At 59.9% G+C, this 115,343-nt stretch carries 105 protein-coding genes, 5 tRNA genes and 2 pseudogenes (1 of these 112 running past the window's edge); 86 read left to right on the top strand and 26 right to left on the bottom strand.

The annotated features are described in order from the left end of the window. The 4 genes from GT495_RS01915 to GT495_RS01900 form a co-directional block, all read right to left on the bottom strand. On the bottom strand, positions 1-451 hold the beginning of the coding sequence (locus GT495_RS01915; protein ID WP_161161248.1) for a type II toxin-antitoxin system HipA family toxin. 854 nt of this gene lie to the left of the window's left edge; only the first 451 of its 1,305 coding nucleotides appear in the window; its start codon is at positions 449-451; its stop codon lies beyond the left edge, outside the window. Further along, positions 452-883 (bottom strand): helix-turn-helix domain-containing protein, encoded by a 432-nt coding sequence (locus GT495_RS01910; protein ID WP_161161247.1) that lies wholly within the window; start codon positions 881-883, stop codon positions 452-454. 144 nt (positions 884-1,027) lie between these two features. Beyond that, entirely contained in the window at positions 1,028-2,320 is a 1,293-nt protein-coding gene (locus GT495_RS01905; protein WP_161161246.1) for an ATP-binding protein, read from the bottom strand. A 112-nt stretch (positions 2,321-2,432) separates the two neighbouring features. After that, complete coding sequence (locus GT495_RS01900; RefSeq protein WP_161161245.1) at positions 2,433-3,017, bottom strand: manganese efflux pump MntP family protein; 585 nt, start codon at positions 3,015-3,017, stop codon at positions 2,433-2,435. 374 nt (positions 3,018-3,391) lie between these two features. Between GT495_RS01900 and disA the strand changes: the two genes are divergently transcribed. The 6 genes from disA to GT495_RS01870 all read left to right on the top strand — a co-directional run bounded on the left by disA (position 3,392) and on the right by GT495_RS01870 (position 8,842). Beyond that, positions 3,392-4,432, top strand: a complete 1,041-nt coding sequence (disA, locus tag GT495_RS01895) for a DNA integrity scanning diadenylate cyclase DisA (protein ID WP_006234973.1) — start codon at positions 3,392-3,394, stop codon at positions 4,430-4,432. Then, positions 4,432-5,160, top strand: a complete 729-nt coding sequence (gene ispD, locus GT495_RS01890; RefSeq protein ID WP_022093924.1) for a 2-C-methyl-D-erythritol 4-phosphate cytidylyltransferase — start codon at positions 4,432-4,434, stop codon at positions 5,158-5,160. Before disA ends, ispD begins: the two co-directional genes overlap by 1 nt. Continuing rightward, a complete protein-coding gene (ispF, locus tag GT495_RS01885) occupies positions 5,150-5,644 on the top strand; it encodes a 2-C-methyl-D-erythritol 2,4-cyclodiphosphate synthase (protein WP_161161244.1) in 495 nt (164 codons plus the stop codon). The genes ispD and ispF overlap by 11 nt, the downstream gene beginning before the upstream one ends. Before the next feature lie 3 nt (positions 5,645-5,647). Further along, positions 5,648-7,114, top strand: coding sequence for a cysteine--tRNA ligase (gene cysS / locus GT495_RS01880; RefSeq protein ID WP_161161243.1), 1,467 nt, complete (start codon positions 5,648-5,650; stop codon positions 7,112-7,114). A 123-nt stretch (positions 7,115-7,237) separates the two neighbouring features. Beyond that, positions 7,238-8,161 carry a 23S rRNA (guanosine(2251)-2'-O)-methyltransferase RlmB gene (rlmB, locus tag GT495_RS01875; protein WP_161161242.1) on the top strand — a complete coding sequence of 308 codons (924 nt, stop codon included), beginning with the start codon at positions 7,238-7,240 and terminating at the stop codon, positions 8,159-8,161. A gap of 3 nt (positions 8,162-8,164) precedes the next feature. Next, positions 8,165-8,842 (top strand): NYN domain-containing protein, encoded by a 678-nt coding sequence (locus tag GT495_RS01870; RefSeq protein WP_161161241.1) that lies wholly within the window; start codon positions 8,165-8,167, stop codon positions 8,840-8,842. A gap of 27 nt (positions 8,843-8,869) precedes the next feature. Here GT495_RS01870 and GT495_RS01865 read toward each other — a convergent pair whose 3' ends face one another. After that, positions 8,870-10,210 (bottom strand): DNA-binding protein, encoded by a 1,341-nt coding sequence (locus GT495_RS01865; RefSeq protein ID WP_161161240.1) that lies wholly within the window; start codon positions 10,208-10,210, stop codon positions 8,870-8,872. Between the two features lie 223 nt (positions 10,211-10,433). On the opposite strand from GT495_RS01865, the gene GT495_RS01860 reads away from it, so the two are divergent. Continuing rightward, positions 10,434-10,508 (top strand) — tRNA-Thr (locus tag GT495_RS01860). Positions 10,509-11,026: 518 nt separating this feature from the next. Here the strand turns inward: GT495_RS01860 and GT495_RS01855 are convergent. After that, positions 11,027-12,427: a PTS transporter subunit EIIC gene (locus GT495_RS01855; RefSeq protein ID WP_161161239.1), complete on the bottom strand. Its 1,401-nt coding sequence runs from the start codon at positions 12,425-12,427 to the stop codon at positions 11,027-11,029. A 9-nt stretch (positions 12,428-12,436) separates the two neighbouring features. Then, a complete protein-coding gene (locus GT495_RS01850; RefSeq protein ID WP_161161238.1) occupies positions 12,437-13,855 on the bottom strand; it encodes a glycoside hydrolase family 1 protein in 1,419 nt (472 codons plus the stop codon). A gap of 151 nt (positions 13,856-14,006) precedes the next feature. Between GT495_RS01850 and GT495_RS01845 the strand changes: the two genes are divergently transcribed. The 11 genes from GT495_RS01845 (at position 14,007) to rplA (ending at position 19,652) form a co-directional block, all read left to right on the top strand. Beyond that, the gene (locus GT495_RS01845; RefSeq protein ID WP_161161237.1) at positions 14,007-14,840 is read left to right on the top strand and encodes a hypothetical protein; all 834 of its coding nucleotides are present in this window, start codon (positions 14,007-14,009) and stop codon (positions 14,838-14,840) included. 431 nt (positions 14,841-15,271) lie between these two features. Continuing rightward, positions 15,272-15,353 (top strand) — tRNA-Tyr (locus GT495_RS01840). A 10-nt stretch (positions 15,354-15,363) separates the two neighbouring features. Continuing rightward, a tRNA-Thr gene (locus GT495_RS01835) sits at positions 15,364-15,439 on the top strand. 3 nt (positions 15,440-15,442) lie between these two features. Further along, a tRNA-Met gene (locus GT495_RS01830) sits at positions 15,443-15,519 on the top strand. Between the two features lie 96 nt (positions 15,520-15,615). Beyond that, complete coding sequence (tuf, locus tag GT495_RS01825; RefSeq protein WP_035137538.1) at positions 15,616-16,806, top strand: elongation factor Tu; 1,191 nt, start codon at positions 15,616-15,618, stop codon at positions 16,804-16,806. A gap of 279 nt (positions 16,807-17,085) precedes the next feature. Beyond that, positions 17,086-17,235 (top strand): 50S ribosomal protein L33, encoded by a 150-nt coding sequence (gene rpmG, locus GT495_RS01820; protein WP_117655047.1) that lies wholly within the window; start codon positions 17,086-17,088, stop codon positions 17,233-17,235. A gap of 13 nt (positions 17,236-17,248) precedes the next feature. Further along, a tRNA-Trp gene (locus GT495_RS01815) sits at positions 17,249-17,324 on the top strand. Between the two features lie 76 nt (positions 17,325-17,400). Then, complete coding sequence (secE, locus tag GT495_RS01810) at positions 17,401-17,739, top strand: preprotein translocase subunit SecE (RefSeq protein ID WP_152077807.1); 339 nt, start codon at positions 17,401-17,403, stop codon at positions 17,737-17,739. Positions 17,740-17,742: 3 nt separating this feature from the next. Next, entirely contained in the window at positions 17,743-18,279 is a 537-nt protein-coding gene (gene nusG, locus GT495_RS01805) for a transcription termination/antitermination protein NusG (RefSeq protein ID WP_006234984.1), read from the top strand. 120 nt (positions 18,280-18,399) lie between these two features. Next, positions 18,400-18,828 carry a 50S ribosomal protein L11 gene (rplK, locus tag GT495_RS01800; protein WP_161161236.1) on the top strand — a complete coding sequence of 143 codons (429 nt, stop codon included), beginning with the start codon at positions 18,400-18,402 and terminating at the stop codon, positions 18,826-18,828. 116 nt (positions 18,829-18,944) lie between these two features. After that, a complete protein-coding gene (gene rplA / locus GT495_RS01795) occupies positions 18,945-19,652 on the top strand; it encodes a 50S ribosomal protein L1 (protein ID WP_152077809.1) in 708 nt (235 codons plus the stop codon). A gap of 124 nt (positions 19,653-19,776) precedes the next feature. On the opposite strand, the gene GT495_RS01790 is transcribed toward rplA, so the two are convergent. The 10 genes from GT495_RS01790 to GT495_RS01745 form a co-directional block, all read right to left on the bottom strand. Further along, the gene (locus GT495_RS01790; protein WP_161161235.1) at positions 19,777-20,487 is read right to left on the bottom strand and encodes a metallophosphoesterase; all 711 of its coding nucleotides are present in this window, start codon (positions 20,485-20,487) and stop codon (positions 19,777-19,779) included. Next, entirely contained in the window at positions 20,484-22,400 is a 1,917-nt protein-coding gene (locus GT495_RS01785; RefSeq protein ID WP_161161234.1) for a BMP family ABC transporter substrate-binding protein, read from the bottom strand. Before GT495_RS01785 ends, GT495_RS01790 begins: the two co-directional genes overlap by 4 nt. 152 nt (positions 22,401-22,552) lie before the next feature. Further along, the gene (locus GT495_RS01780) at positions 22,553-23,332 is read right to left on the bottom strand and encodes a mechanosensitive ion channel family protein (RefSeq protein WP_161161233.1); all 780 of its coding nucleotides are present in this window, start codon (positions 23,330-23,332) and stop codon (positions 22,553-22,555) included. Between the two features lie 335 nt (positions 23,333-23,667). Further along, positions 23,668-24,462: an ABC transporter ATP-binding protein gene (locus GT495_RS01775; protein ID WP_161161232.1), complete on the bottom strand. Its 795-nt coding sequence runs from the start codon at positions 24,460-24,462 to the stop codon at positions 23,668-23,670. After that, entirely contained in the window at positions 24,455-25,378 is a 924-nt protein-coding gene (locus GT495_RS01770; protein WP_152073440.1) for an ABC transporter permease, read from the bottom strand. The genes GT495_RS01775 and GT495_RS01770 overlap by 8 nt, the downstream gene beginning before the upstream one ends. Positions 25,379-25,582: 204 nt before the next feature. Continuing rightward, complete coding sequence (locus tag GT495_RS01765; RefSeq protein WP_161161231.1) at positions 25,583-26,563, bottom strand: ABC transporter substrate-binding protein; 981 nt, start codon at positions 26,561-26,563, stop codon at positions 25,583-25,585. Between the two features lie 160 nt (positions 26,564-26,723). Beyond that, entirely contained in the window at positions 26,724-27,509 is a 786-nt protein-coding gene (locus GT495_RS01760) for a hypothetical protein (protein WP_161161230.1), read from the bottom strand. Positions 27,510-27,758: 249 nt separating this feature from the next. Further along, positions 27,759-29,162, bottom strand: a complete 1,404-nt coding sequence (gene asnS / locus GT495_RS01755) for an asparagine--tRNA ligase (RefSeq protein WP_161161229.1) — start codon at positions 29,160-29,162, stop codon at positions 27,759-27,761. A 136-nt stretch (positions 29,163-29,298) separates the two neighbouring features. Then, on the bottom strand, positions 29,299-31,233 hold the full coding sequence (locus GT495_RS01750) for an acyltransferase family protein (RefSeq protein ID WP_161161228.1): 1,935 nt from the start codon (positions 31,231-31,233) through the stop codon (positions 29,299-29,301). Between the two features lie 235 nt (positions 31,234-31,468). Then, on the bottom strand, positions 31,469-32,032 hold the full coding sequence (locus tag GT495_RS01745) for a PTS glucose transporter subunit IIA (protein ID WP_152073445.1): 564 nt from the start codon (positions 32,030-32,032) through the stop codon (positions 31,469-31,471). A gap of 244 nt (positions 32,033-32,276) precedes the next feature. Here GT495_RS01745 and GT495_RS01740 point away from each other — a divergent pair, with 244 nt between their 5' ends. The 5 genes from GT495_RS01740 to GT495_RS01720 all read left to right on the top strand — a co-directional run bounded on the left by GT495_RS01740 (position 32,277) and on the right by GT495_RS01720 (position 37,648). Continuing rightward, positions 32,277-33,176, top strand: a complete 900-nt coding sequence (locus GT495_RS01740) for an alpha/beta hydrolase (protein WP_156597143.1) — start codon at positions 32,277-32,279, stop codon at positions 33,174-33,176. A 516-nt stretch (positions 33,177-33,692) separates the two neighbouring features. Then, a complete protein-coding gene (locus GT495_RS01735) occupies positions 33,693-34,172 on the top strand; it encodes a YbaK/EbsC family protein (protein ID WP_161161227.1) in 480 nt (159 codons plus the stop codon). A gap of 102 nt (positions 34,173-34,274) precedes the next feature. Beyond that, on the top strand, positions 34,275-35,471 hold the full coding sequence (locus GT495_RS01730; protein WP_161161226.1) for an MFS transporter: 1,197 nt from the start codon (positions 34,275-34,277) through the stop codon (positions 35,469-35,471). A gap of 233 nt (positions 35,472-35,704) precedes the next feature. Then, the gene (locus GT495_RS01725) at positions 35,705-37,081 is read left to right on the top strand and encodes an alpha-amylase family glycosyl hydrolase (protein ID WP_161161225.1); all 1,377 of its coding nucleotides are present in this window, start codon (positions 35,705-35,707) and stop codon (positions 37,079-37,081) included. Positions 37,082-37,084: 3 nt separating this feature from the next. Further along, entirely contained in the window at positions 37,085-37,648 is a 564-nt protein-coding gene (locus GT495_RS01720) for a uracil-DNA glycosylase family protein (protein WP_161161224.1), read from the top strand. A gap of 1 nt (position 37,649) precedes the next feature. On the opposite strand, the gene GT495_RS01715 is transcribed toward GT495_RS01720, so the two are convergent. Beyond that, positions 37,650-38,309, bottom strand: a complete 660-nt coding sequence (locus GT495_RS01715) for a hypothetical protein (protein WP_161161223.1) — start codon at positions 38,307-38,309, stop codon at positions 37,650-37,652. A 93-nt stretch (positions 38,310-38,402) separates the two neighbouring features. Between GT495_RS01715 and GT495_RS01710 the strand changes: the two genes are divergently transcribed. The 12 genes from GT495_RS01710 to rpsJ all read left to right on the top strand — a co-directional run bounded on the left by GT495_RS01710 (position 38,403) and on the right by rpsJ (position 56,649). Then, positions 38,403-39,539, top strand: coding sequence for a pyridoxal phosphate-dependent aminotransferase (locus GT495_RS01710; RefSeq protein WP_161161222.1), 1,137 nt, complete (start codon positions 38,403-38,405; stop codon positions 39,537-39,539). Between the two features lie 504 nt (positions 39,540-40,043). Then, complete coding sequence (rplJ, locus tag GT495_RS01705) at positions 40,044-40,565, top strand: 50S ribosomal protein L10 (protein WP_117758629.1); 522 nt, start codon at positions 40,044-40,046, stop codon at positions 40,563-40,565. A 102-nt stretch (positions 40,566-40,667) separates the two neighbouring features. Continuing rightward, positions 40,668-41,045, top strand: a complete 378-nt coding sequence (gene rplL, locus GT495_RS01700; RefSeq protein WP_117758628.1) for a 50S ribosomal protein L7/L12 — start codon at positions 40,668-40,670, stop codon at positions 41,043-41,045. A 313-nt stretch (positions 41,046-41,358) separates the two neighbouring features. Next, positions 41,359-42,264 (top strand): UTP--glucose-1-phosphate uridylyltransferase, encoded by a 906-nt coding sequence (locus tag GT495_RS01695; RefSeq protein ID WP_161161221.1) that lies wholly within the window; start codon positions 41,359-41,361, stop codon positions 42,262-42,264. A gap of 512 nt (positions 42,265-42,776) precedes the next feature. Then, the gene (locus GT495_RS01690; protein ID WP_240128070.1) at positions 42,777-46,205 is read left to right on the top strand and encodes a DNA-directed RNA polymerase subunit beta; all 3,429 of its coding nucleotides are present in this window, start codon (positions 42,777-42,779) and stop codon (positions 46,203-46,205) included. Between the two features lie 6 nt (positions 46,206-46,211). Then, on the top strand, positions 46,212-50,690 hold the full coding sequence (locus tag GT495_RS01685; RefSeq protein ID WP_370457560.1) for a DNA-directed RNA polymerase subunit beta': 4,479 nt from the start codon (positions 46,212-46,214) through the stop codon (positions 50,688-50,690). A gap of 319 nt (positions 50,691-51,009) precedes the next feature. After that, on the top strand, positions 51,010-51,528 hold the full coding sequence (locus tag GT495_RS01680) for an RNA polymerase sigma factor (protein ID WP_161161219.1): 519 nt from the start codon (positions 51,010-51,012) through the stop codon (positions 51,526-51,528). After that, positions 51,479-52,555: a DUF4179 domain-containing protein gene (locus GT495_RS01675; RefSeq protein ID WP_161161218.1), complete on the top strand. Its 1,077-nt coding sequence runs from the start codon at positions 51,479-51,481 to the stop codon at positions 52,553-52,555. The genes GT495_RS01680 and GT495_RS01675 overlap by 50 nt, the downstream gene beginning before the upstream one ends. A 680-nt stretch (positions 52,556-53,235) precedes the next feature. Then, the gene (gene rpsL / locus GT495_RS01670; RefSeq protein WP_006235012.1) at positions 53,236-53,613 is read left to right on the top strand and encodes a 30S ribosomal protein S12; all 378 of its coding nucleotides are present in this window, start codon (positions 53,236-53,238) and stop codon (positions 53,611-53,613) included. 73 nt (positions 53,614-53,686) lie between these two features. After that, complete coding sequence (gene rpsG / locus GT495_RS01665; RefSeq protein WP_006235013.1) at positions 53,687-54,160, top strand: 30S ribosomal protein S7; 474 nt, start codon at positions 53,687-53,689, stop codon at positions 54,158-54,160. 19 nt (positions 54,161-54,179) lie between these two features. Beyond that, entirely contained in the window at positions 54,180-56,279 is a 2,100-nt protein-coding gene (gene fusA / locus GT495_RS01660) for an elongation factor G (protein ID WP_117854517.1), read from the top strand. A gap of 61 nt (positions 56,280-56,340) precedes the next feature. Then, positions 56,341-56,649 (top strand): 30S ribosomal protein S10, encoded by a 309-nt coding sequence (rpsJ, locus tag GT495_RS01655; protein WP_161161217.1) that lies wholly within the window; start codon positions 56,341-56,343, stop codon positions 56,647-56,649. Positions 56,650-56,765: 116 nt separating this feature from the next. On the opposite strand, the gene GT495_RS01650 is transcribed toward rpsJ, so the two are convergent. Further along, entirely contained in the window at positions 56,766-57,542 is a 777-nt protein-coding gene (locus tag GT495_RS01650) for a biotin--[acetyl-CoA-carboxylase] ligase (RefSeq protein ID WP_161161216.1), read from the bottom strand. Positions 57,543-57,718: 176 nt separating this feature from the next. Here GT495_RS01650 and GT495_RS01645 point away from each other — a divergent pair, with 176 nt between their 5' ends. The 24 genes and pseudogenes from GT495_RS01645 (at position 57,719) to rplX (ending at position 75,096) form a co-directional block, all read left to right on the top strand. Further along, the gene (locus GT495_RS01645; protein WP_161161215.1) at positions 57,719-58,678 is read left to right on the top strand and encodes a 3-oxoacyl-ACP synthase III family protein; all 960 of its coding nucleotides are present in this window, start codon (positions 57,719-57,721) and stop codon (positions 58,676-58,678) included. 52 nt (positions 58,679-58,730) lie between these two features. Beyond that, positions 58,731-58,967, top strand: a complete 237-nt coding sequence (locus tag GT495_RS01640) for an acyl carrier protein (protein WP_161161214.1) — start codon at positions 58,731-58,733, stop codon at positions 58,965-58,967. Between the two features lie 2 nt (positions 58,968-58,969). Then, positions 58,970-59,914 (top strand): enoyl-[acyl-carrier-protein] reductase FabK, encoded by a 945-nt coding sequence (gene fabK, locus GT495_RS01635; RefSeq protein ID WP_161161213.1) that lies wholly within the window; start codon positions 58,970-58,972, stop codon positions 59,912-59,914. Further along, complete coding sequence (locus GT495_RS01630) at positions 59,902-60,828, top strand: ACP S-malonyltransferase (protein ID WP_161161212.1); 927 nt, start codon at positions 59,902-59,904, stop codon at positions 60,826-60,828. Before fabK ends, GT495_RS01630 begins: the two co-directional genes overlap by 13 nt. Positions 60,829-60,858: 30 nt before the next feature. Further along, complete coding sequence (gene fabG / locus GT495_RS01625; protein ID WP_161161211.1) at positions 60,859-61,632, top strand: 3-oxoacyl-[acyl-carrier-protein] reductase; 774 nt, start codon at positions 60,859-60,861, stop codon at positions 61,630-61,632. Positions 61,633-61,671: 39 nt separating this feature from the next. Continuing rightward, a complete protein-coding gene (gene fabF, locus GT495_RS01620) occupies positions 61,672-62,919 on the top strand; it encodes a beta-ketoacyl-ACP synthase II (RefSeq protein WP_161161210.1) in 1,248 nt (415 codons plus the stop codon). Positions 62,920-62,922: 3 nt separating this feature from the next. Then, positions 62,923-63,399, top strand: a complete 477-nt coding sequence (gene accB, locus GT495_RS01615) for an acetyl-CoA carboxylase biotin carboxyl carrier protein (RefSeq protein ID WP_161161209.1) — start codon at positions 62,923-62,925, stop codon at positions 63,397-63,399. Positions 63,400-63,408: 9 nt separating this feature from the next. Beyond that, entirely contained in the window at positions 63,409-63,831 is a 423-nt protein-coding gene (gene fabZ / locus GT495_RS01610) for a 3-hydroxyacyl-ACP dehydratase FabZ (protein ID WP_161161208.1), read from the top strand. A 10-nt stretch (positions 63,832-63,841) separates the two neighbouring features. Further along, positions 63,842-65,185: an acetyl/propionyl/methylcrotonyl-CoA carboxylase subunit alpha gene (locus GT495_RS01605; protein ID WP_161161207.1), complete on the top strand. Its 1,344-nt coding sequence runs from the start codon at positions 63,842-63,844 to the stop codon at positions 65,183-65,185. Continuing rightward, positions 65,172-66,896: an acetyl-CoA carboxylase, carboxyltransferase subunit beta gene (accD, locus tag GT495_RS01600; RefSeq protein WP_161161206.1), complete on the top strand. Its 1,725-nt coding sequence runs from the start codon at positions 65,172-65,174 to the stop codon at positions 66,894-66,896. Before GT495_RS01605 ends, accD begins: the two co-directional genes overlap by 14 nt. A 141-nt stretch (positions 66,897-67,037) precedes the next feature. Continuing rightward, entirely contained in the window at positions 67,038-68,192 is a 1,155-nt protein-coding gene (locus tag GT495_RS01595) for a cation diffusion facilitator family transporter (RefSeq protein ID WP_192924093.1), read from the top strand. A 40-nt stretch (positions 68,193-68,232) separates the two neighbouring features. Next, complete coding sequence (locus GT495_RS01590; protein WP_161161204.1) at positions 68,233-68,859, top strand: histidine phosphatase family protein; 627 nt, start codon at positions 68,233-68,235, stop codon at positions 68,857-68,859. A 449-nt stretch (positions 68,860-69,308) separates the two neighbouring features. Beyond that, a complete protein-coding gene (gene rplC / locus GT495_RS01585; protein WP_035137484.1) occupies positions 69,309-69,929 on the top strand; it encodes a 50S ribosomal protein L3 in 621 nt (206 codons plus the stop codon). Positions 69,930-69,975: 46 nt separating this feature from the next. Beyond that, the gene (rplD, locus tag GT495_RS01580) at positions 69,976-70,602 is read left to right on the top strand and encodes a 50S ribosomal protein L4 (RefSeq protein WP_006235032.1); all 627 of its coding nucleotides are present in this window, start codon (positions 69,976-69,978) and stop codon (positions 70,600-70,602) included. After that, the gene (rplW, locus tag GT495_RS01575; RefSeq protein WP_161161203.1) at positions 70,603-70,890 is read left to right on the top strand and encodes a 50S ribosomal protein L23; all 288 of its coding nucleotides are present in this window, start codon (positions 70,603-70,605) and stop codon (positions 70,888-70,890) included. 179 nt (positions 70,891-71,069) lie between these two features. After that, positions 71,070-71,900, top strand: coding sequence for a 50S ribosomal protein L2 (rplB, locus tag GT495_RS01570; RefSeq protein WP_117583062.1), 831 nt, complete (start codon positions 71,070-71,072; stop codon positions 71,898-71,900). 32 nt (positions 71,901-71,932) lie between these two features. Next, positions 71,933-72,193, top strand: a complete 261-nt coding sequence (gene rpsS / locus GT495_RS01565; RefSeq protein ID WP_006235035.1) for a 30S ribosomal protein S19 — start codon at positions 71,933-71,935, stop codon at positions 72,191-72,193. A gap of 14 nt (positions 72,194-72,207) precedes the next feature. Next, positions 72,208-72,579 carry a 50S ribosomal protein L22 gene (gene rplV / locus GT495_RS01560; RefSeq protein WP_006235036.1) on the top strand — a complete coding sequence of 124 codons (372 nt, stop codon included), beginning with the start codon at positions 72,208-72,210 and terminating at the stop codon, positions 72,577-72,579. Between the two features lie 6 nt (positions 72,580-72,585). Continuing rightward, a complete protein-coding gene (gene rpsC / locus GT495_RS01555) occupies positions 72,586-73,296 on the top strand; it encodes a 30S ribosomal protein S3 (protein ID WP_006235037.1) in 711 nt (236 codons plus the stop codon). Beyond that, a pseudogene (gene rplP, locus GT495_RS01550) lies at positions 73,296-73,691 on the top strand (50S ribosomal protein L16); the annotation flags it as partial. The gene rpsC and the pseudogene rplP, both read left to right, overlap by 1 nt. 107 nt (positions 73,692-73,798) lie before the next feature. Beyond that, positions 73,799-74,014: a 50S ribosomal protein L29 gene (gene rpmC / locus GT495_RS01545; protein ID WP_006235039.1), complete on the top strand. Its 216-nt coding sequence runs from the start codon at positions 73,799-73,801 to the stop codon at positions 74,012-74,014. A gap of 16 nt (positions 74,015-74,030) precedes the next feature. Then, positions 74,031-74,291: a 30S ribosomal protein S17 gene (gene rpsQ, locus GT495_RS01540; protein ID WP_152073488.1), complete on the top strand. Its 261-nt coding sequence runs from the start codon at positions 74,031-74,033 to the stop codon at positions 74,289-74,291. Positions 74,292-74,408: 117 nt separating this feature from the next. Then, positions 74,409-74,777, top strand: a complete 369-nt coding sequence (gene rplN, locus GT495_RS01535; protein ID WP_161161202.1) for a 50S ribosomal protein L14 — start codon at positions 74,409-74,411, stop codon at positions 74,775-74,777. 13 nt (positions 74,778-74,790) lie between these two features. Further along, positions 74,791-75,096, top strand: coding sequence for a 50S ribosomal protein L24 (rplX, locus tag GT495_RS01530; RefSeq protein WP_161161201.1), 306 nt, complete (start codon positions 74,791-74,793; stop codon positions 75,094-75,096). Positions 75,097-75,866: 770 nt separating this feature from the next. On the opposite strand, the pseudogene GT495_RS10800 reads toward rplX, so the two are convergent. Next, a pseudogene (locus GT495_RS10800) lies at positions 75,867-75,986 on the bottom strand (IS3 family transposase); the annotation flags it as partial. A 202-nt stretch (positions 75,987-76,188) separates the two neighbouring features. Between GT495_RS10800 and GT495_RS01520 the strand changes: the two are divergent. The 9 genes from GT495_RS01520 (at position 76,189) to GT495_RS01480 (ending at position 84,360) form a co-directional block, all read left to right on the top strand. Continuing rightward, entirely contained in the window at positions 76,189-76,725 is a 537-nt protein-coding gene (locus tag GT495_RS01520; protein ID WP_370457558.1) for a hypothetical protein, read from the top strand. Between the two features lie 141 nt (positions 76,726-76,866). Next, complete coding sequence (locus tag GT495_RS01515; protein WP_161161199.1) at positions 76,867-78,039, top strand: sigma 54-interacting transcriptional regulator; 1,173 nt, start codon at positions 76,867-76,869, stop codon at positions 78,037-78,039. Further along, positions 77,981-79,606, top strand: coding sequence for a PRD domain-containing protein (locus GT495_RS01510; protein ID WP_161161198.1), 1,626 nt, complete (start codon positions 77,981-77,983; stop codon positions 79,604-79,606). Before GT495_RS01515 ends, GT495_RS01510 begins: the two co-directional genes overlap by 59 nt. A gap of 123 nt (positions 79,607-79,729) precedes the next feature. Next, complete coding sequence (locus GT495_RS01505) at positions 79,730-80,203, top strand: PTS sugar transporter subunit IIB (protein WP_055287016.1); 474 nt, start codon at positions 79,730-79,732, stop codon at positions 80,201-80,203. Positions 80,204-80,212: 9 nt separating this feature from the next. Next, positions 80,213-80,998, top strand: coding sequence for a PTS sugar transporter subunit IIC (locus GT495_RS01500; RefSeq protein WP_055287014.1), 786 nt, complete (start codon positions 80,213-80,215; stop codon positions 80,996-80,998). A gap of 2 nt (positions 80,999-81,000) precedes the next feature. Then, the gene (locus GT495_RS01495) at positions 81,001-81,834 is read left to right on the top strand and encodes a PTS system mannose/fructose/sorbose family transporter subunit IID (protein WP_055287013.1); all 834 of its coding nucleotides are present in this window, start codon (positions 81,001-81,003) and stop codon (positions 81,832-81,834) included. Between the two features lie 26 nt (positions 81,835-81,860). Continuing rightward, on the top strand, positions 81,861-82,259 hold the full coding sequence (locus GT495_RS01490) for a PTS sugar transporter subunit IIA (protein ID WP_055287011.1): 399 nt from the start codon (positions 81,861-81,863) through the stop codon (positions 82,257-82,259). 12 nt (positions 82,260-82,271) lie between these two features. Beyond that, complete coding sequence (locus tag GT495_RS01485) at positions 82,272-83,396, top strand: glycoside hydrolase family 172 protein (protein ID WP_172676343.1); 1,125 nt, start codon at positions 82,272-82,274, stop codon at positions 83,394-83,396. A gap of 79 nt (positions 83,397-83,475) precedes the next feature. Further along, the gene (locus GT495_RS01480) at positions 83,476-84,360 is read left to right on the top strand and encodes an ROK family protein (RefSeq protein ID WP_204986871.1); all 885 of its coding nucleotides are present in this window, start codon (positions 83,476-83,478) and stop codon (positions 84,358-84,360) included. A gap of 116 nt (positions 84,361-84,476) precedes the next feature. Here GT495_RS01480 and GT495_RS01475 read toward each other — a convergent pair whose 3' ends face one another. Then, the gene (locus tag GT495_RS01475; protein WP_117765044.1) at positions 84,477-84,713 is read right to left on the bottom strand and encodes a hypothetical protein; all 237 of its coding nucleotides are present in this window, start codon (positions 84,711-84,713) and stop codon (positions 84,477-84,479) included. A gap of 631 nt (positions 84,714-85,344) precedes the next feature. On the opposite strand from GT495_RS01475, the gene GT495_RS01470 reads away from it, so the two are divergent. Continuing rightward, the gene (locus GT495_RS01470; protein WP_161161197.1) at positions 85,345-86,424 is read left to right on the top strand and encodes a Gfo/Idh/MocA family protein; all 1,080 of its coding nucleotides are present in this window, start codon (positions 85,345-85,347) and stop codon (positions 86,422-86,424) included. Between the two features lie 3 nt (positions 86,425-86,427). Continuing rightward, positions 86,428-87,174, top strand: a complete 747-nt coding sequence (locus GT495_RS01465) for a DeoR/GlpR family DNA-binding transcription regulator (RefSeq protein WP_117854490.1) — start codon at positions 86,428-86,430, stop codon at positions 87,172-87,174. Between the two features lie 116 nt (positions 87,175-87,290). Here GT495_RS01465 and GT495_RS01460 read toward each other — a convergent pair whose 3' ends face one another. Together GT495_RS01460 and GT495_RS01455 are read right to left on the bottom strand one after the other, a co-directional pair. Then, complete coding sequence (locus GT495_RS01460) at positions 87,291-87,950, bottom strand: RluA family pseudouridine synthase (RefSeq protein ID WP_233503005.1); 660 nt, start codon at positions 87,948-87,950, stop codon at positions 87,291-87,293. 15 nt (positions 87,951-87,965) lie between these two features. Further along, the gene (locus GT495_RS01455) at positions 87,966-90,464 is read right to left on the bottom strand and encodes a U32 family peptidase (protein ID WP_161161196.1); all 2,499 of its coding nucleotides are present in this window, start codon (positions 90,462-90,464) and stop codon (positions 87,966-87,968) included. Between the two features lie 447 nt (positions 90,465-90,911). On the opposite strand from GT495_RS01455, the gene GT495_RS01450 reads away from it, so the two are divergent. From GT495_RS01450 to GT495_RS01410, 9 genes are all read left to right on the top strand, one after another. Beyond that, positions 90,912-91,880 (top strand): solute carrier family 23 protein, encoded by a 969-nt coding sequence (locus GT495_RS01450; protein ID WP_161161195.1) that lies wholly within the window; start codon positions 90,912-90,914, stop codon positions 91,878-91,880. Between the two features lie 132 nt (positions 91,881-92,012). After that, positions 92,013-92,150, top strand: a complete 138-nt coding sequence (locus GT495_RS01445; protein WP_161162666.1) for a hypothetical protein — start codon at positions 92,013-92,015, stop codon at positions 92,148-92,150. 478 nt (positions 92,151-92,628) lie between these two features. Beyond that, positions 92,629-93,972 (top strand): ABC transporter substrate-binding protein, encoded by a 1,344-nt coding sequence (locus GT495_RS01440; protein WP_161161194.1) that lies wholly within the window; start codon positions 92,629-92,631, stop codon positions 93,970-93,972. Positions 93,973-93,974: 2 nt separating this feature from the next. Further along, positions 93,975-95,435 carry a CehA/McbA family metallohydrolase gene (locus GT495_RS01435; protein WP_161161193.1) on the top strand — a complete coding sequence of 487 codons (1,461 nt, stop codon included), beginning with the start codon at positions 93,975-93,977 and terminating at the stop codon, positions 95,433-95,435. Continuing rightward, positions 95,422-96,138 carry an HAD family hydrolase gene (locus GT495_RS01430; protein WP_161161192.1) on the top strand — a complete coding sequence of 239 codons (717 nt, stop codon included), beginning with the start codon at positions 95,422-95,424 and terminating at the stop codon, positions 96,136-96,138. The genes GT495_RS01435 and GT495_RS01430 overlap by 14 nt, the downstream gene beginning before the upstream one ends. Then, positions 96,135-97,232 (top strand): ABC transporter ATP-binding protein, encoded by a 1,098-nt coding sequence (locus GT495_RS01425; protein ID WP_152073496.1) that lies wholly within the window; start codon positions 96,135-96,137, stop codon positions 97,230-97,232. Before GT495_RS01430 ends, GT495_RS01425 begins: the two co-directional genes overlap by 4 nt. Before the next feature lie 359 nt (positions 97,233-97,591). Continuing rightward, the gene (locus tag GT495_RS01420; RefSeq protein ID WP_204986870.1) at positions 97,592-98,365 is read left to right on the top strand and encodes a carbohydrate ABC transporter permease; all 774 of its coding nucleotides are present in this window, start codon (positions 97,592-97,594) and stop codon (positions 98,363-98,365) included. Between the two features lie 124 nt (positions 98,366-98,489). Continuing rightward, positions 98,490-99,203 (top strand): carbohydrate ABC transporter permease, encoded by a 714-nt coding sequence (locus GT495_RS01415; protein WP_197036870.1) that lies wholly within the window; start codon positions 98,490-98,492, stop codon positions 99,201-99,203. A gap of 475 nt (positions 99,204-99,678) precedes the next feature. Next, positions 99,679-100,056, top strand: coding sequence for a Rid family detoxifying hydrolase (locus tag GT495_RS01410; RefSeq protein ID WP_161161191.1), 378 nt, complete (start codon positions 99,679-99,681; stop codon positions 100,054-100,056). Positions 100,057-100,269: 213 nt separating this feature from the next. Here GT495_RS01410 and GT495_RS01405 read toward each other — a convergent pair whose 3' ends face one another. Next, complete coding sequence (locus GT495_RS01405; protein ID WP_370457555.1) at positions 100,270-100,926, bottom strand: transcriptional regulator; 657 nt, start codon at positions 100,924-100,926, stop codon at positions 100,270-100,272. A gap of 351 nt (positions 100,927-101,277) precedes the next feature. Here GT495_RS01405 and GT495_RS01400 point away from each other — a divergent pair, with 351 nt between their 5' ends. The 5 genes from GT495_RS01400 (at position 101,278) to xdh (ending at position 110,654) form a co-directional block, all read left to right on the top strand. Then, on the top strand, positions 101,278-102,672 hold the full coding sequence (locus GT495_RS01400; RefSeq protein WP_152077837.1) for a uracil-xanthine permease family protein: 1,395 nt from the start codon (positions 101,278-101,280) through the stop codon (positions 102,670-102,672). 196 nt (positions 102,673-102,868) lie between these two features. After that, positions 102,869-104,224 carry a putative aminohydrolase SsnA gene (gene ssnA / locus GT495_RS01395; RefSeq protein ID WP_161161190.1) on the top strand — a complete coding sequence of 452 codons (1,356 nt, stop codon included), beginning with the start codon at positions 102,869-102,871 and terminating at the stop codon, positions 104,222-104,224. A gap of 150 nt (positions 104,225-104,374) precedes the next feature. After that, positions 104,375-107,374, top strand: coding sequence for a putative selenate reductase subunit YgfK (ygfK, locus tag GT495_RS01390; protein ID WP_161161189.1), 3,000 nt, complete (start codon positions 104,375-104,377; stop codon positions 107,372-107,374). A 10-nt stretch (positions 107,375-107,384) separates the two neighbouring features. Then, positions 107,385-107,864, top strand: a complete 480-nt coding sequence (locus GT495_RS01385) for a 4Fe-4S binding protein (protein ID WP_152077840.1) — start codon at positions 107,385-107,387, stop codon at positions 107,862-107,864. A 12-nt stretch (positions 107,865-107,876) separates the two neighbouring features. Beyond that, positions 107,877-110,654, top strand: a complete 2,778-nt coding sequence (xdh, locus tag GT495_RS01380) for a selenium-dependent xanthine dehydrogenase (RefSeq protein ID WP_161161188.1) — start codon at positions 107,877-107,879, stop codon at positions 110,652-110,654. A gap of 406 nt (positions 110,655-111,060) precedes the next feature. Here xdh and GT495_RS01375 read toward each other — a convergent pair whose 3' ends face one another. Next, complete coding sequence (locus tag GT495_RS01375; protein WP_161161187.1) at positions 111,061-112,059, bottom strand: hypothetical protein; 999 nt, start codon at positions 112,057-112,059, stop codon at positions 111,061-111,063. A gap of 656 nt (positions 112,060-112,715) precedes the next feature. Here GT495_RS01375 and GT495_RS01370 point away from each other — a divergent pair. Beyond that, on the top strand, positions 112,716-113,501 hold the full coding sequence (locus GT495_RS01370) for an ATP-binding protein (RefSeq protein ID WP_161161186.1): 786 nt from the start codon (positions 112,716-112,718) through the stop codon (positions 113,499-113,501). Between the two features lie 217 nt (positions 113,502-113,718). Further along, positions 113,719-115,014 carry an ATP-binding protein gene (locus GT495_RS01365; RefSeq protein ID WP_161161185.1) on the top strand — a complete coding sequence of 432 codons (1,296 nt, stop codon included), beginning with the start codon at positions 113,719-113,721 and terminating at the stop codon, positions 115,012-115,014. Positions 115,015-115,153: 139 nt separating this feature from the next. Here GT495_RS01365 and GT495_RS10705 read toward each other — a convergent pair. Next, positions 115,154-115,343: hypothetical protein (locus tag GT495_RS10705; protein WP_204986869.1), on the bottom strand; the 190-nt coding region annotated here is incomplete at its 5' end.

Below are 115,343 nucleotides of genomic sequence, written 5' to 3'. Positions count from 1 at the left end.
CGCCCAGGGACCAGCTTTCGTTGGAGCCCATCCATGTCTCTCTTTCGTCATCGCGAATTGCTTTGAGCTTGTGAGCGATTTGAGAATTGGTAAGCGGGCGGTATGCCGAGACCCTGCCGCGGGCGGCATCTAATTGATCGGTTCGACAAAACTGAACAGCCCCCGCGCAGTCAAGACCGATATGGCACAAGAGGGCGACGGGGTTGTTGGATGCAACGTCATGCTCGGCGGCAATAGCGCGACGCTGCTCCTGACTGTCGGGTAAAAGGCCAAATAGGAACGGGTGGACGATGTTATGGCCATACGTGCGATTGGAAAGTGGCATTGTTAGCGATAGCGGTGCTTCGCGATAGGTTGGGGTGTATACAAAGCTGCAGAGTCCATGCTCGTCTTGCCGGAGAGTGCCGGCTATTTCGCCACAAATGAGAGTCGCAAGCTCCATCTCTGCCATTTATTTCACAACCTTACAGCCAAAGGAAAGGTCTGAAGTACCGGAAAGGCCTTGCTCGGCTGCGATTTGGGCCAGCAAGGCACCATAGGAAGATGGCGTTCCTTGTCGAGCAGGCCGTCTGCCTACGCTTGGCTTTGGCAGGGCATTCGAGTTCGCGATAGGGAGGTTCGCCATCGTCTTCGGATGTTCGGAGGGCGATGTGATGGAGTCGTTATCGCTTTGTGCAAAGAGACCCATGCCGAGTGCGTTAAAGACCGCCAGCAGCTTGTCGAGCCGAATACCCGTGGCGTCTCCTAGCTCGAGCGATGCGAGCAGGCGCTCCGAAACACCGGCTTTTTTGGCGAGGACCGCGCGGGTGATCCCCTGTGTCTCGCGTGCCTGGCGCACGTAGATGCCGGCTTGGCGCGGTGTGGTGATGGGAAGGGTATCCACAGCGATCTCCTAACATGCAGACTTTTGCATATCAGTATGACATGCAAAAGTCTGCACGAAAAGGCCTCATGCAAAACTCTGCATGAGGCCTTGCGCTGGCGTTGAGTTATTTGGGATCGAGTAAAACACTCGGCCCCGTTTTCTTTAAGCCCCAAACGCTCGAATGGGAACAACGTATACGCCGTCAGGGCGTTTATATGCGATTTCTCCCATTCCCGTGAGGACGGCAAGACACGCGGGGGGCTTCGTTCGTCCCATTTTGTCGCGGAGCAATTTATCCCTCATGCGCAGCAGGCTGCGGGCGCCTTGCTCGACTTTAGCCTCGCTGAGCTTGATCTCGAATGCTCCCCATGTTCCATCCGCAAGCTCAACAACGGCATCGATTTCTAGGTCTGAATCGTCGCGGTAGTAGCGGACGGGGTGAGATCCTGCGGCATCGAGTGACGAGGCGTATACCTGTAAATCTCGCATGCAGAGGTTTTCAAATGCAAGACCGAGCGTCTGGTAGTCTTCGAGTAGGCTTTGGTTGTTAAGGCCCAGTGCTGCAACGGCTAAAGAGGGGTCTGCGAAGTAGCGTTTGGGCTTTGTCCTCATGCGATTGGGGGAGCGCGATGCCGGAACCCATCCGGGCAGCTCGTCAATCAAATAGAGCTGCACGAGGTATTCAAGATGCTGTGAGACTTCTCGCTTTTGGGCGTCCGTTGGCGCCTTGTTACTATCCAGGGCAAATACATCACGGGCGAGCGTGACGTTTGTACAGGACTGTCCAAGATTTCGTGCAAGAGACTCTGCCACGCGTGAGCTTATGAGCTCGCGCCCGCCAAGGTCGGGAACGCTCTTATTATGCACAGCATCGAGATAGCCCATGAGTACGGGCCGAATTGTGTCAGAAGTTAGTGCAAGCGCGTCGGGCCACCCGCCGCGACAAATGAGCTCGGTAAGAGAATCGATTCCCGACGCACAGGGGCATGGGGCAAACTCGCCTTTAAACAGGGCGGCTAGGCTTACCTTACCTGTTGAATCACCGCTCTCTTGAAGACTCATGGGATGCATGCTCAGCCGACCGATTCGTCCGGCTCCGCTGTGGTTCACCTTGTCTTTTGCCGGCGTGGAAGAGCCTGTTAAGATCCACTGGCCCTTTTCCGTGGTGTCATCGACAGCATGGCGTACGCAGTCCCAAACCTGGGGGACGCGCTGCCACTCATCAATAACGTGAGGGGTCGCGCCAACGAGTGCATACTGTGGGTCGGACTCGATGAGCAATTGGTTCGAACCGCGATCGACGTATATGGCACTATTTGCATGGGCAAGCGCGGACCAAGTCTTTCCACACCATTTTGTGCCTGAGATCTCAACGGCGCCGAACAGATTGAGATATTGATCAATTTTCCGGTCGATGAGCCGTGGGATATACGTGTCTTTCGTCATCGTTGCCATGCTGTTTACCTCGCATTTCCCTAAATACGAATAAAATCATACCCGAAAAACGAATAATACAGTCACATAAAAACGAATGAATCTTTACCCTGAAAACGAATGGCCTTGGACATTACAGCACCAAAATCCCCAGGTGCTCCAGCAGAATCTTGAGGCCGATGAGGACGAGCACGACGCCACCCACGATGGTGGCGGGTTTTTCGTAGCGCGCGCCAAAGGTGTGGCCGATCGCTACGCCGGCAACGGAGAAGACAAAGGTCGTGATGCCAATGAGTGACACGGCGGGAACGATATCGACCGAGAGCGCCGCAAACGAGATACCCACGGCTAGGGCGTCGATTGAGGTGGCGATGGCGAGGATCAGGTACTCGCCCAGGTCGATTTTTTCGGCATCCTTGTCGTCGCCTTCGTCTTCATCTTCGTCTTCGGTAAAGGCTTCCCACAGCATTTTGCCGCCGATAAAGGCCAAAAGGATAAAGGCGACCCAATGGTCGATGGGTCCGATGATGCCCATGAATTGACTGCCGAGCGCCCATCCGATTACGGGCATGCCGGCCTGAAAGCCGCCAAAGAACAGGCCGAGCACCACGGCGACTTTAAGGTTAATCTTTTTCATGCCGAGACCCTTGCAGATGGAAACGGCAAAGGCGTCCATCGAAAGGCCAACGGCGAGCAACACGAGCTCTGCGAGTCCCATAGTCTGGCTCCCTCTCTGCGGGCGGGCCCGCGTGTACCTCTTGGGGGAGTAACAAAAAAGACCCGTGGCGTACGCGTTGCGCGCACAGCCACGAGTCTCGTTCATTAAGGCAAGCCAGGCCACATCGGCCAGTATGTTGACTTGCCGCGCCATCGGAGGCGAACCCGATCACGCGACTACTCCCTCATTTATGCGAATCCCGATGCTAGCACATAAGCAGCTCATTTGGGTTGGGGCTCTCAGCTGTGTTCGCTCATTCTGTAAGCATCGGATTTCGCAAGCGCCGCGGGGGCAAACCGTGAGAAACTATTTAGCGTTTATGGAGCGTATACGATGGGAGCGATGCCTTGGATAAGAACGAGCTGCAAAAGCGTATGGAACAGGCCATCCGCCTGACGGCACCTGGTCAGCCGATCCGCACCGCCCTCGACATGATCATCGCCGGTCACCTGGGCGCCCTTATCTGCGTTGGCGACACCGAAAACGTGCTCGCTGCCGGTAATGACGGCTTCCCGCTCAACATTTCGTTTACCTCGAACCGTCTGTTCGAGCTTTCCAAGATGGACGGTGCCATCGTCATCGACGGCGACCTCACCCAGATCCTGCGCGCCAACTTCCACCTCAATCCCGATCCCTCGCTCGCCACGAGCGAGACGGGCATGCGTCACCGCACCGCCGCTCGCATGTCGGTGCTCACCGATGCCATCGTGATCTCGGTCTCGGCCCGTCGTGCCGTCGTTAACGTGTACGTTCACGGCAAGAGCTACGAGATCCAGCCCGTCACCACCATCATGAGCTCGGTCAACCAGCTCGTCGCCACGCTCCAGACTACCCGTCAGTCGCTCGATCGCTCCCTGCTGCGTCTGACGGCCCTCGAGCTCGACGACTACGTTACGCTCGCCGACATTACCGGTATTTTCTCGAGCTTCGAGATCATGCAGCAGGCAAAGACTGAGCTTAAGGATTGCATTGTCAAGCTGGGCAACCAGGGCAAGCTCGTGCAGATGCAGCTCGAGCAGCTCGCGGGCTCCAGCATGGATACCGAGTATGACCTGATGATTCGCGACTACGCGAGCGATTCCTCCGAGGCTAATGCCGAGAAGATTCGCGCCGAGCTCGCTCGCATGACGCCTAAGGACCTGTCCGACCCACAGCATGTGGCGGCGGTTCTGGGTTACGACGACCTGGACGAGGACTCCGTCATGACGCCGCTGGGCCTGCGTACGCTTTCGCGCGTGTCCGTCGTGCGCGACGGCGTGGCCGAGAAAATCGTCGACGAGTACGGCTCGTTGCAGGAGCTCATGGACGACATCAGCGAGGATCCGGAGCGCCTGGGCGACTTTGGCGTCAACAATCCTGCCATTCTTGCGGACTCGCTGTACCGCATGAAGGGCACCAAACAGGGGAACGCATAATGGCGCCCGTATGCGCCGTGGTCGTTGCCGGCGGCAGCGGTCAGCGCTTTGGAAATCCTGGCGGCAAGCAGCTCGTTAACGTGGCGGGCCGTCCGCTCATGAGCTGGTCCATCCGCGCGTTCGATCGTAGCGACAAGGTCGGCCACATTGTGGTGGTGTGTCCTGCCGAGCGCCGTGCCGAGATGCGCCGCCTGGCCATCGACCCGTTTGACTATGACACGCCCATCAGTTTTGCCGATGCCGGCGATACCCGTCAGGATTCCACCCGTGCCGGCGTGCATGCGGTTCCAGCGGGTTTCGAATATGTCGCCATCCACGACGGCGCCCGTCCGCTCATTACAACCGAGGCCATCGATCATGCGATCGACGTGCTTGTGGGCGACCGCTCGCTCGACGGCGTCGTGTGCGGTCAGCCCGCGATCGACACGCTCAAGATCGTCGACGGCGATAACATCGTCGAGACGCCGCCGCGCGAGCTCTATTGGGCCGCACAGACACCGCAGATCTTTAGCGTCGACGCTATGAAGCGCGCTCACGCCGCTGCTATCGCCGAGGGCTTTATCGGTACCGACGATTCATCGCTGGTAGAGCGCATGGGCGGGCGCGTCCGCTGCGTCCAGAGCCCGCGCGATAACCTTAAGGTGACGGTGCCCGAGGACCTGCGTCCCGTAACCGCGATTTTGCTTGGCCGCATGGCCGAGGGAGAGGACCTTCCCCATGTTCAGTAACCTGCGCATTGGCCACGGCTACGACGTCCACCGTTTGGTGGAGGGGCGTCGATGCATCATCGGCGGGGTCGACATTCCCTACGAGCGCGGCCTGCTGGGCCACTCGGATGCCGATGTGCTCGCGCACGCCTTGGCCGACGCCATTCTGGGCGCCTGCCGCGGGGGAGACATCGGCAAGCTATTCCCCGACACCGATCCCGCCTATGAGGGCGCCGACTCGATGGTGCTGCTCGCTCGCGTGATGGACTATGCGCGCGAGCTGGGCTTTGAGTTTGTCGATGCCGATTGCACCATTGCCTGCCAGCAGCCTAAGATCACCCCACACCGCGATGCCATGCGCGCCAACCTGGCCCGTGCCCTGGGCGTTGACGTCGAAAACGTGGGTGTCGCCGCCACCACGACCGAAAAGCTCGGTTGGGAAGGCCAGGGCGAGGGGATCGGCGCCTGGGCCGTCTGCCTGCTACAGAAAACCGTTAAGGAGTAACGAATGCGTATCTACAACAGCGCTACCCATAAAAAGGAAGAGTTCCAGCCTATCGAGTCCGGCAAGGTCCGCATGTACGTGTGCGGCCCCACGGTCTACGACAACATCCACATCGGCAATGCCCGCACGTTCATCAGCTTTGACGTGATTCGTCGCTGGCTCATCGCGAGCGGCTACGAGGTCACGTTCGCCCAGAACCTTACCGATGTCGATGACAAGATCATCAAGCGCGCCAACGAGCAGGGCCGAACGGCCGCCGAGGTCGCGACGGAGTTCTCGGACAAGTTCATCGGCGTCATGCGTGCCGCCAACGTGCTCGATCCCGATGTGCGCCCCCGCGCCACCAAGGAGATCGGTCCCATGATCGCCATGATCAAGACGCTTATCGAGCAGGGCCACGCTTACGCAGCCGATAACGGCGATGTGTACTTTGCCGTGCGCAGCGATTCCAACTACGGTCAGGTCTCGGGCCGTAACATCGACGACCTTATGGTGGGTGCGCGCATCGAGGAAAACGAAGACAAGAACGACCCGCTCGACTTTGCCCTGTGGAAGGCCGCCAAGCCCGGCGAGCCCAGCTGGCCGAGCCCCTGGGGCGAGGGCCGTCCCGGTTGGCACACCGAGTGCGCCGCCATGGTGCATCGCTACCTGGGCACTCCGATCGACATCCACGGCGGCGGCTCCGACCTTGCCTTCCCGCATCACGAGAACGAGTGCGCCCAGGCCACCTGCGCCTGGCACCAGGGCTTCTCCAACACCTGGATGCACACGGGCATGCTGCTGGTAGACGGCGAGAAGATGTCCAAGTCGCTCGGCAACTTCTTTACGCTGGCCGAGGTCCTCGAGCAGCACTCCGCTGCCGCCCTGCGCCTGCTGATGCTGCAGACGAGCTATCGCTCGCCGCTCGACTTTTCTTGGGAGCGTCTGGAGGGTGCCGAGAACTCGCTCACGCGTATCGCCGGTACGGTCGAGAACCTGCGCTGGGCCGCGAACCATGCGACGATCGATGCCGATGAGGCAGCATCCGAGGCGTTTGCCGCCAAGGCCGCTGAGACTCGTGCCGCCTTTAAGGAGTGCATGGATGACGACTTTAACACCGCTGGTGCCATGGGTGCCGTCTTTGGCTTTGTGACCGAGTGTAACCAGTACCTGGAGCAGGCGGGCGACGCTGCCGACAAGGCCGCCGCGCTTGCCGCCGCCGACACGCTGGCCGAGCTGCTCGATACGTTTGGCGTTGAGCTTCCCGAGCCCAAGGTCGAGCTGCCGCTGGGCCTGCTGGGCGTTGCCGCCGGTCTGGTTGCCTACACGGGCGACGACGTGGACGAGGCTGCTGCCAAGATTCTCGAGGCCCGCGCCGAGGCCCGCGCCGCCAAGAACTGGGATCTGGCCGACGCCATCCGCGACCAGCTTAAGGACCTCGGGCTGACGATCGAGGATACTGCCGCGGGCACTCGTATTAAGACTCTCTAGAGGCCGCACGTTTGAGTAGGGACGCTTCGGGACCGGTCCGAAAATAATGCCGAAGGTGTTATTTTCGGACCGGTCCCAGGGCGTCCCGTCCGTTTTCCGTTTAAATATCTCGAGGTTTTCCATATGGCTGACAACCGCAAACGAGGGGGGTCTCGTCCTTACAACCCCGGTAAGGCTGGCGGTCGCCGCGACCAGCGCACCGGCCGTCCGCAGCGTGATGGTCGCGACCAGCAACGCGATCGCGCCCAGGCTGCACGTCCGCAGCGAGATCGCAACCGCGACAACGTTCAGGTCCCCAAGGGCGAGTTTATCGAAGGTCGTCGTGCTGCCGCCGAGGCGCTGCGTACTGGTTTTCCCATCAAGTGCGCGCTCATCGCCGAGGGCGGGGAGCGCGATGCCGCCTTGTCGCGCCTGGTCGACGACCTCAACGCCGCGGGTGTCCGCATGAAGTATGTGCCGCGCGCGCAGCTCGATGTGCTGTCGAGCCATGGCGCTCACCAGGGTATTGCGCTTGAGGTTGGTAACTTCCCCTATGCCGATATTGCCGATATTCTCGACCGCACGGGTGACGGACCGGCGCTCGTCGTCGTGCTCGACCATGTGACCGACGATGGCAACTTTGGTGCGATCGTGCGCTCCGCCGAGGTCGTGGGCGCGGCGGGCGTCATTATTGCCAATAAGCGTGCCGCCGGCGTAACCGTTGGCAGCTACAAGACTTCTGCTGGCGCTGTCATGCATCTGCCCATCGCACAGGTTCCCAACATTGCCCGAGCACTCGACGACCTCAAGGCCGCTGGCTTTTGGGTGGGCGGTGCTTCCGAGCACGCCGAGGGCAGCTGCTGGGATGCTCCCTTCGAGGGGCGCGTGGCGCTCGTCATGGGCTCCGAGGGCGACGGCATCTCGCGCCTGGTGCTCGAGAAATGCGACTTTTTGACCAAGCTTCCCCAGCGCGGCATGACCGAGAGTCTCAACGTGGCCCAGGCGACCACCGCGCTGTGCTTTGAGTGGCTGCGCCGCAATGCCGGCGAGCTCATGGGGGAGGAGTAGCGCATGTCCAAGAAGAACCGTGCCAAGTCCAAGGCCAAGCGCTTTGGCGAGGGCTCGGCCAAGCCGATTGTTTCGGCCGCGACCTATGGCGTGGGCGGCAATGCGTTTGCGCAGGCCATCGCCGATCCGGTCTCGACAGTGCGCTCCAATAAACTCGAGCTGCTGGTGGTCGACGGCTACAACGTGATCCACTGCACGCCGCGCTATGAAAAGCTCGTCTACGACCATTCCGACGATCCGTATTCCAGCGACATCCACGATATGGCGCGCACCGCGCTCATCAACGATGTTGCCGCGTTTGCCCAGGGCCGCTACGAGGCCGTAATCGTGTTCGACGGTGCGGGCAATATCTCCAGCGAGCGCCCCAACCTGCCGGCCCGTGGCGTGCGCATCGAGTTTTCGCCGACGGGCGTATCGGCCGATACCGTGGTGCAGAAGCTTTGCATCGAGGCGCGCGAGGAAGGCCGCGCATGCTCCGTGGTGTCGAGCGACGGCACGATCCAAGCCGTCGTCATGGGCAAGGGCGTCACGCGCATCTCGAGCCGCATGTTGGTGGACGAACTCAAGCAGATTGACAACGACGTGCACGAGGCAGAGGAAGCTTCGCAGATCAAGATGACTCTGGGCAGTCGCCTGAGCCCCGATGCCCTGGCCAAGCTTAAGGCCCTGCGCGGGAGGTAGGGGAGTTGGCGGGGCGATGCTGTCTCGCTAACTCCATTCAGCGATGTCGATCATTCTTTCGAGGCGCCATGTTAGCGCCTCTTTTAGATAAGGCAGTCTCGCTGTAAGAGCGTCGTTTTTGGATAGGATTTCGATTGCCTCGTCAACGAAACCCTCGAGCTTGTTGTCGTCAAACCAGCTCATATCCTCAACAAGCAGCATTTGTTTTGCGGGGCTTGAATGAAACTGCGCGCTGGTAAAACTGTGCTCTCCTGCTTTAAGCTCCTCTAGAGAAATGTTGCACCAGAGCGATGAGCCCGAATCGAAGATGGGGGCTGGTCTGCAGGCCAGTGAGTTGACGTTTCGCGCGAGGCCGAAGTTGCGCCAATGACGATCGTAGTTGGCAATGATGTCATCGCATACGATCATGCGGTCAAGGGCGTCTTTTATGCCTGTCGCTCCAAGCTCCTCGCAGTTTGCTGCATACCGTTCGTAATCGGTTAGTCGCTCGTCCGCATTTGCATGCTGGTTTACATAGAACGCAGGAACATATTCTTCTTCATCAGTTAAGAAGACATTGCATGTGCTCAAGGCGGAAGTACCCGCGCCTTCGAGCGAATAGGGTACATAATCGCAAACGCTTAGGATGCGACGGTGAAGTGCAGTCGCCACCAGCTCGTTATAAGGTTCCTGGTTTAGATGCGCACCTGCCTTGTGGAGGATTCGACGGTCACCCTCGCATGTCCAGTACTTTTGAAGATTGCCGTCCGAGGTGTTGTCGGGCTTTGCGGCAGCTGCCTTACCCTCCGGGGCGAAGGGTGCAATGGTTAGCGAGACGTCATCAAAAGCATTATTGAAGAAATTGATATCTTCCCACGCGAGACCGGAATCTTGGGGCCTAATCCAATACTGGTCGGATAAGGAGATGCCAAGATTTCGTTGCACGAGTTCATCGGGAACATCGACTGCGGCTTCTGCAAGCAGGGAGGCTAGCCCAATGCGCGCGAGCGGGATACCGCGGCCGCGCCACCAGATGCGGAAGGAGTCGAGCGATACAGGTTTGCTGGGAGCAAAAACTCCAATAGGGGCGTGGGCACGATCGACGTCGGCGCCGATGTGGGTGAAGTCTTTCCGTGATCTGCTGTAGATCAGCTGGGCCACTTCGTGCGTGCGGTTCATGAGGGTAAATGCGATCTCGCTCTTACCGTGGCCGCGGCGGGGACGTCCCCCCGTTTTGGTCGCGGAACGGAGTCGCGTGTCGACGCTGCCTTTGTCGATGAGCCATACACCAGAAGCCTTGCGGGCCTCAAGTGCTCCGTTTTTTATGAGCTCCTGCACCCTGCGCGGAGTGATGCCGAGCAGCTCGGCTGCTTCTTTTGTAGTCAACATCGCGAAACCCTTCGCCAAAACGAATAGTTTTATATAGCCAATTGTAATTAAAACTATTCGTTCTGGCGAATGGTTTTAAGATTGAGAGCGCACTGACAGAAATGAACGGGCCTGGTACGCGCTGTTGCTGGATTTTGCATATTTGTATAACGCCGTGCGGCCTGTTGCGCCCCGTCCGTAATTCCTTTATTCTTAACAGGCTTCGCGCGAAAGCGCCAAGTGTGCCAGTGTGGCGCAACGGTAGCGCAACTGATTTGTAATCAGTGGGTTGCAGGTTCGATTCCTGTCACTGGCTCCATGAGAGTTTCGGGCTCTGTTCCCTATTGTGGGACAGGGTCCGTTTCATTTTAGGTGGTGTGCCATCGGGTCAGCGCCCATTCCGTTTTCGGTTTGTCTCGATCTGTAACACCAAGATGGGTAATCCGCTTCTAACTGTTACAGATCGAGATGAAACTTAGGGTGTTTTAGGAATATCTTGATCTGTAACATGTAGAAGCGGAATAGGCCTCTTGCTGTTACAGATCGAGACAAGGGCGGGTGCGGACCTGGATGTCCTGCTCGAGCGTGGATTTCTGGACACGCGAGCGAAGAAAATCTCCCGACCGGAGAACGAGCGTGGATAATTAACTTGGATAGGGAGCTAAGGTAAACACCGATTGTCTATCGACGGCTTTAGAAACAACGACCCCGATTTCATTGTGGAATCGGGGCCGTTTGTGCCCCAGGAATCCGAATGGATTAATCGAGCTCCTAAGGGACTTCTTGGGTTCTTGCTAATGGTCTGCCGAGGATGCCCCCAATGCAGACAGCGGGCATTTACTCAATATAGCTGGGGTTCTTCTTGATGATCACGCGTGCAGCGATGAAGGAGACGACGATGGCGATGATGGCGACAACGCATGCCAGCACGAAGTTGCCCATGGACCCATCGGGAGCGATAAAGATGAGTGCCGAAAGAAGGCCGGGGCATGCTCCCGCAACATACTCTTTCAGAACAAAGATGCCTGCAGGGAGTCCAGCGCAGAGCGCGCCGATTGCCGTGCCGACAAGCAGACGGGGACGCTCGATGAGGCAACCGTAGAACGCGGGCTCGGTTACGCCACAGAGTGCGGTGACGGCAACCGTGGTGACCATACCCCTCTTCTCTTTGTTTCCCTTCATGGCAGTTGCCAGGGCGAGGCTCGTGCCGCCAATGCAGAGGTTCGATATGAATCCAAAGATAATGGGTGCCCAACCGAGCTGCGCCAGGCTCGTAACTTCGATTGCGATGTAAGCCTTATCGAGACCGAGCATGACGAAATAGGGGTTAAGGGCTGCCAGGATCGGAGTAGCGATAAATGCCACGTTGTCCATAAGCCACGTGACGGCATCGCTCAGCGCGTAGCCCATCATGCTGCCGGCGGGGCCAAGGATAATCAGCTCGACGGGCACGACGATGATCATGGTGAGCAGCGGCTTCAAGAACAGTTTGGTAACGTCGGGAATGATCTTCTGAAGGCCGCGGTCGACAAAGTACATGAATACAACGCCCAGTACGATGGGCACTACCGTACTCGAATAGTCGTTCGTCGGGATGGGAATACCAAGAAAGTCGAGACCCTCGGCACCGCTAATGGACGAGCTGATCATGATCGCGCCCAGCAATGCGCCCATGATGGGCTGCATCTTCATGACGGCTGCGAGTTGATAACCAAGATAAACGGGCAAGAAGCTAAACGAAGCGCTAAAGATCGCCAACAGGACCTGGGCGGTTCCGCTATCGGTGCTCAATCCGCAATAATTGACCAGGAGATTCTTGATCGAAAGAATGAGTCCGCCAACGATGAGCGCCGGGACGATGGGCATGAATACCTGTGCAGAGACGTTCCCGAATTTCTCAATCAAGCCCATGGCGGTGTTACCGCTTTTAATGCCTTCTGCAAGGTCTTTGGCGGTTTGGGCATCGTCGGCAACCGTGCCACCGCCGACTTCGATTCCCGCGAAGTCGAGGAAGTCGTTGTAAGCCTCGGTGACGTTGGGGCCGATGATCACCTGAAGCTGGCCACCGCTGACTACTGCCCCGAGCGCCTGATCGGCCGATTTGGCGAGCTGGAGATCGATGATCGAGGTGTCTCGTGAGTCGATGCGAAGGCGCGTCGCACAATGAGTTACCGATGTAATGTTCTCTTTGCCGCCAACAGCCTTTAGGACTGTTTCGGACATTGCCTGATATTTCATCTCTTTCTCCTAACCTTCCTGCTCCTGATACTTCGAGATAAGGCCTCGGTACCAATACCAGCTCTTTTTGGGGGTGCGCTCCAGATTGTTCTCGAAGTCGATATGGACAAGTCCGTATCGTTTTTCGTAGCCGTTGATCCAGCTATACAGATCCATCGTCGACCAGAGGTAGTAGCCCTCAACGCGCGCGCCGTCGCGCTTAGCCCTCATCATGTGCTCGATGAACTGGCCCAGAAGCTCGATGCGGTCATCATCGTGGATCATTCCGTCTGCGTCTGGTTGCTCATAGGCGCCATGTCCGTTTTCCGTAATAAAGATGCGGGGCGCGTCATAGCGCTCGTGGACATCCATGATGGTTGAATACATGCAGCCTGGGAGTATTTCGCGGCCCCATTTATTGCGGGGAACATTGCTGTCGCGGGCGCTTTCAAACAAGGGCGCAATGCATTTTCCTTCGACCTTTTTGCTCGAACCGCCCTTATTGTTCGCCGAAACGGCAAGCTCTCCACCGTGCCAGTCGGTTACATACTCTCGGCAATACACGTTGAGTCCAATAAAATCGACTTTACCGTCTCTGAATTCTTCTACATCATTTGGGGATCGATAGAGCGAGACGCCAAGTTTTTCAAGGATTTCGTCCATTTCTGGCGGCAGTTGACCCTGAAGCGCTGGTGCCAGAATCATGCGATTGGCGAAAAAGTCTGCGTATCGAAATACGTCATCAGGGTGCTCGGTTGCCGGGTCGAGTTCGACAACGCCGCCATCGTGGACGGCGCCGATGATGCCGTCGTAGCCCATTTGACGATATGTTCGAACTGCGAGTGCGCTTGCGCGCATCAGGTTGTACTGAAACTGCATGTACGACTGAACGTCGAGCGATCGATTGGGGGGATAGTTGCCCAACATGTTTACGCAGTAGCTGTAGAAATGCGGCTCGTTAACGGTAGCCCAGATTTTGACGCGGTCTCCAAAGCGCTCAAAGCAAATCTTGGCGTATTTGCAGAACCACTCTGCCATGTCGTTGTTCAGCCATCCGCCTTTGCAAGCAAGCGTGAATGGCAGATCGTAATGGAACAGCGTAACGTTGGGCTCTATGCCATTTTCGAGGCAGCAATCAATGACTCGATTATAAAAATCGATACCCTTTTCATTCACTTCGCCGATACCCGTGGGGATGATTCGACTCCATGAAAGAGAGAAGCGATAGGTGTTTTGTCCGCCTTCTTTCATCATGCGGATATCTTCTTCATAGCGATGGTAGAAGTCGCAAGATACATCACCGTCAACATGGTTGATGTTCTTATTGCTTGTGTGGCTAAAGAAATCCCACTCGCCAAGGCCTTTGCCGTCTTCGTTCCAGGCACCTTCGCACTGATAAGACGCCGTGGCGGAACCCCAGAGAAACGGCATATTGTTCACGTTGCCCATGAATCCCCTTTCCATCATTCAACACGGTGGATACGTGTGGCGGAATTACGATTAAGATGACGTCAACTGATTTGAATCATAGGAGAACGACTAAAGCTGTTTGATTCAATAAATGAACCATGATTTCGAGGAGAGCGGAAAGAGGGATCACGTGAATATCAATGACTTCGATGTGCTCAATCGCATTAGCTCCATCATCAACAGCGAGTTTGGGTCAAACGATGCCGCCATCGCTCGATATCTCATCGCTCACATTAGGCGTTCGAGCGAAATCAATGTTGCCGCAATAACCCGCGATGCATTCGTAACCCGTTCCGCTGTTCGTCGTTTCTGCAATCGATTGGGCTACCAGTCTCTTAGCAATTTGAAAGAATCATTTACTCAATCAGTCTTTCCAAGCGACTTAAGCCATCGAGAGGAGGAATTTGGCTACGAGGAGTACAGGGCAGAGCTTGACGTTCGCATGATCGAGATGTTCGCTGAGGTTGAAAGCGGCGTGTCCGATATCGCTATTAAGTACCTTGCCGACGAAATCGATGGCCATAAAAACGTTGAAATCTGGTGCACCAATAATGTGAGCGCCAATCTCGTACGATTTCAGCAGGAAATGTTTTATGCGGGCAAGATAGTTCGAATAGTTGCTGGGGCTAACGTCGCGGAATTGAAAAACATGGGAGACGCTTCGCAGTCATTGATAATTCTCGTATCGGTCTCCGGACTATTTGCGTCACAGGCGCGTGAGTATCTTGATTGCCGTTCGGGCAGGAAGATTCTAATTACTGCGTTTAGCAACGATGACAAATCGAGGTCTTTTGACCGTGTATATCGTCTTGGTAATGCGGGAAACGGAATTGACCGACTCGGCGTTTATTCGAAATATGCCATGACTTATTTCTTCGACTTGCTATCGTCGTGTTACTTGAGTCGCTACCCCTGCACCAAGGGGGAGCCGCTCTATGGGTCTACTTTGGCCTGGCCCGAGTAGTTGCGGCTCTATAGTTCTCCCGCCTGGAGAATGAGCGTGGATAATCTGCCACTTTGGCCTTAGAGCCGCGCTAAAAGCGGGAGATTATCCACGCTCGATTTCAAACGGGAGAAAGTTCACGCTCGATCGAGCCCGGGAAGCCCGATCGCGACCTATGTAATAGTGCAAGAGGGTCGTTATCGAAGGCCGATACCGCAGGCTCACTCCACTAAGCCAAAGTGTTCCCTCGGGAAATGTCACCAGCGCAGCCAAATCCACCAGCCTTCATATCTAAACTCAACAAAACCTCAGGTCAAAGGTACATAGATACGCCCGGAACCGTGTATCTAGAGGTTTTCGTTGACAGCCCCCAAGGTGGCATCGTATTATCTTCTTCGTTCGCGGGGGTGGCGGTCCAAAAGACCAAAGAACCTGCGGATACTTGAACGATTGGGAGTTTGCCCGAGTGGTTAATGGGGACGGGCTGTAAACCCGTTGGCTCTGCCTACATAGGTTCGAATCCTATAGCTCCCACCCGTCAAGTGCCTGTATAGCTCAGTCGGTAGAGCACTTCGTTGGTAACGAAGAGGTCACCAGTTCAAGTCTGGTTGCAGGCTCCATCCGGCGGTGTAGCTCAGTTGGTTAGAGCACACGGTTCATACCCGTGGCGTCACTGGTTCGAATCCAGTCACCGCTACCATAGGTAACACGGTGGCTTCTCAATAGTATGTTGAGAGGCCACTATGGTATAAAGGCAAAGTCCCGTCCGGGGACGACCTGTTTAGAGGAGGGCTTTATGGCCAAAGAGAAGTTTGAGCGCACTAAGCCGCATGTTAACATCGGCACCATTGGTCACGTCGACCACGGCAAGACCACGCTGACCGCCGCCATCACCAAGGTTCTCTCCGAGACCGAGGGCTGCAAGGCTGACTTCACTGCGTTCGAGAACATCGACAAGGCTCCCGAGGAGCGCGAGCGCGGCATTACGATTTCCGTCTCCCACGTCGAGTACGAGACCGCTGCCCGTCACTACGCTCACGTTGACTGCCCGGGCCACGCTGACTACGTCAAGAACATGATCTCCGGTGCTGCTCAGATGGACGGCGCTATCCTGGTCATCGCCGCTACCGACGGCCCCATGGCTCAGACCCGCGAGCACATCCTGCTCGCCCGTCAGGTCGGCGTTCCCTACATCGTCGTCTTCCTGAACAAGTGCGACATGGTCGACGATGACGAGCTCATCGACCTCGTCGAGATGGAGACCCGTGAGCTCCTCTCCGAGTACGATTTCCCCGGCGACGACATCCCCGTCATTCGTGGTTCCGCTCTGGGCGCTCTCGAGGGCGACGCCAAGTGGATGGACGCTATCCGCGAGCTCATGAAGGCCGTCGACGAGTACATCCCGACGCCTGCGCGTAACAACGACCTCCCCTTCCTGATGGCCGTTGAGGACGTTATGACCATCTCCGGCCGTGGTACCGTTGCTACCGGCCGTGTCGAGCGCGGTGAGCTCAAGCTCAACGAGCCCGTCGAGATCGTCGGCATCAAGGATACCCAGAACACCGTTGTTACCGGTATCGAGATGTTCCGTAAGTCCATGGACTTCTGCGAGGCTGGCGATAACGTCGGTCTGCTGCTCCGCGGCATCAAGCGTGAGGACATCGAGCGCGGCCAGGTTCTCTGCAAGCCCGGCTCGGTTACCCCGCACACCAAGTTCACCGGCGAGATTTACGTTCTGACCAAGGAGGAGGGCGGCCGTCACACCCCGTTCTTCGATGGTTATCGTCCTCAGTTCTACTTCCGTACCACCGACGTTACCGGTACGGTCAAGCTTCCCGAGGGCACCGAGATGGCTATGCCTGGTGACCACATCACCATCGAGGGCGACCTCATCCACCCGATCGCCATGGAGGAGGGCCTGCGCTTCGCTATTCGCGAGGGTGGCCACACCGTCGGTTCGGGCATCGTCTCCACGATCATTGAGTAAATTAGCTCTCTGATATAGCTGACTTAGAGAACCCGGCACTTATATGGGTGCCGGGTTCTTTTCTGCAATGGATATTGAGCTGTTGCTGGTGTCGAGAGGATCGATAATGGTCCTGGGCGCACCGTCGATTAGCTCTCGATGGCTTCATTGATGTGTTCCAAATATGAATGGATCCACCGAGAACCAATTGACTCGAGGTTTTCGTTGACAGCACTTACGTAGAGCTGATAAAGTACAAACTCGTGCCCGTACGGGGCGGAAATGAAAGGTTCAGGATTAATGCGTACTCTAGTTACTCTTGCGTGCACTGAGTGCAAGCGCCGCAACTATACGACCACCAAGAACAAGTCGAACATGCCTGATCGTATGGAGATCAAGAAGTATTGCCCCTGGTGCCGTCACCACACGCTGCACAAAGAGACTCGTTAGTCTCTAGTCACATACGCCAGTAGTTCAATTGGTAGAGCATCGGTCTCCAAAACCGAGTGTTGAGGGTTCGAGTCCTTCCTGGCGTGCCAGTCATTATTCCGTAAGCTCCCAATTGGGGGCTTACGGTTTACTCATGTATAAGCGCATTGCGCGGAGGTAACCCAAATGGCCAACAAGAAGAACAAGAAGAAGGCTCAGCAGCCGGCACGTGCCAACAATGCTGCCGCCAACTCCAAGGTTGAGGCCAAGAAGGCCGTTGCCAAGAAGAACGAGAAGGCTGCGAAGTCTAAGAAGAACGTGAAGCCTGGTTTCTTCGCCCGCACCAAGAAGTATTTCGCTTCGGTCAAGTCCGAGATGAAGCGTGTCACGTGGCCCGATAAGAAGGAGCTCGTGAACTACTCGGTCGTCGTTTGCGCTTCTCTGGTCGTCGTCGGCGTCGTCATCGCTCTGCTCGATGCTGGCTTTGGCGAGGCTCTTGCTCTGTTCTCTGGATTGAGGGGCTAAACCATGTCTAAGCGTTGGTACGTCGTTCACACTTACTCTGGATACGAGAACCGCGTTAAGTCCGATCTCGAGCATCGCATCGAGACTATGGGCATGCAGGACCGTATCTTTGATATCGAGATTCCTATGGAGCGCGTCACCGAGATTAAAGAGGGTGGCAAGCGCGAGACCAAGGATTCCAAGATCTTCCCGGGTTATGTCCTGGTCCGCATGGAGATGGATGACGATGCTTGGACGTGCGTTCGTAACACGCCTGGCGTCACCGGTTTCCTGGGCGGCAACGGCAAGCCCGCTCCGCTTTCCCGCGACGAGTACAACAAGATGACTCGTCGTCCCGGTAAGGGCGATTCGCCCAAGCGCACCTCGGTTGATATTCAGGTCGGCACATCCGTCCGCGTCACCGATGGCCCGCTTACCGACTTTGATGGCAAGGTCTCCGAGGTTAACACCGAGGCTGGCAAGCTCAAGGTCACACTGATGATTTTTGGCCGCGAGACGCCGGTCGAGCTCGACTTTAACCAGGTCGCTGTCATCGCTTAAGTTTTCGTCCGTTCGCGCGAGCGTGCTTCTTCTGTGACTGCTCATCTCAGGAGTGCTTCTAACACGTGCGTGCTTACGATATAGCAAATACTTCACACTCGTGATTCGAAAGGAATGACCATGGCTGAGAAGAAGGTTGTCAACGTTATTAAGCTCCAGATTCCTGCTGGTGCCGCTAACCCCGCTCCTCCCGTCGGCCCCGCCCTGGGCGCTGCTGGCGTGAACATTATGCAGTTCTGCCAGGCTTTTAATGCCGAGACGCAGGACAAGAAGGGCGATGTCATCCCCGTTGAGATTTCTGTCTACGAGGATAAGTCCTTCTCCTTCATCACCAAGACCCCGCCGGCGGCTCACCTCATCAAGAAGGAGCTGAACCTCAAGTCTGGTTCCGCTAAGCCCCAGGCCGACAAGGTTGGTCAGCTCTCTCAGGAGCAGCTCACCAAGATCGCCGAGATCAAGATGCCGGACCTCAATGCCAACGACATTGACGCCGCCAAGAAGATCATCGCCGGTACCGCCCGTTCCATGGGCGTCACCATCGCTGAGTAGCGTTTTTCTAGGTAATGACGGGTGCTCCGACCGGGGCGACCGTTAAATGTGTGTAATAGGGCACACGATACGATGTGGGAGGGCTCATGCCCGTTTAACCACAGGAGGTAATGCACATGGCTAAGCATGGTAAGAGTTATAACGCCGCTGCCGAGAAGATCGACCGCGCCACGCTCTATACCCCCCTTCAGGCTGCCAAGCTCATCAAGGAGCTCGACACCGCCAAGTTCGACGAGACCGTCGAGGCTCACTTCCGTCTGAGCATCGATACTCGTAAGGCTGACCAGAACATCCGTGGTTCCATCTCCCTGCCTCACGGCACCGGCAAGACCGTTCGTGTTGCCGTCTTCGCCGAGGGCGAGAAGGCCCGCGAGGCCGAGGCTGCCGGCGCCGACATCATCGGTTCCGACGAGCTCGTCGCCCAGATCCAGAAGGGCGAGATTAACTTCGACGCCGCTATCGCTACGCCGAACATGATGGCCAAGGTTGGCCGCATCGGTAAGATCCTTGGTCCCCGTGGCCTCATGCCGAACCCCAAGCTCGGCACTGTGACCATGGACGTTGCCAAGATGGTCTCTGAGCTTAAGGCTGGCCGCGTTGAGTACCGCGCCGACCGTTACGGCATCTGCCACGTGCCCCTGGGCAAGAAGTCCTTCTCTGAGCAGCAGCTCGTCGAGAACTACGCTGCCCTGTACACCGAGATCCTGCGCGTCAAGCCCTCTTCTGCTAAGGGCAAGTACGTCAAGTCCATCTCCGTGTCTTCCACCATGGGCCCTGGCGTCAAGGTCGATCCCGCTGTCCAGCGCGACTTCCTGGCTGAGTAACTTATAGTTACCGTCTGAGTAAAGCAAGCATTGCTCAAGAAACCCGGTCCTGCCTCGTGCAGGACCGGGTTTCTTGCTATCGCGCCAAAACCACCACAAAGGGATAGGGTTCTCTTTGTGGCGGTTACCAGGGTGTTCTGGCGGTAGAGGATTCGATGGCCTCGTGGCGCTTGAGTTCGCGGCGCATGGTTTGCAAATTGAGCCAGGCTGCCTGCCAGCCACGGATGGGGTGGTGCGCTTCGTTAAGTTCAAACTGCGTATAGCCGCAGGCGTTGATGATCGTTGACCCGCATGCATGCCGACGCTCGCGCTGAAAGTTCTGGCCATAGCATTGGTGCACATGCCCGTGCACCATATAGTCGGGATTCCATGACTCGAGCGCTGTGTTAAAGCATTCGAATCCTCGATGCGGTAGATCATCCAGATCGCCCACGCCGGCAGCGGGCGCATGGGTGAGCAAGATGTCGCAGCCGCCGACCATCCTCACTTTGCGGGACAGCTTGCGCACACGCTTGGCCATCTCGCGCTCGGTATACATGTTGGCACCGTCTCGGTAGCGCATGGAACCGCCAAGCCCCGCAATGCGGACGCCGCGATACACGTACACGGTTTCTTCAACGCAGATACAGCCGCCCGGTGCATGACGCGCGTAGCGGTCATCGTGATTGCCGCGCACGTAGATGAGCGGTTTGTTGATGACCGTGACCAAAAACTCAAGATAATCCGGATCCAGATCGCCAGCGGACAAAATCAGGTCGATACCCTCAAAGCGCTCCTTGCGAAAGCACTCCCACAGGCATCGTTCTTCGGTATCGGCTACGGCAAGGATTTTCATAGGGCGCGGACCTTCGGCTCATCGTTGGGCTGCGGAATGGTGCCCACCACGTTGTCGGCCAGCCAGTCCATCTCGACGATTTGCGTGCTCGGCAGCGGGGGAAAGCCCTCGATCTGCACCACGCCGTCTTGGCTATGGAGCTCGCCGCCAAATGGATTGATGGAACCCTCGACGATGCCATTACGCAGTAGCTGAACAAGCTTGCGCGTCTGATAGGGCAGGCCCGGAGCGTAACGAATGTCGATAACGCCCGCGCTCATGCCGTACCAGTAGTTGACAACGCGCACCTGATTGTCGTCACTGGTCTCATCCCAGGTGCCATGCAGCAGGCTTCGCACGATAAGCTCGTAGTATCGGCCCCAGTTCCATACCGGCATGGCGATGCCGACGACCTTGCCATCGACCAGACGGTGGAGTCCGTAGGCCGTAGGGTCTACGAGCGACTTGGACATGTCGACGCCGGTCATAACACTCACGCCTTCGCGGCACATGGCCTCGGCAAGGCCTCCGGCGGACACATCGCCCCAGGTAAGGATTACCTGCGCGCGGGGGTCGAGCAGCGAGGCGCCAATCGCAAAGGCGTTGATTTCGCTAAGTGCGCCTGACGCAAAGACCGACGCATGGTAGCCAATGCGATGGTTGTCCGCCATGCTGGCCGCAAGGGCGCCCAGCAGAAACTTGGCCTCGTACATCTTGCCAAAGTACGAACGAACGCTTTGGTGGGGAAGACCGATAGAGCAGTTAAGGAACCGAACCTGGGGATACTCAACGGCGGCCCTGAGCGTGTATTCCATCAGGCGGTGCGAGGTCGAGAAGATGACGTTCGCCCCGTGCTTGACGGCGGTCTCCACGGCGGCGTAGAACACGTCCGGATCGTGGCAGTCCTCGAATACCTCGGTGCGCACGATGCCGCCAAAGTGCCCGTCAAGATACTGGCGCCCTTGGTCGTGTAGGCTGTCCCAGCTCGACGTGGCGCAGGGGAATTCATGGATAAAGGCGATACGTAGGGGGTTGGCCGCCGAGTAGACGGTCTTGCCCATAAAGAAGTTGAGCACGCTGGAGGTGGACTTGGCGGGTGCTATATCCTCATCGACGCTCGGTGCCTCGACAAGATTGACCTTCTCCTCATCACGTTTGCCGGCAATGATCAACTCGCGCCAAATCTTGCACAGGCGGTTTACAACGATATCCGTCGGCGTATCCAGCAGACGGTCTTGGTTGTACACGTTGAGGTAGACGAGCATGGCGTCGGCGGGCGTAATGTCCAGATGGTCGCCACCGGCGCGCAGGTAAGCGCGCTTAAAGAGCAAGAAGGTATGGCGCAGATAGACGACCTTTTTCTGTGGCCATTTTTCGACAAGGTCCTGGCCGAACATCTTGGCTAGTGTTTCGTAGCCGCCTTCGCGCGAGAACTCAATTTCATATAGGGGGCAGACGTACCAAAATGCGCAGAACTCGCCATAGAGGTGGCTTTCGACGGAATCCCATGTGCCGGGGTAGAGACGGGTGACCTTGGCCGAAACCGTCGGGGCGTCCAGGAATTTGAGGACGCTGACGCGTTTGTTGCCCTCCTGGACGTAAAACCGATGCATGAACTCGGTGACGATGATGGGGTCGCGATAGCCCTCGGTCACCTGGATGTCGTAGAGGTTGGACCACTTGCGGGCGAACTCGGTGCTAAAGGGCAACAGGGGCATAAAGTTGCACGAAAAGGCAGACTGACGGCCCTTGGTAACCGTGCCGACGACCATTTCGAGCGGAATGTCCCTTAGGCCGATGCTCTCTCGCTGGCCTAAGGGGAGCTGGGCAACGAGGCTATCGAGGTCCGTGAGGTACGGATACTCGCTTTGGCTGATGGCACGTCGACGTCCTTGCTCGCCGCGCTTGCGTGCTTGACGATAGGCCTCTTCCAAAGTTTTGCTCCCTTAGTCGTTTAAACAACTATAGAAACCATGGTACCATCGTCTCGGTCGCACGAAAAGGGGCAGCTCGTAAAGGGCGGCTGGGCCATTAAGAAATAAACCGCCCATTTGCCCAGATAAAACCTGCCAAAATAAACCTGTCCCTATTTGGCAGGTTGGGCAATGATGGGGGCGATGGCGCGGATGCAGGCGTCGGCTGCCGTGAAGGTGGTGCTGTTGTCGCTGACGATAAAGATGATTTTGCCCTTGACGCCAAAGTCGCCGATTTCGCTAAAGAGCACGTACGGCTCCTTGTCAAAATCTGAAATAGGCGAGACGGCCGTTTTGGTGGCGCTGACGAGCTCGTCTGCTAGCGCATCGAGCGACACCCATTTGGAGGGGTCTTTCACCGCGACGGGCACGGCAACGCGCCCAACGGGCATGAGGTGCACGAGCGTGTTCTTGGAGATGTTGGAGTTGGGGACGATGATGGTCTGCCCGCAGGCGTCCTCGATGGTCGTATGGCGCCAGGTGATGTCTTGGACCACGCCCGACACACCGCCGACCTCGATATTGTCGCCGGGCTTGATGATGCCCATAAAGGTCACCTGCATGCCACCGATAAGGTTTGACAGTGTGTCCTGAAAGCCGAGCGAGATGGCGATGCCGCCGACGCCGAGAGCGGCGACGAGGGCGTTTGCGTTAATGCCAAAGCAGTTGTCGAGGATAAAGCTGCCGCCGATCATCCAGATGACGGCGCGCGCGATGTTGATGAAGATGCTCGATGAAGGGAGTGGGTTATCGTCGCGGTTAAGCAGGTGGTGCAGCGTCCTGGACGCGACCTTGGCGGCAACGGCGGTACCGATGCCCAAAATACCTGCCCAGAAGATGTTGTGGACCCATCGTTGTGCAAAGAAATGAAGAATTGGCTCAAACAATTCCATGTAGGGAAACCTCCTCATGATTGTCTAACCATGATACCCACTAAGAAGCCCATCCGATCACATTCGGACGGGCCGGTAACTTGAGAAGGGGAGGTCGCAGCGGCGTAGGTTGGGGTGCCGGCGAGCACGCCGGCAAGGAGTGCGGCGGTCAAGGCAAGACGGGGGAGGAGCCTTCTCGTGGCAGTTTCCTTAGTTCTTAACCAGTGGTTCCTGCTGATGCTGGATTATCGACATAATATGCGAAAACCGCCGCAAAGGTGTCTGTCCCTTTGCGGCGGTTTTGACGTTTGCCCAGATAAAACCTGCCAAAATAAACCTGTCCCTTTTTGGTAGGTTTAGCTCAGCAGCATGCGGTCGTTGGCGAGCTCGCCACCCGAGACCTCCTCGAACTTCTGCAGCAGGTCGGCCACGGTGAGCGACCTCTTCTCGTCGCCTGCCACGTCGTAGATTACGTGGCCTTCGTGCATCATGATCAGGCGATTGCCCAAACGGATGGCGTCGTTCATATTGTGCGTGACCATGAGCGTGGTCAGGTGGTTCTCGTCGACGATCTCCTCGGTCAGATTGAGCACCTTCGATGCTGTCTTGGGGTCGAGGGCCGCGGTGTGCTCGTCGAGCAGCAGCAGGCGTGGCTTGGTGAGCGTGGCCATCAGCAGGGTGAGTGCCTGGCGCTGGCCGCCCGAGAGCAGGCCGACCTTGGCGTTGAGGCGCGTATCCAGACCGAGGTCCAAGCGCTTGAGCAGCTCAACGTACTCGTCCTTCTCGGCTTTGGTGACGCCCCACGAAAGACCGCGCCGCTGACCGCGACGCTTGGCGAGGGCTAGGTTCTCGGCAATCTGCATGTCGGCCGCGGTGCCGCGCATGGGGTCCTGGAACACACGGCCCAGGTACTTGGCGCGCTGCGACTCGCTCAGACGTGAGATATCGTTGCCGTCGAGCTCAATAACGCCCGAATCGAGCGGATACACGCCGGCAATCATGTTGAGCAGCGTGGACTTGCCGTCGCCGTTGCCGCCGATCACGGTCACAAAGTCGTCGTCGTTAAGGGTGAGGTCGACGCCGGTGAGTGCGCGCTTCTCGGTGACGGTGCCCTTATTAAAGGTTTTTTTGACGTGCGAGAGCTTAAGCATCTGCCTCATCTCCCCTCGTGTAGGAGCTGCGGAGCTTGTAACGCTCCCAAACCACAGGTACGCACAGGGCCACGGCAACGATCACGGCAGAAAGCAGCTTCATGTCGTTGGCGTCCATGCCCAGCTGCAGCACGATGGCGCGGATGAGGAAGTACACCACGGAGCCAAAGACGGCGGAAGCAAGGCGGACACTAAACTGCGTGAGTCCGCCGGGCAGCAGGCGACCGAGCACCTCGCCGATGACGATGGCGGCAAGGCCGATAACGATGGCGCCGGTGCCCATGCCAATGTCGGCATACTTTTGGCTCTGGCAGATAAGCGCACCCGAAAGGCCGATGAGGGCGTTGGAGAGCACGAGGGCGATCATCTTGGTGGTGTTGGTGTTAACGCCCAGGGCGCGGATCATGTACTCGTTGTTGCCGGTGGCACGCAGCGCCGAGCCGATCTCGGTACCAAAGAACCAATACAGGATGGCGACGATGGCCACGGCCAACACGATGCCCAGGATGATGGCAACGGTGGACTGCGGCAGACCGGTCATATTGCTGACGGCCGAGAACACGGTGCCCTTGGCAAGGATGGGTGTGTTGGACTTGCCCATGATGCGCAGGTTGATGGACCACAGGCTGATCTGCGTAAGGATTCCGGCGAGGATTGCGGGAATCTCAAAGACGGTGGTCAGAATGCCCGTGACGGCGCCGGCGATGGCACCGGCGCACATGCCGGCCAGTACGGCGAGCAGTGGGTCGACGTTATTGTTGACGATGAGCACGGCGCAAACACAGCCGCCGAGGGCAAAGCTGCCGTCGCAGGTCATATCGGGGATGTCGAGCAGGCGGAACGTGATAAACACGCCGAGCACCATGATGCCCCAGAGGACACCCTGCGAAACGGCGCCCTGCAATGCAATGAGCATGCTTCATACCTCCTAGGATAGGGTGGACACGTGATTCACCATAATAGCGGTAACAATGCATAGAAGAGTTACGGACAGACGTTTTGTTTTACCTGAAACAAGCAGGGCGGACGCCGGTCTTTAGCGTTCGCCCCAATGACTCAGATATTGAATAACGCGGCTGTGGCGCGCGTGCGGGCCCTAGACGCGTTACCGCGCATGGCGCTACTCGTCCAGAGCGGAAAGGTCGATGCCTAGGGCCTCGGCCATCTCGTCGTTCTTGACGACGACCAGGTCCTTGCTCGAGAGGTGCTTGATCGGCATATCCTCGGGCTTGGCCTCGCCCTTCAGGATCTTAACGGCCATCTCGCCTGCAGCGTAGCCCAGGTCCTCGTAGTTGATGGAGAGGGTGAACAGGCCGCCGGCCTTGCACATGCCCTCCTCGCCAGTCACGAAGGGGAGCTTGTTCTCCTTGCAGATCTGGCCGACCTGCGAAGCACCCGCGGCGATGGTGTTGTCAGTGGGGGAGTAGAGTGCGTCGACCTTGCCCACGGCGGACTCGACGACGGACTGAATCTCGTTGGAGCTCGAGACGGTGAAGTCGGTGTACTCCAGGCCAAGCTTGTCGAGTTCCTTCTTGGCGGCCTTGATTTGGACGTCGGAGTTGGACTCGGCGGTGCAGTAGAGCAGGCCGACCTTCTTAACGTCGGGCAGGACCTTCTGCATCATCTCGAGCTGCTCGGCGACCGGGGTGAGGTCGGAGGCGCCGGTGACGTTGGTGCCGGGCTTGTCGTTGTCCTGGACCAGGCCGGAAGCGGCGTAGTCGGTGATGGCGCAGCCAACGATGGGGATATCGGCCGTGGCGCCGGCGGCAGCCTGCGCGGCGGGCGTAGCGATGGCATAGATCAGGTCGACGCCATCGCCCACGAACTTGTCGGCGATGGACTTACACGTGGACTGGTCGTTCTGGGCGTTCTTCTGGTCGATCTTGACCTTAAGGCCGCTCTCCTTGATGGCCTTGACAAAGCCGTCGTTGGCGGCATCGAGTGCGGAGTGCTCGGTGAGTTGCAGAACGCCGATGGTGTAGTCGGAACCGGCGGCAGCAGAGCCGGAACCAGAGTTGCCGCCGCATCCGGCGAGCGGGGCGAGCGCGAGCAGACCGGCGGAGACCAGAAGGCTCCTGCGGCTGATGGTGATGTCCTTCATATCATTACCCCCAGTATAAAAATGGCTGGAAACACTGCACTGGGACAAAGTGCAAGTGGAACTATAGTAGCGCTGATGTCCATTTTTACAACAGCCTGGCGGGTTTTTTAATACAGAATCGGATGGGCGGTACGGGTAGTCGAATGGACGGCGGAGGGTCTTATGCGGTGGAGGCGGCGTCGTCCTCGTCCAGGGCGGCGAAGAGCTTCTTGCCGTCGAGGAGACGTGTGGTGACGTTTCTCATGCGGCCGATCTCAACGGTACGCAGCGTGTCGTCGGCGCCTCGCGCGTCATAGACCGTTCCCAGCAAATACGAGATGCCGTCTCGTTGCTTGATGGCAAAGGGCCGGAGTGTCATCCGTGCCACTTCGACCTCTCCGCGTGCCGTGACACTCGAAATATCAAAACTCACCGTGGTTCCGTGGTCGATGGCCTGCTCGATGAGCTCGCAGGCATCGATGCGCTTGACGGGCGTGCGTGTGGCCTTGGTGGATTTGCCGCCTACGCTTGGAGCAGGCTCGGGTGCATCGAGGTAGCCGCGAACGTCGGCGCTCGCCATGGCGACCAAGTGCTGCGCCATGCTCTTGCGGATAGCGATAGGCGTGGAGCGGTTGCGCATGACCATACCGTGGAGCCGGATGATCTCTTCATCGGTGAGCGGGCGGGTAAGAAGTTTGTAGCCCACGCCGCGTTTGTACTCAATTTCGTATCCGGCATGGCGAAGCGCGGAGATGGCGGTGTAGATGCTGCGCCGCGCCGCCGAGATGGGCATGCGGGCGGGGTCGTCGGGATGGGCGAGGCACCGGATCAACTCATCGGAAAGCATGGCCTTGTCCTCGCCGGTGTTTTCGCTTAATAGTTGCAGGATGCGAACGGCGCGATAGGCTGCCATCGAGGCGGCGCCCCTCGTCGTGGTGTCGTAGGTTTCAACAGCGGCTTCGGTCATGGTGTCCACGTCCTTTCCGTTTTGGGTGGCGACGGTATGGAGCCTAGGACGTGGGGCTTTCCCAGGGGCGCAGGGCGCTCTGGGCGGTCGGTAGTCGTCGGCAAGCGGCGGGTCGAGTTTTCAACAGCCCTGCTCAACTGACCAAAATCTTGCCAAAAGCTTGACGGATACTGTTGAAAAAAGCGCCCCTCGGCTTGCCGAGAGGCGCTGGCGTGATGCGCTGGAACGCGTTTGGTGGCGCTGTGGCGATTAGAAGTCGGCGTTGCCCACGGTGCGCGGGTGCGGCAGGACGTCGCGGATGTTGCCCACGCCGGTCAGATACATGACCAAGCGCTCGAAGCCCAAGCCGTAGCCGGCGTGCTTGCAGGAACCGTAGCGGCGCAGGTCAAGGTAGTACTTGTACTGCTCGGGATTCATGCCCAGGTCCTTGATGCGGGCCTCGAGCAGATCCAGGCGCTCCTCGCGCTGGGAGCCGCCGATAATCTCGCCGATACCGGGAACCAGGCAGTCGGCGGCGGCGACGGTCTTGCCGTCCTCGTTCATGCGCATGTAGAACGCCTTGATCTCGGCCGGGTAGTCGGTTACGAAGGTCGGTCGCTTAAAGTGCTCCTCGGTCAGGAAACGCTCGTGCTCGGTCTGCAGGTCGATGCCCCAGCTGACGGGGTAATCAAACTGGTGGCCAGCAGCGACTGCCTGCTCCAGGATTTCGACAGCCTCGGTGTAGGTAACGCGGGCAAAGTCGGAGTTTGCCACATGGTCCAGGCGCTCGATCAGGCCCTTGTCCACAAACTTGTTGAGCATATTGAGCTCGTCGGGGCAGGTGGCCATAACGTCCTTAAGGACGTACTTGAGCATGGCCTCGGCGTTATCCATGTAGTCGTTCAGGTCAGCAAAGGCCATCTCGGGCTCGATCATCCAAAACTCGGCGGCGTGGCGCGTGGTGTTGGAGTTTTCGGCGCGGAAGGTGGGGCCAAAGGTGTACACGTCGCCAAAGGCCATGGCAAAGTTCTCGGCATTGAGCTGGCCGGACACGGTAAGGCTCGCGTGCTTGCCAAAGAAGTCCTGGCTCCAGTCGACCTCGCCGGACTCGGTGAGGGGCGGGTTTTTGGGGTCGAGCGTGGTCACGCGGAACATCTCGCCGGCGCCCTCGCAGTCACTCGTGGTGATGATGGGGGTGTTGACGTAGACAAAGCCCTGCTCCTGGAAGAAGCGGTGGATAGCGGCAGCCGCGACAGAGCGGATGCGGAACACGGCGCGGAACAGGTTGGTGCGCGGGCGCAGGTGCTGCTGGGTGCGCAGGAACTCGACGGTTGCGCGCTTCTTCTGCAGCGGGTAATCCGGGGCACTCGTGCCCTCGACCTCGATGGAGGCGGCAGAAAGCTCGAAGGGCTGGGGCGCATCGGGGGTCAGTTTGACGGTGCCGGTGCAGATGAGTGCGGCCGAGACGTTTTGATGGGCGATCTCGTCGTAGTTGTCGAGCGCCTCGCGGTTCATGACGACCTGCAGGTCGCGGAAACAGCTGCCGTCGTTGAGCGTAACGAAGCCAAAGTTCTTCATGTCGCGGACGGACTTGACCCAGCCGGCAACGGTGACGGTCTGGCCACCGAGCGACTCGGCATCGGCATAGAGCTGCGCGATTTTGGTGCGGTTCACGTATCCTCCCATAACGGTTGTACGGATTATTTCCAAACAGTTAACCATTCTAACCCGCGAGTGGGGGCGTAGCAAAACGTCGGGTGTGATGTATGGGCGTGACGTGGGTACCGCGCAAGCGCCGATTCTGCGTTGCCTAGTGCCCGCAGATGGCTTGGCGTATGAGGTCAGCGTAGGTGTCGATTCCCGCCTGGGTGAGGTGTGTGCCGTCGTCGACAAGGTATTCGCTGTGGCCCTCTGAGGCACCGTTCCAGTCGATGACGCCGGCGTTATCGTTTTGGGCGCAGACGTCACGAATCGTCTGGTTATTGCGGTCCTGTAGCTCGAGCGGTACGCGTACAGTTACAAAGTAGATGGGCTTGCCGCCTACGGCGTTAATCACGTCCTGCACTTGCTGAGGATCGCGGATGAGGCCGTTGGTGCCAAGCGCACAGATGACCACGCTTGGATCGTAGTTGGCACTGTCCTGTGCATAGGCATCCTGGAAGGTGTAGAACTGGCGGCTCACCACGCCGTCGATGTACACGTTGGGAAGCACCGCCTGAATGCCAGGTTGGGCACCTGCGGTGACCGAGTCGCCGATCATGAGCACGCGGGCGTCGCAGGTTCCAGTTGCCTCGTCGTAGGTAAAGCTCTTCCAGTCAAGGTTCTTCGGGACCTTTTCGGCGATAGGTCCCTCTTTGGGCTTTTGCTTGGTTGCGTCATCGGATGCGGTGTCGCTGGGCTGGGAATCTTTACCGGATGCGGCCTTGCCGCCCTTGATGTTCGCGCCGTTGTCCTGAGCCGAGGTCGCGTTCTGGGCCAGCTCGGGACGGAGCTGCTCGGCGCGGGCGGTGGCGATGCCTGCCCAGTCAAGCGGCGCGAAGGCAAGTGCGGCGACGCATGCGGCGCCAAACGCGGGGAGCACTATGGCGGGCGCGGGGCCGTGCTTTCTTGCCGTGCTGTCCTGTTGGGCCGACTTGTGGGACCAAGGGCGTTCGACGAGGCGATAGAAAACCTCGGCTACCGCAAGGATCAGTACAAGCTGTAGTACCTGCTCCCACCAGGCGATGCGGGTAGTGCGGGTTGCGGGGTTCATAAGAATCAGTAGGGGATAGTGCACCAGATAGACCGAGAACGAGCGCTGGCCCAGCCAGACGAGCGGTTTGGCCGACAACAGGCGACGCACGATGCACTCCGTATTCTGCACGCAGATGATGAGGAGTCCGGTGACGAGGGCAAACAGCAAAAAGCCGCCGCGGTAGAGCCAGGCGCTCTCTCCAGTCAGCATGAGTGCGCCGGCTATAACGGCAACGAGCCACGCGATAGAAATCGCGTTGACTTTTGAGATGCCCTTGTTGGCGCCGGGGGTATGGATGTCACCGCTCAGCATCTCGCGCAGACGCGGCGCGGCGATGGCGGCTAAGGCTCCGCATAGAAGCTCGGCGGCACGGGCGTCGGTTCCGTAGTAGACGCGCGATGTGTCGGCGGTGGGATTAAACATGAGGACCATGGCCGCCGTCGATACAAGCGCGAATGCGATCGTGATGCCGATGGCGGTGTTGCGCGACTTGGTTTTGCTGTACAGCGCCATAAGGATGATCGGCCATACCAGATTGAACTGCATAGTGACAGCGCAGAACCACAGGTGCGTGAGCGGCGAGGGGAGCCCCGCGGCGGCGAAATACGAGACGTTGCGGAAGATGTAGAACCAGTTGCTCAAAAAGAGTGCCGATGGCAGGGCGTCCTGCTGCACCTTAGGGAGTAAGCTCGGGGCTGCGATGTAGGTGGCGATGGCGGTAAGCGCGATGGTCACGACGATCGGCGGCATCATGCGTGCAATGCGGCGGCAGATATAGCGCGGGTACGAGAATCCGTCGCGTGCCGTGGCTCGCATAATGCTTTTGGTGGCGAGATAGCCGCTCAGCGTAAAGAAGAGTGTAACGCCCAAAAAACCGCCGGTCAGGCGGCTGGGGCGAAGGTGATATAGGACGACGCCGGCGATGGCGAGGGCGCGGAGCCCGTCGAGCGCGACGATGCGTTGGTTGCGTTGAGGGGCGGTATGTGCGGCGCCCGTGGGTGTGTTTTGCATCGATCTTTCCTCCAATGTCGACCTAGCAGTCTAGCGCTCTGCGCGGACAAAGGAAGGGGGTTCGTGCGGTTGAACAACATGCCGCGGGGCGATGCTTCGCTACGCAAAAGCCGCACCTGCGTTGATACTCAGCTGCCAATATAGAAACGTTTCAGAACCTCTACATAGGCAAAAACAACAACACAAATGCGGCAAAGATGCACAGGCGGTTGACCCGTTATGTGACGGCGGTCTGCTACTTGGTCTTGGCAACCAGCAGCGGATCGCCAAGCTTGACGAGCGGATTGCCGTCGATAAGCGTGCCAGACTCGCCGACGTGGTCAATGCTCTTGAGGCGGTCGAGCTCAGAGACGATGACGGTCACGATGTCCTCGTGGCCGGCGGCCCTGATAGCGTCGCGGTCGAAGCTGATGAGCGGCTGGCCGGCCTTGACCGTGTCACCCATCTCGACAAAGCGAGCAAAGCCTTTACCGTTCATTTTCACGGTGCCCAGGCCGACGTGGATAAACACGCGTAGGCCGTCCTCGGTAATCATGCCGATAGAGTGGTTGGTGACGGTGGTGGCGCCGATACGGCCGTTGGCGGGGGCGTAAATGGTGTCGGTGATGGGCTCGATGCCATAGCCCTGGCCAAGCATGCCCGAGGCAATGGTCTCGTCGGGAACCTCATTCAGGTTGACGAGCACGCCGTTGACGGGGGCGTATATGACGCCTTCGCGGGTGGCGAAGCTTGCTGCGGGCGGAACGGACGCCTCGCCCGACGAAGCGAGCGTGGACTTGAGCGAATCGAGCAGACCCATAGATGCCTCCAACGTATCAAGTGCGCATATCGCGCGCTTTGTTTGCCGGAAACGTTTCGTATGTGTTTCACGGCTTGGTCAACGCCCCTATTCTACGCTGCTCAACGATACCTCTGAGCTGGGATTATGTGATATATCAGTTGAAGGGAAACTTATTGCGGGAGTGTTTCTTCGCCACGGGCTCAAGTGGGGTACGCTTAGATGCGAAAAATGAGTGCGCACGAATCGCACGGAGGGAGCACCTATGATTATTGAGAACCATGCGCTGTGGGGCGAGGAGCCGACCGAGGATTATCCGGCGACGTTTACATATCTGGGTGCCGAGCCGCTGCCCGACAAGCCCAATGGCCGCCGCCCCGCGGTGATCATCTGCGGCGGAGGCGGGTTTACGCATATCGCTCCGCACGAGCAGGACCCGGTGGCGTTTGCATTTTTGGACCGCGGCTACCAGGCCTTTGTGCTCAACTATGTGACGAGCGCCACGGGCGACGTGAGCTTTCCGCACCCGCAGGCGGACCTCGCCAAGATGGTCGCTACCGTGCGCGCCAACGCCGACGAGTGGCATGTCGATCCCAAGCGCGTGTGCATCGTGGGTTTCTCGGCGGGCGGCATGATCTGCGCCTCGTTGGCAACGCAGTGGAAGACCGGACCCTTCGCAGGCCTTGCCGGGGCTCGTCCGGAGGATATTCGTCCCGACGCCGTGGTGCTGGGCTATCCGTTGCTCGACTTTGCCTATGTGCGCGATATGCAGACGCGCGACCCGCGCATCGACCTACGCGTGCCCAAGACGGGTGGCAAGACGGGGCGCGATTTGCTCAACGACTATCTGTCGATGGTGACGGGCGGCGAGGCGACCGATGAGCACCTGACCGACATTTGCCCCACCACGCACGTTTCGCGCCAGATGCCCCCGACCTTTGTGTGGGGCGTTTCGGACGACAAGACAGCGCCGATCGCGCAAGTCTACCCGTTTGCGCAGCGCATGGCCGAGGAGGGTGTTGCATGCGAGATGCACGTCTTTGACCAGGGTGGCCACGGCCTTTCGCTCGGCAACGCCAATACCGCGGTCGACAACGAGGACAAGCAGGTTTCCGTCCGTCCCTGGGTCCGCCTGGCCTTCCGCTTCCTGGAGCGCCATCTGTAGGAGGACGGACATCCCCTCAATAACTTGCGGTGAAATAGCCCCTGTCCGGGGTATCAACCAGCCCATCCAGGAACTATTCCACCGCAACTTCGTTTTTGATGCCCCGCCCGGAAACTGCGTCCCAGTTTTGCCTTTCAAGGTGGGACGCAGTTTCCCATAGGGCCTCGACTGGGAAAGCGCGTCCCGTTTCGAGCGGGGATTCCGGGATGCATCTTCCGCAAGAGGCCTGTTTGGGAAACCATATCCCGTTTCGAGCCAGAATTCTGGGACGCAATTTCCCCGAGAGGCCTCATTGGGAAACGGCATCCCGGAATTCGCCCGGATAGCGGTCCCTGGCTTCCGGGAAGACTCCGTCCGGGAAACTGCGGCCCTGATCGTGGCGTTTCTGGTCTACGGCGTTGGTGTTCTGAGCGGCTTGTAACCGAGCGGTTTGCAAACAAAGCCTCTCTGCATATGGCGCATCCACGGGCTATACTCCTCTGTCGAACAGCTGGTTTGGCGGAGGAGTTTTTAGTTATGGCGTTTGACAAGGCGATGGCGCATTTGCGAACGAAGGGCTTTGGCGACCGTGTGATTGTGCCTCAGGAGGAGACGGCAACTGTCGAGGAAGCCGCAGCGGCACTGGGAACGGCTCCTGCGCAGATCGCGAAAACGATGGCGTTCGATGTCGACGGCGCGGCGGTGCTCGTGCTGTGCGCCGGGGACGCGCGTGTCAACAGCTCCAAATTCAAGAAGTTCTTCCACGGCAAACCGCATATGATTCCCGGCGCTGCGGTCGAGGAAGCCGTGGGGCATGCGCCCGGCGGTGTTTGCCCTTTTGGCATCAATGAGGGTGTGGCGGTTTATCTGGACGAGTCGCTTAAGCGTTTTGACACCGTTTACCCGGCATGTGGTGACGACCATAGCGGTGTGGAGCTCTCGGTGCCCGAGCTGGAGGCGGCGTCCGACGCCCAAGGTTGGGTCGATGTCTGCCGCGGATGGGAGTCCGAGGACTAGGCTCCCAAATGTCTGCGCGATTTTGGCCCCGCATCTGTATTAACGGATGCGGGGCCGTTGCTATATAATCGCCTCCGCTCAAAACGATTGGAGACGTTATATATGACTCAGGCAAGACAAGATGGCATCTCACTCAAGCAGTGGCTCCCGCTTATCGGGCTCGCCTGTTGCGCGTTCGTATTCAACACGTCGGAGTTCATGCCCATCGGCCTGCTAACCGACATCGCCGCGTCGTTTTCGCTCACCGAGGCCCAAGCTGGCATCATGATCTCGGTCTATGCCTGGGGTGTCATGCTGCTGTCGCTGCCGCTTATGGTGTTTGCCTCGCGCTTTGAGTTCAAGCGGATGCTGCTGGGCGTGCTTGCCGTGTTCTCGCTCGGTCAGTTCCTGTCCGCCTTGGCGCCGACCTATCCCATCTTAGTCTGCGCCCGCCTGGTGGTTGCCTGCGCACACGCCGTGTTCTGGTCGGTCGCCTCGATCATGGCCTCGCGTCTGGTCGACACCCGCCACGGAGCGCTCGCCATCAGCATGATCGCCACGGGCTCGTCCATCGCGCAGATCTTTGGCTTGCCGATCGGTCGCGCCATCGGGCTGGCCGTGGGCTGGCGCATGACGTTTGCCGCGGTCGGGGCTTTCTCTGCCGCTGCAGTGGTGTACCAGGCGGCGGTGTTCCCGGCCATGCCGGCGGGTGAGCGCTTTACCGTCAAACAGTTGCCCGAGCTGCTCAAGAACCCGTTCCTGATCGCGCTCTACGCAGTCACGGTCTTTATGGCGACCGGCTATTACGCAAGCTACAGCTATATCGAGCCCTTTCTGGCGCAGGCCGCGCACGTCGACGCGGGCGCCATCACCATGACGCTGACGGCGTTTGGCTGCTCCGGCCTGGTGGGCAGCTGGCTGTTTGGCCGTCTGTTCGACGGGCACCGCTTCCCGTTCTTGGCTATCACGCTTTCCGGCGTGGCAGCGGCCCTGCTGCTCATGGCCCCCGCGGCTTCGGCGCTCGTGGCGGTGCTTGCCGTCTGCGCGTTGTGGGGCTGCTGTGGTACGGCCTTTAACGTGGCGTTTCAGGCCGAGCTCATCAAGTACACGCCGGCGGACTCGTCGGCCGTCGCCATGTCGATTTTCTCGGGCCTGTTCAATCTGGGTATCGGCACGGGCACCGCGATCGGCGGCGCCGTGGTTTCGGGTCCCGGTATCGCCTGGATCGGCTTCGCGGGCGGGGCGATTGCCGTCGTGGGCGTCATCCTCGCTATCACGGTGCTATTCCCGGCCATCCGTCGCGCCAAGGTCGTCGCCTAATCACGTTTCCTCATCAGTTGCGGTGGAATAGTTCCTGTTTAAGGCCTCTGAAGGCCCAGGCAGGAACTATTTCACCGCAACTTAGAAAGGGGCTGGGGTAGCTAATTTGGGACGGGGCTATTTTAGCTACCCCTGCATCGGATGCGGGGTAGCTAAAATAGCCCCGTCCCAAATTAGCTACCCTGCTGGGCATACAATGGATGTCGTTGTGTTGAGCTTACCGGGAGGTTGCTATGTGGGCATACGAGACGACGTTCTATCAGATCTATCCGCTGGGCTTTTGCGGAGCTCCGCGCGAAAACGCCGCCCCCGTTACCGAGGATGAGCTCGCCCAGGCTGCCACCGCCGCGCTCAACCCCGATGCCCCCATCATGAAGATTGCCCAATGGGCCGATTACCTGCAGGAACTCGGAATTGGCGCTGTGCTCATCAACCCGCCGCTCGAGTCTGATAGCCACGGTTACGACACACGCAGCCTGCGCCATATCGACCGTCGCCTGGGCGGGGATGCCGACTTTGCCGCCGTGTGCGAGACGCTGCACGCCCATGGCATCCGCGTGGTGCTCGATGCCGTCTTCAACCACGTCGGTCGCGGCTTTTGGGCCTTCCGCGATGTGCAGGAGCGCAAGTGGGACTCGCCCTACAAGGACTGGTTCCACATTAGCTTTGACGGTGACTCGTGCTACGGCGACGGCTTTTGGTACGAGGGCTGGGAGGGCCATTTTGAGCTCGTGAAGCTCAACCTGCAAAATCCCGCCGTGGCTGATTACCTGCTCGAGTCCGTGCGCCGTTGGGCCGAGGTCTTTGGCGTCGACGGCCTGCGGCTGGACGTCGCCTATATGCTCGACCGCGACTTCATGCGTCGTCTGCGCGCCTTTACCCGTGAGCTCAAGCCCGACTTTGTGCTGATCGGCGAGACGCTCCACGGCGACTACAACCAGATCGTCAACGACGAGATGCTCGACTCCTGCACCAACTACGAGTGCTACAAGAGTCTGTACTCCAGCTTTAACTCGGCCAACATGTTCGAGATCGCCCATTCGCTGCATCGCCAGTTTGGCGGTGACCCGTGGTGCATCTACCGCGGCAAGCATCTGCTGTCGTTTGTCGATAACCACGACGTGCCGCGCCTGGCAAGCATCCTCACCGACAAGTCCTGCCTGCGCCCCGCCTACGGCATGCTCTTTGGCATGCCGGGCATCCCATGCGTCTATTATGGCAGCGAGTGGGGGATTGCCGGCGAAAAGGGCGGCCCCGATGGTGACTGGGCGCTGCGGCCTGCGCTCGATGAGCCTGCGTCCAACGAGCTGACGGCCTTCATCAAGCAGCTCGCGCACCTGCGCTCGACAGACGGTGCGGCAGCACGCGCTCTCAACTACGGTGCGTACCGCAACATGGTGATTCAGAACAAGCAGCTGCTGTTCGAGCGTGCCTGCGACGACGCGACAGTGTTCGTGGCAGTCAATGCCGTGAACGAGCCCTATACCTTTGGAGCCGGCGAGCTCAACGGGTCCTTTGTTGACCTGCTTGCCGACGGCGCGCCCACGGTTGAGCTGACGGGTACCCTTGAGCTTGCGCCCTACGAGGTGCGCTATCTGTTGAGGGCCTAGGCCATGGCTGCATCCGACGAGGGCTATCAACATATTGAGCATGGGTTTGAGCCCGTGTTTGACGAGCACTCGCGCGTTTTGGTGCTGGGGTCGTTTCCCTCGGTGCTCTCGCGTGCCAATGCCTTCTACTATGGCAATCCGCAGAACCGCTTTTGGCGCGTGATGGCCGCGTGCCTCGGTGTGCCCGTGCCGCCCAACGAGGGCGACCCTTTGGCGGGCAGTGAGCCTGCGACGCTCGACGCCTCGATTGCCGCCAAGCGATCCATGCTGCTGAACGGCGGCGTGGTCCTGTGGGATGTGCTTGAGAGCTGCGACATTAAGGGCTCGAGTGACGCCAGCATCAAAAACGTTGTGCCGGCACATATTGAGCGCATTACCGATGCCGCGCCGATCGAGGTCGTTGTCTGTAACGGCGGTACGGCAGGGCGGCTCTACAAACGCTATCTACAAGAGCGGACGGGGCTACCCGCCATCGTGCTGCCGTCGACGAGTCCTGCCAACGCGGCGTGGCGTTTGGAGCGGCTTGTCGAGCGTTGGAGTGAAGCCGTTGACTGGGCAGCCTATTAATTTAGATTGTTGATTGAGTGCGGGCGCCGAGGTGTTTCAGAACGCCTCGCCAGATCGGCACGGGCACGGCTGGCTCGGCGCAAACCATGCCGTCGGCGTCGACGTCCTCGGCATTACCACCACCAAGTCGCTGCGCATGCTTAACCGAACAGCCCATACGAACGGCGCCTACGAGCTTGTCCACCGCTTCCGAAAACGGTCGCCGCAAGAGTCCCATGCGCGGTGAGCGACGAAGCGCTGCGATGCCGCTGCCGGCGCAGACGATCATGCCGCCGCACCACGATAACCCCCGACGCTCGCACGCTTCGCGCAGATGGCCAACGACCGTGTGCGCCCGCTCGGGACTCCCACAGCCGGCTTGCACAACAACATAGACGCGCGTTTCCGTGCCCCCAAGGCAATCAAGCGCCTGCTCTACGACGCTCATCGCCTCATCATCAAAGGCATCATCAACAGCGAGCACCATGCCATCGACTACACCGGTGTCATTTGCCTTCAAGTCGACCGGGCGGGGGAGCACGGTGCCGGAAAGCTGTGCATAGGCGGCGATGGCATCCTGCAGGTCCCAGAGCAAAAACTCAAGATCGGCGCTCTCGGGAATACTGACAAACGCGATGTTATGCAGTGTTTTTGGCTTATCGCCGCTCGCGGTCGTCTCCATGCCGCCTCCTTTCCGGTTGGTTTCCGTTTAGGTTACACCGTCTGGCGGCGCCTCGCCGCGCTATCCTAATGCAACCCTTACGAAAGGAACGCCATGCGTCTGCCCATGAATACCTCGCTTGCCACGCTTAAGCCCTCCGGCATCCGTCGGATTAACGCGCTCGCGGCCCAGCGCCCAGGATGCATTGCGCTCGCGCTCGGCGAGCCCGATTTTCCTACACCCGATGTGATTAGCGCCGAGGTGACCGCCGCGCTGGGCCGCGGCGACACGCACTATCCGCCCAATAATGGTCGTCCCGCCCTGCGCGGGGCGCTGTCTGCATATATGGGTGACGCGGGCCTTACGTATTCTGCCGACGAGGTCCTTCTGACCGACGGCGCGACCGAGGCCCTGTCGGCAGCATTCATGGCTATGCTTAACCCCGGCGACGAGGTCATTATCCCCACGCCTGCCTTTGGCCTGTACGAGAGCATCGTCGTGGCCAATCACGCCAAAGCGGTCTTTTTGGATACGGAGCCTGCTCAATTCCAGATTGATGAAGACGCACTTCGTGCTTGCGTGACACCGGCGACCAAGGCCATCGTCATCTGCTCGCCCAACAATCCTACGGGCTGCATCCTCGACGCGGCATCGCTCGACGCCGTGGCACACGTGGCAGAGCAGGCGGGCATCTACGTGGTCTGCGACGACGTGTACAACCGTCTGGTCTATGTGGATGGCTACGAGCGCTTTGCCCAGCGCCACCCGGAGCTACGCGAGCAGACAGTAGTCATCGAGAGCTTCTCCAAACCCTGGGCCATGACCGGCTGGCGCTTGGGCTGGCTCGCAGCCGCAGGGCCCGTCATTGCCGAGATCGCAAAGGCCCATCAATATCTAGTATCGAGTGCCGTTTCCTTCGAGATGGACGCCGCAGCGCGAGCTCTGACCGTCGACCCAACCCCCATGCTCAAAGTCTACCGAGCCCGCCGCGAACGCGTGCTCGCAGCCTTAAGCACCATGGGCCTCGACGTAGTGGAACCAGCCGGCGCCTTCTACGCCTTCCCCAGCATCAAACAGTACGGCCTAACAAGCGAAGCCTTCTGCATCAAAGCCATCAAAGAGGCAAGCGTAGCCCTAGTCCCGGGCGACTGTTTCGGCACCGAAAGCCACATCCGCCTAAGCTACTGCGTCTCCGACCAAGATCTGGACGAAGGCCTAAATCGCCTGTCCACCTTCATTTCAACCTTTTAGCCCACCGGGACGCAACACATCAGCCCACCGACCCAAGCATTATGAGTGGGGGCGTCAGCCAACGAAAACCTGGGCTGCCCAAAGTCAACGCAGGCACGCGCCGCCGAAGGCCAGGCGCATGGTTTTCGTAGATTCCGCACGAGCCGAAGAGCACTTAATGTGCTCTTCGTGCGAGCCAGGACTTGACCGAGCGAAAACCTTGCGCCTGGCCTTCGGCGGCGCGGCCGGATGGTGGAATTGTGTACAGCCAGGTTTTCCGTTGACCGACGCCGGGGTCCCCGCCATAATACTTTCGGTTCACGCACGAATCCGCTGCCAGAGACAGCCGGTGCAAACGGGCATCGCCCGCGAGCTTAATGGGGTATCCCGCCAGCCGAGGTGGTCGAGTAGATATGTCTTCTCGCCCCCGTCGCTCATGCAGCGCGGGGGCTTTCTTTTTGGACATGCCCCCGTCACGTCCTTGTGGCGGACCGTGCCCGAAAAGAGTTCGAGGAGGTGTAATTCATGCCCCAGCAGTACAAAATCGACAAGGTTGCAGAGATCGAGTCCCGTATCGCCGAGAACGCCGGTCTGTTCGTCGTCAACTACAACGGTCTGACGGTTAAGCAGGCTCAGGAGCTGCGTCATCAGCTTCGCGAGTGCGGCGCCGAGATGAAGGTCTACAAGAACAACCTGGTCAAGATCGCCCTCAAGAACCAGGAGCAGCCCGAGATCGACGAGATCCTCGCCGGCCCCGTCGCTTATGTGTTCTACGAGACCGAGCCGGTCGAGGCCGCTAAGGCCCTTAAGGACTTCTCCGCCAATTCCAAGGGTGTCCTTGAGATCAAGGGTGGTATCTCCGACGGCAAGGCCGTTTCCGCTGATGATGTTAAGGCTATCGCCGAGCTGCCCACCAAGGATCAGCTTCTCGGTCAGATCGCCGGTCTCATCTCCGGTTTCGCTCGCGACATCGCTGTCTGCGTCAACGGCGTTTCCTCTGGTCTCGCTCGTTCGATCCAGCAGGTCTCCGAGCAGAAGGCAGCCTAGTCGCTGTTTTCACCCGCGGCGGCAACGTCGCACCCCTGGCGCATTCGCGCCGTGTTTTAACTGATCTCCGTGCACAGACACGGAAACCGAAAGGACTTAGAAATGGCTAAGCTTACCACCGATGAGATCATCGATGCTCTTAAGGAAATGACCCTTCTCGAGGCTTCCGAGCTCGTCAAGGCTATCGAGGACACCTTCGGCGTTTCCGCCGCTGCTCCTGCCGCTGTTGTCGCCGCTCCTGCTGCTGGCGCTGCTGAGGCCGAGGAGAAGACCGAGTTTGACGTCGTGCTCGAGGGCTTCGGCGACAACAAGATCCAGGTCATCAAGGCCGTCCGTGAGCTCACCAGCCTTGGCCTGAAGGAGGCCAAGGAGGTCGTCGAGGGCGCTCCCAAGGCTGTTCTCGAGGGTGCCAAGAAGGAGGACGCCGAGGCTGCCAAGGAGAAGCTCGAGGCTGCTGGCGCTGCTGTCACCCTCAAGTAATCAGGCTTTTTTGCCAGATTTCTTTGCAGACGGGGCTCGCTATGCGAGTCCCGTCTTTTTTGTTTTAGCCCCTCATTCCCATTGCTCGACACGCAGAACGCCGCTGTCTTCGCCGTGCCAATCCCGTTACCGCTGGGGCCAAAAATTGCACCATTCGACCAATAATTTGCGTTGACCTGCTGAAGAATTGCGTTTGCCTTACGGCGACGGATGTCTCCGGCGGTAAGATACTCCGGTATCGCAATTTGGTCTGCGGCCGTTGTGCCGCACGCACAGGGCGCATTCTGCGCCTGCGAAAGGATCCTTGAATAACATGAAGGCAATCATCCCCGCCGCCGGTCTTGGCACGCGTTTTCTGCCTGGCACTAAATGCACGCCTAAAGAGATGCTGCCGGTGCTCGACAAGCCGGTCATTCAGTATGTCGTTGAGGAGGCGCTCGACCCCGAGGAGGTCGACGACGCCATCATCGTTACCTCTCCCGGTAAGCCCGAGCTGCTGAGCTACTTCCAGCCCGATCGCTCACTCGAGAATCTGCTGCGCGAGCGCGGTAAGGATGCTTACGCCGATGCTGTTGCCCACGCGGGCGGCATGCCGGTCGACTTCCGTTATCAGTACGAGCCCAAGGGCCTCGGCCATGCCATTCGTTCTGCTGCCGACGCCGTGGCAGGGGAGAACTTCCTGGTTCTTCTGGGCGACTACGTTGTGCCTAACCGTGACATCTGCGACAAGATGCTTGCCGTTTCCAAGGAGCACGGTGGCGCTTCGGTTATCGCCGTTGCCGCGTGCGCTCCCGAGGAAGTCAGCCGCTATGGCGTTATCGCTGGCGATCGTGTTGGCTCGCTCGAGGGTTTTGAGGACGCCGGCGACGCAGAGCCGGGCGCTGTCTGGCGCATCGGCGGTCTGGTTGAGAAGCCCGCTCCCGAGGCGGCTCCGTCCAACCTGTACATCGTCGGTCGCTATCTGCTGAGCCCGCTGGTCATGGACTTTCTTGCCGACCAGCAGGCCGGCAAGGGCGGCGAGATCCAGCTTACCGACGCCATGGCCCGCTCGCTCGACCGCGAGGCTATGTACGCTGTCGTCATCGACCCGCTCTCGGGCTACGACACCGGCACCCCGTCTGGCTGGATGGCCACCAACGCCCTCATGGCCGCAAGCGATCCTCGCTTTGCCAGCGCCTTCTGGGATGCCATCGACGAGCGCGGCGGTCTAAAGCGTTAACGCGGTTTTACCAAACCGCGTAACGGCTCGACGCTGCACGGGCATCAGAGCGACAATTTGCCATTCAAAGAGGGCGGCATGACCAGAAGGTCAATGCCGTCCTCTTTTCATGTCAACTTGTTCGCTCTGATGCCCGTTCGCTGTCAGCCCTCTACCTGCTGATCTGTCTTGGCTGAAACGGTACGGGTGCGGACTTCGGTCTGCACCCGTTTTTTTATAAGAGCTGCGATCGCCGGCTCTCTGTTCACAGAAAATATATGAACAGGTGTTCGATACATACCTATCTACCTGCACCTTTTCGTCGAAAAACTTTGCTACTCCAAAAACTCAATCGCGTCAAGGCTTTTCTTGCCCAACGGTCGGTACCTGATAAACTATTAGGTTGCGATAACTGGCGAAGCTATGCCTCGCCAACCCACCGAGCATTTCCGTGAAGGAGGAAAAACCTGGTGACCTACGCATACACTGCCACTGAGCGCAAGCGCGTCAGCTTCGGGAAAATCCCGGAGGCCATGGAGCTCCCTAACCTTATCTCTGTTCAAAGGGAGTCCTTTGAGCGTTTTAAGGACGAGGGACTTCGTGAGGCGTTCAAGGAATCCAGCCCCATCCAGAGCCAGAACCATGTTCTCGAGGTTACCTTCGGCGAGCATCAGTTCGGCGACCCCGCGCACACCGTCGAGGAGTGCCGCGAGAAGGATATGACCTATCAGGCTCCGCTTCTGACCGACGTCCGTCTCACCAACAAGGAGACCGGCGAGATCAAGGAGCAGCTCGTCTTCATGGGCGACTTCCCCATGATGACCGATCAGGGCACCTTCATCATCAACGGTACCGAGCGCATCGTCGTCTCGCAGCTCGTCCGCTCCCCGGGCGTGTACTACAGCTCCGAGATGGATTCGGGCAAGCAGATCTACAAGGCCCAGATCATCCCGTCCCGCGGTGCCTGGCTTGAGTTTGAGGTCGACAAGCGCGACCAGCTCATGGTCTCCATCGACCGTAAGCGCAAGCAGAGCGCCACGATGTTCCTGCGCGCCCTTGGCATCGCCGTCACCAACGACGACATCATCGAGCTGCTCGGCAACTCCGATGTGATCAAGCGCACCCTGGAGCGCGATACCGCCCTCACCCGCGAGGACGCCCTCATCGAGATCTACCGTCGTCTGCGCCCGGGCGAGCCTCCCACCGTGGACGCTTCCCGCAGCCTGCTCGAGGGTCTGCTCTTTAACCCGCAGCGCTACGACCTGGCCCGCGTCGGTCGTTACAAGGTCAACAAGAAGCTCAACCTCACCACCGAGGAAGAGGTCACGGTGCTCACCGACGAGGATATCGTCGCGACGCTGCGCTACCTGCTGTCCCTCGCCGCCGGCGAGCAGGGCTTCAAGGTCGACGACATCGACCACTTCGGCAACCGCCGCATCCGCACCGTCGGCGAGCTCGTCGCCAACCAGTTCCGTATCGGCATGAGCCGTATGGAGCGCGTCGTCCGTGAGCGCATGAGCTCCCAGGACATCGACGAGATTACCCCGCAGTCGCTCATCAACATCCGCCCGATCGTGGCCTCCATCAAGGAGTTCTTCGGTTCCTCGCAGCTCTCGCAGTTCATGGACCAGGCGAACCCTCTGACCGGTCTGACCCACAAGCGCCGTCTGTCCGCACTCGGCCCTGGTGGTCTTGCCGGCCACAAGTCCGGCTCCAGCCGCCGCACCAACGTGCCGACGGCCGTCCGCGACGTTCACAATTCGCACTACAGCCGCATGTGCCCGATCGAGACCCCCGAAGGCCCCAACATCGGCCTGATCGGTTCGCTCGCCCTCTACGCCCGCGTCAACGAGTACGGCTTCATCGAGGCCCCGTTCCGCCGCGTCGAGAACGGCGTTGCCACCGACCAGATCGACTGGATGACCGCTGACGAGGAAGAGAAGCACGTCATCGCGCCGGCCAACACGCCGCTCGATCCCAAGACCAACGAGTTCATCACGACCGATGCCGAGGGCAAGATCGTTCGTCCGCATAGCGTGATTGCCCGTACCCGCGACTTCGACGGCTCCTTCGGCGCCCCCGCCGACGTGCCCGTCGAGGACGTCGACTACATGGACGTCTCGCCGCGCCAGATGCTCTCCGTCGCAGCCACGCTGATTCCGTTCCTTGAGCACGACGACGCCAAGCGTACGCTCATGGGCGCCAACATGCAGCGTCAGGCCGTGCCGCTGGTTCACCCCGCCGCTCCCTATGTCGGTACCGGCATGGAGCGTCGCGCCGCTCTGGACTCCGGCGAGGTCACCCTGGCCAAGAATGCCGGCGAGGTCATCTTTGCCGACGCCGCCAAGATCATCGTCAAGCATGCCGGCGGCATGGACGAGTATCACCTGGCCAAGTACCAGCGCTCCAACCAGTCAACCTGCATCAACCACCGTCCGCTCGTGCGCGTCGGTGACACCGTTGAGCAGGGCGAGCCCCTGGCCGACGGTCCTTCGACCGATCACGGCGAGCTCGCACTGGGCCAGAACCTCACCGTGGCCTACATGCCGTGGGAAGGCTTTAACTACGAGGACGGTATCGTCGTGTCCGAGCGCCTGGTGGCCGAGGACCTGCTGACGACCATCAACATCACCCGTCACGAGATCGACGCCCGCGACACCAAGCTCGGCCCCGAGGAGATCACCCGCGAGATCCCGAACCTCTCCGAGGATATGCTTGCCAACCTCGACGAGGACGGCATCATCCGCATCGGCGCCGAGGTCGGCCCTGGCGACATCCTGGTCGGCAAGGTCACGCCTAAGGGCGAGAGCGCTCTGACCGCCGAGGAGCGCCTGCTGCGCGCCATCTTCGGTGCCAAGGCCCACGATGTCCGCGACACCTCCCTTAAGATGCCTCACGGCGCGTACGGCCGCGTCATCGACGTCGTCCGCTTTAGCCGCGAGAACGGCGACGACCTGGCCCCCGGCGTCAACGAGCAGGTGCGCGTCTACGTCGCTCAGCGTCGTAAGATCCAGCAGGGCGATAAGATCGCCGGCCGCCACGGCAACAAGGGTGTTATTTGTAACGTTCTGCCGGTCGAGGACATGCCCTACATGGCTGACGGTACCCCGATCGACGTTATCCTCAACCCGCTGGGCGTTCCTTCGCGTATGAACGTCGGCCAGCTGCTCGAATGCCACCTTGGCTGGGCTGCTGCCTGCGGTTGGGATACCGAGCAGGCCGACTCCGACAAGTACGTCCCCGGTCCGTTCTTCACCGCCACGCCCGTCTTCGATGGCGCCAAGGAGGACGAGATCGCCGAGGTCATCCGCCGTGCCAACAAGAACATGCTCAACAAGGCCACCGCTGCCTTTGGCGATCACATGCGCCCCGAGTTCGTCACCCAGCTTGACGAGCGCGGCAAGACCCGTCTGTTCGACGGCCGCACCGGCGAGGAGTTCCGCGAGCCCATCACCGTGGGTACGTCCTACATCCTCAAGCTCGGCCACATGGTCGACGACAAGATCCACGCCCGTTCGACCGGCCCTTACAGCTTGGTTACCCAGCAGCCTCTGGGCGGCAAGGCCCAGTTCGGCGGCCAGCGCTTCGGCGAGATGGAAGTTTGGGCACTGTACGCTTACGGTGCTTCCAACGTCCTGCAGGAGATCCTGACCGTCAAGTCCGACGATACCGTGGGCCGCGTCAAGACCTACGAGTCCATCGTCAAGGGCGAGAACGTTCCTGTCCCGGGTATCCCCGAGTCCTTCAAGGTTCTCGTCAAGGAGATCCGCTCCCTCGCACTGGACATCGAGCCCATGCACGATGCCGACGAGGACGCCTCCGCCCCTGTGACCGCCGAGGAGACCTCCGCTCTCGACGACCTGGCTGCGCTCGCCGGCGTTGACGCCGACGTCGAGGCCGAGGATGCCGAGACCGCCGAGGCACCCGAGGCTGTCGCCGCCACGACCACTGATAAGGAGTAGTTGACTGTGGCAGATTTCGAAGCTACTGATTTTGACTCGGTAAAGATCTCCCTTGCCTCCGCCGACCAGATCCGTTCCTGGTCGCACGGCGAGGTCAAGAAGCCGGAGACCATCAATTACCGTACCCTCAAGCCCGAGAAGGACGGCCTGTTCTGCGAGAAGATCTTCGGTCCCGCCAAGGACTGGGAGTGCTCCTGCGGCAAGTACAAGGGTATCCGCTTCAAGGGCATCGTCTGCGAGCGCTGCGGCGTCGAGGTCACCTCGGCCAAGGTGCGTCGCGACCGCATGGGCCACATTGAGCTCGCCGCTCCCGTGTCCCACATCTGGTACTTCAAGAGCCCCACGAGCTTCCCGATGAGCCGTATGCTCGACATCAAGTCCAAGGACCTCGAGAAGGTTCTGTACTTTGCCAGCTACATCATCACCGAGGTCGACTATGAGGCCCGCGAGGCCGACGCCGACGACCTGCGCGAGGAGCTCGCCGCCGATCTGGAAGAGATCGATGCCGAGTGCGCCCGCCAGATCGAGTCCCTCAAGGAGCAGGGCAACCCCGAGAACTTTGACGAGTTCTCCGATGAGGAGCCGCTGACCCCCGAGGAGATCGCCTCCGGCATCGTCGACATCGAGGAAGAGTGCAAGGACGAGAAGCAGCTCCGCACGGACGCCTTCAACGCCTTCATGAAGCTCACCGAGCGCGACCTCATCTCCGATGAGCCGCTGTTCCGCGAGATGACCCGCTACTACTCCATGTACTTCAAGGGTGGCATGGGTGCCGAGGCCGTCCGCGACCTGCTCGCTGCCATCGATCTTCCTTCCGAGGCCGAGAAGCTTAAGGCCATCATCGCCGACGAGGACTCCCAGAAGCAGAAGCGCGAGAAGGCCGTCAAGCGCCTCGAGGTCGTTGACGCCTTCCTGAAGGGCGGCAACAGCCCTGCGAACATGATCCTGGACGTCATCCCGGTCATTCCGCCCGATCTGCGCCCGATGGTCCAGCTCGACGGTGGCCGCTTTGCCGCGTCCGACCTCAACGACCTGTATCGTCGCGTGATCAACCGTAACAACCGACTCAAGCGCCTGCTCGACCTGGACGCCCCTGCGATCATCGTGAACAACGAGAAGCGCATGCTCCAGGAGTCCGTGGACGCCCTGTTCGACAACGGCCGTCGTGGTCGCCCGGTCTCTGGCCGTGGCGGTCGCCCGCTCAAGTCGCTCGCCGAGGCCCTCAAGGGCAAGCAGGGTCGTTTCCGTCAGAACCTTCTGGGCAAACGTGTCGACTACTCCGGCCGTTCGGTTATCGTTACCGACCCCAAGCTGCTGCTGCACCAGTGCGGTCTGCCCAAGACCATGGCGCTGGAGCTCTTCAAGCCCTTCGTCATGAAGCGCCTGGTCGAGCTCGGCAAGGTCGAGAACATCAAGGGCGCCAAGCGCGCTATCGACCGCGGTGCCACCTTTGTGTGGGACATCCTCGAAGAGGTCATCGACGGCCGCGTCGTGCTGCTCAACCGTGCACCGACCCTGCACCGTCTGTCCATCCAGGCCTTTGAGCCGGTGCTGGTCGAGGGCAAGGCTATCCACCTGCATCCGCTGGTCTGCTCGCCCTTCAACGCCGACTTCGACGGCGACCAGATGTCTGTCCACGTGCCGCTGTCCAGCCAGGCTCAGGCCGAGGCTCGCGTGCTCATGCTCTCTGCGAACAACCTGCGCTCGCCGGCATCCGGCAAGCCGGTCAACATCCCCTCGCAGGACATGATCATCGGTGTGTACTACCTGACCCAGGTCCGCGACGGCCTGCCCGGCGAGAACCACGTGTTCGCCAGCTTCGACGACGCGCTGCACGCCTATGACTGCCGCTCCGAGGTCGACATGCAGGCCAAGATCCAAGTTCGCGTGTCCGCCGAGAACGCCAACGTCATCAACGAGGACGGCACCCGTATCTTCCGCGTCAAGAACGGCAAGAACGAGTTCGTCGACTACGACGTCACCGGCAACAAGTCCGCGCGCTTCGAGACCTCTATCGGCCGCATCATCTTCAACCGCCAGTGCCTGCCCGAAGACTACGAGTTCATGAACTACAAGATGGTCAAGGGCGATGTGGCCAAGCTGGTTGCCGACTGCTGCGATCGTTACCCCGAGGCCAAGGTCGGCCCGATCCTCGACGCCATCAAGTACTCCGGCTTCCACTACGCTACCCGCGCCGGCCTCACCATCTCGGTGTGGGACGCTCTCATTCCTGATGAGAAGCAGGAGCTGCTCGATCGCGCCCAGGCTAACGTCGACCAGATCAACGAGTACTTCGAGGAGGGCTTCATCAACGAGACGGAGCGCCACATCGAAGTCGTTAACGAGTGGACCGCTTGTACCGACAAGGTCGCAGCGCTCATGCTCGACTTGTTCGACGAGGAGAACCCGCTCTACATGATGGCCGACTCCGGCGCCCGTGGTTCTAAGACCCAGCTGCGTCAGCTCGGCGGCATGCGTGGCCTGATGGCAGACATGTCCGGCGAGACGATCGACCTTCCCATTAAGGCGAACTTCCGCGAGGGCCTGCTGCCGCTCGAGTACTTCATTTCGACCTACGGCGCCCGTAAGGGCCTGGTCGATACCGCATCCCACACCTCGGACTCTGGTTATCTGACCCGTCGTCTGGTCGACGTGGCCCAGGATGTCATCGTCCGCGAGGAGGACTGCGGTACGCACGGGGGCGTCACCTACAACCTCATCATCCCCGGCACCACCGACCTCAACACCGACCTCGTCGGCCGTTGCTTTATCCAGGACGTCGTGGCTCCCGATGGCACCGTGCTCTTTGAGCAGGACGGCTACATCGAGAGCGTCGCCGACATCCAGAAGATGGTCGATGCGGGCCTCAAGAAGGTCAAACTCCGTGCGCTGCTCACCTGCCGCTGCAAGTACGGCGTGTGCCAGAAGTGCTACGGCTGGGATCTTTCCACCCGTCGTCCGGTCGCCATCGGTACCGCGGTCGGCATTATTGCCGCCCAGTCCATCGGCGAGCCCGGTACGCAGCTTACGATGCGTACCATTCACTCCGGCGGCGTCGCTGGCGTCGACGATATTACGCAGGGTCTGCCTACGGTCAGCCGTATGTTCGATATCGTTGGCAACGTCAACGAGAAGATTCTGGGTCGCGAGGCCGAGCTGGCTCCGTACTCCGGTCACCTCTCGATTAAGCCCGAGAAGTCCGAGTACGTGCTGACGCTCACCGACTCCGAGGACCACACCCGTGTCCTCGACGAGCGTCGCGTCCCCGCTTCGGTGCGCTTTATGCCCGAGATCGAGGACGGCTGCGAGGTTCGCGCTGGCGATCAGATCACCAAGGGCTTCGTCAACTTCCGCAACCTGCGCAAGCTGACCGACATTGAGTCGACGATGCACACCTTCGTCGAGAGCGTCAAGGACGTCTACACCAGCCAGGGCGTCGACCTGAACGACAAGCACATCGAGGTGCTCGCACGTCAGATGCTGCGTCGCGTTCAGATCACCAACCCCGGCGACTCCAAGTACCTGCTTGGTCAGTACGTCGACCGCTACGAGTTCGCCGACGAGGTCGAGCGCGTTGCCCGTCTGGGCGGTCAGGCTCCCGTGGCCGAGCCCGTCATCCTGGGTACGCTCAAGGTCGCGTCCAACATCGACTCCTGGCTGTCGAGCGCCTCGTTCATCCGCACCGCCGGCGTCCTTACCGAGGCTGCCATCGAGGGCAAGGTCGACCATCTGCTCGACCTTAAGTCCAACGTCATCGTCGGCAAGAAGATCCCGGCTGGTACCGGCCTCAAGCCGTACGCCAACGCTAAGCTGACGTATCGCACGGCCGACGGCTACGTGGACATCGACGGCCCGGCCTCGCCCAACGCCAAGTCGCTGCCCGAGTGGGCTCCTGTGGAGCTCAAGGACTTGGACGAGCAGCTCCCGCAGCAGCTCGACTGGGCCGGCTACGACGAGTTCGGCGGTGCTGATGGTTCGTTCACCCGCAACGGCCACACCATCTCCGCCGAGAAGGCTCGCCTGTACCTGTTCGACGACCTGGGCGTGTCGCAGCGCTGGACCAACAAGTTCAGCGAGGTCGGCATCGAGACGGTCGGCGACCTGGTCGGCAAGTCCGAGGAGGATCTGCTGCGCATCGACGGCATCGGCGCCAAGGCGATCGAGGAGCTCCGTGACGGCCTTGAGGCCCACGACCTGCTCTACATCCTCGAGAACAACGACGACGTTGCCGACGAGGAAGACCTCTCGCAGCTGCTGCAGATGGTCTTTAGCCCCGACGGTCCGGACGACATCCTGCTGGGCACCTCCGCCACGCCGACGCATCACGCCGACGCCGACGAGGAGCTCCTGGGTGCCCCGATCGACGACAAGAAGGCTCCCGCCAACGGCGCGATTAACGAGGACATGGCCTCCCTCGACGAGCTGCTCAACCAGCTCGTGGATACCGACGACGCCGAAGAGGCCAAGGACAACGACGAGGAGTAACTAGTTCCGCCGTTCTAACGAACGGCGGCGACCTCCGTCGCTGCGCGGCCCCCAGAGCTACAATCTGTCATTCAAAAGGCAGGGCATGACCAAAAGGTCAATGCCCTGCCTTTTTCATGCCACCTTGTACGCTCTGGGGGCCGCTCGCTTGCGTATGCTCAACCTGTTGCGTTCCGTTGATCCCTTGGGGACCTGCCAAAAAGGGACGGGTTTATTTTGGTAGTTTTTTTCCTGCTTGAATTTGAAACATTTCGTCCAGCAAGAGCGTATCTATGGTGAGGGCCTCATCGAGAACCATTACCGTCACCGGGAGGTGATTATGGAAGAACAAGCATTTAGACAGGCGGTCGAAGATCACCGGGATGTCGTGTTTCGGATCGCATTGACGTATCTGCGCGATCGCGCCGATGCCGACGATGTCGCTCAAGACGTCTTTCTGAAGTTACTCAAAAGCGATGCACAATTTGAAAGCCGGGAACATCTTCGTCGATGGCTTATCCGGGTCACGATCAATGAATGCAAATCGCTCTTTCGAAAGCCATGGAGACGTGTGGAGGATATTGAGAACCTGGCCAATTCGCTTTCGACGGCGCAGGATGAGACCAAGGCCGTCCTGTCAGATGTCATGCGGCTTCCGGAACGATTCCGTATCCCCATCGTGCTCTATTACTATCTGGGCTTCTCGACTTCAGAGATTGCCGAGTTGCTGCACGTACCAGCCGCAACCGTTCGAACGCGATTAGCTCGCGGCAGATCGAAGCTCAAGTTCATCCTAGAGGAGGGCGACCGTGAAATCCAACCAAATCAAGCAGGCCTTCGAGTCCGTCCAAGCCGATAGCGATCTTGCTGACCGTGTTCTTTATGCCGCTGCTGGTGAGCCGCTTCGCCGAAGGGGTCACGCGAAGCCTCTGTATGTTGCCGTGATCGGATGCCTTGCCGGAGTGCTGGCGACCGGAGGGGTCGCCTACGCCGTCGTCAATTCCAGTTATTTTGCCTCTGCCTGGGGAAACCATGGCAACGAAGAGTCCATTACCTGGACTCAAGGTGGCTCGTCGGGGACTAAATATACCTACACCAGAGAGTTTGGTGATGGTATCGCGCCCCAAAGCTTGGAGGGTTCAGTCCAGGAGGTCAATCTGTCCGTCGAGGGCAACGGCTATACGCTCGACATTCATGATATGGCTATCGATAAAAACGGTTGCGGTGCCGTGACGTTTACGTTGTCCAATCCAAATGGTGTTAACTACTACAAGCCGGCAGCAGATACAGGCGAACTTGTTCTCTATGGTGAAGAAGAACAGGGCATCGGCACGCCCAGCATGAACTTCGGCGAGGAATGGGCTGACACACGCTGCACCATTGATAAGGACACATCAAGCGACACGGTCATTAATGGCACGATATACTTTGCCTCGTGGGATCGCGAGCGAGATTTGGGACATGCGGTCACCTGGAATATCTGCTGGACCGAGGGCGAAGGCGAGGATGCGAAGCTGTTCGAGGCGTCGACGCCCGAGTTTAGCGTCGGAGAGCGCGTCGAGACTAAGGAACTTCACTCTGATGACTCGTCTCTCGAGATCAGTCCGTTTTCCATCCAGACGCACATCGATGATCTGAGCTATGAAGCTGTTGATCATAAGCTGACCGTCACCTACAAGGATGGATCGGAACAGGTTATCAAAGATGACGCCGCAGGGGCGTACAATTTCTATGTTTCGATGGCACGCAATAGCGGAGAGAACATTTGGGTGCCAACGAAGTTGATTGATGTCGACCAAGTGGTTTCAGTAACGCTCGAAGGCACACGCTGCACTTCAACAGGGGGCGCTGAAACGTCGGAACCCTTTACCATCGTCTATTCGTAAGATTTGGGGCCGTTTCCTACGAGGGGAAGCGGCCCATTTTGTGTTAAATGGAGGGCTGAATAGGACGCTATTCGTCTGATTATCGGAAGTGCGGTGAAAAACTCAGAACTTGCGACCACACTCATAATCTAACCCCCTACTGAACTGCGGTTTTGTTGTCAATAATGTCGGTCTGCTGAGAGGTTTACGATTTTTCCCCGCACTTCCGAAAACGTTGTTGATCCACATGCTGCAAAAGGAAGCAGATCATCGTGAGGGGTGACGTTTCCCCAGATAAAACCGACCAAAATAAACCTGTCCCTTTTTGGCAGGTAACGTTGCCCCGACGAGCACGTCGGATTCTCGGACCGGGCCGCCCGCTGTTTAAGTTTGTCGCGAGTCCGCACGCAAAGGAAAGCACTTAATGTGCTTTCCGTCTTGCGCAGGACTGTAGAGCAGCAAACTTAAACAGCGGGCGGCCCGGTCTGGGAATCCGCCCCCGCGCACAGGAGGGGATTCCTTTTGTGTAGGCTTTGCGGAAATGTGCCAATTTTGGGATACGCCCGGCGGCGTGGTCTGTTGACGGCACAGCTAACGCCACGTATCCTATCCAACTGCGTGTTTCGTAGGGGGATGCTGACCCCTCGATTCAAGCCGTTGCACTTTACAGAAAGCTGGAATCATTCGAGAAGGAGTACGCTTTGCCTACTATTAACCAGCTGGTTCGTCAGGGCCGTCGTTCCGTGCCCAAGAAGTCCAAGAACGCTGCTCTGCAGCACAACTCCCAGAAGCGCGGCGTGTGCACCCGCGTCTTCACCACGAGCCCCAAGAAGCCGAACTCGGCTCTTCGTAAGGTTGCCCGTGTTCGCCTTGTCAACGGCATCGAAGTTACTGCTTACATCCCGGGTGAGGGCCACAACCTGCAGGAGCACTCCATCGTGCTCGTCCGCGGCGGTCGTGTCCGTGACCTCCCTGGTGTCCGTTATCACGTCATCCGTGGCGCCTACGACGCTGCTCCGGTCCAGAACCGTATGCAGGCCCGTTCCAAGTACGGTGCTAAGCGCCCCAAGGCCAAATAAGCCAGATAACGTTTTGATACTTTCGCCGTGTGCCGCCTAAGCGCCGCACGGTAGACACTTAAGGAGATTTCACATGCCGCGTCGTGCAGCAGCTAATCGTCGTGAGGTTCAGCCTGACGCCGTTTACAACAACCGCCTGGTGACTCAGCTCATCAACAAGGTCCTTCTTGACGGCAAGAAGGCCACCGCTGAGCGCATCGTTTACACCGCTTTCGAGATCGTTGCCGAGAAGTCCGAGGGTGGCGACGCTCTCGCTACCTTCAAGAAGGCTATGGACAACGTCAAGCCCACGCTCGAGGTTAAGCCCAAGCGTGTCGGTGGCGCTACCTATCAGGTCCCGATGGAGGTCAACTCCCGTCGTTCCACCGCTCTGGGTATCCGCTGGATCGTCAACTTCTCCCGCGCTCGCAAGGAGAAGACCATGGCCGAGCGTCTCGCCAACGAGATCCTCGACGCCTCCAACGGCCTGGGCGCTTCCGTCAAGAAGCGTGAGGACGTCTTCAAGATGGCCGAGGCCAACCGCGCGTTCTCTCACTATCGTTGGTAAGTTAAGGTAAGGAACTAACATGGCTAAGCCTAAGTACAAGCTTTCCGATACCCGTAACATCGGCATCATGGCTCACATCGATGCCGGTAAGACCACCACGACCGAGCGTATTCTTTACTACACCGGTAAGACCCACAAGATCGGTGAGGTCCATGAGGGCGCTGCCACCATGGACTGGATGGTTCAGGAGCAGGAGCGCGGCGTAACCATTACCTCCGCTGCTACCACGTGCTTCTGGAACAAGGACGGTAAGGACTACCGCATCCAGATCATCGACACCCCGGGCCACGTTGACTTCACCGCCGAGGTCGAGCGCTGCCTGCGCGTCCTCGATGGCGCTGTCGCCGTCTTCGACGCCGTTGCCGGCGTTCAGCCCCAGTCTGAGACCGTTTGGCGTCAGGCTTCCACCTTCAACGTCCCCCGCATCGCCTTCATCAACAAGTATGACCGCGTGGGCGCTGACTTCTTCAACGCTATCGAGACCATGAAGGATCGTCTCGACGCTAACGCCGTGGCCGCTCAGGTCCCGATGGGCGCCGAGGACAACTTCTGGGGCGTCATCGACCTCGTCACCATGACCGCATGGGACTTCAAGGCCGACGACAAGGGCATGACCTACCCCGAGCCGATGGATGAGATCCCGGCTGAGTTCGCCGACATCGCTGCCACCAAGCGCGAGGAGCTCCTCGACGCTGCTGCCAGCTTTGATGACGAGCTCATGGAGAAGATCCTCATGGAGGAGGACTTCACCGTCGAGGAGCTCAAGGCTGCTCTGCGCAAGGGCGTTCTGGCCAACGAGCTCAACCTCGTCTTCGTGGGCTCCGCCTACAAGAACAAGGGCGTCCAGGAGCTGCTCGACGCTGTCGTCGACTACCTGCCCAGCCCGCTCGACGTCGAGGCCGTCACCGGTACCGATCCGGACACCGGCGAGGAGATCGAGCGTCATCCTTCCTTCGACGAGCCCTTCTCCGGCCTGGTCTTCAAGATCATGACCGACCCGTTCGTCGGTAAGCTCACCTACGTCCGCGTTTACTCCGGTCGTGCCGAGTCCGGCTCCTACGTTGTCAACGCTTCCAATGGTCAGCGCGAGCGCCTCGGCCGCATCCTCGAGATGAACGCCGCCGAGCGTATCGACCGTGACGACGCTGCCGCCGGCGACATCGTCGCTTGCGTCGGCTTCAAGAACTCCACCACCGGTGACACCCTGTGCGCCGAGGGCAAGGAGATCGTCCTCGAGAAGATCGAGTTCGCCAAGCCCGTTATCGACGTTGCTATTGAGCCCAAGACCAAGGCCGAGCAGGACAAGATGTCCCTGGCTCTGACCAAGCTCGCCGAGGAGGACCCGACCTTCCAGGTGTCCACCAATCACGAGACCGGCCAGACCATCATCGCCGGCATGGGCGAGCTGCACCTCGAGATCATCGTCGACCGTCTGCTCCGCGAGTTCAAGGTTGATGCTAACGTTGGTAAGCCCCAGGTTGCCTACCGCGAGACCGCTGGTCACGACGTCGAGAAGGCTGAGGGCAAGTTCGTCCGTCAGTCCGGTGGCCGCGGTCAGTACGGCCACGCCGTCATCAAGCTCGAGAAGATGGAGGAGGGCTTCGGCTACGAGTTCGTCAACGCTATCGTCGGCGGCGTCGTGCCCAAGGAGTACATCCCGTCCATCGACAAGGGTATCCAGGAGGCCCTGAACACCGGTGTTATCGCCGGCTTCCCGGTCCTCGACGTCAAGGTGACCCTGTTCGACGGTTCTTACCACGAGGTCGACTCCTCCGAGGCCGCCTTCAAGATCGCCGGTTCCATGGCTATCAAGGACGCCCTCAAGAAGTCCGATCCGCAGCTGCTCGAGCCGATCATGGCTGTCGAGGTCGAGACCCCCGAGCAGTACATGGGCGACGTTATGGGCAATCTCTCCGGTCGCCGCGGCAAGATCGAGGGCATGGAGGATCGCAAGAACAGCAAGCTCATCCGTGCCAAGGTGCCGCTGGGCGAGATGTTCGGTTACGCTACCGACCTTCGCTCCCAGACCCAGGGCCGTGCATCCTACACGATGCAGTTCGACTCTTATGAGCCCGCGCCCAAGTCCATCGTGGACGAGGTCATGAGCAAGAACGCCTAAGTTCGAGCTCCCTGTTACGTAATCCTGCGAGAACATCTCTCGCACTCTTTGGAGGTTTAAGTTGGCTACCCAGAAGATCCGCATTCGCCTCAAGGGCTATGATCACGAGGTCGTCGATCAGTCCGCGAAGCTCATCGTCGAGACCGCTCAGAAGACCGGCGCTCGCGTTTCCGGTCCTGTCCCCCTGCCCACCGAGCGCAACCTGTACACGGTTATCCGCTCGCCGCACATGAACAAGGACTCTCGTGAGCAGTTCGAGATGCGCACCCACAAGCGCCTCATCGACATTCTCGACCCCACCTCGGGCACCGTTGATTCGCTCATGCGTCTCGACCTCCCCGCTGGCGTCGACATCGACATCAAGCTCTAAGCGATATCGCTCATAGCTTACAGAGCCCCGCTGCCATTACGGTAGCGGGGCTCTTTTGTTTTGCATGATGGCCTTGGGGGACCGGCTAATACTGTCGAGCGGGTGGCTGTGGCGCCTTATTCGCCCAAGGGGCGCAGGGATGCCTCCTCAAAATGGAAGGATCGCAAGCCGTCTTCCGTCTCGATGCACGCGCGACCAAAGTCATCGACGGTTTGAAAGATGCCTTGCGCCAGTTCGTCTCCAGCGGGGGAGCGGGCGATAACGTGCTCCCCAATCCAATTGAGGTGAGCGACATATTCGCCGTGGGCGGGCGCGAGCGCCCCGGCATTTTCTTCCATGGCGTTGAGGCGCTCTGCCCACGCATCTACAGCGCCTATAACGGCGTGATAGACCTCCTTGAGCAGCACATCGACGGCGGGAACATTCTCGTTGAGGTCTGAGAGGCCAATTGCCGCCAAGCCGCCATCGGGCACCTCTTGGGGCGTGTAGTTTACATTGACGCCAATGCCGCAGACGGCGAAGGGCTCGCCCTCGTTGTCGCGCGCCGCTTCGACCAGAATGCCGCCAAGCTTATATCCCCGCGCGACGAGGTCGTTGGGCCATTTGAGGCCGATCTCGTTCGCAAGACCTTGTGCCTCGAGCGTTCCGAGCACCGCTAGGCCGCTGACGGCGGCAAGACCAGAGTACTTGGCGGGATCAACACGTGGACGTAGGACAATCGAAAGCAACAGGTTGCCGGCGGTTGAGTCCCACTTGTGGCCGCGTCGGCCGCGTCCTGCCGTTTGGGCTCGAGCGGCAAGTCCTGTGCCGTGCGGCGCACCCTGTTTTCCTGCTTCGAGCAGGTCATCATTGGTCGATCCGGTTACGTTGACTATCGTTAATTGTGCATCCATAGCGGCTGCTACCTCCTTAATGAATAAGTGAATGACGCAATGGTGTCGAGAGATAGACACAATGTGAAGCCTTTGTCGCATTTAGACAATTTAATGTTAGCACGTCAACAAAGCGCAGAATGCGCTATCCTCTCTTGGTCGATGTAAACACATCAACAACTCAAAGGAGGTGAGCGATGGGTTTCATGATACTGGGAACGGGCTCGGCACTTCCTGAGCGCAGCGTTTCCAACGACGAGCTGTCCGAGTTCCTGGACACCTCGGATGAGTGGATTTTTACCCGCACGGGGATCAAGAGCCGCCATGTGTGCACCACCGAGTCGCTCGACGACCTTGCCGTGGCAGCGAGCGAGCAAGCGCTCCAGACGTCCGGAATCCATGCGAGCCAGCTGGATCTTATCGTCTGTTCGACGACGACGGGCGATCATCTCGTCCCCGCCGAAGCGTGCGCCGTTGCTAAGCGCCTGGGTGCCATATGTCCTGCCTTCGACGTTTCGGCGGCTTGTGCCGGTTTCGTATTTGCACTCGATGTCGCCGAGGGCTATATCGCCCGCAGTCGCGCCAAGTACGTGCTGGTCGTTGCCGCCGAGCAGATGACGCGGGCGCTCGATTGGACCGACCGTGCCACGTGCGTGCTCTTTGGCGATGGCGCGGGTGCTGCGGTCATAGAGGCTGGGGGAGAGAATCCCCTTGCTGTTGAGCTTTCGACGTCGCCTGACGTCGAAACACTGCGCGTCCCTGGATTGGCAGGCTCCTCGCCGTATAAGACGGCGCAGGACCGCGAAAGCGTGCTTTCTATGAAAGGCCGTCGCGTCTTCAAGTTTGGCGTCAATGCCATCTGCGACACGGTCAACAAGCTCGTCTGCGACGCGAGCATCGCGGTCGAGGACATCGACCACTTTGTATTCCATCAGGCTAACGAACGAATCTTGAGCCAGGCGGTCAAGCGCTTAGGTGTGCCGGACGACCGTGTGGTCCGAACGTTGCGTGAAACCGGCAACATCTCGAGCGCCTGCATTCCGCTTGCTCTCGATCGACTGGCAAATACCGGCGCGCTGCACGCGGGCGACACCATCGCCCTGGTCGGATTTGGCGCCGGCTTGGATGTAGGTGGCTATCTACTTCGCTGGAAGTAGTTGCACATAGGAAATGAAAACGCCCCTGGGGCACAAACAAAGGAGAACAACCATGGCAGATCAGAAGACCTTCGAGCGCGTTTGCGACGTTATCCGCGAGACCGCCGGCCTTGACGATGCCGAGATGAAGCCTGAGTCCACGCTCGAGGAGATTGGCCTCGACAGCCTGGGTACCGTCGAGATCCTCGTTGCCGTCGAGGACGAGTTTGGCATTGAGCTCGATACCGAGGAGAACCCCAAGACGGTCGGCGAGTTCGTCGATACGGTCGAGGCGGCATTGGAGAAGTAGTGATGCTCAAGTCTCCTCTCTGCGATCTGCTCGGTATCGAAAAACCCGTGTTCCAGGGTGGCATGGCCTGGATTGCCGACGCCTCGCTGGCATCGGCCGTGTCCGAGGCAGGCGGCTTAGGCATTATCGCGGCCATGAATGCCGATGCCAACTGGCTGCGCGATCAGATTCACGAGCTGCGCGCCAAGACGGATATGCCCTTTGGCGTCAACGTTATGCTCATGAGCCCGTTTGTCGACGAGGTCGCACAAGTGGTGATTGATGAGCGGGTGCCCGTTGTGGTGACCGGCGCCGGCAATCCCACCAAGTACATGAAGGCGTGGAACGAGGCGGGCATCAAGGTCATCCCGGTCGTTGCCTCGGTGGCGCTGGCGCGTCTCGTGGCGCGTCGCGGAGCCACTGCCGTGGTTGCCGAGGGCACCGAATCAGGCGGCCATATTGGCGAGACCTCGACGATGGCGCTTGTCCCGCAGGTTGTCGATGCGGTCGATATCCCCGTGGTTGCGGCTGGCGGTATCGCCGATGGCCGCGGTGTGGCGGCCGCCTTGATGCTCGGCGCTGCCGGCGTCCAGGTGGGAACACGCTTTCTGGTCGCAAACGAGTGCACCGTATCGGAGCAGTACAAGGAGCTGGTGCTCAAGGCAGGCGACACGTCGACGCGCGCGACTGGCCGTTCGACGGGACATCCGGTTCGCGCCCTCAAGAGCCCCTTCACCAAAGCCTACGCTAAAAGTGAGGCGGAGGGCGCAAGCCCCGAGGAGCTTGGGGCCATGGGCACGGGCGCACTTCGCAAGGCCGCAAGGGACGGTAATTACGAAGAGGGTTCGTATTTGTGCGGACAGATTGCCGGCATGGTCAACGAACGCCAGAGCGCACGCGAAATCGTTGACGATCTGGTCGATGGCGCCGAGCATGTCCTGAAGGGTGCGTCCGCATGGGTGGCGTAGCGTTTCTGTTTGCTGGTCAGGGTGCCCAGCATCCCGCGATGGGCGTCGACCTCATCGAAGCATCGCCGGCGGCTGCCGAGGTGTTCGCCATTGCCGATGAGGTGCGCCCGGGGACGAGCAGACAGTGCCGGAGCGCCTCCAAGGAGGAGCTCTCGCAGACCGAGAACACGCAGCCTTGCGTGTTCGTGCACGACTTGGCTGTCGCCGTCGCCCTGCGCGAGCGCGGCGTGGTACCTGCCGCCTGTGCGGGATTCTCGCTGGGCGAGGTCGCTGCACTCACCTTTGCGGGGGCATTCGATACGCGAGCGGGTTTTGAGCTCGTGTGTGAGCGCGCGGCGTTGATGGCCACGGCGGCCGAGCGTCACCCCGGCGGCATGCGCGCCGTCATCAAACTCGATGCGGCGCAGGTCGAGGGCTTGGCAAAACAGGCCGGCGAGGACTGCTGGCCGGTCAACTACAACAGCCCGCAGCAGACGGTTGTGGCCGGAGCGCCCGATGCGTTGCGGACCCTCGACGTCCTGGTGAAAGAGGCTGGCGGTCGCGCCATGAAGGTCTCGGTGTCGGGTGCATTCCATAGCCCCTATATGGCCGAGGCGACCTGTGGCCTTGCTGCATATATCGAGGCCGGTCACGCGCCGTCCCCGTTGCTCATTCCTGTTATGGCAAATATGACGGCGGTGCCCTATCCGGCCGACCCGCAGGCGGCATCGGAGGTGCTGGGCAACCAGGTGAGCCATGCCGTACGCTGGGTCGACACGCTGCATGCTCTGCAGGATCAAGGCATCGACACGTTTATTGAGGTCGGCCCCGGCAAAACGCTGTCCGGCTTGGTCAAGCGTACATTGAGCGACGTCCGCGTGTATTCGTGCGAGACGGCCGAGCAGGTCGCAGCTATTGCCGACGAGCTCGCATAGTCCACAGGGCTGTAACCCGAAAGGAACGACATGGGCAATTTGAACAACGGCGCGCTCGAGCGCAACGTCTCGCGTCGCGCGGTGCTGGTCACGGGCGGTTCGCGCGGTATCGGTCGCGCTTGTGCCGTGGGCCTGGCGGAGGATGGCTACGATATCGCCGTCGTCTATGCCGGCAGCGTCGATGCGGCGCGCGAGACATGCGAAGCCTGCGAGGCGGCTGGCGCCACGGCGCGCGCATATCAATGTGACGTGGCCGACCCCGATGCCGTCAACGCGTGCGTGGAGACGATCCTCAACGACTTCGGCTCGATCTGGGCGCTCGTCAACAACGCCGGCATCACCCGCGATGGCCTGCTCATGCGTATGGGCGATGACGCCTTCGACCGCGTGCTCGATGTCAATCTCAAGGGCACGTTCAATATGACGCGTGCGCTTACCAAGACCTTTATGCGCCAGCGCGGTGGTTGCGTCGTCAACATGAGCTCGGTCGTGGGCCTGATGGGCAACGCCGGGCAGGCCAACTACGCTGCCTCCAAGGCGGGCGTGATAGGGCTTACCAAGGCGGTGGCGCGCGAGCTTGCGCCCCGCGGCGTACGAGTGAACGCGGTCGCCCCCGGGTTTGTCGAGACCGATATGACGGCAAAGCTCTCGGAGAAGGTGCGCACGGCGTGCGAGGAGCAGATTCCCCTGAGGCGCATGGCGCGCCCCGAGGAAGTGGCCGGCGTGGTGCGCTTTTTGGCGAGCGATGCGGCTGCCTACATTACGGGTGAGGTCGTGCGTGTCGACGGCGGAATGGCGATGTAGAAACCAGGGCCGAAGAACGGCTTGAATGAGGAGACCAAGATGGAACAGAGAGTTGCAATCACCGGCATCGGTGCCGTATCGCCGCTCGGCAACACGGCGCTTGCCACCTGGGCGGCCATGTGTGCCGGGACCTGTGGCATCGGCCCGATTACGCACTTCGATACGGATGCATTCGCCGTTAAGGTGGCGGCCGAGGTCAAGGGCTTTGACGGCAACGACTACTTTGGCAAGCATGACGCCAAGCACCTGGACCCCTGCGTTCAGTTTGCACTGGCGGCGTCGGACGAGGCCATGCACGATGCGGGCTTTGATGTCGAAGGCGCCATCGATCGCGAGCGCCTGGGCGTTTACGTGGGTTCAGGCGTGGGCGGCATGCAGACACTCGTCGACAACGTCCACACGATCGCCGATCGAGGGCCTCGCCGTGCATCGCCCTATATGATTGCGATGATGATCCCCAATATGGCTTCGGGCAACATCGCGATCCGCCACAAGGCAAAGGGACCGACCCTGCCCGTGGTGACCGCCTGCGCGACGTCTGCCCATGCGGTGGGCGAGGCGTTCCGCGCTATCAAGCACGGCTATGCCGATGCGATTCTCGCCGGCGGTGCCGAGGCGGCCATCATCCCCGATGCCGTTGCGGGCTTTACGTCCTGCCGTGCACTCACCACTAATCCTGACCCGTCGACGGCATGCCGTCCGTTCGATGCGAATCGCGACGGCTTTGTGATGGGCGAGGGCGCCTGCGTGCTGGTACTCGAGATCATGGAACATGCGCAGGCGCGCGGTGCGCACATTTATGCCGAGGTCGTGGGCTACGGCAACACCGATGATGCCTATCACATCACGAGCCCCGATCCCGAGGCTGCCGGCATTGCCCGTGCGATATCGCTGGCGGTGGCCGAGGGCGACGTCAAGCCTTCCGAGGGCCTCTACATCAACGCTCACGGCACCTCGACTAAACTCAACGATTCGTCCGAGACGGCGGGCATTAAGCGGGCACTCGGCGAGGACGCGGCACGCGCCGCGCATGTCTCGTCGACCAAGTCGATGACCGGCCACATGATCGGTGCTACGGGTGCCATCGAGGTCATGGCCTGTGCCATGGCGCTCGAGCAGGGCGTGGTGCCGCCGACCATTAACTACCACACGCCCGATCCCGCCTGCGATCTTGATTACACGCCTAATCGCGCGGTTCGCGCCGACCTTACCTGGGCGCTTTCGACCAACCTGGGCTTTGGCGGGCACAACGCCGCCATCGCGCTGCGTAGATATGCAAGGAGCTAGAGCATGGATTCCAAAAGACTTGCCGAGATCGCCGATGTGATGGAGGACCGCGGCCTTACGCGCGTGCGTGTTGAGGAGCCCGATGGCACCGCGGTCGAACTCGAGCGCGCGAGCACCGCACAGCCGGTTGCCGTGCCCATGCCCATGCCGAGTGCCGTGACTGCCCCGGCAGTGGCTCCTGTCGCTATGCCTGCCGCCGCACCGGAACCCGCCACGCAGACACCTGACGCCGCGCCGGAGCCCAAGGGCACCGAGGTGACCGCTCCCATGGTCGGCGTTTTCTATGCTGCCCCGGCGCCGGGCGACGAGCCGTTTGTGCGCGTGGGCTCCAAGGTCAAAGCCGGCGAGACCCTCTGCATCATCGAGGCCATGAAGGTTCTCAACGAGGTGACGGCAGAGGCGGATGGCGAGGTGCTCGAGATCTGCGTGGCCGACGGCGACCTCGTGGAGTTCGGCAGCTGTCTTATGAGAATCGGATAGGTGATATCCATGAACAAAGAAGAGCTCAAGAAGCTGTTACCGCATCGCGAGCCGATGCTATTGCTCGACGAAGCCGAGCTGGTGGGCGACGAGGCCCGCGGCAAGATCACGATTACGGGCGACGAGTACTTTTTGCAGGGGCATTTTCCGGGAAACCCGGTCGTCCCCGGCGTGATCCAGTGCGAGATGCTCGCCCAGAACTGCTGCGTGCTGCTGATGGGCGATGAGGAGGCGCGCGGCGCGACGCCGTTCTATACGAGCCTGGACAAGGTGCGTTTTAAGCGTCCGGTGCGCCCGGGCGACACGGTGGATCTGGTGTGCTCCATCACGCGTGCGCGCGGGCCGTTTCGCTTTGCGACGGGTACTGCGAGCGTCAACGGTGAGGTGTGCTGCCGCGCCGATATGTCTTTTGCACTCGTGCACGAAAGTTAAGGAAGGCTTCATGTTCGACAAAGTGCTCATCGCCAACCGCGGCGAAGTCGCGGTCCGTGTTATCCGCGCGTGCCGCGATATGGGCATCAAGACCGTCGCCGTCTACTCCACGGCCGATGCGGACGCGCTACACGTGCAGCTTGCCGACGAGGCGTATTGCATCGGAGGCCCGCGTCTTGCCGAGAGCTACCTCAACGACGATGCCGTGCTCACCTGTGCCGTGAAGTCGGGGGCAAAGGCGATCCATCCTGGCTACGGTTTCTTTTCCGAGAAGGCGAGCTTCGTGCGCGACTGCGACAAGTACGGTCTGGCGTTTGTCGGTCCCTCGGCCGAGGTCATCGACAGCATGGGTGACAAGGACGCCGCACGTAGAACGGCTGCCGCGGCGGGCGTGCCCATCGTTCCGGGCTGCGATTTGCTCAAAAGCCCCGAGGAGGCGACGGCCGAGGCCGAGCGCATCGGCTGCCCCGTGCTCATCAAGGCGCGTGCGGGCGGTGGCGGTCGCGGCATTCGCAAGGTCGAGCGCGTGGAAGACGCGGCAAAGGCCTTTATTGAAGCGCGCGCCGAGGGCGAGGCCGTTTTTGGCGACGGCGAGTGCTACATGGAGAAGTTCGTCGCGCCGGCGCATCACGTCGAGGTGCAGATTATGGCCGATAAGCAGGGCCATGTGTTTTCGCTCGGCGAGCGCGAGTGCTCGGTGCAGCGCCGCAACCAAAAGCTCATCGAGGAGAGCCCCGCGCCGTGCCTCGACGGACGTGATGATATTCGCGCGCGCATCCACAAGGCCGCGCGCGACCTGGCTCGTGCCGTTGGCTATGAGGGCGCCGGCACCATTGAGTTTCTATACTCAGATGACGGCAATTTCTACTTTATGGAAATGAACACGCGCTTGCAGGTTGAGCATCCGGTTACGGAGTTTGTGACCGATACCGACTTGGTCAAGTGGCAGCTGCGTGTGGCAGCCGGCCAGCCTCTGCCCTTTGAGCAGGAGGACATGCCGGTCCGCAACCACGCCATGGAGTGCCGCATCAATGCCGAAACGCCGGACTTTCTGCCGTCATGCGGAACGGTCACCGCGTTGCGTGTGCCGGGCGGTCCGCGCGTGCGTTGGGATTCCGCCATGTTTACCGGCGCGAACGTTCCGCCGTACTACGACTCCATGCTCGGCAAGCTCATCGTGTGTGCGCCCACGCGCGACGGCGCCATTCGCAAGATGCGCTCGGCTCTGGGCGAGCTCGTGATCGAGGGCGTGAGCGAGAACAGCGAGCTTCAGCTCGACGTACTGGCAAACGACGAGTTCTTGTCGGGCATGTATCACACCGATCTGATGGGGCATCTCTATGCTGATGAATAGAAAAGCGAAGGCGGTCAATGTTCTTGAGGGGCCGATGACCGAGTCATGCGCCGAGTTTCCCGCGCGCCACGTGTTTATCAAGTGCCCGGAGTGCCGCCGTGTGATTGACGAGGCACGCCTGCACGACAACCTCGAGGTGTGCCCCCGTTGCGGCAAACACTTTCGCGTGAGCGGTCGCGCGCGCATGCGCATGACGGTCGACGAGGGCACGTTTGAGGAATGGGATGCCAATCTGGCGTCGGAGGACTTCCTCTCGTTTCCCGGCTATGCCGATAAGCTCAGGGGCACGGTCGAGCGTTCGGGTGAGCGTGATGCCGTTGTGTGCGGCAGGGGCAAGATCTGCGGCTGCGATACGGCACTCTTCTTTATGGACGCCAACTTTATGATGGGCTCGATGGGTTCCGTGGTGGGCGAGAAGATCTGTCGCACATTTGAGCGTGCGACCGAGCTGGGATTGCCGGTTGTCGGCTTTACCGTTTCGGGTGGCGCGCGCATGCAAGAGGGCGTGACATCGCTGATGCAGATGGCCAAGATTTCTGCGGCGGTTAGGCGCCACAGCGAGGCGGGCGGTCTGTATATCACGGTGCTCACCGATCCCACGACCGGAGGTGTAACCGCGAGCTTTGCCATGGAGGGCGACATTATCCTGGCCGAGCCCGATGCCCTGACGGCATTTGCCGGCCCGCGCGTGATCGAGCAGAACATGCACAAGCGCCTGCCCAAGGGATTCCAGCGTTCCGAGTTTTTGCTGGAGCACGGCTTTTGCGATGCCGTTGTTCCGCGTGGCGAGATTGCGCTCACGGTAGGCGAGCTGCTGGCGCTGCACGAAGGGCACGCACCCAGCCTGGGGGCACCGCATGAGATCGTGCATATGGGTCGCCGCGGCAAAAAGCTGGGACACTTGTTTAAGCGCTCGGCGGCACCAAAAACCGCGCTCGAGATTGTCAGGCAGACCCGCTCGGCAGATCGCGTCACGGCAGGCGAGATGATCTCGCTGGGCCTGGATGGATTTGTAGAGCTGCACGGCGACCGTTACTTTGGCGACGACGCCGCTGTGGTGGCTGGCATTGGTTGGAAAGACGGACGCCCCGTAACGGTCATCGCCATCGAGCGCGGCACCACGACCAAAGAGCGTATGCGCCGCAACTTTGGCATGGCACATCCCGAGGGCTACCGCAAGGCACGTCGCCTGATGCGCCAGGCCGAAAAGTTTGGTCGGCCGGTTCTGTGCCTGGTCGATACTTCGGGCGCGTTTTGCGGCATCGGTGCCGAGGAGCGCGGCCAGGGCGAGGCGATTGCCCAGAATCTCATGGAGATGAGCGGCCTTAAGACGCCGATTGTCTCGGTGGTGACAGGTGAGGGCGGCTCTGGTGGCGCGCTGGCGCTGGCCGTGGCCGACCGCATCCTGATGCTCTCGAGCTCGGCCTATTCGGTCGTGAGCCCCGAGGCCTGTGCGTCGATCCTGTGGAAGGATACCGAGCGCGCGGATGAGGCCGCCGAGGCGCTGAAGCTCACGGCTCCCGATCTGTTGGCGCTCGGCATTATCGACGGCATTGTCGACGATAGGGGCCTGTCGCATGAGGAGATCGTCGGTGCCGTCATGTCCTCGGCATTTGATGCCTTCGATACGCTTGGCCGGCTCGACGACGCGACCCTCACAAACCTCCGCTATGAAAAGTACCGCGCAATCGGTCGGTACCGCACGATGTGACAAGGGGACAGTCCCGCATGGCACATTCCAAGGCCGTGGCCCGTGTGGGTTGCGGCCTTTTTGTATCTGGAGGACAAAGTGGCTACACTACAATCCGTTTGAGCAATAGATATATAGGTAGCACTGTGGGGGCTGATGAAGATGGTCGAGTGGATTGTTAAGCGTGCGCAGGGCGATCGTGCGCGCGTGGGCACGTTGACGGGCGTGGTGTGTATTCTCGCCAATGTGGCGCTATGCGCTGCGAAGGGTGCAATTGGCGTGCTGTCGGGATCGGTTTCGATTGTGGCGGACGCCATGAACAACCTGTCCGACGCAAGCTCAAACATCGTGAGCGTGCTTGGCTTTAAGCTGGCGAGCAAGCCGGCAGACCCCGAACATCCATACGGACATGGCCGCTACGAGTGTCTCTCGGGTCTGGTCGTGGCGGCGCTCGTGCTGCTGATTGGCCTTGAGCTTATCAAGTCCTCGGTTGAGCGCGTCATCCACCCCGAGCCTGTCGATTTCTCGCTTGCCCTGGTGGCGGTCCTTGCGCTTTCGATGGTCGTTAAGCTGTGGATGGCGGCCCTCAATCAAAAGCTCGGCGATCGCATTGAGTCCGAGACGATGCATGCGACCGCGCAGAATTCCAAGAATGATGTCCTTGCCACGGGTGCCGTGCTGGCGTGCGCGATTGTTTCCCAGGTGGCGCATGTCAATCTTGATGCTTGGGTTGGACTTGCCGTTGGCGCCTATATTGGCTGGAGCGGTTTTGAACTCATCCAGGATACGGTGAGCCCGCTTTTGGGCCAGGCGCCCGATCCTAAGCTGGTCAAGCACATTCGAGACAAGATCATGAGCTACCCCGGCGTTTTGGGCGTTCACGATTTGATGGTTCACGACTACGGCCCGGGCAGGAAGTTCGCAAGCGCTCACGCCGAGATGGCAGCCGAGACCAGCCCGCTGGATAGCCATGACACGCTTGACAACATTGAAAAGGCATTTAGGGACGAAGACGGCATGATCGTCACGCTCCATTACGATCCCATCGTGACCGACGATCCAAAGGTGGCGAGCATGCGCCTGCGCATCAACGCAATGGCTCAACAGATCGATGGCCGCCTTTCGATTCACGATTTGCGTTGCGTGCCGGGCCCTACGCACACCAATGTGATTTTTGACTGCGTTCGACCCTCGGATTTGGCGATGAGCGCCGAGGACCTAAAGCGCGCGTTGGCGAAACGTGTCGAATCCGAATATCCCAAGTCGATTGCCAAGATCACGATCGACGAAGACTACGTGGGCCATACCCACGAGTAGGACTGCGCCGGTACAGCAAGTTTATACAGAAGGGGAGAGCATGAAACGTCTCTATCTACTCCGCCACGGTCAGACAGAATTCAACGTCAAAAAGCTGGTCCAGGGTCGCTGCGATTCACCGCTGACCGACCTGGGCCGCCAGCAGGCACGGGCGGCAGCTGCATGGCTCAAAGCCCACGGCGTCGTCCCCGACAAGGTGGTCTCTTCGCCCTTAGGCCGCGCCATGGACACGGCAAGTCTCGTCGCAACCGAACTCCTCGGCCCGGATGCAGCAGTCGAGCCCTGCGAAGGCATCATCGAGCGCAGCTATGGCACCTTCGAAGAAGGCCCCCACGACGCGCTGCCCACCGACGTCTGGGATCCCGGCGAGGACTTAATCCCATTCGGAGGAGAAGGAAGCCACGCGCTGCAAGAGCGCATGGTGGCCACCCTCACCAATCTCATGAGCGCTAAGGACACCGAAACCCTCCTAGCAGTAAGCCACGGCAGCGCCAGCCGCCAATTCATCAAGGCTGCAGCCCCAGAGGGCTTCGAGCTCCCAACAAAACTCCCCAACTGCGCCATCATGATTTTCGATTTCGATGAGCAAAAGCCACAAGCAGAAGGCGAACCCCTCCAATGCAAGTTCACTCTTCAGCAAATAGTGGACCCCCAACAAAGTAATTAGCTAAGCGAGCAGAGTTAAGCAGGCATCAACGTGTCGTCTCCCGAGCTTGGCAGAGGGGCGGTGAAATATATTAAGTTTGTCGCGAGTTCCGCACGCAAAGGAAAGCACTTAATGTGCTTTCCGTCTTGCGCAGGACTGTAGAGCAGCAAACTTAATATATTTCACCGCCCCTCTGCCAAGCCCAGGCGACGTCCACGCACTTTACCTGCGTAAACAATGTGAGTGAAATATGAATCTCGATGGATACGCCCGCAGCCGTGTATACTAAACAGCTGTGTGAAACCAGGGGAGTATTCTGGCTGGACAAAATGCCTGCTTAATAGGGTTGTCAGGTAGTCCGGGCGCAATACAAGGCTGGGGAGCACGTCGTGTAAGTAGTGGTCCTCTAGGGGCGTACGCTCGGTGGTGTACGCATTGTCCCAAGACCACGCGAGAGTTGGGATCATATCTTGATCAGCATGATTCTCGGCCGCAAGATTGGCATGACCCAGGTTTGGGACGAGGACGACAACGTCGTTCCCGTCACGGTCATCCAGGCTGGCCCCTGCGCTGTCTCGCAGGTTAAAACTCAGGCAACCGACGGCTATGACGCCGTCCAGATCGGTTTCGGCGACATCAAGGCCAAGAACGTGAACAAGCCCATGGCTGGTCACTTCGCCAAGGCCGGCGTCGAGCCTGTCCGCTTCCTTCGTGAGGTCCGCGTCGAGAACGGCGAGGAGCACAAGGTCGGCGAGGTCGTCACCGTCGCTGATTTCGCTGATGTCGAGAAGGTCGACGTCATCGGTACCTCCAAGGGTAAGGGCTTCCAGGGTCGCATCAAGCGCTGGGGTCAGCGCCGCGGTCCTATGACGCATGGTTCTCACTTCCAGCGTCACCCCGGTTCTATCGGTCAGTGCGCCTATCCTGCGCGCGTCCTCAAGGGCGTCAAGATGGCCGGTCACATGGGTAACGAGCGCGTTACCGTCAAGAACCTTTCCGTTGTCCGCATCGATGCCGAGCAGAACCTCATCTTGGTCAAGGGCGCTGTCCCGGGTGCCAAGAATGGTCTCGTCGCCATCCGTATGGCCTAAGGGCCCAGCCCATTTAGCCCAGCGTCATACCAAGGAGAACACTTAAATGGCAAAGTTTGAAGTAAAGAACAGCGAGGGCAAGAAGGTCGCCGAGGCCGAGCTCGCCGCTGAGGTGTACGGCATCGAGCCGAACATCCACGTTATGCACCACATCGTCAAGTGCCAGATGGCCTCTTGGCGTCAGGGCACCCAGTCTGCTAAGGGTCGCTCTGAGGTTTCCGGTGGCGGCAAGAAGCCTTGGCGTCAGAAGGGCACCGGCCGTGCCCGCCAGGGTTCCATCCGTGCTGCTCAGTGGCGTCACGGTGGCGTTGTCTTCGCCCCCAAGCCCCGTTCCTACGCTAAGCGTATGAACAACAAGGAGGTCAAGCTGGCTATGCGCTCCGCGCTGTCCGCCAAGCTGGCCGATGGCGAGCTCGTGCTCGTCGACGACTACGGCTTCGAGAAGCCTTCCACCAAGGCTGCCGTCGCCATGCTCAAGGCTCTCGGCCTTGAGGGCAAGCGTCTGACCATCATCGTTCGCGATGAGGACGTCAACGCCTACCTGTCGTTCCGCAACATTCCCAAGACGTTCATCATCACTGCCGACGAGGCCAACACCTACGATCTCGTCAACAACAACGCCGTGCTGATGCCCGCCGACATCGCCGCTCACTTCGGGGAGGTGCTTGCATAAATGACCGCCCACGAGATCATCATCCGTCCGATCGTGTCCGAGCTTTCCTTCTCCGGCATGGAGCAGAACAAGTACACGTTCGAGGTCGCCAAGGATGCTAACAAGTATCAGATCAAGGACGCTGTCGAGGAGATCTTCGGCGTCAAGGTCGTTCGCGTGAACACCCTGACGGTCAAGCCCAAGACCAAGCGCGTGCGCTATGTCGCCGGCAAGACCCGTTCTTGGAAGAAGGCCATCGTCACGCTGGCCGAGGGCGACACCATCGAGGTCTTTGGCAACCAGGCCTAAGACTCGCTGCTGTTGAGTGAGCTCATGCCTCCCAACTAGGGGAGGCGGGAGCTCAAGGTTTTGGGCGTATAAAATGGACACGCCCGGAACCGTGTATACGTCCGGTGTCATCGCACCCGAGGCAGAACCTCGAATCCCTGTCTGCGATGGCTAACGGATTCCTATTGAAAGGGATTGTAATGGCTGTAAAGCACCTTAAGCCGACCTCCGCTGGTAGGCGTTGGCAGACGATCTCCGATTTCTCCGAGATCACCTGCACCAAGCCCGAGAAGTCTCTTCTCGAGCCCCTGCCCAAGAAGGCCGGTCGTAACAACAACGGCCGCATCACCACCCGCCACCAGGGCGGCGGCGTGAAGCGTCGTTACCGCGTGATCGACTTCAAGCGCAACAAGGACGGCGTGCCCGCCAAGGTTGCCACGATCGAGTACGATCCGAACCGTTCCGCTCGCATCGCTCTGCTGCACTACGCTGACGGTGAGAAGCGCTACATCCTGGCCCCCAAGGGCCTCGAGGTCGGTCAGACCGTCATGTCCGGTTCTGACGCCGACATCAAGCCGGGCAACGCTCTGCCCCTCGCCGACATCCCCGTCGGTACACTCATCCACGCCGTCGAGTTCCAGCCGGGCAAGGGCGCTGCTATCGCCCGTTCCGCCGGTAACTCCTGCCAGCTGATGGGTAAGGAGGGTAAGTACGCTATCGTCCGTATGCCTTCCTCCGAGATGCGCCGCATCCTCGTTACCTGCCGCGCCACCGTCGGTGAGGTCGGCAACGCCGATCACGCCAACATCGTCATCGGCAAGGCCGGCCGTAAGCGTCACATGAACGTGCGCCCGACCGTCCGCGGTACCGTCATGAACCCTGTCGACCACCCGCACGGCGGTGGCGAGGGCAAGAACCACACCTCTGGTCGTCCCTCTGTTACCCCCTGGGGTAAGCCGACGAAGGGCCTTCGTACGCGCAAGAAGAAGAAGGTCTCGAACCAGCACATCATTCGTCGCCGTAAGAAGTAATTTCGGATACCGAGTTTTAGGAGAAAGCACTTATGAGCAGAAGTCTCAAAAAGGGCCCGTTCGTGGAGACTCGCCTTCTCTCGCGTATCACCGCGATGAACGAGGCTGGCAAGAAGGACGTCGTGAAGACCTGGTCCCGCGCGTCCACCATCTTCCCCGAGATGGTTGGTCACACCATCGCCGTCCACGACGGCCGCAAGCATGTGCCCGTGTATGTTACCGAGTCCATGGTTGGTCACAAGCTCGGCGAGTTCGCGCCGACTCGTACGTTCCGTGGCCACAAGGCCAAATAGGGGGTTAACCGTAAATGGCAACTAAGTCTATTGAAACTGAGGCCACCGAGGTTCGCGCCGTCGCTAAGTACGTGCGTGTTTCCCCCAGCAAGGCCCGCCTGGTGGTCGATCTAATCCGCCGCAAGCCTGTCGCTCAGGCCTTCGACATCCTCCACTTCTGCGACCGCGCCGTCGCCGTGGATGTCGAGAAGGTTCTCCGTTCCGCCGTTGCGAACGCCGAGAACAACAACGGTCTGCGTGCCGACAACCTGGTTGTCGCCGCTGCCTATGTTGACGAGGGTCCGACGCTTAAGCGCATCCGTCCCCGCGCCAAGGGTTCCGCTTCTCGTATTCTGAAGCGCACTTCCCACATCACCGTCGTCGTTGCTCCTCGAAAGGAGGCGTAAAGCTGTATGGGTCAGAAAGTCTACCCCACCGGCTTCCGTCTTGGCATCACCGAGAACTGGCGCTCCCGCTGGTTCGCAGAGAAGGATTACGCTAAGACCCTCGGTAACGATCTCGAGATCCGCAAGTACCTCGAGAAGCGTCTTTCCCGCGCAGCTGTCTCCCGCGTCGAGATCGAGCGCGCTGGCGACAAGGTGAAGGTCATCATCCTCACCGCTCGCCCCGGCGTTGTCATCGGTAAGAAGGGTGCCGAGATCGATACCCTCCGCACCGAGCTCGAGAAGGTCGCTGGCGTCTCCAAGGGCCAGCTCTCCGTCGACGTTGTCGAGATCAAGCGCCCCGAGCTCGACGCCAACCTCGTTGCTCAGTCCATTGCTGAGCAGCTCGAGGGCCGCGTTGCCTTCCGTCGCGCTATGCGCAAGGCTGTCCAGTCCGCCCGCAAGGCCGGCGCTAAGGGCATCCGTATCCAGTGCTCCGGTCGTCTCGGCGGTGCCGAGATGGGCCGTCGTGAGTGGTACCGCGAGGGTCGCGTGCCTCTGCACACCCTCCGTGCCAAGATCGACTACGGCACGGCTGTCGCCAGCACCACCATGGGCGCTTGCGGCGTGAAGGTCTGGATCTACCTGGGCGAGAAGCTCCCGGGCCAGCCTGTTCCCAACCCTGCACTCGAGGGCTCTTCCCGTCCTCGTCGTCGTAACTCCGAGAGGAGGGGTCAGTAGTGCTTGCCCCTAAGCGTATTCTTCACCGCAAGGTGCAGCGTGGCTCCATGAAGGGCCAGGCCAAGGGTAATACCGAGCTGCATTTCGGCGAGTTTGGTATCCAGGCTCTCGAGGCCCATTGGATCACCAACCGTCAGATCGAGGCCGCTCGTATTGCCATGACCCGCTACATGAAGCGTGGCGGTCGTGTGTACATCACGATCTTCCCCGATAAGCCCATCACCAAGAAGCCTGCTGAGACTCGCATGGGTTCTGGTAAGGGTAACCCCGAGGAGTGGGTGGCCGTCGTCAAGCCCGGCCGCATCATGTTCGAGGTCAAGGGCGTGCCCGAGGAGGTCGCTCGCGAGGCTCTGCGTCTTGCTCAGCACAAGCTCCCCATCAAGACCAAGATTGTGGTTGCCAAGAACGCTGAGCAGCGCATCGAGAAGGAAATGGCTGAGGAGGCCGCTCTCGAGGCCAAGTGGGCTGCTGAGGACGCCACCGCCGCCAAGGAGGAGAACTAATGAAGCCCGCAGAGATTCGTGAGCTCTCGGACGCTCAGCTCGTTGAGAAGCTGAAGGAAATGCGCGCCGAGCTCTTTAACCTTCGTTTCCAGATGGCCACCAGCCAGCTGGACAACACCGCTCGCGTCAACACCGTGAAGAAGGACATCGCTCGCGTCCTCACGGAGCAGCGCGCCCGCGAGATCGCAGCGGAGAAGTCCGCTGTCGCCGAGTAGGACCTAAGGAGAGAACATGACTGATTCGCGTAACTCGCGTAAGGTCCGTACGGGTGTCGTTACCTCCGTCTCCGGTGCCAAGACCATCGTTGTCACCGTCACCGAGCGCAAGCGTCACGCCAAGTACGGCAAGATGATGACCAGCTCCAAGAAGCTGCACGCTCACGACGAGGAGTGCACGGCTGGCGTGGGCGATACCGTCCGCGTTATGGAGACCCGTCCTATGTCCAAGATGAAGCGTTGGCGCCTCATCGAGGTCGTCGAGCGCGCTAAATAAGCAGTCGCTCTTACGACTTGTACGTTTCCGAAGATGTGCGTATGCCTGGCTTGCATACCACGGCCGTATAAAGGCTGCGCACCTCTCTTCGGTTCTTAGTTCGGAGGAACATCTACCATGATTCAGATGCAAACCATGCTGAACGTCGCCGACAACTCCGGCGCTCGCAAGATTCGCTGCATCAAGGTGCTTGGCGGTTCCAAGCGTCGTTATGCAGGCATCGGCGATGTGTTCATCGGTGCTGTCCAGGAGGCTACCCCTGGCGCCGACGTCAAGAAGAAGGACGTTGTCCGTTGCGTCGTCGTTCGCACCGTTAAGGAGATCCGCCGCAAGGATGGCTCCTACATTCGCTTTGATGAGAACGCCTGCGTTGTCATCAACAACGATGGTTCGCCCGTCGGCACCCGTATCTTCGGGCCCGTCGCTCGCGAGCTTCGTGACAAGAAGTACATGAAGATCGTCTCGCTCGCTCCCGAGACCCTGTAGTTAGGGGAGATATATGTATATCAAGAAGGGCGATAAGGTCCAGGTTCTCTCTGGTAAGGATCGCGGCAAGCAGGGCGTTATCCTGCGTGCTCTCCCCGCCGAGAACAAGGTCGTTGTCGAAGGCGTTTCGGTCGTCAAGAAGGCCGTTAAGCCCAACGCTGCCAACCAGCAGGGCGGCATCGTTTCTCAGGAGGCTCCCATTGATGCCTCCAACGTCAATCTCGTTTGCCCCGAGTGCGGTAAGGTTACCCGCGTCGGTCGCGAGAAGGACGGCAAGAACAAGCTGCGCGTCTGCAAGAAGTGCGGCCACAAGTTCTAAGCTGCCCGCAACATCAAGTTGCTAGCAAAGGCCCGGATGCCCCCATGGCACCCGGGCCTTTTTCTATCCCTACTCGATGGCTTCGGTTCTGCCGTCCTGTCATTCCGGTTGCATCCAGTTTTCGGTGCCGTCTCGAATCGAGTGCCGCCAGGTGACACCCTGTCGCGTTTCGTCGGCTTCGGGGACAAAAGTCGGGACAACTCCAAAAACTATTTTCGAACTCAGGGCTTTGAGTTTTTGTTTTTGTCCCAAAGGGCGCGGCGGGATGCCTTTGGAGGCTCGATAGCGCCGAAAACGCCCGTTTTGAAACTTAAATGCCTTTTCGCGTGCAAGCCGCCAGCTGCAATAGGAAGTGAATCAACGCAGGTGGCTTTCAAGCAGTTTGCAAAACTGCAGGTCGCAGGTCTTCATTGCCAGTAGGAGAAATGAGTAGTCTCAGGTGGCTTGCCCATGAGTTGACGAACGGGATTTGAGATTACGCTGACGTCCGGAAACGCTTCGAGCACGGCGTTACGTTTTTGGGGTTTGGGCGTAGCCCCTGCACCCGCGAGCGCGGGCCTTAAGCCCGCCGAGAGGGTGACGCGTCGAAAACGAAGGGGAAAGAGAGAAGGGGCCGTCCCTATCATTCAGGTTGCGACCGAAGAAGACAAGGAGACCCCCTGAGCCTGAATGATGCCCCACAGACCGCGTCCGACCGAGCTCAAGCCGAGCTTTTCCTGACGTCCGCCTTCGCGAAGATGATGGCTGGATTGGCTATGGATTGGCAACACTTATTTGGACGATTCCGGGAGGGACGGCCCCGCCTCCCTGAACTCGACCGGCGACATGTAGCCCAGCGTCGAGTGGATCCTGAAGTTGTTGTACCAGTGCACGTAATCCAAGAGCTTGGCTCGGAGCTCGCGCGTCCCTCCTCAGTCCTTCGGAGTGGCCGACGATCTCCCTGTTGCAGAGGTCGACGAGCAGGCAGACGTAGTTCCACGACGCCCCGACGCGCACGCAGGCCAAGTCGCTGCATATATGGGTGCACGGCGCCCTGCCGCCGAAGCCGCGCGCGACGACGTTCGACACGTCGGCCTCGTTGACCGCCCCGGGGTGCACCTTGAACCTCTTCCTGCCGTATGCGCCGGCCAGGCCGTTCTCCCTCATGATGCGGCAGACGCGGCGCCGGCTGACGGTAACACGGACCTCCCGGGCGACGCCTTGATCTTGCGCGATCCGTTCCGGCCCTTGCTGGCGGCGTGCGCCGCCGCGGCCGCCGTCGCCCCCGACATTAAGGTCCTCAAGGGCCGCGTCGTCTCCGGCGACCAGTTCGTCTCGCCCGCGGAACAGAAGGAGCGAATCCTCGCGACCTTCGGCGACCTGTGCTGCGAGATGGAGGGCTGCACCATCGCGCAGGCCGCTTATCTCAACGGCGTGCCCCTCGTCGTCGTGCGCGCCATCAGCGACAAGCCCTGCGCCGAGGGCCGGGTCGTGACTACAACACTTTCGAGAAGAAGGCCGCCTGCGACTTCGCCCGCATCGCCGCGCGCATGGTTAAGCTTTAGGCCCTGCGCGCCGGGGCCCTTCTTTATGTTGGGACCCCGGCGCGCCGGGCCCTTTCCAAAGCGAAGTGTCGAGCCGAAGTGTTGAGCGTCGGCCCTGAATGTTCAATGGCCGTTGTTTTCTGCCCCTCAAGTGGTGAACTTCTCCTCGGGGCTGTTGATTCCCCCACGCGCCCCCTTCCGTTCTCTGTGTTCCCCTTATACTCCTTGTACAAGGAGGTAAGAAGTCATGGACAAGACCGCACAGGACAGCTTGGCAAAGAAGCCCGTCGACATGAGGGACAGGATTCTCGAGCATCTCGAGGCCCTCACCTCTGCCGTCTCGCTCGACGACCTTGCCCGTCTGTCCACCTCCGACATCGCCGAGACGCTCATCATCTCCAGGAGCCTGGCGAGCCAGTACCTCAACGACCTTGTTCGCGCCGGCCTTGTGGTTAAGGTGGCGGGCAGGCCTGTCCGTTATTTTCATCGCCGCGCGTTCCAGAAGCGTTTTCAGGTAAAGCTCTCTGCAAGCGAGTACGCCTCGCTCGCCGACCTCATCCAGGCGACGGGAATCGCCGATCACCGCGACTTCGCGCGTGCCGTGGGCTTCGACCTGAGCCTCAGCTCCGTTGTCGAGCAGTGCAAGGCTGCGGTTCAGTACCCTCCGTTTGGCCTACCCATCCTCTTGAGCGGCGGCGTGGGTGTCGGTAAGTCTTTCCTTTCTCGCCTTGTGTACGAGTACGGCAAGAACCAGGGCTTGCTGTCCCGCGACTCCTCCTATGTGCGCATCGACTGCGCCGGGGTCCCGGACGCCGCCTCGTTCAACGGGCTTCTTGACGAGTCGATCGCGAAATCGCGCGGGGGTGTGGTTTTTGTCAACGGCATCGAGGCACTCTCTCCCTCTGCGATGGAGCACTGCCTTGCGACGGCCCTCGGGCTCGATGCCTCCCAGGATGCGCCGCGCGCTCGCCTCGTTCTTTCGACGACGCTTTCCGCCGATGACCTGAAGGTTTCCTCGGCCTACAGCAAAATGCCCATCTGTGCCCGCGTCCCCTCACTCAAGGAGCGGACCCCCGAGGAGCGCGAGGATCTCATCTTGAGCTTCCTGCGCAGCGAGGGGTGCCGAATCGGTTCTGATGTGAAGATCAGCCGCGGCGCATACCGTTGCCTCGTGAACGCGGACTTTTCCGATAACATCGCCGGCTTGCGCGCCTGCGTGACGAACTGCTGCGCCAAAGCGTTCCTCAATCGCGAGGGCGACTACGTCGTCGTTCGCCCGTATCTTCTTCCCAGCGGGCTCCTCTCCTCCGCGCAGATCGATCAACAGCCCGACGATGGCGTTCTGATCGACGCGTCCCTGGATGCCGCCGAGAGCACAGGGCATCGAGCAGGCGCTCGATGCCCTGTGCTCTCTCGATGAGCGATTCTGCGCCGGGGAGCTCTCTGTCTCCGAGCTCGTCTCGCAAGCTGTCTCCGCTGTGCGCGGCGTTGAGGATCACTTGATCTTCGGCCGCGGCGTTACCTCCTCGAGGTCGCGCGCCTTCGAGCGCATCGTGGGCGCGGTCCTTGCCGACGCAGGCTCTTCTTATGGCATCGAGCTTTCGAGGAAGGTCGCTTTTCTACTGGCCCAGGAGATTTGCCTGCAGTTGTGGCCGGGCATCGGCCTGGCTAAGCGAAAGTCTGCCTGTGCGGAGCAAATCTCCCATCTCCTCGGTGCCGTGACCTCCGAATTACCGTTTGCCTCGAGCGTCTCCGATCAGGTCGCCGCAGACGTGGAAGGGGCGCTGGGAATCTCGCTCGATCACTTCACGAAGACGCTTCTGACGCTGTGCGTCGCATCGGAGTCTCGCGATGCGAAGGCCCTTCGGACGCTCTGCGTCATCTTGTCCCACGGCTACTCAACGGCGACGAGCATCGCCGACGCGGCGAACCGTATGCTCGGCATGCATGTGTACGAGGCTGTCGACATGCCCTACGACCAGCAGCTGAAGGACATCGTCGGTCCGCTCCAGCGCCTCGTCGACCGCCATTCCTACTGCACCGGGGTCGTGTTCCTCGTCGACATGGGCTCCTTGGAGGAGGCCTATAAGGCCCTCGAGAACGTTACCGACTCCACTATCGGCGTGGTGAACAACGTCTCTACCGGTCTTGCGCTCGAGATCGGGGTCGGGCTGCTCGGCGGCAAGTCCATCGCCGAGGTTCTTGGCGATGCGACCGCCGCGTGCGTGACGCACTGCAAGGTGATCGAGCGCATCAACCGTGAGGACGCCATCGTCTTCTGCTCCGAGTCCGGGGTCGACGCCGCGGAGAGGATACGCCAGCTCGTCTCGCAGAGCCTCCCGCGCACCATAGGCGCGCGCCTGCTCACGAGGCCCTTCAAGCAGCTCGTCGCGAACGGGTCGAATGACGCCGTTTTCTCCGAGCACCGCGTCTGCGCCGTCATCGGCACGGGAGACCCCGGGGTCGCCTCCGTCCCCTTCGTCGCCCTCGAGGACATCATGTCGACGGCGTCCGCCTCTAAGGTTGATGCCGTGTTCGGCAGGTGGCTTGACGCTTCCGAGCTCTCTTCTTTCCACGAGAAGCTGCTCTCGAACATGACGCTGCAGAACGTCATCCGCTCCATCACCATCCTCGACCCGGAGCGGCTATTCCACGAGATCGAGAGCGCCGTGCACGAGCTTCAGCGCAGGACAGGCGAGAAGATCGGCAGCAACGCCATCATTGGGCTCTACGTCCACCTCTGCTGTCTCGTCGAGCGCCTTGTTACCAGAAACCCCATTGAGACCTACGTTGGCCAGGACCGCTTCGAGGAGGAGCGTGCCGATTTCATCGAGTCCTTCAGGCAGAGCTTCTCGAGCATCTCGACGCGCTATCGCGTAGAGGTTCCCGTAAGCGAGATCGCATATGTCTTCGACTACATAAGCGTGAGCGCCGCCCCGGCGCGAGAAGAGCGCCTCGGCTCCTCGGACCTCCTGCTCGACGAGTGACCTTCCCCGCGCCGCCGCAAGCTGACTGCGCGTCCTCAATAATCCGATAACCCCTTGCCCGGCGCGAATCCGGATAGCGCCGAGGCAGTACCGAACGTAAAACTTCATTTGATAGGAGCAAACATGAGTGTTGTTATGGCACGAATCGACAATCGCCTGCTTCACGGCATCATCGTGACGCAGTGGGCCCCGGTGTCGGGCGCGACCCGAGTCATGGTCATCGACGACAAGGTCGCCGGCGACGAGGTCCTGAAGTCCACTATGAGGATGGCGCGCCCCGCGGGCATGGCCGTCTCGATCATCTCCGAGCAGACCGCGCTCAAGAACTTCGCGGCGGGCAAGTACGACCGCGAGAAGGTCTTTGTCATCGCCAAGGAGCCCGAGACGATCCTTCACCTGGTCGAGTCGGGCATCGAGCTCCCGTCGCTGATCGTCGGCGGCTCGCTCGTCAAGGAGGGCGGCGTCCAGCTCACCCAGCGCGCCTATGCCTCCGCCGAGAACGTCCAGAGCTACAAGGCGCTCATCGCCCGCGGCGTCAAGGTGACGGCACAGTTCGTGCCCGCCGACAAGCCCGTCTCCGTCGCCGACCTCATCTAAGGAGGGATCATGGTCAACTTCACTATCCTGCAGGTCGTCCTTTTGACCCTGCTGGCCTTCATCAAGCACGTGGACTACTACGGCATCCCGATGATCTTCGTCAACTATGCCGTCTTCTGGGGCCTTATCACCGGCGTCGTCATGGGCGACTGGCAGACCGGCCTCGTCATCGGCGGCACCATCCAGCTCATGCAGCTCGGCGTCGCGGGCTTCGGCGGCTCGTCGATTCCCGACTACGGCACGATGGCCATCATCGCCACCGCCTACGGCGTGACCCTGGGCGCGGACACGGGCCTCGCCATCGGCCTGCCGGTCGGCATGCTCGGCATCCAGCTCGACGTCATCGTCAAGATCCTCAACGGCTTCGTCGTCGAGAAGTCCCAGAAGTTCTGCAACGAGGGTAAGTTCAATCAGATGAACGCCATCCTGTGGGTCTGCCCCGCGCTCTTCGGCCTGTGCGCCGCCCTGCCCGTCTTTGTCTCCGTGACGCTCGGCCAGCCCGCCGTCAACTGGCTCCTCGAGGTCATGCCTCAGTGGTTCCTCTCCGGCCTCACCCTCGCCGGCAAGATGCTCCCGGCCATCGGTATCGCCATGCTGCTCCGCTACATGCCCACCGGCAAGTACTTCCAGTACCTGCTCGTCGGCTTCTTCCTCTCGGCCTTCCTGAACGTGCCCATCATCGGCGCCGCCATCGTCGGCGTTGCCCTCGCGATCGCGTTCTACCAGCGTGCCGAGAGGGACACCGAGCTCGCCGCCCACGCTTCCGCAGACGCCTTCATCGGAGAGGATGAGTAACCATGGAAAACGAGAACATCACCGCCGTCGCCGAGGGCAAGCCCTCCGGCTACAAGGTCACCAAGAAGGATCTGCGCAACGCGAACTGGCGCTGGCTCATGAGCGTGTGCACCTTCAACTACCAGACCCAGCAGGGCGCCTCAGTCGCCTACGCCCTCTCGCCGGTCCTGAGGAAGATCTACACGAACGACGAGGACTATAAGCAAGCGCTCAACAACCACTTCCGCTACTACAATACCCAGCCTTGGCTCGCCGCCATCATCCTTGGCGCCTGCGTGGCCATGGAGGAACGCGACGGCCTAGCGGCGGCGGACGCCGTCCAAGACCTGAAGATCGGCACCATGGGACCGCTCGCCGGCGTCGGCGACTCCCTGCTCATGACCATGATCCCGACCATCATGGGCTCCATCGCCGCCTACATGGCCATCGAGGGCAACCCCGTGGGAGCCGGCATCTGGTTCGCGCTCATCCTGGCCATCTTCTGGGTCCGCATGCACGCCCTCGAGTTCGGCTACAAGCAGGGCGTGAAGCTCGTCACCGACTTCAGCGAGAAGCTTCCCAACCTCACTGCCGCCGCCTCCGTGCTCGGCCTCACCGTGGTCGGCTGCCTCATCGCCTCGGTCATCGGCGTCACCTGCCCGATTAGCTTCAGCTTCGGCGACGTCTCGATGGAGATTCAGCCGCTGCTCGACAAGATCCTGCCTGCCATGATCCCCGCCGCCATCACGGGAAGCGCGTATTACCTTCTTACCAAGAAGAACGCGAGCATGACGGTCCTCATCCTCGTGGTGATCGTCCTCGCGATGGTCGCCTCCGCCGCTGGCATCCTCGCCTAGCTTCGACCCAAGAGATTGGTGAATCAATGAGAAAGATAGTTGTGGCGAGCCATTCCCTTCTCGCCCAGGGCTTCAAGGACACCCTCGAGTTCCTTACGGGTAAGAGCGACGCCGTCAACGCCGTGTGCGCCTACGTGAACGACAACGGCGAGGGGCTCGACGCGGCGGTCGAGGCGGCTCTTTCGGGCACTGACGAGGTCGTCGTCCTCACCGACGCGCTCGGCGGCAGCGTGAACCAGCGCTTCTCCCGCTTCGCCTCCGACCGGATCCACGTGATCGCGGGTGTCAACCTCCCGCTCGCCATGACGGTCGCGCTCGCGCGCCCCGACGAGAAACTCGACTTCGACGCCCTCGTCGACGAGGCGCGCCAGCAGATCGTCTACGTGAACGGTGCCAGTTCCGCCGAGTGCGAAGACGACGAATAGAGGAGGTCGACGATGAGAGAGTTCCTTAAGGACGTGTGGATGCACGGCGGTGAGGAAAGCCGCGCCATCACCCCCGAGAACATCACGGGCGAGAAGGGCCGTGCCGCCATGTCGGCCAGCCACCTCGGCGTCGGCCGCAAGGGCTCGTGCTGCGTGCCCCTTGAGTCCGGCGAGACCATCACGCTCGCGGACATCGAGGGCCCCGGCATCATCCGCCACATCTGGATGACCGTCCCCGACAAGACCGCCGCCGGCAGCTTCGTCATGCGCGACCTCGTGCTGCGCTTCTACTGGGACGACGAGGAGACCCCCTCGGTCGAGTGCCCTGTCGGCGACTTCTTCTGCAACGGCTTCGGTGAGCGCGCCATCGTCAACTCGATGCCCATCTGCGTGAACCCGACGGGCGGCATGAACTGCTACTTCGAGATGCCTTTCAGGAAGCACGCCAAGGTCACGCTTACGAGCGAGCACCCCGGGTTCATTAAGTACATCTTCTACACGTTCAACTACGCGCTCACCGACGTGCCGGACGACGCCATGTACTTCCACGCCCGTTTTAACCGCGAGCGCAGCACCCGCAGGGGCGTCGACTACACCGTGCTCGACGGCGTGCGCGGTAAGGGCTACTACGTCGGCACCTACATGGCCCTGTGCGCCCTGGAGCGCTATTGGTGGGGCGAGGGCGAGATGAAGTTCTTCCTCGACGGCGACGAGGAGTTCCCCACGGTCACCTCGACGGGAGCCGAGGACTACTTCGGCGGTGCCTGGGCCTTCCTCGACAGGCCGCCCCACGCACTGCCCGAGGCGCAGTGCTTCAACACGCTGTTCGCCGGCTACCCGTACCGCTCGACGCGCGACGCCACGCGCGACCGCTTCAGCGCGGGCAAGCCGAACCCGAACCCGATGCTCGCGACCAACGACGACGCGCTGCCCAGGCACGGCCTCTACAGGTGGCACCTTCCCGACCCGATCTCGTTCAAGGAGGACCTGCGCGTGACGTTCCAGGACCTCGGCAACGACGACATCAAGCTCTACGAGCGCGAGGACGACATCTCCACCGTCGCCTACTGGTACCAAAGCGAGCCGCACGCCGTGCTCGCCCCGTTTGCCGCAAGGCAGGACCGCGTGCCCAGGTAGGGTCGCCTCGAAACAAGCCAACGTTATGGGCGCCCGCGGTTGACCATGACTGCGGGCGCCCCTTTGTAAGGAGGATCACATGAGCGAAAAGCAAATGAGGCTCGGCGCCCTCGAGGCCGGCGGGACCAAGATGGTCTGTGCCGTGGTGTCCGGCGACGGCGAGGTTCTCGACCGTATGGAGACCCCGACGCTTACGCCCGCCGAGACCGTCCCGCAAATGGTCGAGTGGTTCACCGCCCGCGATGTGGACGCGTTGGGCATCGGCGCCTTCGGCCCGACCTGCGTCGACCCCAACGATGAGCACTACGGTTCCATCCTCCAGACGCCCAAGCTCGCGTGGCGAGGCTATGGTCTTCGCGCCGCGTTCGCCGACGCCCTCGGGATTCCGGTGACCTACGACACGGACGTGAACGTTGCCTGCCTCGGCGAAGTGGTCTTCGGCTGCTGCAAGGGGCTCGAGGACGCCGTCTACGTGACCATCGGCACCGGCGTGGGCGCGGGCGTCATGTGCGCGGGCAGGCTCCTTCACGGCATGCTGCACCCCGAGGCCGGCCACATGCTGGTAAGGACCCGTCCCACCGAGGAGGGACGCTGCGTCTGCCCGAGCCACGCGAACTGTCTCGAGGGCCTCGCCTCCGGCCCCGCCATCGCCGCGCGCTGGGGAAAGCCCGCGGCCGAGCTCGCGGACAACGTTGAGGTGTGGGCGCTCGAGGGGGATTATCTGGGGCAGATGTGCGCGAACCTCGTGCTCATGTACTCGCCTCGCCGCATCGTCCTCGGCGGCGGCGTGATGCACCAGGAGCAGCTCTACGGCATCGTCCGCAAGAAGACCCTCGAATATCTGGGTGGCTACATCCAGACCGCCGAGCTTAAGGACATAGAGAGCTACATCTGCGCCCCGGGCTGCGGCGGCGACCAAGGAATCCTCGGCGCGGCCGAGCTGGCAAGAAGGGCGCTCGCGTAACTTGCGCTCTCTCCGCCATACAACGCGTTAAGGAAAGACGAGCGCTTCTTGCCAATTGAGCGGCAAGAAGCGCTCGTCTTTTGCATTTGTTTTTGGGGCAGGACGCCCCGCCTCCGCTAGAGTCCCTGGACCGCCACACCCACGAGGTTTGGACCGGTGTGGACAAGAAGCGCGGGGCTGATGTCGGAGCGGACGACCTCCACCGCGTTGGCCACGCGCTCGCACAGGGCCTGCTCCATACGGTCGTAGAGGTCGGCGTGGGCCGAGGTGCGGCTCGCGGCAAAGCGCACCTTGGGGTGCTTCTCGACGATGGCGGCGATGAGCTTGACCTCGGTGCGATGCGGTACTTGCACAGCCATTTCGTGTGCGCGAGGCTGTTGGCTTTCTGGGCCACAGCAATCACCTTCCCCCTAGTATGATGACCTGAACAATCCTCATGCTAGGGGGAAGGTTTTTGTCGCGTAGCGGAAATTGGCCTCCACCCGCTGAGCGGGTGGCTTTCTATGCCGCGCGTGCCGCGCGGCACGGACAAAAGTCCATGAATAAAAACGAGGAAGGCCACGTCCGGCCTCCCTCGCAAAGGGTCTCTGATTACTCCCACTCATTGGGGACAGACTTAAATGAGTGCTCTTGAAATGCCGGCGCCTGGGGACGTTCTTTTTCTGTCTGCAGTTTGGAACGTTCCTTTTCTGTCGGCAGTTTGGGACGGTCCTTAGAGCTGCAGCGCGCCATGAGCGACGAGGCGAAGCGGATCATCCTGTCTTTGAGTTCTAAGCATAAGCCCCTGTCTCTGAGCAATGACCGGTTCGCATTTGTGCGTATTTGCGTGCGTGGGATTGCGTGAATATGCGTATAGATGCGCCGTTTACGGGACAAAAATGACCGTTTAGCGGTGAGATACGCACAAACACGCACAGACGCGCGTATTTGTGTGAATATAGAGCTATCCGAAATGCAAGACGTTCTATGACACAGGAGGCACATATGGTAGATTCCAAGCAGGCTCCACTCGACTCCGCGGCAGCCGCAAAAGCAGCGTTCGCTTCGGTCCAGGACAAGCCATTCCCCGATGATATCTTTACGGCTCCCGAGCTTCGTTGGGTTGTGATCGGGTGCGGCGTTATCGCCAACCAGATGGCCCAGTCTCTCGCTCTTGCCGGCCGCAAGCTTGCGGGCGTCGCCAACCGTACGCTGTCCAAGGCTCAGGCTTTTGCTGAGCAGTATGGCATCGAGAAGGTCTATGAATCGGTTGAGGACCTCTACGCCGATCCGGGCATCGACGCCGTCTATATCACCACGCCGCACAACACGCATATCACCTATCTGCGTGACGCGCTGGCCGCCGGCAAGCACGTGCTCTGCGAGAAAGCCATTACCCTCAATTCCGCTGAGCTCGACGAGGCGCGTGCCATCGCCGACGAGCACAACGTCGTCCTCATGGACGCCACCACGGTGCTTCATATGCCCTTGTATCAAGAGCTGCGCCGTCGCATGGATGCCGGCGAGTTTGGTCGCATGAACCTCGCCCAGCTCAACTTTGGTAGCTACAAGGAGTACGGCGATCTGACCAATCGCTTCTACAACCGCAACCTTGCTGGCGGTGCCATGCTCGACATTGGCGTGTATGCCCTGTCCGTCATGCGTCTCTTTATGGCAAGCCAGCCCATTGAGGTCGTTTCGTTGGGCAACACCTGTGAGACCGGTGTTGACGTTGCGGGCGGCATCGTCTGCCGTAATGCCGAGCAGCAGCTGGGTGTTGTGAGCCTCACGCTCCACTCCAAGCAACCCAAGCGCTCGATTATTAGCTTCGATAAGTGCTATATCGAGGTCAACGAGTATCCGCGCGCCGATCACGCGACTATCGTGTGGACTGCGGACGGCCACCGCGAGGAGGTCCACGCCGGCACCGAGGCTTACGCCCTTTGCTATGAGATGGCCGATCTTGAGAAGGCCGTTGCCGGCGACGACTCTAAGCGTGAGCTTCTGGGCTATGCTTCTGATGTTATGGAGCTGATGACCAAGCTACGCGCCGACTGGGGAGTCGTGTACCCCGAGGAGGAGTAAGCGATGCTAGCGGAAGATAGGCTCAACGCGATCGTGTCGATGGTTCAGCAGACCGGCTCGGTTACCGTGCCGGAGCTTGCCGAAGCCCTGGGCGTGACGGCGTCTACCATTCGGCGCGACCTGCAGACGCTCGACCGAGCGCACCGCATCGCCAAGGTCCACGGTGGGGCGACGAGTCTTGAGCGCGCGCACGTGACGCGCGATCTAACGCTTAATGAGCGCAGCGACCTCCATAACGATGACAAGGAGCGTATCTGCGCCCGCGCGGCGGCGCTTGTGGAGCCTGAGAGCTTTGTATACATCGACTCGGGCTCGACGACGCTCAGGCTCATCGAGCATCTTCCACACCTTGAAGATGTCACCTATGTGACCGATTCCGTGCTCCATGCTCAGCGCCTTGCTTTGCGCGGCATGCGTACCGTGGTGTTGGGCGGCGAGCTCAAACCCGAGACCGAGGCGCTCGTTGGCCCCGATGCCTTGGCAACCTTAGACCGCTACAACTTCAACTGTGGCTTTTGGGGCTCTAACGGCATTGCCGCCGAGCAGGGCTTCACGGCGCCCGATATCGAGGAAGCGCAAGTAAAGCGCATCTCGATGCGTCATACAGCCAAGCGTTTCGTAATCTCGGACGCCAGTAAATTTGGTATGGTGGCGCCCGTCAAGTTCGCGGACTTCCGTGACGCAACGATTATTACCGCAGGCGATGTCCCCGCCAAGTACCGGGCAATGGACAACGTCATCACGGTCTAACAGCAGGGGACGTGCTAAGGCCAAAACCACCGCGAAGGGGCAGGAACCTTTGTGGTGGTTTTGACGTTTGTCCAGATAAAACCTGTCAAAATAAACCTGTCCCTTTTAGGCAGGTTTTAGGGCTCCCAGGGGCAGGGGGCTTCGATGTGGATGTGCTCGCCGGTTACGGGATGCGTGAAGGACACGCTGTGGGCGTGGAGCATCAGGCCGCAGGGGCGCGGCGTTCCGTACAGGTCGTCGCCAACCAGGGGATGATGCTCGCTTGCCAGGTGCACACGGATTTGGTGCTTGCGGCCGGTGAGCAACTCGACATCGATATACGAGCGCGTGGGCAGGCCACGACGGCTCTTAAGGCGTTTGAGCACCTTCACGCGCGTTTGAGACGGCTTGCCGCTGGCGCCGACGCGCATCTTTCGGCTGTCGTGACGGTCGCGGGCGATGGGCTTGTCGATGAGCTTTTCGTTCCAGTCGATCTTGCCCTCGGCGAGCGCTAGGTAGTGCTTTTCGAAAGCGTGGTCGATAATCATCTGGTCAAAGGCGGGCTGCGTCTGCTTGTCGAGCGAGAACAGCACCACGCCGGTGGTGTCACGGTCCAGGCGATTGAGCGGCTGCATGTCGGTCGCGGCAAAGCCGTCGCCCATCGCCAGCAGCAGGTCGCTGGCGTAGTCGGTGAGCGTGCGCTCGCCGGTGCCGTCGCCGTGGACGATCATGCCGGCGGGCTTGTCGATGGCCATGAGCCAGGCGTCGCAGTAGAGGACTTGAGGTTCTTCGTTCACGTGTAAGCCTTTCGGTTAGCTAATTCCCACAAACATGCAGCCCGAGGTCGCCCCACGCAGGCGGGCAGCGGGCTTGCGACCTGCCTGCGCTGCATCAATGGCGCGACGGACGCGCGCGACGGCACGGCCAATCTCATTGGGCTCGAGCAGGGTTCCGTCAACCATAAGACGGCGCACGCCGGCATCGAGCAGCTGCGGAACCTGCGGCGTGAGGTCGATGGGGTAGGCATCGTACAGGCGCGAGCGGCCGTGGACGTCGGTACGTACCGGCATGACCTTTCCGTCGATATTCTTGAGCGAGAGCTTGCGGACACGCAGGCGGCAGTTGGCGCAATCGTGGATGCAGCCGTTGGCAACCTGCAGAATGCAATGCTCGCTTGTCATGACGCGCGGGCGGCCAAAGATGGTGATGCCCAGAGCCGCGGGCGCGGCGGCGCCGAGCGAGACAATCTCGTCGAGCGTGATCTCGGGCGAGAGCCAAAACGCACCGGCTCCGCGCTCGGCAAGCGCCTCCATGCAGGGCGTGTTGTGCACCGGCAGGCAAGAGCGAATCTCGGCCGTGGCGCCAACCTGGGCGGCTACGGCGAGCTCGGAGATATTGCCGACGGCGACGGTGGCTCCGGCATTGATCCACGGATCGACGCGCTCGTGGTCGACGGCACGGCAGACCTCGTCGAGTACGGGCACGATACCCTGCTCAAATGCATCGGCAGGGGAGAGTCCGACAGCCTCGAGCGCGTCGGTGGTCATGTAGATGCGCGTCGCACCCTCCGCGCGGGCCGCCTCGGCAGCCTCGAGCGTGGTGGCGGTGGCGCAGACCTGCGGCTCGTCGCGGTAGTGTGCGGGCATGGGGCGCGTACATTTGTCGAGCACCGGCAACTCGAGCGTTTTCGCGCGCTCCTCGTACGGCGCCAGAATGGCCTCCTCCAATGCTATACAGGCGGCGGCGCGCACCTTGTGCACGGCGGAGAAGCCCATGCCGCAGCCGGCGTCGAGCGAAACGTCAAAGCTCACTGCCTCAAAGGGCGAGGAGCCCACGCGGCCCACATGCTCAACCAGGTCTGCCGCCTCGACGGCGCGGGTCTTGGCGGCCTCGACGGAAAAGCCCGTGGCGGTGGCGGTGAGCGCGGGGTTGTCACAGCAGGTGAGTGTGACGGTAAACGGCTCGCCCAGGCGCGCCACGACGGACACATCAACAGCTCGGCGGCGCAGCACATCGCGCTTGAGCGCGGCGCCGGCGGCGTCGATGGCGCACTGGCTGCGGATGACGCGCACGCGGCAGCCCTCGGGCATGCTGCGGGGCACGCGACATTCGATGATGTCGCCCGCGGCGGCATCATCGACGGCAATGGTGGTCAGGAACTGGTCAAACTCGTTATCGTGGCGAAGCTCCAGCAGGTCGCCCTTGCCCACGGGCTCAGACAGCTCGATGCGGGCGATGGCGGCGCGGCGACGGCGGTCGTCGGGCTTGAGGCCGCGCACATCGCGGTTGGCCGGGCGGCTGCCCAGCACCGTGCCCACGATCTGGCCGCGGTTGTTGGAACGCTCATAGCTCATCATCTCGTCGCCCGAGGTGCCGTCCTGATAGGCGTGCGTAAAGTCGCGGTTGAAGCAGCGCTTGAGCTGGCGCTGGCGGGCGGCGTCCTCGTCCTTATCTACGGCGACCCCGGCCAGCATGTCATCGATTTGATGACGATACACATCGACGATGGAGTACACGTAATCGGGCGCCTTCATGCGGCCCTCGAGTTTGAGCGATGCGGCGCCGGCGTCATACAGACGGCGAACAAGCTGTGAGGTGTTGGTGTCGCGCGGACATAGCGCACGCTCGCGGCCAGCGGGGGAGAGCGCGCGACCGTTCTCGTCGATCAGCTCGTAGGGCAGGCGGCAGGGCTGGGCGCACATGCCACGGTTGGCCGAGCGGCCCGCCATGGCAAAGCTCGAGAGCAGGCACAGGCCCGAGTAGCAAAAGCAGATGGCGCCGTGGCTAAAGACCTCAAGGTCCACATCGGGCGCGGCGTCGTGGATGGCGGCGATCTCGTCGATGGAAAGCTCGCGCGAGAGGGTCACGCGGTCGGCGCCCTGCTCGCGGCACCAAAGGGTTCCACGGTCATCATGAATGTTCGCCTGGGTTGAGATGTGCGTCTCGATGGCGGGCATCGTGCGCTTGACCTCAAAGAACAGGCCCCAGTCCTGGATGATGAAGGCGTCGGCGCCCAGCGTGGAGCAGCGATGGATGAGTTGCAGCGCATCGCCCATCTCGGACTGCTTGATGACGATGTTGACCGTGACGTAGACGCGCGACCCGGCTAGATGTGCGGCGCGGCAGGCTTGCTCAAAGGCCTCGTCGGTAAAGTTGGTGGCCTTGCGGCGGGCGTTGAAGCTGCCCATGCCGCAGTAGATGGCGTCTGCCCCGGCGGCAAGTGCGGCGGCAAAGGGCTCGGGCCCTCCGGCGGGCGCCAAAAGCTCGGGATAGGTGGGTGCGGTGGGGTGCGAGTGGCTGGTTTGCGTCATTATGCCAAATCTTTCGTCGAGGTTCATTTTGAGTATAGCGTGACCGCCTTGTATCTGCGATTTGTTCGAGCTCTGCATAGTACCAAATTATTACCTATAAAAAAGTTTGCATGGCCTTGGAGCGATGGACAGCATGCGGGAAGTTGGCCATAGACCAGAGCCATAATCCGGGACCTCCAAACGGAAACCCTCTCTTGAATGGAGTCGGTATGAATAAAGAGGCTATTGCTTTCACGAATGCTCCGCCCGCCATCGGTCCGTGCTCTCCTAGCATCAAGTTGGGCGACGCGCTGTTTCTCTCCGGTCAGCTTGGTATCGATTCGTCGACGGGCAAGCTTCCCAAGCGCGTTGGGTCCCATCGCAAGCAGCCTCAGAAAAAAGCAATTGATAATAATAAATTATTAAAAAATACTCTTCATCAAGTACATTCGCCATCTCTTCCCTGCGGTGGTTACGGGAACCGTCATTTTCACGATTGGCCTTTCCCTGTATCCGATCGCCATTCGCTGGATGGCTGGCGGTATGGGAACGCCGTTGTGGGGCACGCCCCAGGCATGGCTTATCGCCATCATCACCCTTGTCGCAGTGTTCGTGCTTGGTAATTACGGTAAGGGTATTTTGAGCTTGGGCTCGCTTCTGTTCGGCATCGTCATCGGCACGATTGTCTCGCTTCCCTTTGGTATGCTCGATCTTTCCGCTGTGGGCGATTCCGCATGGGTTGCCATGCCCGAGATCATGCACTTCCAGCTTGAGTTCCAGCCTGCAGCCATGGCGACCGTAGCCATTGTCTATGTGGTCAACTGCCTGCAAAACATGGGTGGCGTTGCTATGACCGCCAACGCCGTCGAAGGCCGTATCCCCACTTCCGATGAGTATGCCGGCGGCATCATCTCCCTAGGCATCATGAGTATCCTGGGCGCATTCGTCGGTGCCATTCCCCAGTCGACCTACGAGCAGAACACCGGCATCATCATCTCCAATGGCGTAAAGAATCGTTTGGTCTTTACCTTCGCATGCCTGGTCTTTATCGTTGCTGGCTTTCTGCCTAAGTTCGCCGCGGTGCTCACCTGTATTCCCCAGCCCGTCGTTGGCGGCGCCGTCCTTGGTGTCTTTGCAACGATCACGATGAGCGGTCTCGACCTGATCGTCGAGGGTGGCCTCACGGCTCGCAAGAAACTTATCGTCGGCACCGCCATTGCTCTTGGTCTGGGCATCGAGCAGGTTTCCGGCTGCCTTGCCGGCGCCGGCATGCCCGAGTGGGTTGGCACCGTCTTCGGTTCCTCTGCGCTCGTAGTTTCCACCATCACCGCCATTTTGTTGAACATCTGCCTGCCCAAGGGCGAGGAAAATCTCGAAGAAGCGCGTGTCGAGGCCCAGATGTCCGGATCTGTCGGGGAGGATCAAGCGCAACGTTGATTATGAGAAACGGCCATGTCGTTTGTGGCAGAGAAAATCGCCCACAGGTTCGATGGTCATATACGCCTTTCCTTCTCCGCCGGGGTGGATGAGAAGAGCGTTAGCAATCTGGTTGAGGCGGGTATCTGATCGGTGACGGTGGCGACTTCGCTGCTTCGTCCGTGCGGCTATGAACGTTTCGTCCGCATGGTCAAAATCGATGAGCGCACTGCTCCGACCGGCGAGCGCACGGTGGATGTCGAGGCGATTCATACACTGCATGAGTCATAGCCCGACCATTAGTCTTTCTCTCTTTCGCAAGAGGGCGTCGACTCATTTCGATGCCCTCTCGTTTTGTATACGGGGCTCTTGTTATCAATTGGAATCTTAGACAAGCGCTTCGGCGAGCGTCATGTCGCCCGTCCAATGTGCGGCCGGCACGATAGGAGAAGAGATGACGGCAGCGGGCAAAATGTGGCGGAGACGAGAGCTCCATCGTCCTTACGCGTGTCATCGAGGATCCGACAAAGTTGAGCGATGGGTCCGGCGGAAAGAGGGCGATTGGACGTACCTGTCGAAAGATAGCCCATGGGCGGCGAGACGGACAGCGAATGCGTTGGCGGCTCATAGGGCAATAAGGAGCCCGTGATTTAGTTTACATAGCCTTTAGTTTACGTTACATAGCCTTAAGGTTTCGCAGGCTGGTTTATTAACACCGCGTACATAAGATGATAGCGATATCGGAACTCGTGTCACCAGGAGGATGTACATGCTCAAAAAGATGATAAGCGCTGCGCTTGCGGTCTTATTATGTGCGACCAGCCTATTGAACGCAACGGGCTGCACGGCTACAAATGCCGGCAAGTCTGCACAGGACAGTAAGACGACGCAGACGTCTGCAAATGACGGAAAAAAGACGACCGTAGAATTCTGGTATGCAGGCGGCAAAACAGCCGTGGGCGTCATCCAGGATATTGTCGACAAGTACAATAAATCCCAGGATAAATACGAAGTCAAAACCGTTACCCAAGCGGATTATGACGAGACGTATCAAAAACTCCAAGCTGCCATTGCAGGTAATTCTGCGCCAGATCTGGTGCTGTTGAATCCTTCTGCCGCAAGGACGCTCGACGAGAAGAACCTCTTGGCCGATCTCAACGAGTACACCAAAAAGGATGACACCTTCAACAAGGACGATTTGATTTCTGCCTTTTACAGTCAGGGAACCAACGATAAGGGTGGGCAGTTCGCATTGCCAGCCTACGGAACGACTCAGGTCCTGTATTACAACATCAAGGCGTTTGAGGACGCCGGCGTAGACCCATCGTCCATAAAGACTTGGCAGGATTTGGGTGATGCCGCCAAGAAGATCAAGGCGACCGGAAAGTACGAATATGGATGGGAGCCCATGTGGGGCCCAGACAATATGATCGATGCTGCTCTCAGCAACGGCGCCTCGGTATTCTCGAAGGATGGCAAGAAGGTAACGATCAATTCAAAACAGTGGGTCGAGGTGTTTGAGCAATTCCGTAAGTGGATCCATGACGACAAGACGATGGCCATCCACTCTGGCGGACAGGGCTGGGAGTATTGGTACGACACCATCGACGATGTCATCCAAAACAAGGCCGGCGGCTATACGGGTTCTTCGGGAGATCAGGCGGACCTCGATTTCAATATCGTTCAGGCCATTGAACAGCCTGCTTGGTCCAGTGCTACCGAATCAAAGCCCACGGCGGGGGCACAGACGATGAGCATTCTGAAATCATCGAGCGATGCAGAGAAACAGGGCGCGTACGATTTCCTGAGGTACTTCATGTCTGTCGATTCCCAAGTCGAGTGGAGCACGACCGTCGGATACGTTCCGGTGAATAAAAAGATCATGGAAGACGATACGTACAAGAAATACCTTGAGGACCATCCCCAGGCCGTCGTTCCCTTTAACCAGGCGAAGCACGCTTCCATCTATCCTGTCGATCCGACCAACGGGCAGGTCCACGATGCACTGAAGGTAGCGGCCGATAAGGTCGAGATCGATAATGTTCCCGCAAAAGAGGCCCTGGACGAAGCGCAGAAGACTGCACAGGCTGCTTTGGATGCAGTAAACAAGTAGCTATGAAAAAGGAACTGAAGTACACGTTCTCACGAGAAGCTGCTGCCATTCAAAAGCAGCAGCTTCTCTTGAATGACGACGAAGATGCAATAACCATTTCGGTCGAGGGGAAACCATCGATACTGGCTTCTGTGGACCTGTTCGTCAAAGACAGCGCAGACAACGTGCTCTTCCACAGGCAATTGGGGACCGGTGGAAATGTCATCACGATCGCGAATGATATAAGACGAGCATCAAATGGCGCTATACCGTGCATGTTGACGAAGGGGGTGTACACGATCGAGCTCGTGCTATGGCATGATGCGCGATCCCATCTTCTCCACACTGCGCGGGTAGACGTAGTCTGTGAATCTGGATGCGCGGGGCAAGCCGATCCGTGCGGGACCGTTGTCTGGATGGACAGGCGGGGAAGGCTGTCCGGATATGATCCAGATCACATGAAGAGAAATCACACCGGCTGGTATAAGGGAGATTTTCACTGCCACACAGTTCTGTCGGACGGGCATGAGCGTCTTTCCAATCAGATGGCAAAGGCAGACCTCATGGGATTGGATTTTTACTCGGCGACCGAGCACAATCTGGTCCCCGCGACATGGGTCGAAACGGACCTGCTCGTTATCTGCGGGACGGAGGTAACAACGATATATGGGCATGCGAATGCCTTCGGTTTAAAAAAACGTCCCGACAATCTGGACCGTGTCTGCGCCGGCGACAGTCGAGAGGCCTTTCTGGACATCCTCGGTCAATTGCATGCGGAACGCAGTGTTATCAGCATCAACCACCCATTTTTAGTGCCGTGGCAATGGTCATGTCCAGATTATCCCCTAGATAAAGTTGATTGCCTTGAAATCATAAACGACCCCACCTATCCGAATAACCATGAGGCGAATCGAAAGGCAGTCAGGCTGATCGATGCGATGTGGAATGACGGATGGCAGATCTGCGGTATCGGGGGAAGCGACACGCACGCATTACTGCATGAGTGGTATACGCCCGAGAGCGGACCGTCCATTGTGGGGGATCCGACCACGCATGTGTATAGCGAGGGGCTGAGCCAAAACAAGATACTCGAGGCACTTCGAAAGTGCCACGTATTCGTTACGAGATACATTGAAGTGAGCTTTTGCATGCGCGAGAACGGGCGCGAAGTGCTTCCGGGTGACGCAATGCCTGAGCCCGGAACCTTCGAAGCCGTCTTCCGATTCGACAATGTGCGCGAGCCGATTCATCTTTTTGTTATCAGGGACGGCGTGAGGGAGAGCCTGCGTCTCGAGTTCGATTTCGAGTACAGGAGGGCGACCGCATCATACCGGGTCAATTGGAGTACGGACGCATACCATTGGATGCGCTTCGGCGCGGAAGATGAAAAAGGGGACTGCATCTTCTACGCCAATCCCGTGTATTGCTGTGAAAGAGAGCATCAGTTCGATACCTTTGGGGCGGCGATAGATGAAATTGCATGACGTTCGCGGGGTCATTTTCGATAAAGATGGAACCTTGATAGAGTTCCAGCCCTTCTGGATTCCCGTGACATGCCGAGTGCTCTCGAGGCTCCGGGAACTGTACCGGGCGGATGCCATCGAATATCAGGATTGCTTCTCCGCCCTCGGAGTTTCCGAGGGCGGAGAAGTGGATCCGGAGGGCCAATTGGCGGTCGGGACCTATGGAACAATCTCTCGTGCCGTATCGGAGGTGTATGCGCGCGGCGGCGTCGAGGCGGACAGGGCCTCCTTTTTGGGGGATATGACGCGGGCTTTCGAAGAGGAGGCAGCTCGCCAGCCTTGTACCCTGACGGCAGATATACATGGGCTGCTTGCATTTCTGAAAAAGAAGAGGATTCGGGTCGCCATCGCAACAACCGACAACACGGAAGTCACGCAGGGGTTCCTGCGGGAAAATGGCATAGCGGTGGACATCGTGTCCACATGCGATGGCCCCATTCCAAAAAAACCAGATGCCGAGCTGATCGGCTACTGCGCGCGGGCATGGGATACGACGTGCGAACATGTTCTGATGGTGGGGGACACCCCAAATGATCTTCGGTTTGCCCGAAACGCGGGCGCCCGGACTGTTGGAGTGTTGACCGGCGTCTCTTCCGAACGGACGCTCGCCCCGTATGCCGATCTCGTTCTAACGAATATAGGAGAATTGAAAAAAGTACTATGACGACTATTCAACTCAAACACGTTAATAAGACATATGAGAACGGCTATGAGGCGGTTCGAGACTTCAATCTCGATATCGAAGGAAAAGAATTCGTGATTCTCGTAGGTCCCTCGGGATGCGGGAAATCTACTACGCTCAGGATGATCGCGGGCCTCGAGAGCATCTCCCAAGGTGATCTGCTGATCGATGGACAAGTCATGAATGAGGTGGAGCCCCAAGACCGCAATATAGCGATGGTCTTCCAAAACTATGCGCTCTACCCCCATATGACCGTAAAGGACAACATCTCCTACTCGCTGAGGATACATAAAGTCCCAAAGGACGAGATCGAGGCCCGCGTAAGTGAAATCGCCTCCATGCTCAACCTGGAGGACCTGCTGGACAGGAGGCCAAATCAACTGTCGGGCGGGCAGAAACAGAGGGTGGCGATGGGCAGGGCCCTGATTCGAAAGCCAAGGGTGTTTCTCATGGACGAGCCGCTCTCGAATCTGGATGCCAAGCTCAGGGCGCAAATGCGCGTCGAGATCGCCTCACTCTATGAAAAACTCGACACGACGTTTATCTATGTGACGCACGACCAGACAGAGGCCATGACGCTGGCGACCAAAATAGTCGCCATGAACAACGGCGTCGTTCAGCAAATCGATACCCCCTACAATATGTTCCACTACCCGGCAAATCGTTTCGTTGCGGGGTTCATCGGCATGCCCGGAATGAATTTCGTTGAGGTCGACCTCGTGGAAAGAGACGGGGACGTCTATGTGCGGGGCACGGATGGCGAACTCAGGGTGAATGAGGAGCGGGCAAGGGAAATCCGTGGCCGATCAAAACAAAACTCAAGGGTGGTTTTGGGAATTAGGCCAGAGCACGTCATCCCATGCGAAAAGAAGGACTCCTTTTTCTCGGGTCGCATCGATGTTTACGAGATGCTTGGCTATGAGGGGGTACTTCATGTCAAGACAAGCGACGGAGACATCGTTTCGTCGATCGAGGAGAGCAATTCATACAGGCCGGGTCTAGAGGTGCATCTACGCCTCAACGAAGCGCACATCCACTTTTTCGATATCGAAAGCGGAGCGACCATTTGCAATTAGGCCGCAGACGGCTCTCGTCTTCACGTATGCGAGATTAGAGCGCGGCAGTCCATTTTGGTCGGTCATAGGCTTGCCGTGTCCGATGGATGGCCTGCGGTTCGATATGCACCGCCGATGCCCCTGATTATGTATGGCATATGAGAATCCCTGGACAAGGCTGCTACGCGCATGCGGACGGAGACCATGTCCTCGTGTTGCGGCCCACGTTCGCCCGACGTCGATGTCCCCGACTCTTCAGAGAGTGATTGGAAATGGAAAAATATAAACTGAAAAAAATAGGAAGTGTTCTCCTGTTTGTGCTGCCCGCGTTTGTCCCGTTGAGCGTGTTTTGGCTCTATCCAATTTGCAAGGCAATATGGATGAGCTTCACCAACTCCGATTTCATGAGTCCGGCGTTCAATTATGTGGCATTCGACAATTATATCGCGGTGTTTCACGATAGCCGTTTTTATGAGGCCCTGTTGAATACCCTCGTTTTTACGGTGGGCACCCTGGTCCCCACGATCGTTCTGGGGTTATTGCTGGCCCTGGCCCTTTCAAGGAAATTCCGCGGGTCCGAGTTTCTGAAATTCATCATATTCTCGCCCTGGGTCACGCCGACGGTCGCCATTTCTATCGTATGGACGTGGATTTTTCAGCCAGACAACGGCCTTGCCAACCAAATACTGAATGTCTTCCATCTTCCCGGATTGCAGTGGATTTCGTCGTCGGATACCGCAATGCTATCCGTCATCATCGTGACGATATGGAAGTCGCTCGGATATGCCATGATCTTCTACCTCTCTGCACTGGAGAAGGTGCCGAGAGATCTGTATGAGGCCAGCTCCATCGACGGGGCCCGTGGAGTCCGCCAATTCTTTGATATCACACTGCCTTCGATCTCCCCCACGACGTTCTTTTTGACCATTATCACGATGATCAATTCTTTGCAGGCATATGACCAGATTCAGATCTTGACACAGGGAGGTCCTGCCGGCTCCACGAGGACCCTGCTGTATATGTACTATCAGCTGGGATTCCAAGAATTCTCGATGGGAAAGGCGTCGGCGATCGCTGTCATCATGATGATCATCACGGTGGCGCTTTCGATTTTCCAGTTTAGATACTCTAAAAAGTGGGTGAACTATGAGTAATCAGGGTTTAAAAAGGCTGTCCTTCTTGGGACTCCGCGTCTTATTCTTGACGTTTTTCTCTGCCTTGACGGCGCTTCCGTTTATATGGATGGTCTGCAGCTCGTTGAAACCGAGCGAGGAGGTCATGAGATCGGTTTCCTTTCTCCCGAGCCATGTTGATTTTGGCAACATCGTCGGCGTTATAACGGCTTCGCCCATTCCGGCCTACATCTTCAACACCACTTGGATTTCGCTGCTGATCGTTGCCTTGCAGGTCTTTACATCCGCCATGCTCGCCTACGCCTTGGTGTTCATGGATTTCAGAGGGAAGAACGGCATCTTCGTCACTGTCATGGCGACGTATATGCTGCCCGTGGCGGCAACGTATATCCCGTCCTATATTATCCTTTCTCACCTGAATCTCCTGAACACCTTTACGGGGTTGATAATCTCGGGCACGGTATCGACCTTTGGCGTCTTCTTGCTTCGGCAGGGCTTTATGCAGATTCCGAAAAGCCTCGTAGAGGCGGCGCGAATGGACGGATCGAGGCATTGGGAGATCCTGTGGCATATCGTCTGCCCGCTCACAAAGTCCTCTTTCGTCACGCTCGGATTGATGAGCTTCATCTCTGCCTACAACAACTATATGTGGCCGTCCTTGATTACGAACGACCCATCACGCTATCTCGTCTCGCAAGGGTTGAGGGCCTTCTTTATCGAAGGGGGCGCCTATGGTACAAATTGGGGCTTGGTAATGGCAGCCAGCGCAATCGTCGTCGTTCCCCTGCTGGCCCTGTTTGCGTTGACGGAAAAGTGGTTCGTCAACGGCATCGGAGGGGAGACCGGGGTTAAGGGGTGAGCCCGGTGGGATTGAGGCCAGAAGGGGTCCGAACGGGACATATGCCATGGCGAGCATATCTCCAAGAGCTTTTGGAGATTATCTTGGTAGGTAGGCCCGTCGAGTCGCCTGACCAACCAGTGTCTGTCCGGCGTGTCGTTGGCCCGCATGGCGTGGGGCGTCCCGACCGCGGCGGTGACGCAGTTCAGACCTCGAGGTCGATATCGGGCGCGGCAGGCGACGCCCGTGATTTAAGCAGGACAAAGTCATCAGCAGGCTTCGCAGTAAAACGGATCTCTCGCCAAGCTGCCGGTCGTGCCGCTCAGCGGCCGAGGGGCACCGTTGGGCGATAAAACTTTCTCGCATAATAATAAAATTCTTGCATCACGCGAAAACCTTGAGTACTATCCCAATCAAGCGCGGTGTTCAGACCGAACTGTGCCTCCCGGTGTGAACACCGCGCTCACGCTCTCTATTTGATCGTAAGGAGAAAAACATGAGCAAGACCGTCGTGTCTTCCGATAACGCACCTGCAGCCATCGGTCCGTATTCCCCCGGTATCCAGACCGGCAATATGGTGTTCCTGTCCGGCCAACTGGGCATCGACCCCGCGACCGGCAAGCTGCCCGAGGGCGTCGAGGCCCAGGCTAAGCAGTCCCTCGCCAACGTCGAGGCCCTGCTGACCGCTGCCGGCGCCACCTTTGCCGATGTCGTCAAGACCACGGTCTACCTGGCCGACATCGCCGACTTCGCTGCCGTGAACGAGATCTACGCCTCCAAGTTCGAGGCCCCGTTCCCCGCACGCAGCGCTTTCCAGGTTGCCGCTCTTCCGGCTGGCGGTCTGGTCGAGATCGAGGTCGCCGCCGCTCTCTAAGGCGTTGGCAACAACTCAATATGACATGCAAAAAGACCCTGCAGTGCGAGCTGCAGGGTCTTTTGTCAGGGGCAGTCTTTTTGGGACGGGGCCATTTTAGCTACCCCTACATGCGGGATTGATTTTACTTGCGGCACATCGAAATCGCGGGCAGAGGAAGGGTAGCTAAAATAGCCCCGTCCCAAAAAGACTGCCCGCGCTCCATTTTGCTCGTTAGCCTTCCTTGCGGACTTTTTGCAGGTAGCGGTAGACGCTGGGCTCCGAGATACCCAGCGCGGTGGCGGCGCAGGCCACGGCGCCCTTGAGCATGAACACACCGTTGCCGTTGAGGTGACGAATGACGTCCACGCGGTCGCTCTGACCAAGCGACGCTACATCTAGCCCGCGCGCGCTCAGCAACTCGGCAATGTTGCGGTCGATGAGCTCCTGTGTGGACTCCGAAAGGCTTTCGACCTCGATAGACGCGGGCTCCGCCTGCCTAGGCACAGCATCGAAGCATGCCATGAGCTGCTGCGCCATGGCGTTGATGGAGCGCACGGTCGAGAGGTCGGTGTTGACGCAGAGCATACCGACGATCTCGTCATTCTCGCGGATAAAGTACGTCGCTGACTCCAACGTCTTGCCGCCGGCACCGCGCCCCTCGTAGCCCGTAATAAAAGGCAGGTCGCGATACTTGGGGTCGTGAATGATCTTGAGTGCCAGATCGGTGGCGGGACCGCCGACCTTGCGGCCGCTCACGATGCCGTTGCGAATATCGACGATGGCGTGGTCGATGTCCGAGAAATCGTGCAGGACGATCTCGCTGTTCTTACCGAGTATCTGCTCCAGGAAATCGACCATCGGCAAAAAGCGACGTACGGTCTCGTTCACGGGCAACTCCTTTGGGTGAAATCGGAAGTTTCATAACAATTTTTTCTCATGGTAACACGCTGCTCATCATCTCGTATATCCGCAGGTACATTGCGTAATACAGACGAACGGTAGGAATTTGGCGGCAAGCGGTTGACCAAAAGAAAAGTTAGATGTTATTTTGACTGGACACTTTCCTGACCTGCGAAAATGCATTATCTCAGCTGAAGAATAGTCTGATAACAAATAATTATTATTGAGAATGAGAAAAATCTTTAATACGATATGCAACGAAGGCACAACCTCAACCCCGCACTGCGTCACAATAGGGCGTTAGATGCGAAAACAACTACTTCGAGGATTGGTGGTCAAATGACCCAGGAGACGGTTACGAACGGCACTGAAGCCCTGTTCACTCGCGAAGGCATGCCTCCCGTTAAGGAAATGATCCCGTGTGCCCTCCAGCACGTACTGGCATCGTTTGCCGGCATCATTACCCCGGCGGTCATCATGGCCGGCGTCTACGGCTTTAATAGCCAGCAGAGCACCGACATCATCCAGGTCGCGCTCATTCTTTCGGCGATCGACACGGCCCTTCAGGCCTTCGCTCCCTTCCGTCGCATCGGCGGCGGCCTGCCCATCGTCATGGGCGTTTCGTTCGCGTTCCTGCCGGCCCTGCAGGCCATGGGAGCCTCGGGCTTTAGCTTTGGCGCGCTGTTGGGCGGCGAGATCGTCGGCGGCGCCGTCGCGGTCCTCTTTGGTCTGGCCTACAGCAAGATTAAATGGCTGTTCCCGCCCGTCGTGACCGGTACGGTCATCTTCTCCATCGGCGTTTCGCTGTATCCCACGGCCGTCAAGTATATGGCCGGCGGTATGGGCACGCCGCTGTGGGGCACCCCGCAGGCCTGGTGCGTCGCTCTTATCACCTTCGCCGTGGTCTTCGCCCTTGCCAACTTTGGCAAGGGCACGCTCAAGCTTGGATCCGTGTTCTTTGGCATGATCGTTGGCATGATCGTCTCCATCCCCTTTGGCATGATTGACTTCTCCAGCGTCGCCACCGCTCAGGTCTTCGCCCTTCCCAAGCTCATGCCCTACGCGCTCGAGTTTGATCCCGAGGTCTGCATTACCCTCGCCGTCGTGTTCCCCATGGTCGCCATCCAGGTTATCGGTGACGTCTCCGCTGCCTGCCTGGGCTCCATCGACCGTATGCCCACCGAGCGCGAGCTCTCCGGCGCTATCGTGTCCCAGGGTCTCACCTCTATGGTCGGCGGTCTGCTGGGAGGTCTTCCCACCAGCGCCCTTGGCCAGAACGTGGGCATCATCTGCTCCAACAAGGTCGTCAACAAGTGGGTCTTTGTGACCATCGCGGCCGTCTTTGCCATCGCCGGTCTGTTCCCGCAGCTCTCTGCCGTCCTTTCCGCTATCCCGCAGCCCGTCATCGGCGGCGCGACCGTCGGCGTCTTTGGCACCATCACCATGAACGGCGTGCGCATGTTCACCCGCGAGGGCCTCACGCAGCGCACTACCACCATCGTCGGCACCTCCGTCGTTTTTGGCCTGGGTATCTGGATGGCCAGCGGTTGCCTTGCCGGCGAGGGTATGCCCACCTGGGTGTCCACCGTCATCGGCTCCAATGCCGTAACCCCCACCGCCATCATGGCCATCGTGCTCAACCTGATCCTTCCGCAGACGCCGGTCGTGGCTCAGCACATCGATGCCGCCAAGGATGCCGCCGTGGATCTGGTCCTGCCCGAGAGCAAGAAGTAATCAATTCGGTGCTATTCGTCGGCGGGCGCATCGCCTCGTCCGCCGACGTCATGCGGCGATAGGCCGCACTTCAAAGGGTTTGTCCCTTTGGTGAAGCGTTGACGGGAGAGGGCCCGTTTCCGGTGTAGGCCGGCGCTTCGCACTTCCGCCATGTCAGAGGTGTCAAACCCCGCCCCTGATGTTGAAGGGAGCTTTCATGCTTCTGGTCGCTAACGGTTCCGTCTTTACCCGCAACGCTCAGACCCCGTTCATTCCCAACGGTGCGGTCGCCATTGACGGAGATACGATCGTCGAAGTGGGCCCCGAGTGCGAGCTCAAGGCCAAGTACCCGGATGCCGAGTACGTCGACGCCCGGGGCAACCTCATCATGCCCGGACTCATCAACTGCCACACCCACATCTACTCGGGTCTGGCCCGCGGCCTTGCCATTAAGGGCTGCAACCCCACCAACTTTTTGGAGAATCTTGAGCAGCAGTGGTGGAAGATCGACGACAACCTGACGCTCGGCGGCACCAAGGCCAGCGCCTATGCCACGATTCTGGACTCCATCCGCGATGGCGTCACCACGATCTTCGATCACCACGCGAGCTTCTGCGAGATCCCGGGCAGCCTCTTTACCATTAAGGACGCCGCGCAGGAGCTGGGCATGCGTTCGTGCCTGTGCTACGAGGTCTCCGATCGACGCGGCCAGGAAAAATGCGACCAGGCCATTGCCGAGAACGCGGAGTTTGCCCAGTGGACTGCCAAGGAGCGTCGCGATAACGACAACCACATGATTGCCGCCATGTTTGGCGGACATGCCACCTTTACGCTGTCGGACGAGACCATGGACAAGATGGCCGAGGCCAACAACGGCCTGACCGGCTTCCACATCCACGTATGCGAGGGTATGAATGACGTGTGGGACTCCCGCCTCAACCGCGGTGGCATCAGCCCCGTCGAGCGCCTGCTGCAGCACAACCTGCTGGGTCCCGACACCATGCTGGGCCACTGCATCCACGTGACGCCTGCCGAGATGGATGTCGTCAAGGAGTCCGGCACCTGGCTGGTCAACAACCCCGAATCCAATATGGGCAACGCCGTGGGCTGCGCCCCCGTGCTCGAGTTCTTCCGTCGCGGCATCCCCGTGTGCATGGGCACCGACGCCTACACCCACGACATGCTCGAGAGCCTCAAGGTCTTCCTGATCATTCAGCGCCACAACGCCGCCATGCCCAACGTGGGCTGGTGCGAGGCCATGACCATGCTGTTCGAGAACAACGCCAAGATGGCCAGCAAGTACTTCGATCGTAAGCTCGGTGTGCTCGAGGCCGGTGCCGCTGCCGACGTCATCGTTATGGACTACAAGCCCTTTACGCCGCTGAGCGAGGAGAACATCGACGGGCACATGCTCTTTGGCATGATGGGCAAAAACTGCCGCACCACCATCATCAACGGCCGCGTCCTGTACAAGGATCGCGAGTTTGTCGGTATCGATGAGGACAAGATCAACGCGTGGATCATGGCTGAGTCCAAGAAGCTCTGGAGCACGCTCAACGATCGCACCTACTAATTTCACAAGTAGATTCACGCGCGTCGGGTGTTTCGCCGCATCCGGCGCGCGCATGGGCGGCCTCCGCGGGGTCGCCGGCGCTGTGCTAGCGCTACACCGTATTTGCGCCCGTCGCGCGGTCTCGCCGGGCGTTACAGAGAGGAGCTCATTATGAGCGACATCATGAGGCCGATCCCGTTTTCGCAGCTGATGAACTGGATCATCGAGGAGCACAAGACCCAGGACGCCATCTTTGGCGTGCGCAAGATGGTCACGACCAACCAGGAGGGCGCGCTTCCCATTTTTGACGAGCGCATCGAGACCCCGTTTGGCCCGGCCGCCGGTCCCAATACGCAGCTTGCCCAGAACATCGTGGCATCCTACGTGGCCGGTTCCCGCTTCTTTGAGCTCAAGACCGTTCAGGTTATGGACGGTGAGGAGCTCTCCAAGTGTGTGAACAAGCCCTGCATCGTTGCGCAGGACGAGTGCTACAACTGCGAGTGGTCGACCGAGCTCGAGGTTCCGCAGGCCTTTGCCGAGTACGTGAAGGCATGGTTTGCCTGCCACCTGATTGCCCGTGAATACGGCCTGGGCAGCCCGGACGGTTTTGTCTTCAACATGTCGGTGGGTTATGACCTCGAGGGCATCAAGAGCCCCAAGGTCGATGCCTACATCGAGGGCATGAAGGACGCCAGCGGCTCCGAGGTTTGGAACGAGTGCCGCACGTGGGCGCTCGCCAACCTGGACAAGTTTGAGCATGTCGATGCCGCGTTTGTCGAGTCCATCCCGGCGCGCGTCTCCAACTCCATCACCGAGTCCACGCTGCATGGCTGCCCGCCGGCGGAGATCGAGCGCATCGCGACCTACCTCATCACCGAGAAGGGCCTCAACACCTACATCAAGTGCAACCCCACGCTGCTGGGCTATGAGTTTGCCCGCCAGCGCCTCAACGAGCTGGGCTTTGACTACATCGTCTTCGACGATACGCACTTCCGCGAGGACCTGCAGTGGGCCGATGCTGTGCCCATGTTCGGGCGCCTGATTGCCCTGTGCGCCGAGCGAGGCCTGGAGTTTGGCGTCAAGCTGACCAACACCTTCCCCGTCGACGTGACGAGGAACGAGCTGCCCTCCACCGAGATGTACATGTCGGGCCGTTCGCTGTTCTCGCTGACCATCGAGGCCGCCCGTCGCATTACCGAGCAGTTCGATGGCAGGCTGCGTATCAGCTACTCCGGCGGTGCCACGGTCTACAACATCCGTGCCCTGTACGATGCCGGCATTTGGCCCGTTACCCTGGCGACCGACGTTCTCAAGCCCGGTGGCTACGAGCGCTTTAGCCAGATGGCTGGCGAGTTCACCGATCTGGACGGCAAGCCGTTTGAGGGCATCGCTCTCGAGGCCGTGACCGCGATCCAGGCCGACTCGCTCACCAATCCGCTCTACAAGAAGCCGCTGCGCCCGCTGCCCGACCGCAAGGTCGCCGGCAAGAGCCCGCTTTCCGACTGCTTTACCACGCCGTGCCGTACGAGCTGCCCCATCCAGCAGGATATTCCCGCCTACCTGGCGGCTGTTGACGAGGGCCGCTACGAGGACGCACTCAACATTATCATCGAGCGCAACGCCCTGCCGTTCATTACCGGTACCATCTGCCCGCATCCCTGCGGCCGTGCCTGCGAGCGTGCATTTTACGAGCCCGAGGGCGCCCAGATTCGCGCCAGCAAGCTCAAGGCCGCCCGCGAGGCCATGACCGCCGTGCTGCCTAAGCTGCGCGCCCAGGCCATCGCCAACGACGGTGAGCGCAACGTTGCCGTTATCGGCGGCGGCCCGGCCGGTCTGGCGATGGCGTTCTTCCTGACGCGTGCCGGCGTGCCCGTCACCATCTTCGAGGCCCGCGATTCACTCGGCGGCGTGGTCCGTCACGTGATCCCCGAGTTCCGTATCGCCAGCGACGATATCTCCCACGATGCCGAGCTCTGCCTGGCCTTTGGCGCCAAGGTGCAGCTCAACGCTCGCGTGGATTCCATCGACGAGCTCAAGGCCCAGGGCTTTACCGATGTGGTCGTGGCCACCGGTGCCTGGATGCCCGGTTCCGCCGGCCTGGGCGAGGGCGCCGAGCTCGACGTGTTGGAGTTCCTCGAGGCCGCCAAGAAGGGGGAGAAGCTCGAGCTGGGCGAGGACGTCGTAGTCATCGGCGCTGGCAACACCGCCATGGACGCGGCCCGCGTGGCCAAGCGCCTGGCTGGCGTGAAGAACGTGCGCCTGGTGTATCGCCGTACCAAGAAGCAGATGCCCGCCGACGAGGAAGAGCTCGATCTTGCTCTTGCCGACGGCGTTGAGTTCTGCGAGCTGCTGGCGCCCAAGGCACTCAACGGCGCCGTGCTGACCTGCGATGTTATGGAGCTTGGCGAGCCGGATGCAAGCGGCCGTCGCAGCCCCGTCGCCACGGGCGAGACCGTCGAGCTTTCCGCCAACACGGTGATCTGCGCCGTGGGCGAGGGCATCGACGCCAGCCTGTACGACGCCGCGGGCGTCGAGCACGACCGTCGCGGCCGTCTTGCCGCCACTTCCACCGGCGTCGAGGGCGTCTGGGCTGCGGGCGACTGTCGCCGCGGTCCCGCCACCGTGGTCGAGGCTATCGCCGACGCCGCCGAGGTCGCCCGTGCCATCGCCGGCGTGGACTTTAACAAGTACGCTGACCAGAATGCTCAGGCCGGTCGCGAGGACACCTGCTACGAGCGCAAGGGGTCGCTGTGCCGTGACAAGCGCAACTGCAACAAGACCCGCTGCCTGGGCTGCGGCTCGGTGTGCGAGGTCTGCTGCGACGTGTGCCCCAACCGCGCCAACGTGGCCATTAAGGTGCCGGGCCTTGCCAAGCACCAGGTCGTCCATGTCGATGGCATGTGCAACGAGTGCGGTAACTGCGCCGTGTTCTGCCCCTACCAGGAGGGTCGTCCCTACAAGGACAAGCTCACCCTGTTCTGGAGCGAGCAGGACATGGAGAACTCCGAGAACGAGGGCTTCCTGGCCGTGGACGAGGATCACGTTAAGGTCCGCGTCGCCGGCACGGTCCGCACCGTCTCGGTCGATGCCCTCAATACCGGTCTGCCCGAGGCCGTCCGCCTGACCATCAAGGCCGTGCGCGACAACTATTCGTATCTCCTTAAGAAATAAGGGACCCCTTATGGCCAAATCCATTCAACATAACGTGGCCTACGTTGCCTGCGGAAGCGGTTGTGCCTCCGCAGGCGGCGACGCCCGCTGCAGCGAAGGCTGCATTGGCTGTGGCGCCTGCGTCACGGCCTGCCCCCACGGCGCCATTGCCCTGGTCGATGGCATCGCCCGCGTGGATCGTTCCAAGTGCACGGGCTGTGGCCTGTGCAGCATGGTGTGCCCGCAGCGCGTGATTGCCTTCGTCCCCGGCTACCAGAACATCCTGGTGTGCTGCAACAACACCGATAAGGGCGCCATTGCCCGCAAGATCTGCGACACGAGCTGCATCGGTTGCGGCATGTGCGCCAAAAAGTGCCCTGCCGGCGCTATCCGCATCGAGGACAACTGCGCCCATATCGACGGCGCGGATTGTCTGTCGTGCGGCATGTGCGCCGTCGTCTGCCCGCATGGCGCCATCCACGACCGCACCGGCATCGCCGCCGGCGTGTAGAAGGGGGTCACCATGGCACAGGAATTCACTTTTACCGTTAACGGCGTCGAGCGCACGACGACCCAAAACAAACCGTTGCTGCGCTATCTGCGCGACGACCTACACATTCACTCCGCCAAGGATGGCTGCTCCGAGGGCGCCTGCGGCACCTGCACCATCCATGTGGATGGCGCCGCCGTCAAGGCGTGCGTGCTGACCACCGCTCTTGCCGCCGGTCGCAACATCGTGACCGTCGAGGGCCTGCCCGAGGACGTGCGCGAGGCATTTGTGTACGCCTTTGGCGCCGTGGGCGCCGTGCAGTGTGGTTTTTGTATCCCCGGCATGGTCATGGCAGGTGCAGCGCTGATCGCCGAGGATCCCGAGCCCACCGAGGAGCAGATCAAGTACGCCATCCGCGGCAACGTCTGCCGCTGCACTGGCTACAAAAAGATTATCGAAGGCATCTCGCTGGCCGCTGCGGTGCTTCGCGGCGAAAAGCAGATCGACGATAATCTGGAGCGCGGCGATGACTACGGTGTGGGCAAGCGCGCCTTCCGTATCGACGTGCGCAAGAAGGTGCTCGGCGAGGGCAAGTATCCCGACGACATCGACGAGCTCGATCAGCCGGGTCTGACCTACGCCAGCGCCGTGCGCTCCAAGTATCCGCGCGCCCGTGTGCTCTCCATCGATACCTCCAAGGCCGAGGCCCTGCCCGGTGTGGTGGGCATCCTGCGCGCCGAGGACGTGCCAGTCAACCAGGTCGGCCACCTTATCCAGGACTGGGATGTCATGATCGCCCAGGGCGATATCACCCGCTGCGTGGGTGACGCCATCGTGCTGGTGGTTGCCGAGGACGAGGCGACGCTCGAGAAGGCCAAGAAGCTCGTAAAGATCGATTACGAGCCGCTGGAGCCCGTGCGTAACATTGTCGAGGCCAGGGCTGCCGATGCCCCGCGCCTGCACGACAGCTTCTTTGCCTTTGGCAACACGGTGGAGCTCAAGGACAACGTGTGCCAGAGCCGCCATGTGACGCGCGGCGACGCCGCCAAGGCGCTGGCGGAGAGCGCATTTACCGTGACGCAACGCTTTACCACGCCCTTTACCGAGCACGCCTTCTTGGAGCCCGAGTGCGCCGTCGCCTTCCCGTACAAGAACGGCGTCAAGGTGCGGTCGACCGACCAGGGTGCCTACGACACGCGCAAAGAGTGCGCCCATATGTTTGGCTGGGATAGCGAACCCGAGCGTGTGGTCGTCGAGACCATGCTCGTGGGCGGCGGCTTTGGCGGCAAGGAGGACGTTTCCGTCCAGCACCTGGCCGCGCTTGCTGCCTATAAGCTCCAGCGTCCTGTGAAGTGCAAGCTCACGCGCGCCGAGTCGCTCGCGTTCCATCCCAAGCGCCACGCCATGGACGGCACCTTTACGCTGGGCTGCGACGCCGAGGGCAACTTTACCGGCCTGGACTGCGAGATCAACTTTGACACCGGCGCCTACGCGTCGCTGTGCGGCCCGGTGCTCGAGCGCGCCTGCACGCACGCCGTCGGTCCCTACAAGTACCAGAACACCGACATTCGCGGTTTTGGCTACTACACCAACAACCCGCCCGCCGGCGCGTACCGTGGCTTTGGCGTTTGCCAGTCCGAGTTTGCGCTCGAGAGCTTGATCGACCTGCTGGCCGAGAAGGTCGGCCTGGATCCGTGGGAGATTCGCTACCGCAATGCCATCGAGCCGGGCGAGGTTTTGCCCAACGGTCAGATTGCCGACTGCTCCACGGCGCTGAAGGAGACGCTGCTCGAGGTCAAGGATGCCTACTATGCGCATCCCGGCCACGCCGGCATTGCCTGCGCCATGAAGAATGCCGGCGTGGGTGTGGGCCTGCCCGATGCCGGCCGCTGCAAGATTCGCATCGAGGATGGCCGTGCCGTGGTCTATGCCGCCACGTCCGACATCGGCCAGGGCTGCAACACCGTCTTTTTGCAGGACGTTGCCGAGGCCTGCGGCCTGCCGCTTCGCTGCATTGCCAATGGCAAGTGCTCCACCGAGAACGCGCCCGACTCGGGTACTACGTCTGGCTCGCGTCAGACGGTCGTGACCGGCGAGGCCGTGCGCGGTGCCGCCTTCCTGCTGCGCGATGCCATGCTTGGCATCGAGGCCGGCAAGCCTGCGCCCGATACTCCCGTGAGCGCGCATGGCGACGGCGTCAAGATCGAGTACGACGACGGTCGCGCCTACCAGCTGCGCACGCAGGAACTCGTCGCCGGCCAGGGAATGCATCCTCAGGATCCCGCGGTCGCCATCAAGGCGCTCGAGGGATGCGAGTTTGGCTACGTGTACCTGGAGCCGACCGACAAGCTGGGTGCGGATGTTCCCAACCCCAAGAGCCACATTTGCTACGGTTTTGCCACGCATGTGGTCATTCTGGATAACGATGGCCGCGTGAGCGAGGTCTATGCCGCGCACGATTCCGGCAAGGTGGTCAACCCCATCTCCATTCAGGGGCAGATCGAAGGCGGCGTGCTCATGGGTATGGGCTATGCGCTTACCGAGGACTGGCCGCTCAAGGACTGCGTACCCCAGGCAAGGTACGGTACGCTCGGGCTGTTCCGTGCGCCCGGGATTCCGGATATCCACGCCATCTACGTGGAGAAGGACGAGCTGCTGCCCGTGGCATATGGCGGCAAGGGCATCGGCGAGATCGCAACGATCCCCACGGCGCCCGCCGTGCAGAACGCCTATCGCGCATTCGACGGCAAGCTGCGTCCGGATCTGCCCATGGTGGATACGCCCTACAGCCGCGTCCGCAACCGCGGGTAGGGTAGGGCGCGGACAGCCATTGCCGACGGGTTGTTCGCGCTCAACATCAACTGCATATGCTGCACCTTTGGCCCCAACTCCATCGCGAGCCGGGGCCTTTTGTTTGGAGCGGATATTGCATCCCGGAATCCGCGCCTGGAATGGGACACACTTTCCGGTTGTCGTTCACTTGGAAACTGCAGCCCAGTTTGAGCGTCTATTCCGGGATGCAGTTTCCGCTGGGCGTTCAACCGGAAAGCGTGTCCCGTTCTAGGCCTTGATTCCGGGGCACGGTTTCCGCTAGGCATGCCATCTGGAAAGCGCATCCCATTTTGAGCACTCAATCTGGGACATGGTTTCCGCGGGTGCTGCCAACCGGAAAGTGTGTCCCGGTTTGGTAGGCAGACGGGCATAAGCTCAGCAGCCCCTACAGCTCAATATCGTTGAGCCATGTCGGGAGCATGGTCTGGCGGATGCCTGCCGTCTGTAGCTTTTTCGCAAGCATGTCTGCCGAACGGACTTCGTTCATGGTAAAGCGGATGAGCGGATGGCCGTAGAGCGATAGGTGTGCCTCGCGCTGGCGTTCGGCAACGAGCGTCTCGGCGGTGGTGCGTCCGGCCAGCATGGTCTGGTCGGTATATTTGATGAGCCCGTCGAGCTCGCCCAGTGTGAGTTCCCGCGCCTGGCGCTCCCAGGCAAAGTCCGTTCGTATGGGCTTGGCCGAATCGAAGGGGTCCGTCAGCTCGTATTGAAGCCAGTCGGGCGCAAAGCCCGTCTCGATCATGACGGCTCGGGCGACCGATTCCCCGCCGCTCTCGGCGCGCGCCTCAGCATATTGGAGCGTGGTGAGGGCCGTGCGCACCGCGCGACCGTTGCGGTCGGTTTCTCGCTTCTCGACCTCCTCCATCAGCTGCTCCCGCGCAAGGCCGAGCTTTGAGATCGCCGAATCGGCAATGGGCATGCCATCGGTAAAACCAGTCTGCAGCAGGCAATCTGTAGCCGTTTGGATGGGCGGCGTTATCGATACGTCATTTTGATTCACCGCACCGGCCGGCTTGATCTGGTGCCGCTGAATATACGCGCCCGGGCGAGCCGACGGCTTGGTGGCGCTGCAGACATGCACGACGTTCAGGTGCCGCCACGAGACTTCGAGTCCCAGGAGACATGCTGCCGAAAACGAGCAGAACGTCCAATCGGGGTGGATGATCGCAAGGGCGCGAATAATCTCACAATGACGTTGCGCCCGGTTGAGTTCGTCCCAGCGCGTTTTTCGCGCAAACAGCCCTGGCATGGGCGAGGCGACCGTGACGCCCATGCGCCGAAGGAGCGCTTTTCGGATCGCCGTGCTCGGGGGAATCAGGCATCGTCCCTCTTGCTCGGCTTGAGTGAGCAGTTGATCGATGAGTTGGTCATTGCAATGGGTCATGAGCTACCGCCTCCTTTTGGGTAGCAAAAACGTATCAGCCGGAACTTGCCGCTCAACTGACCAAGAGCTGACCAAAATCTAACCATGCAGGTAGATGGCCTGTTTTCGGCGACATTTTTACATCCGAATCGGTGGGCGGTAATCGGCGACCGTGAACGGCAACAAGTTATGAAGGCCTGGTAAGTTTAGGGACGTGTACTTTTCGAAAAACGGTAGTCTCTCCGCGGAAAGTGCATCCCAGAATTAAGCCTCGGAACGGGATACATTTTCCAGTAGATGCTTCAGTGGAAAGTTCATCCCAGAATTCAGGCTCAGAACGGGACGCGCTTTCCGGATGGCATGCTTGGCGGAAAGTACGACCCAGTATTTGGCTCCAGAACGGGATACCCTTTCCGAATCGGTCTTCAGGCGGAAACTGCGCCCCGGATTTGACCTTCAGACCGGGATGCCGTTTCCGGTTGAGGCCTCGAGCGGAAAGCACATCCCATAATCCCCAATGGCACCGCAGCACATTTCGTGTCCGCGCGGGCGTTTGCGCCGGTCGTCGAATGACGTTATAGCTGGCTATATTATAGGTAGCTATAACGTTCGACCCTTCGACAACCCTCGGCCTGTGGCAGAGCATGAGTCGCGAAGACGCTGCAGTTTGCTATGGCATGACGGGCGGCATTCCTGCATATATCGAGAAAGTCGATCCTGCCGTATCGCTCAAGGACAACATCAAACGTCTTTTTCTTACTCCTACGGGTTATCTCTTTGAGGAGCCGAGTAACCTACTGTTGCAAGAGTGCCGCAATCCCGAGCAATATGATGCGATCGTGCAAGCAATTGCTCAGGGGCGCTCGAAGATCTCGGAGATTACGAGCTCCACGGGAATCCCTGCGAGCAACGTAAAGAGCTATGTGGATAAGCTGGCATCGCTTGGGATTGTCGAGCGCGAGCTGCCCCTAAACGAGACGAGCAATAAGCGAGCCGTGTATCTGCTGAGTGACCAGATGTTTAGGTTCTGGTACAAGTTTGTTCCGCAGAACATCGGGCTGATCCAAAACGACATGGCCGAGATGGCATATAAGCGCATTGAGCCGCACATATCGGATTACATGGGCACGGTCTTTGAACTTATATGCAAGCAATACGTGTACGAACTCGCACGGGCGGGCCAGCTCGATGTGGTTCCGGCGAGCGTCGGGCGCTGGTGGGGGACGGATAATCGCACGCATACGCAGGAAGAAATCGACTTGATTGTTGACGATGGCGAGGGCGCCGCGCTGTTTGCGGAGTGCAAATGGCGCAATGAACCGGCGGGTGAAGACGTGCTGAAAAGCTCGTGTATCGAAGTGAGCTCTTTAGACGGCAACGAAAAAGCTATGCACTTTTCTCAAAAAGGGGCTTTACGCAGGGATGTCTGGATGCCGCGGAGAGTAGGGGAGACGTCAAGCTGATCTCGTTTGCCGAGATGTGCGAGCGGAGATAACCAAGCGCGCTCTGACGTGATGCTCGGGATGGGTCGCGCTAAGGATGCCAAGCGTAAAACCTTCAATGAAAATGGCGTAAAAACTACATCTGTCATGGCGTAAAAACTACATTGAAAGTAGCGTAAAATCAGCATTGAGAATGGCGTAATTTCGCATATCGCGTGATAGAGAGGGACGGCCGTCTATGGATGCACCAAAGAGATTGACCCAAAAGGGATATAGGCCCCGGCTCATAGAGGAACGCCTCGACACCCTTATGCGAGCGTTTGGCTGCGTGGAGATCAACGGCCCCAAATGGTGCGGCAAGACCTGGACGGCGCTCTCTCGCTCGGCGAGCGTCTCCAGGCTCGATGAGCCTGCACAGCGTGCGGCGGCAGAGGTCGACCCAAGCCTGGCGCTCATCGGCGATGCGCCACACCTGGTCGATGAATGGCAGGAGGTGCCCGAGGTTTGGGATGCCGCCCGGCGTTTCGTGGACGCGAGCGGCAACGAACGGGGGGCACTTTTGCTCACGGGCTCAACCGCGCTCAAAAGCGAGGAGCGCAGCCATGTTCGTCATTCCGGCACGGGTGGGATCGCCCGTCTGTCAATGCGCCCCATGGCCCTGTGTGAGTCGGGCGACGGCGAGCCGTTCGTGTCACTGGCAAGCCTCTTTAAGGGCGAGGGTTTTGCCCCTCAGCGTCGCGAGAGCACGGTGGATGACGTCGCCCGCTGGTGCTGCAGGGGCGGTTGGCCTGCAAATCTTGGGCTTTCGGAAGATCTTGCGCGAGAGACGGCAAGCCAGTACGTGCACTCGGTGCTCGACGTCAACGTGCTGGACGAGGGCATGTCGCCCGAGCTTGCACACGGCCTTTTGCGAGCTCTTGCCATGAACGAGAGCCAGGCTGTCACGTACAAGACGCTCGTAAAGGACGCCTCGTACGGTGAGGCGGGCCCCGACGAGAGGACCATCGCTGCGTACTTGGACCTCTTCAACAGGCTCAAGCTGACCGAGGACCTGTGCGGATGGGGGCCGCCCATGCGCTCGAAGGCCCGCGTTCGCGTGCGCCCCAAGCGCTACTTCTGTGACCCGTCACTTGCGGCGGCGTTGCTGGGGGCTACCCCTGAGCGGCTGCTTGGCGATATGCAAACGCTGGGGATGCTCTTTGAGAATCTCGTCCTGCGCGACGTGCGCGTGTTCCTTTCCACCTACGGCGGTGTCGACAACAGTGTCCATTATTTCCGAGATGAGAAGGGCCTTGAGGTCGATCTGATCGTTGAGCACGACGGGCGCTGGGGAGCCATCGAGGTCAAGCTGAGCGATGCGAAAGCAGACGATGGAGCGAGAAATCTCAAGGCGCTGGAGAGGAAAGTGCTCTCCAATCCTGCCGCCCAGAATGCCGCGCCGGCGTTTTTGGCGGTCGTGGTTGGAAAGGGGAGTATTACCTACACACGCGACGACGGCGTGGCGGTGATCCCCGTAGCGGCACTTGGGGCGTAGTGGTTTTGCGGGCGTGTCGTGCTTCCTTTACCGAAAATCCATTTGGTAAACCTGGCGCCCGTGGGTAAAATAAGGTCGACGGCAGCCCAAGTAGTGAAGAGCTGGGCAGCGCCGTTACTTCGATTAAGGGGTCAATGCCTTAGTGGCGTCGACCCCTCTTTTTCTGCTTCGTACGCTGCTTGAGTGCCTCGGTAAGTCCGATAAGCGCCGTGAGGAGCGAGGCCATAGCGGTCAGGAGCTTCACGAAATCAGCCTTGATTATCAACTTTATCCGAACACCTCCCACATTCATCCGCACATGTGCGGATGAATGTGGGAACCCGATACCT

It is taken from the genome of Collinsella sp. BIOML-A6, assembly GCF_009875845.1.
GTDB classification, from domain to species: domain Bacteria; phylum Actinomycetota; class Coriobacteriia; order Coriobacteriales; family Coriobacteriaceae; genus Collinsella; species Collinsella aerofaciens_H.
The sequence above is the reverse complement of the archived record's forward strand: the minus strand, read 5'-3'. Positions and strand labels throughout refer to the sequence as shown.

Bases quoted from the DNA above. Each gene is read 5' to 3' on its own strand.
- GT495_RS01905 (WP_161161246.1), bottom strand. From the start codon at position 2,320: ATGGCAACGATGACGAAAGACACGTATATCCCACGGCTCATCGACCGG.
- GT495_RS01900 (WP_161161245.1), bottom strand. From the start codon at position 3,017: ATGGGACTCGCAGAGCTCGTGTTGCTCGCCGTTGGCCTTTCGATGGAC.
- disA (WP_006234973.1), top strand. From the start codon at position 3,392: ATGGAACAGGCCATCCGCCTGACGGCACCTGGTCAGCCGATCCGCACC.
- ispD (WP_022093924.1), top strand. From the start codon at position 4,432: ATGGCGCCCGTATGCGCCGTGGTCGTTGCCGGCGGCAGCGGTCAGCGC.
- ispF (WP_161161244.1), top strand. From the start codon at position 5,150: ATGTTCAGTAACCTGCGCATTGGCCACGGCTACGACGTCCACCGTTTG.
- cysS (WP_161161243.1), top strand. From the start codon at position 5,648: ATGCGTATCTACAACAGCGCTACCCATAAAAAGGAAGAGTTCCAGCCT.
- rlmB (WP_161161242.1), top strand. From the start codon at position 7,238: ATGGCTGACAACCGCAAACGAGGGGGGTCTCGTCCTTACAACCCCGGT.
- GT495_RS01870 (WP_161161241.1), top strand. From the start codon at position 8,165: ATGTCCAAGAAGAACCGTGCCAAGTCCAAGGCCAAGCGCTTTGGCGAG.
- GT495_RS01865 (WP_161161240.1), bottom strand. From the start codon at position 10,210: ATGTTGACTACAAAAGAAGCAGCCGAGCTGCTCGGCATCACTCCGCGC.
- GT495_RS01855 (WP_161161239.1), bottom strand. From the start codon at position 12,427: ATGAAATATCAGGCAATGTCCGAAACAGTCCTAAAGGCTGTTGGCGGC.
- GT495_RS01850 (WP_161161238.1), bottom strand. From the start codon at position 13,855: ATGGGCAACGTGAACAATATGCCGTTTCTCTGGGGTTCCGCCACGGCG.
- tuf (WP_035137538.1), top strand. From the start codon at position 15,616: ATGGCCAAAGAGAAGTTTGAGCGCACTAAGCCGCATGTTAACATCGGC.
- rpmG (WP_117655047.1), top strand. From the start codon at position 17,086: ATGCGTACTCTAGTTACTCTTGCGTGCACTGAGTGCAAGCGCCGCAAC.
- secE (WP_152077807.1), top strand. From the start codon at position 17,401: ATGGCCAACAAGAAGAACAAGAAGAAGGCTCAGCAGCCGGCACGTGCC.
- nusG (WP_006234984.1), top strand. From the start codon at position 17,743: ATGTCTAAGCGTTGGTACGTCGTTCACACTTACTCTGGATACGAGAAC.
- rplK (WP_161161236.1), top strand. From the start codon at position 18,400: ATGGCTGAGAAGAAGGTTGTCAACGTTATTAAGCTCCAGATTCCTGCT.
- rplA (WP_152077809.1), top strand. From the start codon at position 18,945: ATGGCTAAGCATGGTAAGAGTTATAACGCCGCTGCCGAGAAGATCGAC.
- GT495_RS01790 (WP_161161235.1), bottom strand. From the start codon at position 20,487: ATGAAAATCCTTGCCGTAGCCGATACCGAAGAACGATGCCTGTGGGAG.
- GT495_RS01780 (WP_161161233.1), bottom strand. From the start codon at position 23,332: ATGGAATTGTTTGAGCCAATTCTTCATTTCTTTGCACAACGATGGGTC.
- GT495_RS01775 (WP_161161232.1), bottom strand. From the start codon at position 24,462: ATGCTTAAGCTCTCGCACGTCAAAAAAACCTTTAATAAGGGCACCGTC.
- GT495_RS01770 (WP_152073440.1), bottom strand. From the start codon at position 25,378: ATGCTCATTGCATTGCAGGGCGCCGTTTCGCAGGGTGTCCTCTGGGGC.
- GT495_RS01765 (WP_161161231.1), bottom strand. From the start codon at position 26,563: ATGAAGGACATCACCATCAGCCGCAGGAGCCTTCTGGTCTCCGCCGGT.
- GT495_RS01760 (WP_161161230.1), bottom strand. From the start codon at position 27,509: ATGACCGAAGCCGCTGTTGAAACCTACGACACCACGACGAGGGGCGCC.
- GT495_RS01750 (WP_161161228.1), bottom strand. From the start codon at position 31,233: ATGCAAAACACACCCACGGGCGCCGCACATACCGCCCCTCAACGCAAC.
- GT495_RS01745 (WP_152073445.1), bottom strand. From the start codon at position 32,032: ATGGGTCTGCTCGATTCGCTCAAGTCCACGCTCGCTTCGTCGGGCGAG.
- GT495_RS01740 (WP_156597143.1), top strand. From the start codon at position 32,277: ATGATTATTGAGAACCATGCGCTGTGGGGCGAGGAGCCGACCGAGGAT.
- GT495_RS01735 (WP_161161227.1), top strand. From the start codon at position 33,693: ATGGCGTTTGACAAGGCGATGGCGCATTTGCGAACGAAGGGCTTTGGC.
- GT495_RS01730 (WP_161161226.1), top strand. From the start codon at position 34,275: ATGACTCAGGCAAGACAAGATGGCATCTCACTCAAGCAGTGGCTCCCG.
- GT495_RS01725 (WP_161161225.1), top strand. From the start codon at position 35,705: ATGTGGGCATACGAGACGACGTTCTATCAGATCTATCCGCTGGGCTTT.
- GT495_RS01720 (WP_161161224.1), top strand. From the start codon at position 37,085: ATGGCTGCATCCGACGAGGGCTATCAACATATTGAGCATGGGTTTGAG.
- GT495_RS01715 (WP_161161223.1), bottom strand. From the start codon at position 38,309: ATGGAGACGACCGCGAGCGGCGATAAGCCAAAAACACTGCATAACATC.
- GT495_RS01710 (WP_161161222.1), top strand. From the start codon at position 38,403: ATGCGTCTGCCCATGAATACCTCGCTTGCCACGCTTAAGCCCTCCGGC.
- rplJ (WP_117758629.1), top strand. From the start codon at position 40,044: ATGCCCCAGCAGTACAAAATCGACAAGGTTGCAGAGATCGAGTCCCGT.
- rplL (WP_117758628.1), top strand. From the start codon at position 40,668: ATGGCTAAGCTTACCACCGATGAGATCATCGATGCTCTTAAGGAAATG.
- GT495_RS01695 (WP_161161221.1), top strand. From the start codon at position 41,359: ATGAAGGCAATCATCCCCGCCGCCGGTCTTGGCACGCGTTTTCTGCCT.
- GT495_RS01690 (WP_240128070.1), top strand. From the start codon at position 42,777: ATGGAGCTCCCTAACCTTATCTCTGTTCAAAGGGAGTCCTTTGAGCGT.
- GT495_RS01680 (WP_161161219.1), top strand. From the start codon at position 51,010: ATGGAAGAACAAGCATTTAGACAGGCGGTCGAAGATCACCGGGATGTC.
- rpsG (WP_006235013.1), top strand. From the start codon at position 53,687: ATGCCGCGTCGTGCAGCAGCTAATCGTCGTGAGGTTCAGCCTGACGCC.
- fusA (WP_117854517.1), top strand. From the start codon at position 54,180: ATGGCTAAGCCTAAGTACAAGCTTTCCGATACCCGTAACATCGGCATC.
- GT495_RS01650 (WP_161161216.1), bottom strand. From the start codon at position 57,542: ATGGATGCACAATTAACGATAGTCAACGTAACCGGATCGACCAATGAT.
- GT495_RS01645 (WP_161161215.1), top strand. From the start codon at position 57,719: ATGGGTTTCATGATACTGGGAACGGGCTCGGCACTTCCTGAGCGCAGC.
- GT495_RS01640 (WP_161161214.1), top strand. From the start codon at position 58,731: ATGGCAGATCAGAAGACCTTCGAGCGCGTTTGCGACGTTATCCGCGAG.
- fabK (WP_161161213.1), top strand. From the start codon at position 58,970: ATGCTCAAGTCTCCTCTCTGCGATCTGCTCGGTATCGAAAAACCCGTG.
- GT495_RS01630 (WP_161161212.1), top strand. From the start codon at position 59,902: ATGGGTGGCGTAGCGTTTCTGTTTGCTGGTCAGGGTGCCCAGCATCCC.
- fabG (WP_161161211.1), top strand. From the start codon at position 60,859: ATGGGCAATTTGAACAACGGCGCGCTCGAGCGCAACGTCTCGCGTCGC.
- fabF (WP_161161210.1), top strand. From the start codon at position 61,672: ATGGAACAGAGAGTTGCAATCACCGGCATCGGTGCCGTATCGCCGCTC.
- accB (WP_161161209.1), top strand. From the start codon at position 62,923: ATGGATTCCAAAAGACTTGCCGAGATCGCCGATGTGATGGAGGACCGC.
- fabZ (WP_161161208.1), top strand. From the start codon at position 63,409: ATGAACAAAGAAGAGCTCAAGAAGCTGTTACCGCATCGCGAGCCGATG.
- GT495_RS01605 (WP_161161207.1), top strand. From the start codon at position 63,842: ATGTTCGACAAAGTGCTCATCGCCAACCGCGGCGAAGTCGCGGTCCGT.
- accD (WP_161161206.1), top strand. From the start codon at position 65,172: ATGCTGATGAATAGAAAAGCGAAGGCGGTCAATGTTCTTGAGGGGCCG.
- GT495_RS01595 (WP_192924093.1), top strand. From the start codon at position 67,038: ATGGTCGAGTGGATTGTTAAGCGTGCGCAGGGCGATCGTGCGCGCGTG.
- GT495_RS01590 (WP_161161204.1), top strand. From the start codon at position 68,233: ATGAAACGTCTCTATCTACTCCGCCACGGTCAGACAGAATTCAACGTC.
- rplD (WP_006235032.1), top strand. From the start codon at position 69,976: ATGGCAAAGTTTGAAGTAAAGAACAGCGAGGGCAAGAAGGTCGCCGAG.
- rplW (WP_161161203.1), top strand. From the start codon at position 70,603: ATGACCGCCCACGAGATCATCATCCGTCCGATCGTGTCCGAGCTTTCC.
- rplB (WP_117583062.1), top strand. From the start codon at position 71,070: ATGGCTGTAAAGCACCTTAAGCCGACCTCCGCTGGTAGGCGTTGGCAG.
- rpsS (WP_006235035.1), top strand. From the start codon at position 71,933: ATGAGCAGAAGTCTCAAAAAGGGCCCGTTCGTGGAGACTCGCCTTCTC.
- rplV (WP_006235036.1), top strand. From the start codon at position 72,208: ATGGCAACTAAGTCTATTGAAACTGAGGCCACCGAGGTTCGCGCCGTC.
- rpsC (WP_006235037.1), top strand. From the start codon at position 72,586: ATGGGTCAGAAAGTCTACCCCACCGGCTTCCGTCTTGGCATCACCGAG.
- rpmC (WP_006235039.1), top strand. From the start codon at position 73,799: ATGAAGCCCGCAGAGATTCGTGAGCTCTCGGACGCTCAGCTCGTTGAG.
- rpsQ (WP_152073488.1), top strand. From the start codon at position 74,031: ATGACTGATTCGCGTAACTCGCGTAAGGTCCGTACGGGTGTCGTTACC.
- rplN (WP_161161202.1), top strand. From the start codon at position 74,409: ATGATTCAGATGCAAACCATGCTGAACGTCGCCGACAACTCCGGCGCT.
- rplX (WP_161161201.1), top strand. From the start codon at position 74,791: ATGTATATCAAGAAGGGCGATAAGGTCCAGGTTCTCTCTGGTAAGGAT.
- GT495_RS01515 (WP_161161199.1), top strand. From the start codon at position 76,867: ATGGACAAGACCGCACAGGACAGCTTGGCAAAGAAGCCCGTCGACATG.
- GT495_RS01510 (WP_161161198.1), top strand. From the start codon at position 77,981: ATGCCGCCGAGAGCACAGGGCATCGAGCAGGCGCTCGATGCCCTGTGC.
- GT495_RS01505 (WP_055287016.1), top strand. From the start codon at position 79,730: ATGAGTGTTGTTATGGCACGAATCGACAATCGCCTGCTTCACGGCATC.
- GT495_RS01500 (WP_055287014.1), top strand. From the start codon at position 80,213: ATGGTCAACTTCACTATCCTGCAGGTCGTCCTTTTGACCCTGCTGGCC.
- GT495_RS01495 (WP_055287013.1), top strand. From the start codon at position 81,001: ATGGAAAACGAGAACATCACCGCCGTCGCCGAGGGCAAGCCCTCCGGC.
- GT495_RS01490 (WP_055287011.1), top strand. From the start codon at position 81,861: ATGAGAAAGATAGTTGTGGCGAGCCATTCCCTTCTCGCCCAGGGCTTC.
- GT495_RS01485 (WP_172676343.1), top strand. From the start codon at position 82,272: ATGAGAGAGTTCCTTAAGGACGTGTGGATGCACGGCGGTGAGGAAAGC.
- GT495_RS01480 (WP_204986871.1), top strand. From the start codon at position 83,476: ATGAGCGAAAAGCAAATGAGGCTCGGCGCCCTCGAGGCCGGCGGGACC.
- GT495_RS01470 (WP_161161197.1), top strand. From the start codon at position 85,345: ATGGTAGATTCCAAGCAGGCTCCACTCGACTCCGCGGCAGCCGCAAAA.
- GT495_RS01465 (WP_117854490.1), top strand. From the start codon at position 86,428: ATGCTAGCGGAAGATAGGCTCAACGCGATCGTGTCGATGGTTCAGCAG.
- GT495_RS01455 (WP_161161196.1), bottom strand. From the start codon at position 90,464: ATGACGCAAACCAGCCACTCGCACCCCACCGCACCCACCTATCCCGAG.
- GT495_RS01440 (WP_161161194.1), top strand. From the start codon at position 92,629: ATGCTCAAAAAGATGATAAGCGCTGCGCTTGCGGTCTTATTATGTGCG.
- GT495_RS01435 (WP_161161193.1), top strand. From the start codon at position 93,975: ATGAAAAAGGAACTGAAGTACACGTTCTCACGAGAAGCTGCTGCCATT.
- GT495_RS01430 (WP_161161192.1), top strand. From the start codon at position 95,422: ATGAAATTGCATGACGTTCGCGGGGTCATTTTCGATAAAGATGGAACC.
- GT495_RS01425 (WP_152073496.1), top strand. From the start codon at position 96,135: ATGACGACTATTCAACTCAAACACGTTAATAAGACATATGAGAACGGC.
- GT495_RS01420 (WP_204986870.1), top strand. From the start codon at position 97,592: ATGAGCTTCACCAACTCCGATTTCATGAGTCCGGCGTTCAATTATGTG.
- GT495_RS01415 (WP_197036870.1), top strand. From the start codon at position 98,490: ATGAGATCGGTTTCCTTTCTCCCGAGCCATGTTGATTTTGGCAACATC.
- GT495_RS01410 (WP_161161191.1), top strand. From the start codon at position 99,679: ATGAGCAAGACCGTCGTGTCTTCCGATAACGCACCTGCAGCCATCGGT.
- GT495_RS01400 (WP_152077837.1), top strand. From the start codon at position 101,278: ATGACCCAGGAGACGGTTACGAACGGCACTGAAGCCCTGTTCACTCGC.
- ssnA (WP_161161190.1), top strand. From the start codon at position 102,869: ATGCTTCTGGTCGCTAACGGTTCCGTCTTTACCCGCAACGCTCAGACC.
- ygfK (WP_161161189.1), top strand. From the start codon at position 104,375: ATGAGCGACATCATGAGGCCGATCCCGTTTTCGCAGCTGATGAACTGG.
- GT495_RS01385 (WP_152077840.1), top strand. From the start codon at position 107,385: ATGGCCAAATCCATTCAACATAACGTGGCCTACGTTGCCTGCGGAAGC.
- xdh (WP_161161188.1), top strand. From the start codon at position 107,877: ATGGCACAGGAATTCACTTTTACCGTTAACGGCGTCGAGCGCACGACG.
- GT495_RS01375 (WP_161161187.1), bottom strand. From the start codon at position 112,059: ATGACCCATTGCAATGACCAACTCATCGATCAACTGCTCACTCAAGCC.
- GT495_RS01370 (WP_161161186.1), top strand. From the start codon at position 112,716: ATGACGGGCGGCATTCCTGCATATATCGAGAAAGTCGATCCTGCCGTA.
- GT495_RS01365 (WP_161161185.1), top strand. From the start codon at position 113,719: ATGGATGCACCAAAGAGATTGACCCAAAAGGGATATAGGCCCCGGCTC.